This is a genomic window from Providencia xihuensis, assembly GCF_041953405.1.
Lineage (GTDB): Bacteria > Pseudomonadota > Gammaproteobacteria > Enterobacterales > Enterobacteriaceae > Providencia > Providencia vermicola.
The window spans coordinates 3,286,167-3,401,509 of record NZ_CP169565.1 but is presented as its reverse complement, the minus strand read 5'-3'; the positions used below and the strand labels follow the sequence as shown (position 1 = coordinate 3,401,509).

101 protein-coding genes, 10 tRNA genes and 1 riboswitch (2 of these 112 cut by a window edge) are annotated in these 115,343 nt (G+C 41.6%); of the genes, 68 read left to right on the top strand and 43 right to left on the bottom strand.

The features are described from left to right. The 4 genes from ACE2AL_RS15320 to ACE2AL_RS15305 form a co-directional block, all read left to right on the top strand. A protein-coding gene (locus ACE2AL_RS15320; RefSeq protein ID WP_349416012.1) for a protein-disulfide reductase DsbD domain-containing protein crosses the window boundary here: on the top strand, positions 1 to 318 show its 3' portion. The gene continues 1,764 nt to the left of window position 1, outside the view; 318 of the gene's 2,082 nt are visible here — the last part of the coding sequence; the start codon falls outside the window, past its left edge; the stop codon is at positions 316 to 318. Then, on the top strand, positions 315 to 1,046 hold the full coding sequence (locus tag ACE2AL_RS15315) for a DsbA family protein (protein ID WP_375083660.1): 732 nt from the start codon (positions 315 to 317) through the stop codon (positions 1,044 to 1,046). The genes ACE2AL_RS15320 and ACE2AL_RS15315 overlap by 4 nt, the downstream gene beginning before the upstream one ends. A 404-nt stretch (positions 1,047 to 1,450) precedes the next feature. Then, on the top strand, positions 1,451 to 1,951 hold the full coding sequence (locus ACE2AL_RS15310; RefSeq protein ID WP_206085273.1) for a protein disulfide oxidoreductase: 501 nt from the start codon (positions 1,451 to 1,453) through the stop codon (positions 1,949 to 1,951). A 110-nt stretch (positions 1,952 to 2,061) separates the two neighbouring features. Continuing rightward, on the top strand, positions 2,062 to 2,592 hold the full coding sequence (locus tag ACE2AL_RS15305) for a protein K (protein ID WP_206085274.1): 531 nt from the start codon (positions 2,062 to 2,064) through the stop codon (positions 2,590 to 2,592). Between the two features lie 47 nt (positions 2,593 to 2,639). On the opposite strand, the gene ACE2AL_RS15300 is transcribed toward ACE2AL_RS15305, so the two are convergent. Beyond that, positions 2,640 to 3,353, bottom strand: a complete 714-nt coding sequence (locus ACE2AL_RS15300; RefSeq protein WP_206085275.1) for an NUDIX domain-containing protein — start codon at positions 3,351 to 3,353, stop codon at positions 2,640 to 2,642. Positions 3,354 to 3,504: 151 nt separating this feature from the next. Here ACE2AL_RS15300 and ACE2AL_RS15295 point away from each other — a divergent pair, with 151 nt between their 5' ends. Continuing rightward, on the top strand, positions 3,505 to 4,524 hold the full coding sequence (locus ACE2AL_RS15295; protein ID WP_375083659.1) for an SPFH domain-containing protein: 1,020 nt from the start codon (positions 3,505 to 3,507) through the stop codon (positions 4,522 to 4,524). Continuing rightward, positions 4,524 to 5,447: a sugar kinase gene (locus ACE2AL_RS15290; RefSeq protein WP_375083658.1), complete on the top strand. Its 924-nt coding sequence runs from the start codon at positions 4,524 to 4,526 to the stop codon at positions 5,445 to 5,447. The genes ACE2AL_RS15295 and ACE2AL_RS15290 overlap by 1 nt, the downstream gene beginning before the upstream one ends. A gap of 55 nt (positions 5,448 to 5,502) precedes the next feature. Here the strand turns inward: ACE2AL_RS15290 and lnt are convergent, their stop codons facing one another. The 5 genes from lnt to miaB all read right to left on the bottom strand — a co-directional run bounded on the left by lnt (position 5,503) and on the right by miaB (position 11,448). Continuing rightward, entirely contained in the window at positions 5,503 to 7,035 is a 1,533-nt protein-coding gene (lnt, locus tag ACE2AL_RS15285) for an apolipoprotein N-acyltransferase (protein ID WP_375083657.1), read from the bottom strand. Further along, positions 7,035 to 7,919, bottom strand: coding sequence for a CNNM family magnesium/cobalt transport protein CorC (gene corC / locus ACE2AL_RS15280; protein ID WP_206085473.1), 885 nt, complete (start codon positions 7,917 to 7,919; stop codon positions 7,035 to 7,037). The genes lnt and corC overlap by 1 nt, the downstream gene beginning before the upstream one ends. A gap of 538 nt (positions 7,920 to 8,457) precedes the next feature. After that, positions 8,458 to 8,925 carry an rRNA maturation RNase YbeY gene (gene ybeY / locus ACE2AL_RS15275; protein ID WP_206085279.1) on the bottom strand — a complete coding sequence of 156 codons (468 nt, stop codon included), beginning with the start codon at positions 8,923 to 8,925 and terminating at the stop codon, positions 8,458 to 8,460. After that, positions 8,926 to 9,924 (bottom strand): PhoH family protein, encoded by a 999-nt coding sequence (locus ACE2AL_RS15270; RefSeq protein WP_371007839.1) that lies wholly within the window; start codon positions 9,922 to 9,924, stop codon positions 8,926 to 8,928. It abuts the gene before it with no gap. A 93-nt stretch (positions 9,925 to 10,017) separates the two neighbouring features. Then, positions 10,018 to 11,448: a tRNA (N6-isopentenyl adenosine(37)-C2)-methylthiotransferase MiaB gene (gene miaB / locus ACE2AL_RS15265; protein ID WP_206085280.1), complete on the bottom strand. Its 1,431-nt coding sequence runs from the start codon at positions 11,446 to 11,448 to the stop codon at positions 10,018 to 10,020. Between the two features lie 322 nt (positions 11,449 to 11,770). On the opposite strand from miaB, the gene ubiF reads away from it, so the two are divergent. Beyond that, the gene (ubiF, locus tag ACE2AL_RS15260; RefSeq protein WP_206085281.1) at positions 11,771 to 12,958 is read left to right on the top strand and encodes a 3-demethoxyubiquinol 3-hydroxylase; all 1,188 of its coding nucleotides are present in this window, start codon (positions 11,771 to 11,773) and stop codon (positions 12,956 to 12,958) included. An 88-nt stretch (positions 12,959 to 13,046) separates the two neighbouring features. On the opposite strand, the gene ACE2AL_RS15255 is transcribed toward ubiF, so the two are convergent. The 11 genes from ACE2AL_RS15255 to nagB form a co-directional block, all read right to left on the bottom strand. Next, positions 13,047 to 14,378, bottom strand: coding sequence for a metallophosphoesterase (locus tag ACE2AL_RS15255; protein ID WP_375083656.1), 1,332 nt, complete (start codon positions 14,376 to 14,378; stop codon positions 13,047 to 13,049). 231 nt (positions 14,379 to 14,609) lie between these two features. After that, entirely contained in the window at positions 14,610 to 15,959 is a 1,350-nt protein-coding gene (locus tag ACE2AL_RS15250) for a dicarboxylate/amino acid:cation symporter (RefSeq protein ID WP_272516367.1), read from the bottom strand. Positions 15,960 to 16,476: 517 nt separating this feature from the next. Next, positions 16,477 to 16,551 (bottom strand) — tRNA-Gln (locus ACE2AL_RS15245). 13 nt (positions 16,552 to 16,564) lie between these two features. Further along, positions 16,565 to 16,641 (bottom strand) — tRNA-Met (locus tag ACE2AL_RS15240). Positions 16,642 to 16,689: 48 nt separating this feature from the next. Beyond that, positions 16,690 to 16,764, bottom strand: a tRNA-Gln gene (locus ACE2AL_RS15235). A 32-nt stretch (positions 16,765 to 16,796) separates the two neighbouring features. Beyond that, a tRNA-Gln gene (locus ACE2AL_RS15230) sits at positions 16,797 to 16,871 on the bottom strand. 31 nt (positions 16,872 to 16,902) lie between these two features. Further along, positions 16,903 to 16,987: transfer RNA gene (locus ACE2AL_RS15225), tRNA-Leu, on the bottom strand. Between the two features lie 7 nt (positions 16,988 to 16,994). Then, positions 16,995 to 17,071 (bottom strand) — tRNA-Met (locus ACE2AL_RS15220). A 389-nt stretch (positions 17,072 to 17,460) separates the two neighbouring features. Next, on the bottom strand, positions 17,461 to 18,684 hold the full coding sequence (locus ACE2AL_RS15215; RefSeq protein ID WP_206085283.1) for an ROK family protein: 1,224 nt from the start codon (positions 18,682 to 18,684) through the stop codon (positions 17,461 to 17,463). Positions 18,685 to 18,687: 3 nt separating this feature from the next. Continuing rightward, complete coding sequence (gene nagA, locus ACE2AL_RS15210) at positions 18,688 to 19,857, bottom strand: N-acetylglucosamine-6-phosphate deacetylase (protein WP_206085284.1); 1,170 nt, start codon at positions 19,855 to 19,857, stop codon at positions 18,688 to 18,690. Positions 19,858 to 19,933: 76 nt separating this feature from the next. Next, positions 19,934 to 20,737, bottom strand: a complete 804-nt coding sequence (gene nagB, locus ACE2AL_RS15205) for a glucosamine-6-phosphate deaminase (RefSeq protein WP_272539849.1) — start codon at positions 20,735 to 20,737, stop codon at positions 19,934 to 19,936. Between the two features lie 426 nt (positions 20,738 to 21,163). Here nagB and nagE point away from each other — a divergent pair, with 426 nt between their 5' ends. Further along, positions 21,164 to 23,191, top strand: a complete 2,028-nt coding sequence (gene nagE, locus ACE2AL_RS15200; protein WP_206085286.1) for an N-acetylglucosamine-specific PTS transporter subunit IIBC — start codon at positions 21,164 to 21,166, stop codon at positions 23,189 to 23,191. 67 nt (positions 23,192 to 23,258) lie between these two features. Here nagE and ACE2AL_RS15195 read toward each other — a convergent pair whose 3' ends face one another. Continuing rightward, on the bottom strand, positions 23,259 to 23,753 hold the full coding sequence (locus ACE2AL_RS15195; RefSeq protein WP_272682089.1) for a DUF2569 domain-containing protein: 495 nt from the start codon (positions 23,751 to 23,753) through the stop codon (positions 23,259 to 23,261). 229 nt (positions 23,754 to 23,982) lie between these two features. Between ACE2AL_RS15195 and ACE2AL_RS15190 the strand changes: the two genes are divergently transcribed. Beyond that, positions 23,983 to 24,798 (top strand): sulfite exporter TauE/SafE family protein, encoded by an 816-nt coding sequence (locus ACE2AL_RS15190; protein ID WP_375083655.1) that lies wholly within the window; start codon positions 23,983 to 23,985, stop codon positions 24,796 to 24,798. A gap of 171 nt (positions 24,799 to 24,969) precedes the next feature. Next, on the top strand, positions 24,970 to 26,637 hold the full coding sequence (glnS, locus tag ACE2AL_RS15185) for a glutamine--tRNA ligase (RefSeq protein ID WP_349422790.1): 1,668 nt from the start codon (positions 24,970 to 24,972) through the stop codon (positions 26,635 to 26,637). Positions 26,638 to 26,846: 209 nt separating this feature from the next. Here the strand turns inward: glnS and ACE2AL_RS15180 are convergent, their stop codons facing one another. The 7 genes from ACE2AL_RS15180 to kdpF all read right to left on the bottom strand — a co-directional run bounded on the left by ACE2AL_RS15180 (position 26,847) and on the right by kdpF (position 35,206). Next, a complete protein-coding gene (locus tag ACE2AL_RS15180; RefSeq protein WP_206085290.1) occupies positions 26,847 to 27,242 on the bottom strand; it encodes a DUF5329 family protein in 396 nt (131 codons plus the stop codon). Positions 27,243 to 27,334: 92 nt separating this feature from the next. After that, positions 27,335 to 28,018, bottom strand: coding sequence for a two-component system response regulator KdpE (gene kdpE, locus ACE2AL_RS15175; RefSeq protein ID WP_206085291.1), 684 nt, complete (start codon positions 28,016 to 28,018; stop codon positions 27,335 to 27,337). 16 nt (positions 28,019 to 28,034) lie between these two features. Continuing rightward, positions 28,035 to 30,722 carry a two-component system sensor histidine kinase KdpD gene (gene kdpD, locus ACE2AL_RS15170; protein WP_272539852.1) on the bottom strand — a complete coding sequence of 896 codons (2,688 nt, stop codon included), beginning with the start codon at positions 30,720 to 30,722 and terminating at the stop codon, positions 28,035 to 28,037. A gap of 11 nt (positions 30,723 to 30,733) precedes the next feature. Further along, entirely contained in the window at positions 30,734 to 31,324 is a 591-nt protein-coding gene (gene kdpC, locus ACE2AL_RS15165) for a potassium-transporting ATPase subunit KdpC (protein WP_206085293.1), read from the bottom strand. A gap of 10 nt (positions 31,325 to 31,334) precedes the next feature. Continuing rightward, on the bottom strand, positions 31,335 to 33,398 hold the full coding sequence (gene kdpB / locus ACE2AL_RS15160; protein ID WP_206085294.1) for a potassium-transporting ATPase subunit KdpB: 2,064 nt from the start codon (positions 33,396 to 33,398) through the stop codon (positions 31,335 to 31,337). Between the two features lie 13 nt (positions 33,399 to 33,411). Continuing rightward, positions 33,412 to 35,115: a potassium-transporting ATPase subunit KdpA gene (gene kdpA, locus ACE2AL_RS15155; RefSeq protein ID WP_206085295.1), complete on the bottom strand. Its 1,704-nt coding sequence runs from the start codon at positions 35,113 to 35,115 to the stop codon at positions 33,412 to 33,414. Position 35,116: 1 nt separating this feature from the next. Next, on the bottom strand, positions 35,117 to 35,206 hold the full coding sequence (gene kdpF / locus ACE2AL_RS15150; protein ID WP_206085296.1) for a K(+)-transporting ATPase subunit F: 90 nt from the start codon (positions 35,204 to 35,206) through the stop codon (positions 35,117 to 35,119). 446 nt (positions 35,207 to 35,652) lie between these two features. On the opposite strand from kdpF, the gene ACE2AL_RS15145 reads away from it, so the two are divergent. Continuing rightward, the gene (locus ACE2AL_RS15145) at positions 35,653 to 35,859 is read left to right on the top strand and encodes a YbfA family protein (protein WP_047756317.1); all 207 of its coding nucleotides are present in this window, start codon (positions 35,653 to 35,655) and stop codon (positions 35,857 to 35,859) included. A 203-nt stretch (positions 35,860 to 36,062) separates the two neighbouring features. Beyond that, complete coding sequence (locus ACE2AL_RS15140; RefSeq protein ID WP_206085297.1) at positions 36,063 to 36,806, top strand: type 2 GTP cyclohydrolase I; 744 nt, start codon at positions 36,063 to 36,065, stop codon at positions 36,804 to 36,806. A gap of 284 nt (positions 36,807 to 37,090) precedes the next feature. On the opposite strand, the gene ACE2AL_RS15135 is transcribed toward ACE2AL_RS15140, so the two are convergent. Continuing rightward, positions 37,091 to 38,224, bottom strand: coding sequence for a multidrug effflux MFS transporter (locus ACE2AL_RS15135; protein WP_375084318.1), 1,134 nt, complete (start codon positions 38,222 to 38,224; stop codon positions 37,091 to 37,093). Positions 38,225 to 38,348: 124 nt separating this feature from the next. Here ACE2AL_RS15135 and ACE2AL_RS15130 point away from each other — a divergent pair, with 124 nt between their 5' ends. After that, positions 38,349 to 39,107: a helix-turn-helix domain-containing protein gene (locus tag ACE2AL_RS15130; protein WP_206085298.1), complete on the top strand. Its 759-nt coding sequence runs from the start codon at positions 38,349 to 38,351 to the stop codon at positions 39,105 to 39,107. Between the two features lie 83 nt (positions 39,108 to 39,190). On the opposite strand, the gene ACE2AL_RS15125 is transcribed toward ACE2AL_RS15130, so the two are convergent. Then, positions 39,191 to 40,477, bottom strand: a complete 1,287-nt coding sequence (locus tag ACE2AL_RS15125) for a citrate synthase (RefSeq protein ID WP_206085299.1) — start codon at positions 40,475 to 40,477, stop codon at positions 39,191 to 39,193. Positions 40,478 to 41,149: 672 nt separating this feature from the next. Here ACE2AL_RS15125 and sdhC point away from each other — a divergent pair. The 23 genes from sdhC (at position 41,150) to ACE2AL_RS15010 (ending at position 61,616) form a co-directional block, all read left to right on the top strand. Further along, positions 41,150 to 41,539, top strand: a complete 390-nt coding sequence (sdhC, locus tag ACE2AL_RS15120; RefSeq protein WP_004909059.1) for a succinate dehydrogenase cytochrome b556 subunit — start codon at positions 41,150 to 41,152, stop codon at positions 41,537 to 41,539. Beyond that, the gene (gene sdhD, locus ACE2AL_RS15115; protein WP_047756338.1) at positions 41,533 to 41,877 is read left to right on the top strand and encodes a succinate dehydrogenase membrane anchor subunit; all 345 of its coding nucleotides are present in this window, start codon (positions 41,533 to 41,535) and stop codon (positions 41,875 to 41,877) included. Before sdhC ends, sdhD begins: the two co-directional genes overlap by 7 nt. A 1-nt stretch (position 41,878) precedes the next feature. Then, a complete protein-coding gene (sdhA, locus tag ACE2AL_RS15110; RefSeq protein WP_047756339.1) occupies positions 41,879 to 43,645 on the top strand; it encodes a succinate dehydrogenase flavoprotein subunit in 1,767 nt (588 codons plus the stop codon). A gap of 35 nt (positions 43,646 to 43,680) precedes the next feature. Beyond that, complete coding sequence (locus tag ACE2AL_RS15105) at positions 43,681 to 44,397, top strand: succinate dehydrogenase iron-sulfur subunit (RefSeq protein ID WP_004256824.1); 717 nt, start codon at positions 43,681 to 43,683, stop codon at positions 44,395 to 44,397. A gap of 500 nt (positions 44,398 to 44,897) precedes the next feature. After that, complete coding sequence (sucA, locus tag ACE2AL_RS15100) at positions 44,898 to 47,711, top strand: 2-oxoglutarate dehydrogenase E1 component (RefSeq protein ID WP_206085300.1); 2,814 nt, start codon at positions 44,898 to 44,900, stop codon at positions 47,709 to 47,711. Positions 47,712 to 47,725: 14 nt separating this feature from the next. Beyond that, entirely contained in the window at positions 47,726 to 48,937 is a 1,212-nt protein-coding gene (odhB, locus tag ACE2AL_RS15095) for a 2-oxoglutarate dehydrogenase complex dihydrolipoyllysine-residue succinyltransferase (RefSeq protein ID WP_206085301.1), read from the top strand. A 132-nt stretch (positions 48,938 to 49,069) separates the two neighbouring features. Continuing rightward, entirely contained in the window at positions 49,070 to 50,236 is a 1,167-nt protein-coding gene (gene sucC / locus ACE2AL_RS15090; RefSeq protein WP_206085302.1) for an ADP-forming succinate--CoA ligase subunit beta, read from the top strand. Continuing rightward, entirely contained in the window at positions 50,236 to 51,108 is an 873-nt protein-coding gene (sucD, locus tag ACE2AL_RS15085) for a succinate--CoA ligase subunit alpha (protein WP_206085303.1), read from the top strand. Before sucC ends, sucD begins: the two co-directional genes overlap by 1 nt. A gap of 857 nt (positions 51,109 to 51,965) precedes the next feature. After that, a complete protein-coding gene (gene cydA / locus ACE2AL_RS15080; protein WP_206085304.1) occupies positions 51,966 to 53,534 on the top strand; it encodes a cytochrome ubiquinol oxidase subunit I in 1,569 nt (522 codons plus the stop codon). A 13-nt stretch (positions 53,535 to 53,547) separates the two neighbouring features. Next, positions 53,548 to 54,687: a cytochrome d ubiquinol oxidase subunit II gene (gene cydB, locus ACE2AL_RS15075; RefSeq protein ID WP_206085305.1), complete on the top strand. Its 1,140-nt coding sequence runs from the start codon at positions 53,548 to 53,550 to the stop codon at positions 54,685 to 54,687. 11 nt (positions 54,688 to 54,698) lie between these two features. Further along, complete coding sequence (gene cydX, locus ACE2AL_RS15070) at positions 54,699 to 54,812, top strand: cytochrome bd-I oxidase subunit CydX (RefSeq protein WP_004909083.1); 114 nt, start codon at positions 54,699 to 54,701, stop codon at positions 54,810 to 54,812. A gap of 4 nt (positions 54,813 to 54,816) precedes the next feature. Beyond that, entirely contained in the window at positions 54,817 to 55,104 is a 288-nt protein-coding gene (gene ybgE / locus ACE2AL_RS15065) for a cyd operon protein YbgE (RefSeq protein ID WP_206085306.1), read from the top strand. 125 nt (positions 55,105 to 55,229) lie between these two features. Further along, positions 55,230 to 55,634 carry a tol-pal system-associated acyl-CoA thioesterase gene (gene ybgC / locus ACE2AL_RS15060; protein ID WP_206085307.1) on the top strand — a complete coding sequence of 135 codons (405 nt, stop codon included), beginning with the start codon at positions 55,230 to 55,232 and terminating at the stop codon, positions 55,632 to 55,634. Continuing rightward, positions 55,631 to 56,314 (top strand): Tol-Pal system protein TolQ, encoded by a 684-nt coding sequence (gene tolQ, locus ACE2AL_RS15055; RefSeq protein WP_206085308.1) that lies wholly within the window; start codon positions 55,631 to 55,633, stop codon positions 56,312 to 56,314. Before ybgC ends, tolQ begins: the two co-directional genes overlap by 4 nt. 17 nt (positions 56,315 to 56,331) lie before the next feature. After that, entirely contained in the window at positions 56,332 to 56,754 is a 423-nt protein-coding gene (gene tolR / locus ACE2AL_RS15050; RefSeq protein WP_047756399.1) for a colicin uptake protein TolR, read from the top strand. A gap of 51 nt (positions 56,755 to 56,805) precedes the next feature. After that, a complete protein-coding gene (gene tolA, locus ACE2AL_RS15045) occupies positions 56,806 to 57,924 on the top strand; it encodes a cell envelope integrity protein TolA (RefSeq protein WP_206085309.1) in 1,119 nt (372 codons plus the stop codon). A gap of 146 nt (positions 57,925 to 58,070) precedes the next feature. Next, complete coding sequence (gene tolB, locus ACE2AL_RS15040) at positions 58,071 to 59,363, top strand: Tol-Pal system beta propeller repeat protein TolB (protein WP_206085310.1); 1,293 nt, start codon at positions 58,071 to 58,073, stop codon at positions 59,361 to 59,363. A gap of 44 nt (positions 59,364 to 59,407) precedes the next feature. Beyond that, entirely contained in the window at positions 59,408 to 59,905 is a 498-nt protein-coding gene (gene pal, locus ACE2AL_RS15035) for a peptidoglycan-associated lipoprotein Pal (RefSeq protein WP_047756402.1), read from the top strand. Between the two features lie 22 nt (positions 59,906 to 59,927). After that, complete coding sequence (gene cpoB, locus ACE2AL_RS15030) at positions 59,928 to 60,713, top strand: cell division protein CpoB (protein ID WP_272539980.1); 786 nt, start codon at positions 59,928 to 59,930, stop codon at positions 60,711 to 60,713. 287 nt (positions 60,714 to 61,000) lie between these two features. After that, positions 61,001 to 61,076, top strand: a tRNA-Lys gene (locus tag ACE2AL_RS15025). Positions 61,077 to 61,160: 84 nt separating this feature from the next. Then, positions 61,161 to 61,236 (top strand) — tRNA-Lys (locus tag ACE2AL_RS15020). A gap of 84 nt (positions 61,237 to 61,320) precedes the next feature. Then, positions 61,321 to 61,396, top strand: a tRNA-Lys gene (locus ACE2AL_RS15015). Positions 61,397 to 61,540: 144 nt separating this feature from the next. Beyond that, a tRNA-Lys gene (locus ACE2AL_RS15010) sits at positions 61,541 to 61,616 on the top strand. Positions 61,617 to 62,427: 811 nt separating this feature from the next. Here the strand turns inward: ACE2AL_RS15010 and ACE2AL_RS15005 are convergent. Beyond that, positions 62,428 to 63,375 carry an aminoglycoside 6-adenylyltransferase gene (locus ACE2AL_RS15005; RefSeq protein ID WP_375083654.1) on the bottom strand — a complete coding sequence of 316 codons (948 nt, stop codon included), beginning with the start codon at positions 63,373 to 63,375 and terminating at the stop codon, positions 62,428 to 62,430. A gap of 276 nt (positions 63,376 to 63,651) precedes the next feature. Here ACE2AL_RS15005 and ACE2AL_RS15000 point away from each other — a divergent pair, with 276 nt between their 5' ends. From ACE2AL_RS15000 to ACE2AL_RS14980, 5 genes are all read left to right on the top strand, one after another. Further along, a complete protein-coding gene (locus ACE2AL_RS15000; RefSeq protein WP_375083653.1) occupies positions 63,652 to 64,497 on the top strand; it encodes a hypothetical protein in 846 nt (281 codons plus the stop codon). Between the two features lie 332 nt (positions 64,498 to 64,829). Then, positions 64,830 to 65,870, top strand: coding sequence for a quinolinate synthase NadA (gene nadA, locus ACE2AL_RS14995; RefSeq protein ID WP_375083652.1), 1,041 nt, complete (start codon positions 64,830 to 64,832; stop codon positions 65,868 to 65,870). Positions 65,871 to 65,934: 64 nt separating this feature from the next. Continuing rightward, complete coding sequence (gene pnuC / locus ACE2AL_RS14990; protein ID WP_206085314.1) at positions 65,935 to 66,657, top strand: nicotinamide riboside transporter PnuC; 723 nt, start codon at positions 65,935 to 65,937, stop codon at positions 66,655 to 66,657. 352 nt (positions 66,658 to 67,009) lie between these two features. Further along, positions 67,010 to 68,065, top strand: a complete 1,056-nt coding sequence (aroG, locus tag ACE2AL_RS14985; protein ID WP_349415448.1) for a 3-deoxy-7-phosphoheptulonate synthase AroG — start codon at positions 67,010 to 67,012, stop codon at positions 68,063 to 68,065. A 216-nt stretch (positions 68,066 to 68,281) separates the two neighbouring features. Continuing rightward, complete coding sequence (locus ACE2AL_RS14980) at positions 68,282 to 69,244, top strand: hypothetical protein (protein WP_375083651.1); 963 nt, start codon at positions 68,282 to 68,284, stop codon at positions 69,242 to 69,244. A 44-nt stretch (positions 69,245 to 69,288) separates the two neighbouring features. Here the strand turns inward: ACE2AL_RS14980 and ACE2AL_RS14975 are convergent, their stop codons facing one another. The 4 genes from ACE2AL_RS14975 to modE form a co-directional block, all read right to left on the bottom strand. Further along, a complete protein-coding gene (locus ACE2AL_RS14975) occupies positions 69,289 to 70,035 on the bottom strand; it encodes a hypothetical protein (protein WP_353168602.1) in 747 nt (248 codons plus the stop codon). Between the two features lie 161 nt (positions 70,036 to 70,196). Then, entirely contained in the window at positions 70,197 to 70,949 is a 753-nt protein-coding gene (gene gpmA, locus ACE2AL_RS14970; RefSeq protein WP_206085318.1) for a 2,3-diphosphoglycerate-dependent phosphoglycerate mutase, read from the bottom strand. Positions 70,950 to 71,268: 319 nt separating this feature from the next. Next, entirely contained in the window at positions 71,269 to 72,747 is a 1,479-nt protein-coding gene (modF, locus tag ACE2AL_RS14965; protein ID WP_375083650.1) for a molybdate ABC transporter ATP-binding protein ModF, read from the bottom strand. Positions 72,748 to 72,887: 140 nt separating this feature from the next. Further along, positions 72,888 to 73,676, bottom strand: a complete 789-nt coding sequence (gene modE / locus ACE2AL_RS14960) for a molybdenum-dependent transcriptional regulator (protein WP_272573434.1) — start codon at positions 73,674 to 73,676, stop codon at positions 72,888 to 72,890. A 231-nt stretch (positions 73,677 to 73,907) separates the two neighbouring features. Here modE and ACE2AL_RS14955 point away from each other — a divergent pair, with 231 nt between their 5' ends. Further along, positions 73,908 to 74,057 (top strand): AcrZ family multidrug efflux pump-associated protein, encoded by a 150-nt coding sequence (locus ACE2AL_RS14955; RefSeq protein WP_206085321.1) that lies wholly within the window; start codon positions 73,908 to 73,910, stop codon positions 74,055 to 74,057. Positions 74,058 to 74,122: 65 nt separating this feature from the next. Here the strand turns inward: ACE2AL_RS14955 and ACE2AL_RS14950 are convergent, their stop codons facing one another. Continuing rightward, positions 74,123 to 75,193 (bottom strand): ElaD/SseL family deubiquitinase, encoded by a 1,071-nt coding sequence (locus ACE2AL_RS14950; RefSeq protein WP_375083649.1) that lies wholly within the window; start codon positions 75,191 to 75,193, stop codon positions 74,123 to 74,125. Positions 75,194 to 75,466: 273 nt separating this feature from the next. Between ACE2AL_RS14950 and modA the strand changes: the two genes are divergently transcribed. From modA to modC, 3 genes are read left to right on the top strand one after another with little or no spacing between them, the layout of a single operon-like run. Continuing rightward, positions 75,467 to 76,249, top strand: coding sequence for a molybdate ABC transporter substrate-binding protein (gene modA, locus ACE2AL_RS14945; protein ID WP_272538842.1), 783 nt, complete (start codon positions 75,467 to 75,469; stop codon positions 76,247 to 76,249). A gap of 25 nt (positions 76,250 to 76,274) precedes the next feature. Then, the gene (gene modB / locus ACE2AL_RS14940) at positions 76,275 to 76,964 is read left to right on the top strand and encodes a molybdate ABC transporter permease subunit (protein ID WP_206085323.1); all 690 of its coding nucleotides are present in this window, start codon (positions 76,275 to 76,277) and stop codon (positions 76,962 to 76,964) included. Between the two features lies 1 nt (position 76,965). Continuing rightward, on the top strand, positions 76,966 to 78,033 hold the full coding sequence (modC, locus tag ACE2AL_RS14935; RefSeq protein ID WP_206085324.1) for a molybdenum ABC transporter ATP-binding protein ModC: 1,068 nt from the start codon (positions 76,966 to 76,968) through the stop codon (positions 78,031 to 78,033). 102 nt (positions 78,034 to 78,135) lie between these two features. On the opposite strand, the gene ACE2AL_RS14930 is transcribed toward modC, so the two are convergent. From ACE2AL_RS14930 to ACE2AL_RS14920, 3 genes are all read right to left on the bottom strand, one after another. Beyond that, on the bottom strand, positions 78,136 to 78,711 hold the full coding sequence (locus ACE2AL_RS14930) for a LemA family protein (RefSeq protein WP_349422631.1): 576 nt from the start codon (positions 78,709 to 78,711) through the stop codon (positions 78,136 to 78,138). A gap of 16 nt (positions 78,712 to 78,727) precedes the next feature. Beyond that, positions 78,728 to 79,744: a hypothetical protein gene (locus ACE2AL_RS14925; RefSeq protein WP_375083648.1), complete on the bottom strand. Its 1,017-nt coding sequence runs from the start codon at positions 79,742 to 79,744 to the stop codon at positions 78,728 to 78,730. A 294-nt stretch (positions 79,745 to 80,038) separates the two neighbouring features. Beyond that, on the bottom strand, positions 80,039 to 80,857 hold the full coding sequence (locus ACE2AL_RS14920) for a pyridoxal phosphatase (RefSeq protein ID WP_206085327.1): 819 nt from the start codon (positions 80,855 to 80,857) through the stop codon (positions 80,039 to 80,041). Positions 80,858 to 81,098: 241 nt separating this feature from the next. Here ACE2AL_RS14920 and pgl point away from each other — a divergent pair, with 241 nt between their 5' ends. Next, on the top strand, positions 81,099 to 82,085 hold the full coding sequence (gene pgl, locus ACE2AL_RS14915) for a 6-phosphogluconolactonase (RefSeq protein WP_206085328.1): 987 nt from the start codon (positions 81,099 to 81,101) through the stop codon (positions 82,083 to 82,085). Between the two features lie 187 nt (positions 82,086 to 82,272). Here the strand turns inward: pgl and bioA are convergent, their stop codons facing one another. Then, positions 82,273 to 83,553 carry an adenosylmethionine--8-amino-7-oxononanoate transaminase gene (gene bioA, locus ACE2AL_RS14910; protein ID WP_375084317.1) on the bottom strand — a complete coding sequence of 427 codons (1,281 nt, stop codon included), beginning with the start codon at positions 83,551 to 83,553 and terminating at the stop codon, positions 82,273 to 82,275. 93 nt (positions 83,554 to 83,646) lie between these two features. On the opposite strand from bioA, the gene bioB reads away from it, so the two are divergent. From bioB to uvrB, 5 genes are all read left to right on the top strand, one after another. Next, a complete protein-coding gene (gene bioB / locus ACE2AL_RS14905; RefSeq protein WP_206085330.1) occupies positions 83,647 to 84,684 on the top strand; it encodes a biotin synthase BioB in 1,038 nt (345 codons plus the stop codon). After that, positions 84,684 to 85,841 carry an 8-amino-7-oxononanoate synthase gene (gene bioF, locus ACE2AL_RS14900; protein ID WP_272680660.1) on the top strand — a complete coding sequence of 386 codons (1,158 nt, stop codon included), beginning with the start codon at positions 84,684 to 84,686 and terminating at the stop codon, positions 85,839 to 85,841. Before bioB ends, bioF begins: the two co-directional genes overlap by 1 nt. After that, positions 85,819 to 86,604: a malonyl-ACP O-methyltransferase BioC gene (gene bioC / locus ACE2AL_RS14895; RefSeq protein WP_375083647.1), complete on the top strand. Its 786-nt coding sequence runs from the start codon at positions 85,819 to 85,821 to the stop codon at positions 86,602 to 86,604. Before bioF ends, bioC begins: the two co-directional genes overlap by 23 nt. Beyond that, positions 86,597 to 87,271: a dethiobiotin synthase gene (gene bioD / locus ACE2AL_RS14890; protein WP_206085333.1), complete on the top strand. Its 675-nt coding sequence runs from the start codon at positions 86,597 to 86,599 to the stop codon at positions 87,269 to 87,271. Before bioC ends, bioD begins: the two co-directional genes overlap by 8 nt. Before the next feature lie 629 nt (positions 87,272 to 87,900). Then, positions 87,901 to 89,919 (top strand): excinuclease ABC subunit UvrB, encoded by a 2,019-nt coding sequence (uvrB, locus tag ACE2AL_RS14885; protein ID WP_206085334.1) that lies wholly within the window; start codon positions 87,901 to 87,903, stop codon positions 89,917 to 89,919. A gap of 505 nt (positions 89,920 to 90,424) precedes the next feature. On the opposite strand, the gene yvcK is transcribed toward uvrB, so the two are convergent. Continuing rightward, positions 90,425 to 91,333: a uridine diphosphate-N-acetylglucosamine-binding protein YvcK gene (gene yvcK / locus ACE2AL_RS14880; protein WP_206085335.1), complete on the bottom strand. Its 909-nt coding sequence runs from the start codon at positions 91,331 to 91,333 to the stop codon at positions 90,425 to 90,427. Positions 91,334 to 91,635: 302 nt separating this feature from the next. Here yvcK and ACE2AL_RS14875 point away from each other — a divergent pair, with 302 nt between their 5' ends. From ACE2AL_RS14875 to ACE2AL_RS14840, 8 genes are all read left to right on the top strand, one after another. Further along, positions 91,636 to 92,133 (top strand): RNA polymerase sigma factor, encoded by a 498-nt coding sequence (locus tag ACE2AL_RS14875; RefSeq protein ID WP_206085336.1) that lies wholly within the window; start codon positions 91,636 to 91,638, stop codon positions 92,131 to 92,133. 2 nt (positions 92,134 to 92,135) lie between these two features. Further along, positions 92,136 to 93,065 (top strand): FecR domain-containing protein, encoded by a 930-nt coding sequence (locus ACE2AL_RS14870; RefSeq protein WP_375083646.1) that lies wholly within the window; start codon positions 92,136 to 92,138, stop codon positions 93,063 to 93,065. Positions 93,066 to 93,186: 121 nt separating this feature from the next. Then, positions 93,187 to 95,856: a TonB-dependent hemoglobin/transferrin/lactoferrin family receptor gene (locus ACE2AL_RS14865; RefSeq protein ID WP_375083645.1), complete on the top strand. Its 2,670-nt coding sequence runs from the start codon at positions 93,187 to 93,189 to the stop codon at positions 95,854 to 95,856. Between the two features lie 401 nt (positions 95,857 to 96,257). Beyond that, a riboswitch (molybdenum cofactor riboswitch) is annotated at positions 96,258 to 96,398 on the top strand. Further along, entirely contained in the window at positions 96,388 to 97,368 is a 981-nt protein-coding gene (gene moaA, locus ACE2AL_RS14860) for a GTP 3',8-cyclase MoaA (RefSeq protein WP_206085340.1), read from the top strand. It overlaps the preceding riboswitch by 11 nt. Before the next feature lie 26 nt (positions 97,369 to 97,394). Next, complete coding sequence (gene moaC / locus ACE2AL_RS14855) at positions 97,395 to 97,871, top strand: cyclic pyranopterin monophosphate synthase MoaC (RefSeq protein ID WP_206085341.1); 477 nt, start codon at positions 97,395 to 97,397, stop codon at positions 97,869 to 97,871. Continuing rightward, positions 97,871 to 98,116 carry a molybdopterin synthase sulfur carrier subunit gene (gene moaD, locus ACE2AL_RS14850; RefSeq protein WP_206085342.1) on the top strand — a complete coding sequence of 82 codons (246 nt, stop codon included), beginning with the start codon at positions 97,871 to 97,873 and terminating at the stop codon, positions 98,114 to 98,116. Before moaC ends, moaD begins: the two co-directional genes overlap by 1 nt. A 2-nt stretch (positions 98,117 to 98,118) precedes the next feature. Next, on the top strand, positions 98,119 to 98,571 hold the full coding sequence (gene moaE, locus ACE2AL_RS14845; RefSeq protein WP_206085343.1) for a molybdopterin synthase catalytic subunit MoaE: 453 nt from the start codon (positions 98,119 to 98,121) through the stop codon (positions 98,569 to 98,571). A 134-nt stretch (positions 98,572 to 98,705) separates the two neighbouring features. Continuing rightward, a complete protein-coding gene (locus ACE2AL_RS14840) occupies positions 98,706 to 99,413 on the top strand; it encodes a Bax inhibitor-1/YccA family protein (protein ID WP_206085344.1) in 708 nt (235 codons plus the stop codon). Positions 99,414 to 99,590: 177 nt separating this feature from the next. Here ACE2AL_RS14840 and ACE2AL_RS14835 read toward each other — a convergent pair whose 3' ends face one another. The 5 genes from ACE2AL_RS14835 to cecR are packed head-to-tail and all read right to left on the bottom strand — an operon-like array spanning position 99,591 to position 105,339. Further along, positions 99,591 to 100,697, bottom strand: a complete 1,107-nt coding sequence (locus ACE2AL_RS14835) for an ABC transporter permease (RefSeq protein WP_272538824.1) — start codon at positions 100,695 to 100,697, stop codon at positions 99,591 to 99,593. Between the two features lie 8 nt (positions 100,698 to 100,705). Then, positions 100,706 to 101,845, bottom strand: coding sequence for an ABC transporter permease (locus ACE2AL_RS14830; RefSeq protein ID WP_206085346.1), 1,140 nt, complete (start codon positions 101,843 to 101,845; stop codon positions 100,706 to 100,708). Further along, positions 101,842 to 103,581, bottom strand: a complete 1,740-nt coding sequence (locus ACE2AL_RS14825) for an ATP-binding cassette domain-containing protein (RefSeq protein ID WP_272573443.1) — start codon at positions 103,579 to 103,581, stop codon at positions 101,842 to 101,844. Before ACE2AL_RS14825 ends, ACE2AL_RS14830 begins: the two co-directional genes overlap by 4 nt. A 9-nt stretch (positions 103,582 to 103,590) precedes the next feature. Next, the gene (gene hlyD, locus ACE2AL_RS14820; RefSeq protein ID WP_206085348.1) at positions 103,591 to 104,586 is read right to left on the bottom strand and encodes a secretion protein HlyD; all 996 of its coding nucleotides are present in this window, start codon (positions 104,584 to 104,586) and stop codon (positions 103,591 to 103,593) included. A 54-nt stretch (positions 104,587 to 104,640) separates the two neighbouring features. Continuing rightward, the gene (cecR, locus tag ACE2AL_RS14815) at positions 104,641 to 105,339 is read right to left on the bottom strand and encodes a transcriptional regulator CecR (protein WP_375083644.1); all 699 of its coding nucleotides are present in this window, start codon (positions 105,337 to 105,339) and stop codon (positions 104,641 to 104,643) included. Positions 105,340 to 105,620: 281 nt separating this feature from the next. On the opposite strand from cecR, the gene rhlE reads away from it, so the two are divergent. The 9 genes from rhlE to dusC all read left to right on the top strand — a co-directional run. Next, on the top strand, positions 105,621 to 106,961 hold the full coding sequence (rhlE, locus tag ACE2AL_RS14810) for an ATP-dependent RNA helicase RhlE (protein ID WP_206085350.1): 1,341 nt from the start codon (positions 105,621 to 105,623) through the stop codon (positions 106,959 to 106,961). Positions 106,962 to 107,483: 522 nt separating this feature from the next. Beyond that, positions 107,484 to 108,293 (top strand): DeoR/GlpR family DNA-binding transcription regulator, encoded by an 810-nt coding sequence (locus ACE2AL_RS14805; RefSeq protein ID WP_206085351.1) that lies wholly within the window; start codon positions 107,484 to 107,486, stop codon positions 108,291 to 108,293. Between the two features lie 84 nt (positions 108,294 to 108,377). Further along, a complete protein-coding gene (gene alsE, locus ACE2AL_RS14800; protein ID WP_353167240.1) occupies positions 108,378 to 109,058 on the top strand; it encodes a D-allulose 6-phosphate 3-epimerase in 681 nt (226 codons plus the stop codon). Positions 109,059 to 109,073: 15 nt separating this feature from the next. Next, positions 109,074 to 110,006, top strand: coding sequence for a ribokinase (locus tag ACE2AL_RS14795; RefSeq protein ID WP_206085353.1), 933 nt, complete (start codon positions 109,074 to 109,076; stop codon positions 110,004 to 110,006). 94 nt (positions 110,007 to 110,100) lie between these two features. Continuing rightward, positions 110,101 to 111,069, top strand: coding sequence for a substrate-binding domain-containing protein (locus tag ACE2AL_RS14790; RefSeq protein ID WP_206085354.1), 969 nt, complete (start codon positions 110,101 to 110,103; stop codon positions 111,067 to 111,069). Between the two features lie 78 nt (positions 111,070 to 111,147). Further along, positions 111,148 to 112,662, top strand: a complete 1,515-nt coding sequence (locus ACE2AL_RS14785) for a sugar ABC transporter ATP-binding protein (protein WP_206085355.1) — start codon at positions 111,148 to 111,150, stop codon at positions 112,660 to 112,662. Positions 112,663 to 112,841: 179 nt separating this feature from the next. Beyond that, positions 112,842 to 113,720, top strand: coding sequence for an ABC transporter permease (locus ACE2AL_RS14780; protein ID WP_375084316.1), 879 nt, complete (start codon positions 112,842 to 112,844; stop codon positions 113,718 to 113,720). 84 nt (positions 113,721 to 113,804) lie between these two features. Then, positions 113,805 to 114,569, top strand: coding sequence for an SDR family oxidoreductase (locus tag ACE2AL_RS14775; protein ID WP_206085357.1), 765 nt, complete (start codon positions 113,805 to 113,807; stop codon positions 114,567 to 114,569). Between the two features lie 224 nt (positions 114,570 to 114,793). After that, positions 114,794 to 115,343, top strand: partial view of a tRNA dihydrouridine(16) synthase DusC gene (gene dusC, locus ACE2AL_RS14770; RefSeq protein WP_206085358.1) — the 5' portion only. It continues 392 nt past the right edge of the window; 550 of the gene's 942 nt are visible here — the first part of the coding sequence; the start codon lies at positions 114,794 to 114,796; its stop codon lies beyond the right edge, outside the window.

Below are 115,343 nucleotides of genomic sequence, written 5' to 3'. Positions count from 1 at the left end.
GCCCTAGCACAAAACAAGCGCGTTTTTATTGATGTAACGGCAGAGTGGTGTGTTACCTGCAAGGCAAATAAATACAATGTACTATTAAGAGATGATATTCAGCAGCTATTAGGTGAGCCAGATGTTGTCGCATTACGTGGAGATTGGACCAAACCGTCTCCTGAAATTACTGCGTTCTTGCAAAAACGTGGGCAAGTCGCAGTTCCTTTTAATCAGATTTATGGCCCTAACTTGGCCGGCGGCGAGGTGCTGTCAACAATACTTGACCGTGAATCGTTAATCTCAGTTATGAATCAGGCCAAAGGAGCCACAAAATGAAAAAAACAATTTTAGCTGTTCTATTTTCATCTCTCATGATGGGGGCAACAGCTCAAGCCGCCCCATTAACGGCAGACCAAGAAGCGCAAGTGCGTAAATTGGTACGTGATACGTTAGTTGAAAACCCAGAAATTTTGGAAGAAGCTATTGTTGCGCTGCAAGCGAAGCAAGGTGAAAAACAACAAGCGCAGATGAAAGAAACGCTAAAAGCCGAGCACAATGCCTTATTTAACGACCCAACAAGCCCGCGCATAGGTAAAAAAGATGCCAAGTTGGTGTTAGTTAACTTTACCGATTTTAACTGCCCATATTGCAAACGTTTTGACCCACAACTGATGGATATCGTGAAAAAATACCCAGATGACGTTGCAGTGGTGATCAAGTATTTACCATTTAAAGGCCAAACATCGTTAGATTCAGCACAATTAACCATGACACTCTGGCAAGAAGACCCGAAAGCATTTGAAGCATTGCATCATAAATTTATGCAAAAGCAAGGCATGCTGTCAGATGCAAATATCAAAGATGCGCTCAAAGCAACGGGTAACGACAAGCTTAAAGCGAGTGAGAAAAGCCGTGAAGGCATTCGTACAAATATGATGTTAGCAGAAAAACTTGGGGTAAACGGAACGCCTGCAACGCTGGTGGGTGATGAGATGATCCCAGGGGCTATCGATGCACAGCAGTTTGAAGCGGTGGTGAAGGAGCAGCTAGCTAAGCTCAAATAATATCCTCGTTATCCTCGTCATACTTCGCGCTGTGGCGTTGTTGGTTATCCTCGTCATACTTCGTGTTATGGCGTTGTTGGCTGCTCTCGACTACGTGGGTCACATACTTATGTATGCTCCCCACGATAGTCTCGTTTGCCGCCTAGCCTCAACACCAATTATTTAGAGGATAAATTATCTCGTCATACTTCGTGTTATGGCGTTGTTGGCTGCTCTCGACTACGTGGGTCACATACTTGTGTATGCTCCCCACGATAGTCTCGTTTGCCGCCTAGCCATAACGCGAATTATTTAGAGTATAAAAACCAAGCATTTTAAATAGCAAGGCATTCATTTCAATTGAATGTTTTGGTTTCTTACATTCTAGATTTGTACTATTTGATAACAAATAGGTTAATAACCTTATGAATAAACTGAAAAAGTGGTCTAAAGAAATTATTGTTTTGGCGATTATTTTATTTATTGCTTTTACCGTCATGGACTTGTGGCGCAAACCACAAGCGCTTGCACCTGTGCTATTGGAGCAACACACTTTGGTTAATGGTGAGACCGTTTCATTGGCTGAACTAAGCAAGGAAAAACCCATATTGGTTTATTTCTGGGCAACATGGTGTGGGGTATGCAATTTAACATCGCCAACGGTATCCGATTTAAGTCAATCAGGTATGCCAATTATCTCGGTTGCAATACGTTCGGGTGAAACACCGCGTTTAATAAAAGGAATGGAAAGCAAGGACTTAACGTTTCCTGTGATCAACGACATTAGCGGGCAGCTTTCCAATGCAGTGGGGGTTAGTGCAACACCAACATTTATGGTGATTGATAACGGTGAATTAGTCAGTTTTACTTCGGGCTGGACCAGTTCTTACGGCTTAAAAATGCGCATGTGGTTGGCCTCATTTTAGTATCTTCATTGTCCCCTTTGGGTTAAAAAAGGGGACTTTTCCGTCTATAAGTTTAATTTATCGTTGTGGTAAACTCATCTGACATGTAAATAATAAAATGGGTGGATGGGATGGTTGTGTTCAAAAAAGTGGTTGGGTTATTGCTAGGTGCGGTATTAATTGCGGGATGTTCCCCCGATGCCGAAGAGAAAAAGCCCGTTGAACAAACATCAGGAACGACTGCAAATTCAGAATTAAAACAGCGTTATGATGAAATCAAAGCCAATTCAACGGAAGAGAAAATTAATGCGTTTAATGCCAAAGGAGACGATGACCCGACGTTATTACGAGAGGTTTTCTTGACCGAAATGGCAAAAGCATTACCGATGTTGATTGACGACGTCACATTATTGACGGAAGTTACGGCAAACCAAAATGGTATGCTGTTTTATCAGTACACAATCAAGGGGATCCCTGATAATGTTCTGGAAGGAAAGAACTGGCAGCAAAATATGCGTGAAATCTTAGATAAAAACTATTGTGGTAAAGACGTTGGCATGAAAATGCTGCATGAAATGTTCCCTGAAGGGATCACACACAATTACCATAAATCAGATAAATTGGTTTTCACCTACATTGTGACGCCAGCTATTTGCCACTAATCTCTTTTATAGTGCCTGATAAGCATTTTTATCAGGCATATCAATAGCTAAAACTCTAAATTGCGAATAAAACGGTAATCGGCTGATTGGGGCTTTAAACGGTATAAATTAGCGGGTCGGCCGCGCTCATGGCGCTTTTTCCCTGTATCAATCAATAAATCTGCTTGTTCTAGGCGACGTCTAAAAGACTTATTTTGCAATGGCTTACCAATCAAGACTTCATGCACATGTTGCAATTCTGCTAAGGTGAATTCATCGGGAAGGGCAAATCCTGGCACAATGGAATACAGTGATTTTTGTGTTAAGCGTGCTCTGGCTTGTTGGTAAAGTTCTAGATGATCAAAAGCGAGAGAAAGATGCTCAATCTCATCAATCGCCACCCATTTGACGGAGTCCACCGTTTCAATATGCGCGTTGCAGGCTTGATAAGCGATCAGCGCGGTATAGCACACTGTTACAGACCAACCACGCGGATCGCGTTGGTGGTTGCCGACTGTACAAAGTTGCTCAATATAAGGGGGGATCACGCCTGTTTTTTCGTTTAGTTTGCGCAAAACCGTCTCTTCTAACGTTTGATCACTTTGCTCATCAATAAATCCCCCGGGTAAGCCCCATTTCCCTTTTTCGGGGAAACTTGCTCGTTCAACCAGTAATACCTTCAACGTGTTTTCATGGTAAGTAAACAAAACGGCATCGACAGTGAGTAAAGGTGATAAGTAATCTTTTCTGTCATAGCTAGCGAGAAACTCTTTTTCATTCATATTGTTACCACTCAACGTTAAAGATGAAGTATAGGGCTAAATCATACACGCAAAAACAATTATTGTCATTAAGACATTTAATACTTGACTTGTTTGTGTCTATAGGACAATAATTAATTAAGGTCATAAAGACATTAATGAGGGTTCCACTATGATTAACTTTAAATATTTCAAAGCAGACTCATCCACTTTTGTTATTCAATCAGTGAATGGAAAGGTACGTAAGCAAGGCAAAGGGATCAGTTTTTGGTATAACGCAGACAAAACATCGATAGCCGCTTTGCCTCTCAATGCTCAAGAGGCGCCGTTTATTTTTAATCTGCAAACGGCTGATTTTCAAAGCTTACGAGTACAGGGGCAAATTTCATTTCAAGTCAAAGAGCCTGAAAAAACGGCCGATGTATTAAATTTTAACTTAACTAAAGATGGGAAAGGCTATTCATCTGAAGATCCGTTAAAGATGAGCGACAGGGTAGTACGAGCAGCACAAACAGTGATCCAAGCAAAAATCCAAAGTACATCATTACGTGATGCACTATTAATTAGCCGTTCATTAGTCACGTTGGTTTCCCAGCAGTTAACTGAGCAGTCGGTTATCAATTCATTAGGAATAGACATTCTTGAGGTCTCTATTGCAGCGATTACACCATCGCCAGAAACCTTGAAAGCACTTGAAGCGCAGGCGAGGGAGTCTATTTTAAAAGAGGCGGATGATGCTATTTACGCAAGGCGCAAATTCTCCGTTGAACAAGAACGCACTATCAAGGAAGCTGAATTAGAAACCGATCTTTCTGTTCAAGCAAAGGAGCAGCAAATCGAAGAAGCTCGGTTAGACAATGAACGTAAATTATTACGTGAGCGGGCTGAAATTGAACAAGAGGAACTGACCGCACAAGTGAATGCTGAAGAGAAACGCCAAGAATTGGTGGCACTTAGTGTCGGGAACCAGCGTATTCAATCCGATGCGGATGCTTATTCCATTGAATCAAAAATGAAAGCTTATAGCCAATTACCCGTGGAGAACTTAAAAGCGTTAGCCCTTGCCAAAATGGGCCCTGAACAGTTGATGGCGATGGCGTTTGAATCACTGGCTCAAAATGCAGGGAAAATAGGTGAGCTCAATATCTCCCCTGATTTATTCGGTCAATTAATGAAAAAGGGGGCTAAATAATGAAAGTAATTGATGATGCACGTTTTGTTTTGGTTATGCGTAAGACACGCTTACAAGAACTCATTGAACGTTTTAATACATGGCCGCAAGCGAAATTCTATTTAGAACATAACCATGTTGAAGTTGATGATTATCTGCTTGAACATGATTTATACCAGCGACAATTAGTTCAAGCAGAATCAGTACTGAAATCACTAGGTCGATTTCAATTACTAGAAAGAAAATTATTGCCCAGTTATCAATTTTCCAAACAGGATATTGTGGTGGTGATTGGGCAAGATGGCTTGGTCGCGAATACGTTAAAATACTTGCAGGGGCAGCCTGTGATTGCTATCAATCCAGATCCAAAACGCTGGGATGGTAAGTTATTACCTTTTGAAATAGACCAATTAAAGGAGGTCGTGACTCAAACATTAAAAGGGAAAATGGCGCAAAAGTCGGTCACTTTTGCTGAGGCGATAACGAATGATGGGCAGTCTTTATTGGCGGTAAATGACTTATTTATTGGCCCGAAAAGCCATACATCAGCGCGGTATCTCCTTAACTGGCAAGGTGAACAAGAGTTTCAGTCGTCCTCAGGGATCATTATTTCGACAGGACTAGGGTCTACAGGGTGGTTTCAATCTATTTTAGCGGGGGCTCAGGCTATAACAGGCACGAAAAACCATCCACTTGCGAGTGGATTTGCATGGGGAGATAATAAGTTACAGTTTAGCGTGAGAGAGCCATTTCTCAGTAAAACAACGGGTATAAAGTGGGTGTTTGGAACGATAGAACCTAATAGCCCGTTAGCATTGGAGTCTTTAATGCCTGATAACGGCGTGATTTTTTCAGATGGGATTGAAGAGGATTTTTTGCAATTTAACGCAGGATGTATTGTAACAGTGGGAATTGCTGATATACAGGGGCAACTCATTGCTTAGTTTAATATCACTAGCCTCAATAGACGTTTATTGACTATTGAGGCCAGTTAATAACTCAGTGCTTACGGCGTCGGTTCATTGCAAAACCAAGCACACCAAAGACCACGACAGTTCCCCACATTGGGTAGTTGCTCCAGCGTGCATAAGGGGTTAACCCTGTGGTTGGTGTCACTTCTGTAGCAAGCGTGGCAGTTTTGAATTGTGGAAGCATATCTTGAATAGAACCATCCGCACTGATCACTGCTGTGATACCGTTATTGGTTGAGCGTAATAGTGGGCGACCTAGCTCCAAGGAACGCATCCGCGCCATTTGGAAGTGCTGCCAAGGGCCTATGGATTTTCCAAACCATGCATCATTTGAAACGGTAAGTAAGTAGTCGCTATCTGGTTTAAAGTTATCCCTGACCTGCGTACCTAAAATAATCTCATAACAAATAGCTGCGGTCAGATGAATATTGCCAACCGCTAATTGCGCTTGTTCGTAATCACCACGGCTAAAACCCGACATTGGCAAATTAAAGAAAGGGGCGATAGGGCGCAGCAAATCTTCTAAAGGTACATATTCACCAAATGGTACTAAATGGTGTTTGTTATATCGGTTTTTAGACGGGTATAAATACGGTTTTTTATCCCCTAATACAATGATTGTATTATAGAAAGTATATTCACCATCTATTGGCCTTGCATCCACAATCCCTGTAATTAACTGAGTATTTGACTCCGCTAATAATTGGTCGAGAGATTTAAGCCAGGTCTGGTTATCGAGCTCAACGGAAGGCACTGCTGATTCAGGCCAAATAATCAAAGAGGCTTTACCGATATACGGTCGAGAGAGCTCCATGTAGGTGTCTTTGGTTTTTTGTAAAAAGCTGGCTTCCCACTTCATTGATTGAGGAATATTGCCTTGAACCAGTGCCACTTCCATTTTTTTGCCATCAAGGGGGGTGAACCACTGCACATTTTTGGCAATTAATGGGGCAAAAATCAAAACAACTGCAACTGTGAGCGCAACAAAGCTGCGGCGCAAGATAGCGAGTACTAACAGGCCACTGATGCTAAATAATAGCAATGTAACCATTTCCACCCCAAATACAGGGGCGAGTGCTTTCATCGGCCCATCAATTTGGCTATAACCAAATTGCAGCCATGGGAAGCCTGTTAACACCCAACCACGCAGAAATTCGGTGACTTGCCAGAGGGCGGGAGCGGCAAAAACCAAACGCCAAATATTGGCTTTAGGCGCAAATTTAGCCAATAACCCACCAAATAGCCCTGTATACAGCGAAAGGTAAGCGGCTAATAAAATCACAATAAAGACGTTGACTGGGCCTGGCATTCCGCCGAAATCAGCAATACTGACGTAAACCCAATTGACGCCACTGCCAAATAGGCCAAAGCCCCATGCAAAACCTATCGCAAAAGATTGTTTTGTATTACGTTCTAGGGTGAGTAGCTGGAGAAATAAAATTGAGAGTAGCGCAGCAGGCCAGATGTCAAAAGGCGAAAAAGCCAGTGTTCCACTGGCTCCGAATAATAAAGCCAGCAGTAACCGCAACCACTGGCTTTGATACATAGATGTTGAGTTCATTAAGTCTGTTCTTCTTCCAAAGTAGGAACTGGCGCATCGTCTGGAATTTTCACGTGAAGCAGAAGAATTCGACGACTGTCTGCCATAGCAACTTTAAACTGATAATTATCTATTGTGATGGTTTCACCGCGGGAAGGCAAATGACCAAAGGCCTGCATGACTAACCCACCAACGGTATCTACTTCATCATCACTAAAATGGGTATTGAACGCCTCATTGAAATCTTCAATCTGCGTTAGTGCGCGGACAGAATAGGAATGACGACTCAATTGGCGAATATCGACATCATCTTGATCGTCGTATTCGTCTTCAATTTCACCCACAATCAACTCTAAAATATCTTCAATGGTCACAAGACCAGAAACACCACCAAATTCATCGATAACGATAGCCATATGGTAGCGTTGGGAACGGAACTCTTTGAGTAATCGGTCTACTCGTTTACTTTCAGGGACAACAACCGCTTGGCGTAAGACTTTATCGATACTAAAAGGCTCGGCATCTGTACGCATAAATGGCAGTAAATCTTTTGCCATCAACAGCCCTTCAATGTGGTCTTTGTCTTCGCTGATAACAGGGAAGCGTGAGTGAGCAGAGTCAATAATGACATCCAAGCACTCATCAAGCGTTTGGTTACGTTTTAAGGTAACAATTTGGGAACGCGGGATCATAATGTCGCGCACGCGCTGATCCGCGATATCCATAACCCCTTCAAGCATTTCACGGGTATCAGGATCGATTAAATCGTTTTGTTCAGAGTCGCGAATTAATTCGACTAAATCATCACGATTTTTAGGTTCACCATGGAAAAGGTGATTTAAAAGTGCAAAGAACCCTTTCTTAGGACCAGGGTTATCGCTACTCGAAGAGTTATCGTCGCTCATGGCGGTTAATTTTTTTTTCCTCAAAAAATACTCGTCATACTTCGAACTGCAGCGTTGTTGGCTGCACTTGGCTACCCGAATCACATACTTGTGTATGCTCATCGGGATAGCCTCGCTGACCGCCTAGCTGCAATCCGAATTATTTAGAGTATTGAATAGTCGTTACTCGTCATATATCGAACCGCAGCGTTGTTGGCTGCACTTGGCTACCCGAATCACATACTTGTGTATGCTCATCGGGATAGCCTCGCTGGCCGCCTAGCTGCAATCCGAATTATTTAGAGTATTGAATAGTCGTTACTCGTCATATATCGAACTGCAGCGTTGTTGGCTGCACTTGGCTACCTGAATCACATACTTGTGTATGCTCATACAAAAAAGTTAGCAGGTAAAGTACTTAGAGCGTTAGTTAGTTAATAAAAACAGCTTACTTCATTCTTTTTTAGCATAAAACCGGTGGTTTATCTGCAAAATTACCATCAGTTTTTTGTAAAATAATGCATTCTTCGTAAAAGATGCCTAAAAAATTATAGTTAGGTCACTCTTTTTCTGCAAGATAGGGGTCTTCATAACCCAATTCAGCCAAAATTTCGGTTTCTAAACCTTCCATTTCTTCAGCTTCATCATCTTCAATATGGTCATAACCTAACAGATGCAAGCAGCCGTGAACCACCATATGCGCCCAATGTTCTTCGGCACTTTTTTGTTGTTCAATAGCTTCTTGTTCAACTACTTGGCGACAAATAATTAAATCGCCGAGCAGAGGAAGCTCAATTTCAGGTGGTGCTTCAAAAGGAAAAGATAACACATTAGTGGGTTTATCTTTTCCTCGATAAGTGAGGTTGAGATGATGACTTTCCGCTTCATCGACAACACGGATAGTGACTTCGCTTTGAGCTTGGAATTTTGGTAACACAGCGGCTAACCAGCGCTCGAATAGTGCTTCAGAAGGTAAACCTTCAGGGTTTTCACACGCAATTTGTAAATCGAGAATGATGTCACTCATTTATTGGTTTTCCTGCTTTTCCAGCTCTTTTTGCTGTTCTTTTTCTTCACGTAACTGTTGACGGCGCTTGTTATCTTGTTCTTCCCACGCTTCGTAGGCCATAACAACTTTGGCAACGACAGGGTGGCGAACTACGTCTTCACTGTGGAAGAAATTAAAGCTTAAATCATCCACGCCAGAGAGCACTTCAATGGCATGGCGTAGACCTGATTTACTGCCGCGCGGTAAGTCGACTTGGGTGATATCACCAGTCACAACCGCTTTGGAGTTAAACCCAATCCGCGTCAAAAACATTTTCATCTGCTCGATGGTGGTGTTTTGACTTTCATCTAAAATAATAAATGCATCATTTAAAGTACGACCACGCATGTATGCCAGCGGGGCAACTTCAATCACGTTGCGCTCAATCAGTTTTTCAACCTTTTCAAAGCCTAACATCTCAAATAGCGCATCATAAAGCGGACGTAAATATGGGTCGACTTTCTGGCTTAAATCCCCAGGTAAGAAGCCCAGTTTTTCACCAGCTTCAACGGCAGGGCGCGTAAGCAAAATGCGGCGAACTTCTTGGCGTTCTAAGGCATCGACCGCAGCAGCTACCGCTAAATAGGTTTTCCCCGTTCCTGCAGGGCCAATACCGAAGGTAATATCATGGTCCAAAATATTGGCAATATATTGCGCTTGGTTTGGTGTGCGAGGCTTTATCACGCCACGTTTGGTTTTGATATTCACCGCTTTGCCGTAGTCTGGAACGCTTTCGGCGGATTGCTCTAAAATGCGGCTATCCAAAATGGCCAAGTGAATATTTTCAGGGTCGATATCAGGAATAACACCGCGCACAGGCGCGGTATCGACATACAGTTGACGCAAAATTTTGCTCGCCGCTTGTACATTAAGTGGCTTACCCGATAACTTAAAGCGGTTATCACGGCGGTTAATTTCGATAGCAAGGCGGCGTTCTAGCTGCTTGATATTATCGTCAAATGGCCCGCAGAGGCTCATTAAACGTTGATTATCTGCGGGTTCTAGAAAGATTTCTTGTGTTGCGATTTGCAAATTTTTTGTCTCGGTCACTGAATATCCTATGGTTGTGGCTTAGGGCTGGAAACTGCCAACACCTAGCTCATCTTCTTTACGGGTGCGTGCAATAACAGATTCTGGTGATTCGTGAACGCGAAGGCCCATTTGATCTTCTGTACGAATAACTTTACCGCGTAATGAGTTGGTATAGACGTCTACAATCTCAACATCCACAAACTTACCGATCATATCTGGCGTGCCTTCAAAGTTCACAACACGGTTATTTTCAGTACGACCAGAAAGCTCCATAACATTTTTACGGGATGTTCCTTCAACTAAGATACGTTGAACGGTACCCACCATTTGGCGGCTGAAGCTCAATGCTTGCTGATTAATGCGCTGCTGTAATAAGTATAGACGTTGTTTTTTCTCTTCTTCAGTGACATCGTCAGGGAGATCTGCTGCTGGCGTACCAGGACGCGCGGAATAGACAAAGCTGTAGCTCATGTCAAAATTCACGTCAGCAATCAGTTTCATCGTTCTTTCGAAGTCATCAGTCGTTTCACCTGGGAAACCAACAATAAAGTCAGAGCTGATAAGAATACCAGGACGCGCTTCGCGCAGTTTGCGAATAATGGCTTTGTATTCCAGTGCAGTATGAGCACGTTTCATCATGGTGAGAACGCGGTCAGAACCACTTTGCACAGGTAGGTGTAAGAAACTGACTAATTCAGGCGTATCACGGTAAACTTCGATGATATCGTCAGTAAATTCAATTGGGTGGCTAGTGGTAAAGCGAACACGGTCGATACCGTCAATAGCCGCGACTAAGCGCAGTAATTCTGCGAATGAGCAAATTTCGCCATCAAAGGTTTCACCGCGGTAAGCGTTAACGTTCTGACCTAATAAGTTGACTTCACGTACGCCTTGCGCAGCTAATTGTGCGATTTCGAATAAAATATCGTCACAAGGGCGGCTAACTTCTTCACCACGGGTATAAGGTACTACGCAGAAAGTACAGTATTTATTACAGCCTTCCATAATAGAAACGAATGCCGTTGGGCCTTCAGCGCGTGGCTCAGGCAAACGGTCAAACTTCTCAATTTCAGGGAAGCTGATGTCAATAACTGGGCTGCGTGTCCCTTGCACTTGGTTTATCATCTCTGGAAGACGGTGCAATGTTTGTGGGCCAAAGACAATATCAACACTCGGCGCACGTTGGCGGATAAAATCCCCTTCTTGGGATGCAACACAGCCACCGACACCAATAATGATGTCAGGGTTTTTATCTTTAAAAAACTTCCAACGACCAAGCTGATGGAAGACTTTTTCTTGGGCTTTTTCCCGAATTGAGCAGGTATTGAGCAGGAGTAAATCTGCTTCTTCAGCAACTTCAGTTAGTTGATAACCGTGGGTACTTTCTAATAAAGAGACCATTTTGGATGAGTCATACTCATTCATTTGGCAGCCCCACGTTTTAATGTATAACTTTTTATTCGTCGACATGTCGTATATCCGGTGTTTTCGAAGCGGCTAGTGTAATGGACCCCGAAACGCGTTGTAAATCCAAAGTCCTACCCTCTTTTGGGAACTCGTTTGCATTTTGATTAAGAACATCATTGTATGATGGGATAAATGCAAAGATAGCAAGAAATAATATCACTTCACGAAATTTAAGGGCAGGCAATTTGCCTATTGTTTTAAAAATTAGGACGTATTGTATTCATTTGGGGCTTCAGTGACTAGAGTTCAAGTGGAGATATTGTCTGCGAGGGTAATAAATTTTCGGTACAATACGGCAATCAATTCATAAATAGTGGCCAATGTAATGAATAAACAAATCGAATCTTATGATGTTGTCGTGGTAGGTGCGGGAATGACAGGCGCAGCGGCGGCATTGGGCTTTGCCCAAGAAGGGATGAAGGTGGCTTTGCTTGAGAAGGCACAACCTGCACCATTTGAGCCACACAGTACCCCAGATGTTCGCATTTCGGCAATTAGCCGCGCTTCAGTCGAATTATTAAAGCAACTCGGTGCATGGCAGCATGTAGAAGTCATGCGCAGTGTGCCTTATCGCCAATTAGAAACATGGGAAGAACCCGATAGCAATGTGGTGTTTGATGCCCAAAGCCTTGGTTTGCCAGAGCTAGGTTTTATGGTTGAAAACCGAGTCTTGCAGCTTGCTTTATGGCAAGAGTGCCAACAATACAGTAATTTAGAACTTGTTTGCCCCGCAAAGCTGGTGAATTTATACCAACCCAAAAACCAAAAAGCGTGGCGATTAGAACTCGATGATAACCGTCTGTTAGAAGCAAAATTAGTTGTGGGCGCAGATGGCGCAAATTCCCAAGTGCGTAAAATGGCAGGGATTGGCAGCCGCGGTTGGCAATATCGCCAAGCTTGTATGTTGATTACCATTCAAACAGAACAACCTCAACAAGACAAAACGTGGCAGCAATTTTTCCCATCAGGCCCGAGGGCATTTTTACCGTTATACAATAATTGGGCCTCATTGGTCTGGTATGACAGCCCAGCAAAGATTAGACGTTTGCAAAGTATGTCCATGGAACAACTCACTGGTGCGATTTCGGAAGCGTTCCCTGAGCGTTTGGGCAAGGTGACCGCAATTGCATCAGGGGCATTCCCCTTAACACGTCACCATGCTAACCGTTATGTTATTGATGGTTTAGCATTGATTGGCGATGCAGCGCACACAATCAACCCTTTAGCTGGGCAAGGGGTTAATTTAGGCTATCGTGATGTAGAGAGTTTGCTGAATGTGGTGAGTTACGCACGTGAATATTTGCAACCTTGGTATTCTGTTGATGTCTTAAAGCGCTATCAGCGTCGCCGTTTGCCTGATAATTTGGTCATGCAAGCAGGAATGGATGTGTTCTATATGGCGTTTAGCGAGAATCTTCCAGGTTTAAAAATGTTGAGAAACCTAGGGTTGATGGCGGCTCAAAGAGCTGGGGAAGCGAAAAAACTTGCCCTGAAATATGCATTAGGGCTGTAAATGATAAGTGCTTTCATGTTCAGTGAAATATTTCACTCTAAACACCCTAATACTTTAGGGTGAGATAATGTTTGAATGATAAACAAGGTTATTTTGTTTTTTGGATATCAAAAAAGGCTTTTGATTTTAATAAGTATTCTTCCCCTTTGGAAATAACAAAAGTCTCTTGAGATGTAATTACGGTGCTCTTATAACCCGCAGAGGAGTTTATTTTGATGGTTTGATTTTTTTTATTTACATCGGAAATGTATATTTCAGGAGACCAATGACCGTCTTTTAAGTATATGGCAATATTATCAGATAAGGCTAAGGCTTCATTGAGCATGTTTTGAGTGATAATTTCTGTATTCTCAAATGATACTTCGTGATATTCAATATTAGTTTCGAGATCGATTATTTTTTTGCGAAGTGAATTAATATTATTCCAAGTCTCAGGGCTGTAGTTTTTCTCGAGCCCATAAGATTCTTGTGGTCTATAGGTCGCATCACCACTTGGTATATCATTATGATATTTTTTATTCATTAATGAATTTGCTTCTGCTAATAAACGAGGTTTGTCCTCATCATCATTGTTTTTCAGTTTTTTTGCGAGAACAGATAGTGTGGGTAAATGGATTGCATGGCCATATTCAGGCAGTTGAGTATTATGATAGAAGTTCCATGCTTCAAAGATAAGTTTATCATCACTGACTTTTAATAAATAACCTGTTCCTGATGTGGTGACGCCGTTTTCACCTTTAGTAAGGCTTGGGATCTCAATGAGTGTTCCAAAAGGTCGCTGAATGAACTCAATTGTCCCAAAGCCATTGTGAATGTGTCCGCTCAGTAAAATAATTTGGGGATAATCTAAAAAAATCTGTTTTAATTCTTCATCTTGGTTTCCAAAACCACCAAATAAGCCTGCTCGCCAATGTGTTGAGTTAAAGGCTTGATGAGTGAGTACAAAGATAGGTTTATCCGCTACTGCGCCCTCAGGTAATTTTTCTTTTAACCATGCGAGCGAATTAGCGTTCAGCTCCATTTCATCCTTTAGGCCAACATCAGTGTTTAAGCATAAAAAGTGATAGCCTCCGATCCATGCATCTATGCACATCGTACCTTCGTAGCGTGATACGCGGCAATTATCAAGATAGTCGTGATATATCTCAATAAGGTCTGGATCCAATGAACCGTCAGAAGCTGCTCCAGTTCTAACATCATGATTTCCAAGCATGAGTAATAGATTTTGATGGTATTTCGTTGGGAAATTATTCTGGAAGGTTTGCAATGCCTCTTTTCTATTGGCGTGATAGTCACCAATATCTCCCGCCATGAGCAGAGCAGTCGCCCCACAGTTTGCAATATTAATAATTGATTGTGCTAAGACTGTTTTATCTTCGGCCGAGTTTTGATGGATGTCACTAATAATACCTATAATCACAGAATATATCCTTTATATAATTTATACGTATTACTAATTAACTGTTTATTTAAAATAACTCAATTTCACCTTTTATTAGTTTTAAATAATATAAATTTAAATTGTGATTTATCAGGCTTGAATCTTGTGTATCGTTTTAAAAAAGTTGTAGAAGTGAGAGATAAAAAACCTCTCATGATTGAGAGGTTTTTTTGGATAGCTATCAAGTTTTATCAGAATAAATGCTCGATCCTATTTAGGATTTCCAAGATCAACCGCGATTTTTTCTTTGGTATTAATGCTGTCATCTTCAGTAATCACTGAATCTAACGTTTCATTTTTTGCTGAGAATGCATGAGCCAGTTTCTCGGTATCTAGCTCTTTTTCCCAACGTGCAACCACGATACATGCGCATGCATTACCGACTAAGTTGGTTAATGCTCGGCACTCTGACATAAAGCGGTCAATACCAAGAATTAAGGCCATACCAGCAACTGGAATACTTGGTACAACCATCAGTGTTGCGGCTAAGGTAATGAACCCTGCACCTGTTACCCCCGCTGCACCTTTTGAGCTGATCATGGCAACGAGCAACAAGGAGATTTGTTCCCAAATCGTGAGCTCGATATTGGTAGCTTGTGCGATAAACAAAGCCGCCATGGTCATATAGATGTTGGTACCGTCAAGATTAAATGAGTAACCTGTTGGGATCACTAAACCCACAACGGATTTTTCACACCCTGCATGCTCCATTTTTCTCATTAAGCTTGGCAGTGCTGCTTCAGAAGAAGAGGTACCTAAAACTAACCAAAGTTCGTCTTTGATGTATTTAATCAACTCAATGATTGAGAAACCGTTATATTTTGCAACAGCCCCTAATACCAGTAATACAAAGAGTAAAGAGGTGATGTAGAACGTCATTATCAGCATCATTAAGTTGCCAATAGATGAGATCCCATATTTCCCAATGGTAAATGCCATTGCACCGAATGCCCCGATTGGTGCGAGTTTCATTAGCATCGCAACCATTTTGAACACAGGTTCAGAGAAGTTTTGCAGTAACTTAACAATTGGCTCCCCGTGCTTGCCTGTTGCTGCTAATGCTAATCCGAAAATAACGGCAATAAACAGAACCTGAAGAATGTTACCGTTTACCAGCGGACTAATCACGGTATCAGGAATGATGTTCATCAAGAAGCCAACAATTGATGACTCGTGTGCTTTGGCAACGTAACCTGCTACTTTTGTGCTATCGAGGGTTGCTGGGTCAATATTTAAGCCATCACCTGGGCGAATGACGTTCGCAACGATGAGACCAATAATGAGTGCGACAGTAGAGAAGGTAATGAAGTAGAGCATTGATTTACCCGCAACGCTACCCACAGCCTTCATGTTTGACATGCCTGAGATACCTGTTACCACTGTTAAGAAGATAACTGGCGCGATGATCATTTTAACGATTTTGATGAATGCATCACCAAGCGGTTTTAGTGACTCTCCAATGTCTGGGAAAAAGTGGCCTAGCGCAATACCTAAGGCGATGGCTACGATGACCTGAACATATAAGATTTTATATATTGGTTGCTTTATCATGTTTCGCATAAATTTTCTCTGTAAAAATGTTGCGTTTTGGCAATTTATAATTATTAGGTTTAAAACTTTTATTTGAGTTTTTGAGAACTAATTAATGGAACGGAAGATGGGAGTGAGTTTTCCAGTGACTTATTTGTCACCAATCATACCTAACTACAATTCGAGCGCAGGTTACCACTTTCAACAGTTAAATAGAAATGATTAAAGTCACAGATTTAATAGAAAAGTTATGCAAAAGTAAATTTTTTGGGCGAAATGTTGCTTGGTTAACATTTAAAGCGATTAAGTTACTGGTTAATTAGTATCCACGAGATTTAATAAAATAAAAAACATGAAAAAAGAGTACGATTCTACTGAAAAAGTGCATAAACATGCAAATTTTGATGCAATAAATTGGTTTTCAGTAAGAAAAATGGATTTATTATCTAATCTTCTAAACTTGATTTAATTTATTAATAAAAATGATAATGAAAATAAGCGAATTGAAAAGAGACTGTATTAGAAAGATAAGGAAGAAAAAAAGGAATGGCTGGGGTACCAGGATTCGAACCTGGGGATGCCAGGATCAAAACCTGGTGCCTTACCGCTTGGCGATACCCCAACAACAAAAGAAATGGTAGCTACGACGGGATTCGAACCTGTGACCCCAACATTATGAGTGTTGTGCTCTAACCAACTGAGCTACATAGCCATTTTTATTTCTTTAAGATGATTTTTTGCAACAAGAGGGGATAGTAGATGGCTGGGGTACCAGGATTCGAACCTGGGAATGCCAGGATCAAAACCTGGTGCCTTACCGCTTGGCGATACCCCATCCGGGAAATTCTACTATTGAATGTTTTAAGATGGCTGGGGTACCAGGATTCGAACCTGGGAATGCCAGGATCAAAACCTGGTGCCTTACCGCTTGGCGATACCCCAATCTTAAATTCAATACTACCGAGAAGGAAAATGGTGCGGGAGACAAGACTTGAACTTGCACACCTTGCGGCGCCAGAACCTAAATCTGGTGCGTCTACCAATTTCGCCACTCCCGCAAATAAATGGTGGCTATGACGGGATTCGAACCTGTGACCCCAACATTATGAGTGTTGTGCTCTAACCAGCTGAGCTACATAGCCATCTTTTTTTGCTTAACCTTCATCGGCGTTGCGGGGCGCATTATGCTAATTACAGACCCTACAGTCAACAGCTTTTTGCACTATTTTTCAGAAAATGCGTCTGTTTGTTTGTTGAATAATCATTTTGTCGATAAAGCCAGCAAAAAACAACCCTTAATTTGAAAAAAATCCGTTTTTGACTACTCGTCTGTTCAAAAAATAGTAGGGAGAAATAAAGGTATTTTTCGACGTTTGATTGTCAATGAAACCGAGATTATTTGATAAAATACAAATAGATTTTAAATTGAACAATAGCAGGGTGAAGGGATAGGTATTTTTTGATAGTGGGTCTCTCAAAGCAAAGAAGCAGGTTAAAACCTGCTTCTATTCGTTCATTGAGTAGAGTGAAATTAGTTATCAAACAGCTTTTGCAGTAATTCACCATTAAGCATTGCGCGTTTGGTTAAGGCAAATGCACCAATTGCTGAATTATGAACTAATTGGGAGGTGACAATCGGTAAGTTCTCACGAAAGCCTTTGAGTGCTTGAGTATCAATACAGCTTTGAATCGCAGGCAGTAAAATTTGCTCGGCCTCAGTAATATCCCCTGCAATCACCACTTTTTCTGGGTTGAACAAGTTAATGGTAATCGCAACGGCTTTACCAATTTGCCGGCCAACGTGCTGAATAACTTCGGTGGCCAGTGGGTCGTTTTTATTTGCGGCTTGGCAAATAGAGGAAATCGTGCAAGTTTCTGCAGTAAGGGTGCTGGAGTAGCCTTGCTCTAAACGTTGTTTAACGCGCGCTTCAATCGCTTGGTTGGAGGCAATGGTTTCTAAGCAGCCAAAATTACCACAGTGGCACAACTCACCAAGAGGGTCGACTTGAATGTGGCCAATTTCCCCTAAATTACCGCGATGGTTGAGCAATATTTCTTTATTGATCACAATACCAGCCCCAGCACCTCTGTGAATACGCACTAGTAAAGAGTCTTCGCAATCCCGAGTAGCGCCAAAAAAGCTCTCAGCAAGTGCAAGGCTGCGAATATCGTGGCCAACATAACAGGTGATATTAAAATGGGCTTGTAGGTTATCAATTAGGTGCCAGTTATCCACTTTGATGTGGGGCATATAGAAAATAATGCCACGATTTGGATTGACTAAACCAGGTAGGATAATTGAAATGGCAATCAACTCTTTGATACGACGATGATTTTGTTCGATAAAATCTTCGAGGGAGGCAATCAATTTTTGCTCGACCGCTTCTTGGGTAGGCTCAGAGATAGGGTAGTGCCCATCCACAATCATTTTTCCGCCTAAGTCGTACAATGCAATAGTGGCATCATAGCGGCCTAAACGGACACCAATGGTGTGGAAGTTTTTGTGTTCAGAAACAATAGAGATAGCACGACGGCCCCCTGTGGAGGCCTGCTGGTCAACTTCTTTAATTAAACCGCGTTCGAGTAGCTGGCGAGTGATCTTAGTGACACTGGCTGGGGCAAGCTGGCTTTGTTCCGCTATCTGAATTCTTGATATCGGACCCTGTTGGTCTATCAAGCTATAGACGACAGCACTATTGAGTTGTTTGACGAGGTCAATATTACCAATTTGCTTTAGCGAGTGGCTTTGATTCATTAGCTAGTTACTCATTTTGTAGACTTCCTTTCCGTTTACGTAAGTCGCGAGAATAGTGAAGTCGTGGTTAAATGCGGTCAAATTCGCAATTTTACCCGGAGCAATTGACCCTAAAGTTTCATCAACTCCGATGGCTCTTGCTGGATAGAGCGTTGCCATTCTAAGTGTTTCATCCAATGCGATACCGACATGTTCTACGCTGTTTCTGACTGCTTCAATCATCGTCAGTGACGAACCGCTGAGTGTGCCATTTTCATCAACACATAATCCATCACGATAGTATATGGTTTTACCTGCGAAGATAAAATGATCCATTTCACCAGTTTGAGGATCAATTCCTGCTGGTGCTGTTGCATCTGTCACTAAAATTAATTTATCACCTTTCAGATGCTTACTGTTCCGAATGTTAGCCCATTGAACATGTAAGCCGTCGGCAATAATGCCTGCATACACTTCTGGCGTATCATAAATGGCGCCAACTAAACCTGGGCCACGGCCTGAAATGTATGGCATCGCATTGAAAAGGTGAGTTGAGAAACGGATACCAGCTTTAAAGCCAAGTTTCGCTTCTTCGTATGTGGCATTTGAATGCCCCGCAGAAATCACAATGCCAGCCTCTTTTAATTGGCGAATATAATCGAGATCGACCATTTCAGGCGCTAAGGTGACTTTTGTGATGGCATCGGCGTGGGAGGCCAAATAATCAATCATTTGAGCTGAAGGCTGGCGAATAAATTCAGGGTTATGGGTCCCTTTTTTGATCACATTAATATAAGGACCTTCTAAATGTAGGCCAAGGGCTTGGTTTTTGTGATCTTTTAAATATTCAGTCATGACGTTAATGCCATGTTTCATTAGATCATCAGAGCAAGTGATCAGCGTTGGTAGGTAGCTAGTACAACCTGTGCGTTCATTGGCTTTTTGCATGATATCTAAATTTTTCAATGTGACATTTTCTTTGTTGTCATTGAATTGAACGCCACCGCAGCCGTTAACTTGCAGATCAATAAAACCAGCAGAGAGAATTGCGCCTTGCAAATCGTGTTGTGGGATATTTGCAGGTATTTCAGAGACAGGGCAAACCTCTTTGATGATTTCACCATCAACGATGACAGCATGGTTATCCAGTCTTTCATGACCTGTATAAATAATGCAATGAGTTAGTGCATACATGGTTTTAAACTCCTGACCTCTGGAAAAATGGGTCACCGACTAGCCGTCGCCAGTCGGGTGATTGATAAATATAATCTTAGTTAAACGTCTCAATAATTTCAGATTCTAGCTGTTTGAAGTATTTGAGTGTTTTGACTTTTAACTCGAGTGTTGCAGGCTCATCACAGACAATCAGCGCTTTTGGATGCATTTGTACACAGCTCACTGTCCACATATGGTTGATGGAACCTTCCACGGCAGCGTGAACTGCATTTGCTTTATTCGCACCTGTTGCCAAGACCATTAGCTCTTCTGCATCCATTAATGTGGCAACACCCACCGTTAACGCAAATTTTGGCACTTGGTTGATATCGTTATCAAAGAAGCGTGAGTTTGCTTGGCGTGTTTCTGGGGTTAACGTTTTGATTCGGGTACGAGAATTTAGTGATGAACCTGGTTCATTGAATGCAATATGGCCATCATTTCCTACGCCACCCATGAACAAATTGATTTTGCCATAAGATTTAATTTTATCTTCATAACGTTGACATTCCTCATCAACATTTGGGGCATTCCCATTGAGCAGATTGATGTTTTCAGCTTGGATATCAATATGGTTGAAGAAATTATCATGCATAAACGTATGGTAGCTTTGTGGATGATTAGCAGGAATGCCAATATATTCATCCATATTAAATGTCACCACATGTTTAAAGCTCACTTTACCTGCTTGATACAAAGCAATCAGCGCTTTATAGGTTGCGAGTGGTGTGCCACCTGTTGGTAAGCCGAGAACGAAAGGGCGTTCAGCGGTTGGGTTGAATGCGTTGATTTTATCAGCGATATACTGTGCAGACCAAGTGCCGACATCATGCGCATTGTTTAATGGGATTAGCCTCATGTTTCAATTACCTCTAATAAGTCTGTGAAATCTTTCATATATATGTGTATCCCTGATGTTATGCATTAGATATAGGAATACTCGTTATACTACAAATTTATTACGCGTTGGTGTTGGTATACAGTGCCGTTTTAACGGCTGCACCTGCATTTTAAACGCGCTGAGAATATACAGGTTAATGACGTAAATAAGTTATTTTTAATCATAAAATAAGTTTTCAATAATAGCTACTAATTTAGTCAGAACATGAACGATTTCGTTGACATTTATCACAAATCGCACCTATTTATTTTGCATCGCGAAACAATTAATCTAAAGTATGAAACTGATATAATTAATCATCAAATATTATCGGTTGCTGATCATTGATCGATTGAACAATAAGATCCTGTTAATGGGGCAAAATAAGGTTATAAGGGGGAGTTTGTGAATATTCTTAGCTACTTACAGCGGATTGGTAGGGCACTGATGGTGCCAGTTGCTGTACTACCAGCCGCAGCAATCCTAATGGGGATTGGCTATTGGATTGACCCAGATGGTTGGGGCGCTAATAGTGCAATCGCGGCGTTACTGATTAAATCTGGTGCGGCAATTATTGATAATATGTCCGTGCTATTTGCAATTGGTGTTGCATATGGGATGTCGAAAGATAAGGATGGTGCTGCGGCACTGACTGGTTTTGTCGGCTTCTTAGTGGTGACAACACTGTGTTCTCCTGCATCTTATTCTATGATTATGAATGTTCCTCTGGAAACTGTCCCAGCGGCATTCGGTAAAATTAATAACCAGTTCGTGGGTATTTTAGTTGGGGTACTGTCAGCTGAATTATACAATCGCTACAGTGGTGTTGAGTTACCAAAAGCGTTGTCATTCTTTAGTGGTCGTCGCCTCGTGCCGATTTTAACCTCATTCCTAATGATCATCTTAGCCTTCGTTCTGATGTACGTCTGGCCAGTGGTGTATAACGGTTTAGTGTCTTTCGGGGAAAGCATTAAAGATTTAGGTTCTGTCGGTGCGGGTATTTACGCATTCTTTAACCGTCTGTTAATTCCTGTTGGCTTACACCATGCACTGAACTCGGTGTTCTGGTTTGATGTTGCGGGTATTAACGATATTCCAAACTTCCTCGGTGGGGCTAAATCTATCGAAGCAGGTCTGGCAACGGTAGGTATCACAGGTCGTTACCAAGCTGGTTTCTTCCCAATTATGATGTTTGGTCTACCAGGTGCAGCACTCGCTATTTACCACTGCGCACGCCCTGAAAATAAAGCCAAAGTAGCTGGTATCATGATTGCGGGTGCATTTGCGGCATTCTTCACGGGTATCACTGAGCCGCTTGAATTCTCATTTATGTTCGTGGCACCAATCCTGTACGTTATTCACGCACTGTTGACTGGTATTTCTGTGTATATCGCAGCAACAATGGAGTGGATTTCGGGCTTCGGCTTCAGTGCAGGTTTAGTGGATATGCTGTTGCAATCGCGTAACCCATTAGCAGTTCAATGGTACATGTTGATTGTTCAAGGCTTAGTCTTCTTCTGTATTTACTACGTGATTTTCCGCTTCATGATCCGCAAATTTAACCTGTTAACTCCAGGCCGTGAAGAAAGCGCGGGTGATGAAACTATTGATGGCTACGATGAAAGCCTCAGCCCTGCCAATACCACGGATAGCGATATCCAAAAAGAAGCACGTCAGTACGTCTCTGCGGTAGGCGGTAGCGATAATATCGTGAATATCGATGCGTGTATCACACGTTTACGTTTAACGGTAAAAGACACTGCAATTGTTAACGATGCGATGACAAAACGTCTTGGTGCTTCAGGTGTTATTCGCTTGAACAAACAAAACGTACAAGTGATTGTAGGAACGCGCGCTGAGTTGGTTGCTAAAGCAATGACGGAAGTGATTGCGAAAGGGCCGATTGCCGGTACTGCGCCTGTTGCAGCCGCGGAAGAGAAAAAAGCAGCAGAGCCAGCGAAAGCGAAAGGCAATGCGATTTTATCCCTCGTTGCGCCAGTCAGTGGGCAAGTATATTCCCTCGATGATGTACCAGATGAAGCGTTCTCTAGCCGCATTGTGGGCGATGGTATTGCCATCAAACCAACCAGCAGTGAAGTTTTAGCCCCTGCATCAGGTACAGTGGTCAAGATTTTTGAAACTAACCATGCATTCTGCCTTGAAACTGAAAATGGCGTAGAGCTCATCGTTCATATGGGTATCGATACCGTTGCGCTGAAAGGTGAAGGTTGTGCGCGTTTAGTGGAAGAAGGTGCCGAAGTCACTGCGGGTACACCAATCCTGAAATTAGATTTACCGTTCCTTGAAGCGAATGCTAAATCAATGATTAGCCCTGTTATCATCAGCAATATCGATGATTTTGCTGGCGTCGAGATTTTAGTTGAAGGCGACGTGAAAGCAGGCGAAACGGTTATTTATAATGTTCTGAAATAATGTATTAAGTCTGATTTAAGTTTGTGATGATGCCAGCCGATAAAAAGGCTGGCATTTTTTATGGACGTTATCGGATAAAAACTTGTGGGATACGGTCAGATTTAATGAAATAACCAATCCACAGCGCGGCACTGAATGTGCTCATGAGTATTTGCTGGTAATCTGTATTGGTTAATTTAGCACCATAAATTATGGCGATAAAAACGGTAAAATACAGCGTTACGATGAGCGCAAAAATGTAGTAGGAAATCATAACCCATTTAGTCGCTTTTTTCTTATTAAAGAAAAACCAACAAGCGACGAGTGTGATAATTATATAGACAAGTTGTAGCACAATGGCGCCAAGGTAAAATGCAGGAACACCCTTCGTATTTTCAGCATAATAGGTGACAACTTGGACTAATTGGTATGCCCCAAAGATAGACAAAAATGCGGTAATAATTAGCCCTAAAGCTGGCAGATAAAGTACGCCATTAATTTTATGGACTTCCAATTGTTCGCATTCATGACACCAACCAGACTCTTTATTCGCTTCGCGCTCATTGCAGTTAATACATTTCATTGACTTACCCAGCTGTGAATTTTTAGATTTAACTATTATCGGGATATTTTTTGAATAAATGAATTCTTAGAGGCACATTTATTTCACTTAGTTGGTTTAGTCATGTAGGAAATAAGTTATCAATGTTAACAATGTTGGCGAAATCTCAAAGCAGGTTGTCGAATCTGCACAAGCAAGGCGGCTTACTCATCGATAAGATATTTTCTCAATGACTGATGAGGAATTTTCTGTGGAACTGCTTCTTTGCTTATTTGGGTTTATTTCAGGGATCACAACTGCATTATTTGGTTTTGGTGGTGGGTTTATCACGGTTCCACTGTTGTATGCATTAATTACCTTAGTCTGGGGGCCGCAAAGCGATGCAAGCGCAGTGGCAATGCAAGTTGCGGTGGCAACCTCCACTTGTGTGATGATTTTTTCATCAACGCTATCGAGCCGTGCCCATTATTTAAAAGGCAACCTAAGCTGGCCAATTATCAAGCCGTTTATTATTCCGATTTCAATTGGCGGAATAGTTGGGGCAATTGTGGCGTTATCGGTAGATAGTGCGTTGATCCGCTGGATATTTATTGGTTATTTGATAATCACGATTTTGGATTGTTTTATTCGCCCTGGTTTTATGCAAACAGGATCGGAAGGTATCAAAGCTTCTCGAGGGGGCATTTTTGCTGATACCCCGATTGGTGTGGTGATTGGTGCTGTGGCGGCATTTTTAGGGGTGGGCGGTAGTGTGATGACCGTTCCATTAATGCGACGCCGCGGTGCGAGTATGATCCAAGCGGCGGCTTTTGCTAACCCATTGACGCTACCGATGGCAATCACAGGGACATTAACTTACTTTTATTTTGCAATTGATAAGCACGTTGACCTCGGCGCAGATTTTCTTGGCATGATTTACCTCAAAGGCGCGTTGATTTTGATTGTTGCTTCTTGGTTGGGGATCCGTTTTGCTTCATTATTAATGCCTTACCTCAGCGATAAGCGCCATGCACAAAGCTACCCATTGTTGCTGTTAGTGGTATTAACCGTGATGTTATTGACCTAAAAAAGGCGAGCAAGCAGAGCTCAATGTGCCTATTTTTTGTTGTGTTTGCCTCTTTGCTATAGCTTTTATCGGTTAAGCTCAATCAAACGGTTGTTTCCTGACGGATTATGGTAGAATATATCTGGTTACTAACCGCTTTTAGCGCGCTTTTGGCATTGAGGAATGATGACAATGAATGAGGCAGATGCTCGCCCAACAAATTTTATCCGTCAGATCATAGATGAAGATCTGGCGAGCGGAAAACACACGTCGGTCCATACGCGTTTTCCACCAGAACCGAATGGCTATTTACACATCGGCCACGCGAAATCAATCTGCTTGAACTTTGGCATTGCAAAGGACTATCAGGGACAGTGCAACTTACGTTTTGACGACACCAACCCTGTTAAAGAAGACGTCGAATACGTTAACTCAATCCAAGAAGACGTCAAATGGTTAGGTTTCGAGTGGACGGGCAATGTTCGTTACTCTTCTGACTATTTTGATACTTTATATCAATACGCCATTGAGCTGATTAAAAAAGGCTTAGCTTACGTTGATGAGCTAAGTGCGGACGAAATTCGTGAATACCGTGGCACATTAAAGGAGCCTGGTAAAAATAGCCCATACCGTGAACGCTTAATCGAAGACAACCTCGCATTATTTGAAAAAATGCGTGCTGGCGGCTTTGAAGAAGGTAAAGCGTGTTTACGTGCGAAAATCGATATGGCATCGCCATTTATGGTCATGCGTGATCCCGTTTTATATCGTATTAAGTTTGCAGAACACCACCAGTCTGGCAATAAGTGGTGCATTTACCCAATGTATGACTTCACGCATTGTATTTCTGATGCGCTAGAAGGGATCACACACTCTTTATGTACATTAGAATTCCAAGACAACCGTCGTTTATATGACTGGGTACTGGATAACATCACGATTGATTGCCATCCACGTCAGTACGAGTTTTCTCGTCTGAATTTGGAATATACGGTGATGTCTAAGCGTAAGCTGAACCAATTAGTGACAGAAAAGCACGTGAACGGCTGGGACGATCCACGCATGTTAACCATTTCAGGTTTACGTCGTCGTGGCTATACCGCTGCGTCAATCCGTGAGTTTTGCCAACGCATTGGTGTGACTAAACAAGATAATAACGTCGAAATGGCGTCACTAGAGTCATGTATTCGTGATGATCTGAACGTGTCGGCTCCACGTGCCATGGCGGTGATTGACCCTGTGCGTGTGGTGATTGAAAACATGCCAGCAGGCGAAGAAATTTTAACGGCGCCAAATCATCCAAATGACCCTGAAATGGGTACGCGTAAAGTGCCTTTTAGCAATGAAATTTATATTGACCGTGCGGATTTCCGTGAAGAAGCCAATCGTCAATTTAAACGTTTAGTGTTAGGCAAAGAAGTGCGCTTACGTAATGCATATATCATCAAAGCAGAACGTGTGGAAAAAGATGCTGATGGCAACATCACAACCATTTTCTGTACGTATGATGCAGGCACATTAAATAAAGACCCAGCCGATGGACGTAAAGTGAAAGGTGTTATTCACTGGGTAAGCGTACAACATGCATTGCCAGCGGAAATTCGTCTGTATGACCGTCTGTTTACTGTGCCAAACCCTGGTGCGGAAGAGGATTTCTTATCGGTTATCAACCCAGAGTCGCTGGTTATTCGCCAAGGCTTTGTTGAACCAAGCTTAAAAGATGCTGCCCCTGAAAAGGCGTACCAATTTGAGCGTGAAGGGTATTTCTGTGCGGATAATAAGTTAAGCAGCGCAGATCATTTAGTGTTTAACCGGACTGTTGGGTTGCGTGATACTTGGGCGAAAATCGAAAATTCTTAATTTGATGTCCCCGTCATACTTTGCACCACAGGGGTGTTGGCTTCATTAAGTTACTCGAGTCACATACATATGTATGCTCACGGGATAACTTAATTTGCCGCCTACCTGTGGTACAAATTATTTAGGGGCCAGACCGAGTATTAGAACAAAAAAAACGCTGGCAAATAAATGCCAGCGTTTTTTATAGTAATCTACAAAGCCTGCAGAATCTATTCGGGCTTGCTATCTACTTTTTCTTTTAATAAATCATGTAAATATTGATTGGCGGGGAATACGTTACCTTGGGCGTCTTTAACTTGGTATGCTTCGCCTGTGATGGACGATTTTGAGGCCACATTGTCAATAAACTGTTCAGTGGTGTTTAGGCGTTTTTCTGTTTTGCGTAATTTTAAACGTAAATGGGATTCTGCATCGGCCGCGTTATGTTCTGTGCCGTTACGAGTAAATGTCAGGTTTTGTTGCTTACCAAGTTCCGTGAGTAAAGATTCAGTACGCGTTTTTTCTTCTGGGCTTAACGCGAGGGCTTGAGTAGTCACAAAAATCCCTAAAAAAAGGACTAAGGCAGATGAAAAGCGGTTTGATAATTGGGTCGTTAATGTTTGCACGAATTTCTCTCCATAGAAAATAATGGGGAAATTATAGCCAGCCAAGGGGTTTAAACTAGCGGAAAGATTCCGAGAATTGGGTGTAAAATGACTTATGGCATAAACCGATAGCCAATGCCTGTTTCCGTTAATAAATGAATAGGGCGAGTCGGGTCATTTTCCAGTTTTTGCCGTAAATGCCCCATATAAATCCGCAAATAATGGTTATGCTCAATATAACTAGGCCCCCACACTTGCAATAACAAATGTCGTTGAGTCAAGACTTTACCGCTATTGGCAACTAACTCGCTAAGTAAACGAAACTCGATAGGCGTTAGGTGTAATTCTTCGTTTTGCTTAGTGACAATGCGATTAATAAAATCGACAGTGACATCCCCAAATTGAAATTGTGAGCTTTCTTGACCCACTTTACCAAAGCGGCGTAATGCTACACGGACTCGAGCTAGTAACTCACTGATACCAAAAGGTTTTGTTAAATAATCATCCGCACCTGCATCAAGAGCCGCAACTTTTTGTGATTCTTCTTCACGGGCAGACAAAACAATAATGGGAATGCTGCTCCATTTTCGTAAATCACGAATTAAATCAAGGCCATCACCGTCAGGCAGCCCGAGGTCTAAAATCAGTAAATCCGGTTGCCTTGTACCTGCTTCAATCAAACCCCGTTGGCAATTCTCAGCTTCGAAAACTTTCCAGCCTTCACCCTCCAATGCAAGTCGGACAAAGCGGCGAATTTCTTTTTCATCTTCAATAATCAGAATTTGATGGCTGCTCACAATAAGTTAATGTCTCCTAAACTTCAGCTTCAATATCAGGGAGTTGCTTTAAAGGTAAAACAAAGTGGAAGCTGGCTCCACCTTTATTATTGTTTTGTGCCCAAATTTCTCCTTCGTGTAATTGAATAATAGCACGACAGATAGCAAGCCCAAGGCCAACGCCAGGAATTGCGGATTCTTTTTGAGCACGGGAGAATTTATCAAAAATTGTTTTTTCTTGCCCATCGGGAATTGCGTTACTGGCATCCCAGACTTCAATATGAATTTTCTGCCTTTCGACTCGGCCATTGATACCAATTGGTGTATCTTCATGGCTATATTTGACGGCATTTTCCAATAAATTAATTAATACCCGTTCAATTAACATAGCATCGCAATATAACAGTAAATCAGCAGGAATATTAATTTCCAATGGGTGGCTGTGTAGCGTGTAATCTAATGTTCTAACGGCGCTACTGGTTATTTCTTGTAAAGATTCCCATTCAAGGTTGGGTTGAATACTGCCTGATTGCAAACGTGCCATGTCGAGTAAATTATTCACTAAACGCGAGGTGCTAAGCACTTGTTGACGCATTTGGTTTACTTGCGCGGTATGGGGCGAATTTTCCGCGGATAAATCTAACATCAATATTTCTGTTTGCCCAAATAGCACGGTTAGCGGTGTTTTTAAATCGTGGGAAAGCGCTGCCAGCAACGAATTACGCAATTGTTCACGTTCAATATCTAATTTAGCGGACTCTGCTTGTTTTGTCAGCTGTAAGCGCGAAAGGGCGCTGGCGATCAGCCCAGTAAAAGTTTGCAGCATGCGTTGTTGTTCTGGGATCATCAACTGGCGTAAATTACGGGGTTCGATAGCTAATACTGCGAGGGTTTGGTCTGCTGTCGTGATCGGTTGTAATTGATAAGGCACACTCGGCAGAGTATCTGTCCCTGCCCCTGCGGGTTGGCGCTTATCAAAACTCCATTTTGCGATGGCTTTGTCAATCTGCATGGGGGTATGTCCATCACATAACAGTGGTAATAAATCACCATTTTCATCAGGTACTAATAGGCAGCTTTTGGCTTGAAACGCGTTATTAAGGAAGTGATAGCCTGTTTTACCAATATCTTCTGTATTGAGTGCTTGCCCTAGTTCTTTTGTCATTTCATATAAATGACGAGTTCGCTGTTCTCGATAGCGGGCAATTCTCGCTTGATAGCGCATACCAGCAGTTAGGTTTCCCACCACAACCCCAACAATTAGCATCACCGTAAAGGTTACTAAGTACTGCATGTCCATGATGGCGAGTGAAAAGTGTGGTTGAACAAAAAACAGGTCGAAACTAATAACATTCACGAGTGCGGCAAAAATAGAAGGACGGCGTCCGTAAAACAGAGCTATCAACACAACACCTAAGAGGTACAGCGTCACAAGGTTTGCTTTGTCTAACGCGAGTAAAAATGTTCTCGAAAATAAAGTGATAGCAGCGCACATCACAATAGCCATCATGTAGCCATTTAAATCAGAGCGCCATTTTTCAGAAAACGGCTTTCTTTCAGGTTCTTTATCCCAATCACTTTTTTCTTCAAGGGCGACAATCACTAAATCGAGATCGGGCCCTAATTTCCCTAAGCGGTCGGCAAAGCCAGGGCGGAAATTGAGTTTGGGCCATTTACGGTGTTTATCGCGGCGCCCAATCAATATCTTGCCTAAATTATGTTCCCGTGCATAACGGAGTATGGCTTTTTCTTCTGAAGAGTCGGATAGGGTAGCAGTTTCTGCCCCTAAATCTTGGGCAAGGCGCAGCGCTTTGAGTACGGCGCGGCGTTGAGATTCAGGGAGCTGGTGGAGGGTGGGAGTCTCGACATAAACCGCATGCCACACGCTGCCAAACTTTGCAGCAAGTCGCGCCGCGGCACGTACCAGTTTTTCGTTACCCATATTGTGGCCAATGCATAATAAAAGCCCGTCACGGGTGTGCCAGACGGGGGCTTCCCCTTTGCCATCACGAAACTCTCTCATTTGGTCGTCGACACGATCGGCGGTGCGGCGTAAAGCCAGCTCACGTAGCGCGATTAAATTTCCTTTACGGAAAAAATGCTCAATAGCGCGTTCGGCTTGCCCTGGAATATACACTTTGCCTTCTTTCAGGCGTTGGCGTAGATCGTCAGGGGGCAAGTCGACTAACACCACTTCATTAGCGGCATCAAAAATATGGTCAGGAACCGTTTCGCGAACACGAATACCCGTAATGCTCCCCACAATATCATTCAAACTTTCAATGTGTTGAACGTTAATGGTGGTAAGCACATCGATGCCTGCATCTAATAACTCTTCAACATCTTGCCAGCGTTTTGGGTGGCGGCTGCCTGTTGGGTTACTAAATGCCAACTCATCCATGAGTATAATGGCAGGGTGTCTTGCAATTGCTGCATCAATATCAAACGCATTTAAGCGACGACCGCGGTGCTGCAATTTTCTGTGTGGTAACACAGAAAGCCCATCCAATAAGGCTGCAGTTTCTTCCCGTTCATGGGTTTCTACTACGCCGATAAGGACGTCTAACCCTTGTGAACGCAAGCGTTGAGCCTCTTGTAGCATGGCGTAGGTTTTTCCGACGCCAGCACAGGCGCCGAAAAAAATTTTTAATTTACCTCGGCCATCTTCATTGGCTTTGACCAATAAGTCATCAGGGTTTGGGCGAGCAGGTTCCTGATTTTTCATAACTCACCTTATTAACGTTGGCTATTTATTTGCTGCATGTATTCATCTAGTGCCAAATTCAGTTGTAGCACATTCACAACGGGTTCACCTAAAAAGGGCAGCAAGGCCGTTTCTGTTTGTGCCGTAATTAATGATTTTACGGCCTCTAATGAAACCTGTCTGCTTTTCGCAATGCGTGGGGCTTGATAAATGGCCGCGTCAACCGAAATATTAGGGTCAAGACCACTAGCAGAGGCAGTCAATAAGTCTACAGGGATCGCATTTCCAGCTTCAGGATTCTGTGCACGCAGCAGTTTACTACGTTCAGCCATCGTTTGTTGTAACAAGGGATTACTTACCGCAAAGTTACTTCCCCCAGATGCTAACGTGTTGTATGGACTTTCCGCGGTGGCGGAGGGGCGACCATGAAAATACCCCTCACTTTGTATATTTTGCCCAATCAGTTTGGAACCGACAACATGCTCATCTTGTGTGATTAAAGAGCCTTTTGCTTGCCATGGGAAAAAGACATTGGCAAGGCCTGTGACCAATAGAGGGTAGGCTATTCCAGTTAATAGGGTTAGCACCAATAACATGATAATGGACGAACGGATCATGCTCATAATCAAATCCTTAAATACCAAATAGGCTAATAAACATATCGATCAATTTGATCCCCACAAAAGGCACCAACAAGCCACCTAAACCATATAAGCCTAAGTTTCGTTGCAAAAGTGATTGGGAGCTCATTGGGCGATAATTCACGCCTTTAAGTGCCAATGGGATCAAAAAGACAATAATCAGTGCGTTGAAGATTACCGCAGAAAGCAAGGCAGAAGCAGGTGAGTGCAAGTGCATAATATTTAACGCGTTAAGTTGTGGCCATGTCACGGCAAAGGCGGCAGGGATGATGGCAAAGTATTTGGCAATATCATTTGCAATACTGAAGGTGGTCAATGAACCACGAGTCATTAGCATTTGTTTACCAATGTGCACGACTTCAATAAGTTTGGTTGGGTTTGAGTCTAAATCTACCATGTTCCCAGCTTCTTTCGCGGCTTGGGTGCCCGAGTTCATGGCAACAGCAACGTCAGCTTGGGCGAGTGCAGGCGCATCGTTTGTCCCGTCACCGGTCATGGCGACCAATCGGCCTTCTGATTGGTATTGACGGATCAAGGCAAGCTTAGCTTCGGGGGTTGCCTCGGCAAGGAAATCATCGACACCCGCTTCCGCCGCGATGGCAGCGGCAGTTAAGTGGTTATCCCCCGTGATCATCACTGTTTTGATCCCCATGCTGCGCATTTGGGCAAATCGTTCTTTCATCCCACCTTTGACGATATCTTTGAGCGCGACGACGCCTAAAACAGTTTGGTCGTCAACGACAACTAATGGTGTTCCTCCTAAATGGGCGACTTTCTCCACCAATTTATCGGCTTCTTCGGGAAATTTTTGATGATTAGCTTCAACGTAGCGACGAATGGCATCGGCAGAACCTTTGCGGATCATGCGTTCACCCACGTTAACACCACTCATACGGGTCATTGCAGAGAATGGTACGAAAGTAGCATTCATTCCGTGAATATCTCTTTCACGTAAATTGAATTTTTGTTTCGCAAGCACGACGATACTGCGTCCTTCAGGGGTTTCATCAGCAAGTGAAGAAAGCTGTGCTGCATCTGCTAGTTGCTCTTCCGTAACGCCAGTTAAAGGCAGAAACTCAGAGGCTTGGCGGTTTCCTAAAGTGATGGTGCCTGTCTTATCAAGCAATAAAACATCCACATCCCCCGCGGCTTCAACAGCTCGCCCGCTGGTGGCGATAACATTCGCACCTAACATGCGGCTCATACCTGCTACACCAATAGAGGAAAGCAGGCCACCAATGGTCGTTGGGATCAAACAGATTAATAATGCAATCAGTACTAATATGGAAACCGCGCTGCCAGCCCCTGCATACTCAGCGGCAAAAACCGTAAATGGATACAAAGTTGCACACACTAATACAAAGATAATGGTGAGTGCAGTTAACAAAATAGTTAAGGCGATTTCATTCGGTGTTTTACGGCGCTGTGCGCCTTCGACCATGGAGATCATGCGGTCTAGGAATGTCTCCCCAGGGTTAACGGTACATTCAACAATCAGCCAGTCGGACAGCACACGTGTTCCGCCTGTCACAGAGGAAAAATCGCCACCTGATTCGCGGATCACTGGAGCAGATTCCCCTGTGATCGCACTTTCATCCACAGATGCTCCGCCCTCAAGAACTTCCCCATCACAAGGAATGGTTTCCCCTGCACGGATCAGCACGATATCACCTTTGCGCAGTTGATCGGAGCTGACAATTTCTTGTGTTGCATCCAATGAGGCCGCGGTAAGGCGAGTGGCATTGCTTTGCTGTTTTACGCCTTTTAAACTTTGGGCTTGGGCCTTACTGCGTCCTTCGGCTAAGGCTTCAGCAAAATTGGCGAACAGTACGGTAAACCACAACCATAAGGTGACCATACCGCTAAACCATGCACTTCCTTCAGACAAACCTGCTGCCATCATTGCCCATAATAAGGTGGTGATCAGGCTACCGATATATACCACAAACATCACGGGGTTACGCCATTGGGCTTGTGGTGTGCATTTTTTTACGGCATCAATAATAGACTGTTGGATTAATTTTTTATCAAATAAAGGTGTTTTTTGCTTTTTCATTTTTTTCCCCTGATTATCCCGCAAAACCAATTTGTAGCTGCTCAGCAATTGGACCTAGTGCCAATGCAGGGACAAAAGTCAGTGCGCCAATAAGGAGGACAGTAAAGATTAATAAGCCAATAAAGAGTGGGCCTACGGTCGGCAATGTAGCCTGGCTTTGTGCTTGGGATTTTTTAAGTGCCATTGAGCCCGCAATCGCAAGTACGGGCAAGATGACGCCAAAGCGGCCGATAAACATGGCGATAGCAAGTAGCACATTGTAGAACGGGGTGTTGGCACTGAGTCCTGCGAATGCGCTACCATTGTTATTGGCAGCCGATGAAAAGGCATATAACACTTCGCTAAAGCCATGGGCGCCTGGGTTTAAAATGCCTGAACGTCCTGCGTCGGTCATTAAGGCGATGGTTGTACCAAGTAGCACTAAGGTTGGTGTCACTAAAATTGCCAGTGCAACCATCTTCATTTCACGGACTTCAATTTTTTTCCCTAAGTACTCGGGAGTACGGCCAATCATTAGTCCAGCAAGGAAGACAGCGAGAAGAACAAACAGCAACATGCCATACAGACCAGAGCCGACACCGCCAAAAACGACTTCACCAATCTGCATTAACCACATTGGTACCATGCCGCCCATCGCTGTAAAGGAATCATGCATCGCATTGACAGCACCACAGGAGGCAGCGGTTGTGACAACGGCATATAAAGCCGAGGAAAGAATACCAAAGCGGCTTTCTTTGCCTTCCATGTTAGCGTTACTATTGGCGTGTAACTCACTTAGAAATGGATTGCCAACATACTCCGCTTTAATGACCACAATGGCTGCGATAACAAAAATGATCCCCATAACCCATAACAAGGTATGTCCTTGTTTGTTATCACCCACCGAACGACCGAAGGCAAAACACAACGCGGTAGGGATTAAGAATATTGCCAGCATCTGAACAAAATTACTTAATGCAGTCGGGTTTTCAAACGGATGAGAGGAGTTTGAACCAAAGAAGCCACCGCCATTGGTTCCCAGTAATTTAATCGCTTCTTGGGATGCGACAGGGCCCATTGGTAACAGTTGGGTTGTGTTATCTAAATTGTCAACTAAGAGGTAGTCAGAAAAGTTTTGGATCACCCCTTGGCTGACAAAAAATAAAGCAACAACAATGGCGAGAGGGAATAATAAATAGAAGGTGATACGGTAGATATCGACCCATGCATTCCCCAATGTTTTACTGCCATGGCGTGAAAAAGCACGGATCAAGGCAAAAACCACAGCTATACCCGTAGAGGCTGAGAGGAAGTTTTGTACGGTTAAGCCTGCCATTTGGCTTAAATAGCTCAACGTATTTTCACCGCTGTAAGATTGCCAGTTGGTGTTTGCTACGAAGCTTATCGCAGTATTGAAGGCTAAATCCCAACTCATACCAGCAAAGTGCTGTGGATTGAGCGGCAAGCTGCCCTGAAACATTAAAATGGCGAATAGCAAAACAAAACCGAGCACATTGAATAAAACAATGGCTAAGGCATATTGTTGCCAATTCATTTCGGCAGCTGATTTTCCAGGTTGTTTAATCCCCGCTAAACGCCAAAGCAATGATTCACTAGCCATTAAAGGACGAGGAATATCACTGTCAATAAGACGTGCAATTCCATTACCTAACGGTTTAGCTAAGATAAATAAGACCAGCAGGAAGCTGCCAATCAGTAAAAATGCTGTGGTGGCCATATCAGAAATCCTCCGCGTTAAGCAGGGCATAAATCAGATAAACCAGCAGTAGAACAACGAGAACTGCCCCAAAAATGGAAAGTAATGACACAGTGTTTTCTCCTTATTATTTCCATGAAATAAGGGTAGAGAGTTCGTTGTAAAGAAGCTGATAAAAAGATAGGACTAGGTGTAAAAAAAGTATAAAAATACACATTTTTTAATCAACTAAGCGAGGAATAGACACTCTTAAGTGAAATAACTAATAACACTTAAATTTTAACCTGTTATTTAATTGTTGCCACAATGTTTGTTTTTAACGATTTTGGGTTAAATTTTGTAGTAAAAATACAGAATAATGGGGAATTATTAGTAATATTTTAATTTTAGTGGTCAGATGAGTAGTTTTATTACACAGTTTGCGCTATTCTATATTCAGTTAATTAATTCTCGTATTATCTGTTCGGTTTTAGTCGCTCTGTGAAATAGCTGTATTTGGGGAGTTTTTAGAGCAAAGCTGGGATCGACAAATAAAGTGGCAACTGAAGGAGGATATCGATGTCCACATACCGCGAATATTCCCGTAATCAGGTACTTGCACGCCGCACTGCTGCTGTAACGGCAGGTATTATTGCGTTTCCTGTTATGGTTTTTCACCCGAAAAGAGCTAAATATTACAGTTACTTAAATAAAGTTTGGTCGAAAACAAGCGATAAGCCTGTATGGTTAGAGCGTTCGGAGACCACACTTGAAAGCCATCGTTAACCTTGCGTCTTAAGTAATTGATAAGAGCCCCTGCAATGACTCGTTGTGGGGGTTTTGTTTTTTATACCCCTACTTTTCTTTTCGAATGATGCACTTCAAATAACACAGAAAAAAAGTATGTTTCCGCTTATGATTATTGATTATCAGTAAATTATATTCAAAATGGCGTTATAGATTCGCTGTGCAGTAAAAAGGACAACATCATGCATAACTTAAGATTAGAAGAAGTCATTAACGATGAGCTCAAAGTGAGTGAGTTTCAAGATTTTGCACCAAATGGGCTGCAAGTTGAAGGACGCCCTCATGTGCATAAAATCATCACAGGAGTGACTGCCTGCCAAGCTTTACTCGATGTCGCCGTTGAGAAAAAAGCGGATGCGGTGATTGTTCACCATGGCTATTTTTGGAAAAATGAGCCTGCCATTATTAAAGGTATGAAAAAGAATAGATTAAAAACATTATTAGCTAATGATATTAATCTTTATGGTTATCACCTTCCTTTAGATGCGCACCATCAATTAGGGAATAATACACAGCTTGCTTATATCATGGGCGTCCAAGTGAATGGCCAAATTGACCCATTAATGCCATTTGGCTTTTTTGACCAGCCAATTACCCCAGCAGAATTGACCAATCGCCTAGAAACGCGCCTAGGTCGTAAAGTCCTTCACTGTGGCGACAACGCGAAAGAGGAAATTCGTCAAATCGCATGGTGCACAGGGGGCGGGCAAGGTTTTATTCTGCAAGCCGCAGAGTTTGGTGTTGATGCCTTCGTCACAGGGGAAGTCTCAGAACAAACGATTCATATTGCAAGGGAAATGGGGATCCATTTTTACAGCGCAGGGCACCATGCCACAGAGCGTTACGGGATTAAGGCGTTAACCAAGTGGCTAGTTGATGAGCAGGGGTTGGACGCCGAGTTTGTCGATATCGATAACCCAGCCTAAATTCTCGTCATATTTCGAGCTGTGGCGGTGTTGGCTTCACTCGGCTACTTGGGTCACATACTTATGTATGCTCCCCAAGCTATCCTCATTTGCCGCCTAGCCGCAACTCGAACTATTTAGAGAATTAAATTTCCGTTGCCTTTTACATCAAAGCGTTGTTGGCTGCATTCGTGAACCCTAGTCACATACTAGTGTATGCTCCTAGGGCTTCACTCTTTTGCCGCCTAGCTGTGATGTAAAATGCTTAGAAAATTATGTGTAATTAGCAAATATAAATCAAAAAGTTAGTTCGTGTGAATTCGATAGCGTAATGATGCAAGAACGAGAACTACACTTGAAATAGTGAGCACTAAACCTAAGTGTTGGCTCCAACCTGCAACCACCAGCCCGATAGCGAGTCCAATATAATAAAGTAATCCTAAAATTGCGCCTGCAGTGCCTTTTCGGTCGCTATAACGGTTTAAGGCGTGAGCAAGAATGTTCGGGATTGCAATACCATAGCCAATCACGACGCCAATAACAGGTAAAACAAACCAAACAGAGTCCATAAGAGCAAAAACTGCACAGCTGCTGACCAACGAAATGACACTTGATAGTTTAACAAGTTGCTCAGATGTGTGTTTTTTAGCCAATAAATGACGGTTAATCATCGATCCTAAACCCACACCAAGCGCCAATAAAATTCCCGTGAGGCCAAACTGTTGTTGAGTGAGCATTAATTGTTCAAAACTGAAAGGAGCCAGCTGATAATAGCTGAATAAATTAATGTTGAAAAATGCTATCAAGATCACATTTCTCATAATCTCTTTATCCGTGAGCATCCGTAAAAATGTCTCAATAAATGGGACTTTGATCACATTTTCTGGGCGTGTTTCAGGTAATCGATATATTGACCACAGTAAAAGTACGACAGCTAAAATAGCTAAACCAATAAAAACACCACGATAACCTCCCAAACTGACGAGGCCCGCACCCGATAACATACCTAATGCAGGGCTAATGGCTAATGCGACGCCCATAACTGAAAAAACTCTAGCTAATTCATGACCTTGATAACTATCACGCATTGCAGTTTGTGTACCAATTGAACCCACAGCGGCACCAAAGGCGGCTAACATCCGTAGTAGTAGCAATAAGTAAAATTGACTAATGAGTAAGGCACCAATTGAGGCAATCCCATAAACCAGTAAACCCGCTAAAATCGTTGGACGGCGGCCAACTGTGTCACAGGTTCTACCCCAAAATACAACGCCCAATGCAAAAGCAAAGAAATAGAGAGAAAGCGTTTGTGAAGCTTGTTCTGCATTGACAGAAAAAGCGCTCGCAATGTCCGTCAGTGCAGGGCTGTAGATGGTTTCTACAATTTGTGGGAACATCATTAAGGCCACAGCCAGCCATAATGAAAGAGAGTGTTTCATATTCATTTTCCTACCCTGTGTAATAAAAAATAACGGTCTAAACCTTTAATGGTGGGCAGTTTAGTGGTAATTTTGATGTCTTATTACAATAATAAAGACTATAAATATCAAAAAAAGGACATTTATGGCATGGTTAAATCAAACGGATGAGTTTCAAACACATTGGTATCCAGCCCCTGTTTTAGGAATTGCTGCGCAGATGGGGCAGCACGATTCTGGCACGCATACCCATGAAATGGGGCAGCTTTTGTTTACTCAGCAAGGGTGCATTCGTATATCTCTCGAAAAGCGCCTCTCTTTGCTTCCTCCTGGTAGGGTTGCGTGGATCCCACCATATGTTCGCCATCGTGCACAAATGCGTGCATCAGTGGGGTACCGGTCAATTTATCTCAGTGAAGAATATGCCCAAAAAGTCGGAAACGAAGTGGTCATTTTGAGTATTTCGCCGCTGTTAAGGGAGTTATTAGAGCGTATTGCTATCTCTCCTTTTGACAGTGATTGGCAAACGGGAAGGTTAGCCAATTTATTACCTGTTTTTATTGATGAGCTACAAGCTGCGACAACTGAACCCACTTTGCTTTCTTTACCGCAAGATAGGCGCTTGAAACACCTGGATATCGAGCAATTACCCCCGAATTTGAGCCAACTTGCTCAAATTGTTGGTGCGAGTGAAAAGACAATAACGCGTGTTTTTTTGAAAGAAACAGGCATGACATATCAGTCATGGCGCCAACAATGGCGGTTTATTAAAGCGATTGAATTATTAGCACAAGAAAAGCCATATCACTTTATTACTCAAGAACTTGGACTTACCAGTGACAGCGCGTTTATTAGTTTTTTTCGTAAAATGAGCGGAATGACACCAAGAGAGTATCAACAGTAGGAAATGTTGTGGTTATATAAACAAAAAAAGACCTTGAAAAATCAAGGTCTTGCTTTACGTAGGGATTGGAATTTATCGAAATATTATTTTTTTGCTAATTCAGAGTTGAATTCACGTTTGTCATAACCGGTATACAGCTGGCGAGGACGTGCAATCTTCAGGCCGTCATCATGCATTTCGTTCCAGTGTGCAATCCAACCAATAGTACGCGCAATGGCGAAGATCACAGTGAACATGGAAGATGGAATACCCATTGCTTTCAAGATGATACCTGAGTAGAAGTCAACGTTCGGGTACAGTTTCTTCTCAATGAAGTACGGGTCGTTCAGTGCAATACGCTCCAGTTCCATTGCGACTTCCAGTAAGCTGTCGTTCAAGCCCAGTTCATTTAGAACTTCGTGGCAAGTTTCACGCATTACAGTGGCACGTGGGTCGTGGTTTTTGTAGACGCGGTGACCAAAGCCCATCAGTCGGAAAGAGTCATTTTTGTCTTTCGCACGTTCGATAAACGCAGGAATGTGCTCAACAGTCTGAATTTCTTCCAGCATGCGTAAGCAAGCTTCGTTAGCACCACCGTGTGCAGGCCCCCATAGAGACGCGATACCCGCTGCGATACAAGCAAATGGGTTTGCACCCGATGAACCCGCAGTACGTACGGTTGACGTTGATGCATTTTGTTCGTGGTCAGCGTGCAGAATTAAAATGCGATCCATTGCACGTTCAAGAACTGGATTTACCGTATATTCTTCACATGGTGTGGAGAACATCATGTGCAAGAAATTACCCGCGTATGACAGATCATTACGTGGATAAACAAAAGGTTGGCCAATTGAATATTTATAACACATTGCTGCAACAGTTGGCATTTTGGACAGCAAACGATAAGCCGTAATTTCACGGTGACGAGGGTTATTAACATCTAACGCATCGTGATAGAACGCCGCCAGAGCACCTGTTACACCACATAATACAGCCATTGGATGTGAGTCACGGCGGAAACCATTAAGCATGCGTGTAATTTGCTCATGGATCATGGTATGGCGAGTCACCGTATTTTTAAATACGTCGTATTGTTCTTGAGTCGGTGCTTCACCGTACAGCAGGATATAACAGACTTCGAGATAAGAGGCTTCAGTTGCGAGTTGGTCGATAGGGAAACCACGGTGCAGTAGAATACCTTTATCACCATCAATATAGGTGATTTTTGATTCACAGGATGCAGTAGAAGTAAAACCAGGGTCGTAGGTAAAGAACCCTTTTGAACCTAAAGTTCGGACATCGATAACGTCTTGACCAATCGTAGGGCTTAAAATATCGAGTTCAATGTCACCCGCACTACCAGTCATTAGCTTAGCTTTGTTATCAGCCATTTACGGTCTCCTTAGCGCTTGATAATCGACACCCAACAACCCAGAAACCCAGCGTTATACTGTGTCTTCGTGCATTGTTCTACCGGTATGCTTTGGAAATCAGCTCGCTATCACATAAAACCTGAAATCTGACGACCGACGACAATGTAATTAGGTTGTTTATGAGTGTGTAGATGTTATGTTCTTTTTGTTGTTTTCCCTACAATATCATTATTTGTGGTAAGAGGAACAACTTTCATAACTTTTGTTATTAATACCCATCATAGTTCAAATTGTGGAGTATCTAACATTGCAACATTTACGTTTTTATTTTTACGGTGAAGTGTCAAGCACACCGTTAAGATAATTCTGCCAGACCTATATGTAAGATAAATGTTGAATCATTGTCAAATAACATAAGCACATTTATACAAAATGTTTAAATCGTGATCCTTCTCACTGTTCGGGCTAAATGTCTCCAAACATTTTGTGTGGGAATTGTAATGGCATTGTGAAGACTTTATACTAGCGGCAGGTCTCCGGATTACCCTGTAGTAGGAGTTCCCAGCGTGATCAGCATGCAACTTTATTTAAACATGATGGATTAGAGTTTGTGTTAAGTTGCATTTTGTACCCCTGTCGCTGTCTGATTTCCACCCCAGGTCCGGAGGATGGAAAATAATAAAGAGCTGTGTGGGCAAAATTGTGAAAAAACAAAGACCTGTCAACCTTGATTTGCAGACGATTCACTTCCCGATCACTGCAATATCTTCGATCTTGCACCGTGTCTCTGGCGTCATTACTCTCATCGCAGTTGGTATTCTGCTTTGGTTGTTAGGGACATCTCTCTCCTCTCCAGAAGGTTTTCAATACGCGTCTGAAATAATGACTGGCTTTTTTGCTAAGTTCATTCTTTGGGGCATCCTGACTGCATTGGCTTACCATATCTGTGGTGGTATCCGTCATATGTTAATGGATTTCGGCTGTGTTGATGAAACCCTTGCTGCTGGTAACTCATCTGCAAAAATTACATTTGTTATTACCGTAATTCTGGCAATTCTGGCGGGGATCTTAGTATGGTAAGTAATGCATCAGCTTTAGGCCGTACTGGTATCCAGGACTGGCTGTTAATCCGTGGCTCTGCGATTATCATTGCACTCTACGTACTCTACATTGTTGGTTTTGTTGCGATTAATGACATTACCTATGAAGTCTGGCGCGGTTTCTTTGCCTCCTCTGTGACGAAAGTATTCACTATCCTCACTTTGTTCTCGATTCTTGTGCATGCATGGATTGGCATGTGGCAAGTGCTGACTGACTATGTTAAGCCGCTGGCAATTCGCTTAGTGCTGCAACTGGCTATCATTGTAGGTCTGTTGGCTTATTTAATTTACGGAACAATTGTTGTGTGGGGTGCATAAAATGAATCTGCCAATCAGAGAGTTTGACGCTATCGTTATCGGTGCTGGCGGTGCAGGTATGCGCGCAGCACTTCAAATTTCACAGATGGGCCTATCTTGTGCACTTCTGTCAAAAGTCTTTCCAACCCGTTCTCACACTGTATCCGCGCAAGGCGGTATCACGGTTGCATTAGGTAACACGCACCCTGATAACTGGGAATGGCACATGTACGATACCGTAAAAGGTTCTGACTACATCGGTGACCAAGACGCTATCGAATATATGTGTAAGACAGGCCCAGAAGCTATCCTCGAATTAGAACATATGGGGTTACCTTTCTCGCGCCTTGATGATGGAAGCATTTATCAACGTCCATTTGGTGGCCAATCTAAAAACTTTGGTGGCGAGCAAGCCGCGCGTACTGCAGCCGCAGCTGACCGTACAGGGCACGCACTATTACATACGCTGTATCAGCAGAACTTAAAAAACCACACCACCATTTTTTCTGAGTGGTATGCCCTTGATTTAGTTAAAAACCAAGATGGCGATATTGTAGGTTGTACTGCAATTTGTATGGAAACAGGCGAACTCGTTTACTTCAAAGCGAAAGCCACCATTCTGGCAACAGGTGGTGCAGGTCGTATTTACCAATCAACCACCAATGCCCATATCAATACAGGTGATGGTGTGGGGATGGCAGCGCGTGCTGGTGTGCCACTACAAGATATGGAAATGTGGCAATTCCACCCAACGGGTATTGCAGGGGCTGGGGTTCTGGTCACTGAAGGTTGCCGTGGTGAAGGTGGTTACTTGCTGAATAAAGACGGTGAGCGCTTCATGGAGCGTTACGCACCAAACGCGAAAGACCTCGCAGGTCGTGATGTTGTTGCACGTTCAATCATGATTGAAATTCGTGAAGGCCGTGGTTGTGATGGTCCTTGGGGGCCACATGCTAAGCTGAAATTGGACCACTTAGGGAAAGAGGTTCTGGAATCACGTTTACCGGGTATCCTTGAGTTATCACGTACCTTTGCGCACGTTGACCCAATAAAAGAGCCAATCCCAGTTATTCCAACATGCCACTACATGATGGGCGGTATTCCAACGAAAGTTACTGGCCAAGCGATTCGCTATAATGAAAAAGGCGAAGATGAAGTTATTCCAGGTCTGTTTGCTGTTGGTGAAATTGCTTGTGTATCAGTACACGGCGCTAACCGCTTAGGCGGTAACTCACTGCTTGACTTAGTGGTATTCGGTCGCTCTGCGGGTCTGCACCTGAAAGAATCCATCATGGAACAAGGTTCAATGCGTGATGCTTCTGAGTCTGACATCGATGCAGCAATGACTCGCTTTAATCGTTGGGAAGGTGCACGCACAGGCGAAGATCCAACCGAAATCCGTAAAGCACTGCAAACCTGTATGCAGCATAACTTCTCAGTATTCCGTGAAGGTGATGCAATGGCGAAAGGTTTAGAAGAACTAAAAGTGATTCGCGAACGCCTGCAAAATGCACGCCTTGATGATACGTCAACGGAGTTTAATACGCAGCGTATCGAATGTTTAGAATTGGATAACCTGATGGAAACCGCTTATGCAACTGCACAAGCAGCAAACTTCCGTACAGAAAGTCGTGGGGCGCATAGCCGCTTTGACTATCCAGAGCGTGATGATGCGAATTGGTTATGTCACTCATTGTATTTACCGCAATCTGAAACGATGACGCGTCGTGAAGTCAACATGCAACCAAAATTGCGTGAAGCCTTCCCACCGAAAATTCGTACCTACTAATGCGTGGTGTTAATCCAGTTGCGGAGAAATAAACTATGAAATTACAATTTTCGATTTATCGCTACAATCCTGATGTGGACAACGCACCACGTATGCAAGATTACACGCTAGAAGTGCCAGAAGGGCGTGACATGATGTTGCTGGATGCGTTAATCCAAATCAAAGAGCAAGACCCAACATTATCCTTCCGCCGTTCTTGCCGTGAAGGGGTATGTGGTTCTGATGGTCTGAACATGAACGGTAAAAACGGCTTGGCTTGTATCACGCCATTGTCTGCTTTAATTCGTGGTGGGAAGAAAATTGTCATTCGTCCGTTGCCAGGTCTGCCTGTTGTGCGTGACCTGATCATCGACATGACTCAGTTCTACACTCAATACGAAAAAATCCGTCCATATCTGATTAACGATAACAAAAATCCGCCAGCGCGTGAGAATTTACAAACTCCTGCACAACGTGAAAAACTCGATGGTTTATACGAGTGCATCTTGTGTGCATGTTGTTCGACTTCTTGCCCATCTTTCTGGTGGAATCCGGACAAATTTATTGGTCCAGCAGGCCTGTTAGCGGCGTATCGTTTCTTGATTGATAGCCGTGATACTGAAACCGATTCTCGATTAGATGATCTGAACGACGCTTTCAGTGTTTTCCGCTGTCATAGCATCATGAATTGTGTCAATGTATGCCCTAAAGGACTAAATCCAACAAAAGCTATTGGTCATATTAAATCTATGTTGCTAAAGCATAGCGCTTAATAGCTAAATTTAACCCGCAGTGCCTTGGTACTGCGGGCTAAAGTGAAAATAGCACGAAATAAAAACATAAGTTAAAAATAAAGCGTAAAGTAAATTCAAGATTTTGATTTAAATAGCGCTTAAGGTCACAAAAGCGCGAAAACCAAATATCCTTAAAGGTCATCAGAAAGTAACATTGTCATCAATAAAACGTAGCATTAAATAAAAACGTTGTAACAACAAAAGCGCAAAAAAGTGAACGTAACAAAAGCAACAGTAAAAAGTAAAAAAAATAGCCAACTGCAAAAGATGAAGAAGACGAAAGCGTAATCTTAGGGGCCTTTAAAAACCGTAGCCAGTTTTTAAAGGTTCCTTAAAAGGGAAACCCTTACTGATAAAGGGCCTCCCAAAGAGAGAACATGCATAAAGCACGTCCAAGAGAACCTTTATCGAGGTCGCTTAAATGCGACGATTAGTTAACCACGGCGAAAACTAAAGCTTATAAAGCTTAAGGGATCACAATGCAGAACGGCGTAATGAAGGACTGGCTGGATTCAAGCTTTCTGGCAGGCGCGAACCAGACATATATAGAACAGCTCTATGAAGATTATCTGACTGACCCTAACTCTGTCGATGCCGAGTGGAAAGCCATTTTTGAGCAACTACCTGGTGCAGCCCTCGGCACTAGCGGTGAGCAATTCCACTCCCAAGCGCGCGATTACTTCCGTCGCTTAGCAAAAGACTCTACACGTTATCACACCTCTGTTAGCGATCCAGCTATCGACGCAAAACAAGTTAAAGTTTTGCAGTTAATTAATGCATTCCGCTTTCGCGGACACCAAAATGCTAACCTTGACCCGTTAGGGCTTTGGAAACGTGAATCTGTTCCGGATTTGGACCCAGCGTTCCATAACTTAACGAAAGAAGATTTCAACGAAACCTTCAACGTCGGTTCTTTTGCTATCGGCAAAGAAACCATGAAACTCAGCGAGCTATATGACAACCTGAAACGCATTTACTGCGGTTCAATCGGTGCGGAATATATGCACATCACGAATACAGAAGAAAAACGTTGGATTCAACAACGCCTTGAGTCTGTTGATGTGTCTAAAATTTTCTCTGCGGATGAGAAAAAACGTTTCCTGTCTGAGTTAACTGCGGCTGAAGGTCTTGAGCGTTACATCGGGGCTAAATTCCCAGGTGCAAAACGTTTCTCATTGGAAGGTGGTGATTCACTGATCCCAATGCTGAAAGACTTAATCCACCATGCTGGCAAACAAGATACTCGCGAAGTTGTTCTTGGTATGGCGCACCGTGGTCGTTTAAACGTACTGGTTAATATCTTAGGTAAAAAACCAGGCGAATTATTTGATGAATTCGCAGGTAAACATAAAGATCATTCAAGTGCGGGCGACGTTAAATATCACCAAGGCTTCTCTTCTGACTTCGAAACCGCAGGTTCACGTGTTCACTTAGCGCTGGCATTTAACCCATCGCACCTTGAAATCGTTAGCCCAGTGGTCATCGGTTCTGTACGCGCTCGTCGTGACCGTTTAGATGAAGGTCGCAGCAACATGGTTCTGCCAATCACCATTCACGGTGACTCCGCAGTGACTGGCCAAGGTGTTGTGCAAGAAACCCTGAACATGTCTCAAGCACGTGGTTATGAAGTGGGCGGTACCATGCGTATCGTCATTAACAACCAAATTGGTTTCACCACTTCTAACCCTAAAGATACTCGTTCAACTGAATACTGTACTGACATTGTGAAGATGGTTCAGGCGCCAATTTTCCACGTGAATGCAGATGACCCAGAGGCGGTTTCATTTGTCACACGTTTAGCGCTGGATTTCCGTAATACCTTTAAACGCGATGTGATGATCGATTTAGTCTGTTATCGCCGTCATGGTCATAACGAAGCCGATGAGCCAAGTGCAACTCAGCCTGTGATGTACCAAAAAATCAAACAGCACCCAACGCCACGTAAAATCTACGCAGACCGCTTAATTGCAGAAAACGTATTGAGTGCAAATGATGTGACGGAAATGGTTAACCTGTACCGCGATGCGTTAGATGCGGGTAACTGCGTGGTTGAAGAGTACCGTGAAATGGGGCTGAACTCATACACATGGGCACCATATCTGAACCACGAATGGGATGCATCCTACAAATCAACAGTTGATATCAAACGTTTAACGGATCTGGCTGTTAAAGTCAGCACTATCCCTGAAGGCGTTGTCGCGCAATCTCGTGTTGAGAAAATCTATGCGGATCGCGCAGAAATGGCGAAAGGCGAGAAATTACTCGACTGGGGTGCTGCCGAGACTTTAGCGTATGCAACGTTAGTTGATGAAGGCATTCCAGTGCGTTTATCGGGTGAAGATGCCGGCCGCGGAACCTTCTTCCATCGTCATGCGGTTATTCACAACCAAACTAACGGTTCTGTCTACGTTCCACTGCAAAACATTCATAACGGCCAAGGCGTATTTAACGTTTGGGATTCTGTTCTGACTGAAAATGCGGTATTGGCATTCGAATACGGCTATGCAACCACTGAACCTCGTGCTTTAACCATTTGGGAAGCACAATTTGGTGACTTCGCGAACTGTGCGCAAGTGGTTATCGACCAATTTATTAGCTCTGGTGAGCAAAAATGGGGTCGTATGTGTGGTCTGGTGATGTTACTGCCTCATGGTTATGAAGGTCAGGGCCCAGAGCACTCATCTGCACGTTTAGAACGTTACCTACAACTGTGTGCTGACCAAAACATGCAAGTGTGTGTGCCGTCAACACCTGCTCAGGTTTATCACATGTTACGCCGCCAAGCCTTACGTGGCATGCGTCGTCCTCTGATTGTGATGTCACCAAAATCCCTGCTGCGTCATCCATTAGCGGTGTCTAGCATGGAAGAACTGGCAAATGGTACATTTGAACCTGTTATCGGTGAAATCGATGAAATCAATCCGAAAAATGTGAAACGCGTCGTTATGTGTTCAGGGAAAGTCTATTACGATCTGTTAGAACAACGTCGTAAAAATGAACAAACTGACGTGGCTATCGTTCGTATTGAGCAGCTGTATCCGTTCCCACACGATGATATCCAAAAAGCGTTGTCGCAATTTAGCCATGTGAAAGACTTTGTATGGTGCCAAGAAGAGCCATTAAACCAAGGTGCTTGGTATTGCAGTCAACATAATTTCCGTGAAGCTATCCCTGCAGGGGCAACTTTACGTTATGCAGGTCGAGCTGCTTCTTCATCTCCAGCAGTTGGCTATACGTCCGTACACCAAGAGCAACAAAAAGCTCTGGTAAATGACGCTTTGAACATTGAATAATTAAAGGATAGAAAATGAGTAGCGTAGAAATTCTTGTTCCCGATCTTCCTGAGTCCGTTGCCGATGCTACGGTTGCCACATGGCATAAAAAACCAGGTGACAGTGTTCAGCGTGATGAAGTCCTGGTTGAGATCGAAACAGATAAAGTGGTACTGGAAGTGCCTGCGAGCGAAGCTGGCGTATTAGAAGCTATTGTAGAAGACGAAGGCGCAACGGTATTATCTAAACAACTGTTAGGTCGTATTCGTTTGGGTGACAGCACTGGCATCCCAGCAGAAGTGAAAGAATCACAAGAAGCAACACCAGCACAACGTCAAACTGCAAGTCTGGAAACCGAAAGCAACGATGCGCTGAGCCCAGCAATTCGTCGCCTGATTGCAGAGCATGACCTGAACCCTGCGGATATTAAAGGTACTGGTGTTGGCGGTCGTTTAACGCGCGAAGATGTTGAAAAACACTTAGCAGCAAACAAATCTGCAGCGCCAGCAGCATCTGCACCAGCTGCACCACAGGCTCCTTTGGCACACCGTAGCGAAAAACGTGTTCCAATGACACGTTTACGTAAACGTATCGCTGAACGTCTGTTAGAAGCGAAAAACACCACAGCAATGTTGACCACGTTTAACGAAATCAACATGCAACCAATCAAAGACTTACGTAAACAGTATGGCGAAGCGTTCGAAAAACGTCACGGTGTACGTTTAGGCTTTATGTCTTTCTATGTAAAAGCTGCGGTTGAAGCACTGAAACGCTATCCAGAAGTGAACGCTTCTATCGATGGCAGCGATGTGGTTTACCATAACTATTTTGATATCAGCATCGCAGTATCAACGCCTCGTGGCCTGGTCACCCCAGTGCTGCGCGATGTTGATGCAATGAGCATGGCGGATATCGAGAAGAAAATTAAAGAACTGGCTGTTAAAGGTCGTGACGGTAAATTAACTGTTGAAGACTTAAGCGGCGGTAACTTCACTATTACTAATGGTGGCGTATTTGGTTCTCTGATGTCTACACCTATCATTAACCCACCACAGAGCGCAATTTTAGGCATGCATGCCATTAAAGACCGCCCTATGGCTGTAAATGGTAAGGTAGAGATTCTTCCTATGATGTACTTAGCGCTGTCTTATGACCACCGCTTAATCGATGGTAGCGAGTCAGTCGGCTTCTTAGTCGCTATCAAAGATATGCTGGAAGATCCAACTCGTTTACTGCTGGACGTATAGCAACATAACAGGGTAGGGAACAACCTGCCCGGTCTGAAGTAACCGATGCAGCCCGTTCGCGGGTTGCTAAATCAGTAACAATTGCAGGAGGCGAATAAACGCCTCTTCAGACTCAATTATGGATAGAACATCATGAATTTACACGAGTACCAGGCAAAACAGTTGTTTGCACGTTATGGGATGCCTGCACCAACAGGTTATGCCTGTTCATCAGTCGCTGAAACCGTCGATGCTGCGAAAAAAATTGGCAACGGCCCATGGGTAATTAAATGCCAAGTTCACGCAGGTGGACGCGGTAAAGCTGGCGGCGTTAAAGTTACTAGCGATATCAACGAAGTTAAAGCTTTCGCAGAAAACTGGTTAGGTAAAAATTTAGTTACCTATCAAACAGATGCAAACGGCCAGCCAGTTAACCAAATTTTGGTCGAAACGGCGACTGACATTGCGAAAGAATTATATTTAGGTGCGGTTGTTGACCGTAGCACTCGTCGCGTTGTTTTCATGGCATCGACTGAAGGTGGTGTGGAAATTGAGAAAGTTGCTGAAGAAACACCAGAATTGATCCACAAAGCCATTATCGACCCACTGACAGGCCCAATGCCTTTCCAAGGCCGTGAATTAGCGTTCAAATTAGGCTTAACGGGCAAACAAGTTAGCCAATTCGCGAAAATTTTCATGGGTCTGGCGACACTGTTCCTTGAGCGTGATTTAGCATTAGCCGAAATCAACCCTCTGGTTATCAGCACAGCAGGTGATTTAGTGTGTTTAGATGGTAAATTAGGCATCGACAGTAACGCATTATACCGTCAACCTGAAATCCGTGAACTGCGTGACGAATCTCAAGAAGATGCGCGTGAAGCACAAGCGGCTCAGTGGGAACTGAACTACGTTGCACTAGATGGCAATATCGGTTGTATGGTTAACGGTGCAGGCCTCGCAATGGGTACCATGGACATCGTTAAACTGCACGGCGGTGCACCTGCTAACTTCTTAGACGTTGGCGGCGGCGCAACAAAAGAGCGTGTTACTGAAGCATTTAAAATCATCCTTTCTGATGAAAACGTGAAAGCGGTTTTCGTTAACATCTTTGGTGGTATCGTTCGTTGCGACCTGATTGCAGACGGCATCATTGGTGCAGTTGAAGAAGTTGGTGTAAATGTACCAGTAGTTGTGCGTTTAGAAGGTAACAATGCTGAGTTAGGTGCTAAGAAACTGGCAGACAGCGGCTTGAACATTATCGCTGCAAACAGCCTGACTGACGCAGCTAAAAAAGCAGTAGCAGCAGCGGAGGCTAAATAATGTCTATTTTAATCGATAAAAACACCAAAGTAATTTGCCAAGGTTTCACCGGTGGTCAAGGTACATTCCACTCAGAACAAGCAATTGCTTATGGAACACAAATGGTTGGTGGTGTGACTCCAGGTAAAGGTGGCACAACTCACCTTGGCCTGCCAGTATTTAACACTGTGCGTGAAGCCGTTGAAGCAACGGGTGCAACCGCTTCTGTTATCTACGTTCCAGCGCCATTTTGTAAAGATTCTATCTTAGAAGCTATCGATGCAGGCATTAAACTGATCATCACTATCACTGAAGGTATCCCAACGCTGGATATGCTGACGGTGAAAGTGAAATTAGACGAAGCTGGCGTTCGCATGATTGGTCCAAACTGTCCAGGTGTTATCACTCCAGGTCAATGTAAGATTGGTATCCAACCTGGCCACATTCACTTACCAGGTAAAGTCGGTATCGTTTCACGTTCAGGTACACTGACTTATGAAGCGGTTAAACAAACGACAGATGCAGGCTTAGGTCAATCTACTTGTGTTGGTATCGGTGGTGACCCAATCCCAGGTTCTAACTTCATTGATATCTTGAAATTATTCCAAGCTGACCCACAAACTGAAGCGATTGTCATGATCGGTGAAATCGGTGGTAACGCAGAAGAAGAAGCGGCAGCTTATATTAAAGAGCACGTGACTAAACCTGTTGTTGGTTACATCGCAGGTGTGACTGCGCCGAAAGGCAAACGTATGGGGCACGCTGGTGCAATTATCGCTGGCGGTAAAGGTACCGCAGATGAAAAATTTGCTGCATTAGAAGCGGCGGGCGTGAAAACCGTTCGTAGCCTTGCAGACATCGGTGATGCCGTTAAATCATTACTGAATAAGTAAATGACCCGCTAGGAAACTAGCAACTGTAAGAGACAAAAGCCCGTGCTTGTTTGAGTACGGGTTTTTTTTGCTTGTCGTAAGGCTAGATACAAAGACTTAACAGAATTTCTGTACCACTTATAAGGTTTTCTAAAAAAGAGTGTCTATACTTAAAAAATGCGTTCATAGACTCTGTCATGGGGGATTGGGGTTAACTGTTGTGTGCATTGATGGATTGTGAGGCTATCGTTCGCACTTTATGCAAAAAATAGCGAAATTGCGGCACATCAATTTTATAACTTTTAGGAGGAATGAATTATCTGAATATAGGAATTTAGTTGAGTTAGATTCGTATATTAATAAAATTCATAATAACTTTAAAATAAGATACTATTACAAATTAAATATTCTTTTTTAGAGACCTTAATACAAAGATTATATTTTTTTGTTAATCTTTGGGAAAATTAAGTACATTTATATCAATACCAATAACAGTGCATTAACAAGTAAATAACTATTAATTGACTGAGACTCAGAACAATTAACAAGGTGAAAAAAATTGACGTAAATCAATTCATTGGAACTAGCTTTATTCTGTTAAATTGCTTAAATTGGTGCTCGATCAAATACTCGGTTTTCTATTAAAGAGTATAATTATTGATGTAAATTCAGAATTCAAATCTGAGTCACGTAAAAGAAGTTTATTGTGTGTGAAGATAGGCGTACTATTATTATAGTAACGTTCGTTCTTTTAATTTTGTTAATTATTTGTTGTTTTGAGGCATTTTTTGCTGGTAGTTAAGAGGCTTTCTAAAAACATAATTTGGAAGCTGGGTTGCCGCAAGTCGGTGTCTTCCTGCTAGGAGCAAGGAGTCAAGATGTTTGATATTGTCGAACTGTCACGATTACAGTTTGCCTTAACTGCGATGTATCACTTCCTGTTCGTACCATTAACGCTCGGTATGGCGTTTTTGCTTGCGATCATGGAAACGGTATATGTGCTGTCTGGCAAGCAAATTTATAAAGATATGACTAAGTTCTGGGGTAAGTTATTTGGTATTAACTTTGCTCTGGGTGTTGCAACGGGTCTGACCATGGAGTTCCAATTTGGTACTAACTGGTCTTACTACGCGCACTATGTTGGAGATATCTTCGGTGCACCTCTTGCAATCGAAGGTCTGATGGCGTTCTTCCTAGAATCAACGTTTGTCGGTTTATTCTTCTTTGGTTGGGATCGTTTAAGCAAAAAACAACATCTAGCTGTAACATGGTTAGTTGCTTTAGGTTCTAACTTCTCTGCTTTGTGGATCTTGGTTGCGAATGGTTGGATGCAAAACCCAATCGCTGCTGATTTCAACTTCGAAACAATGCGTATGGAAATGGTTAGCTTCTCTGAGCTAGTCTTAAACCCAGTTGCGCAGGTTAAGTTTGTCCACACAGTTGCTGCGGGTTATTGTACCGGTGCAATGTTTATCCTTGGTATTAGCTCTTACTACCTGCTTAAAGGTCGTGATGTTGCTTTTGCTAAACGTTCTTTTGCAATTGCTGCAAGTTTTGGTATTGCTGCCGTTCTGTCTGTTATCGTTCTTGGTGATGAATCAGGTTACGAAATGGGTGACGTTCAAAAAACCAAATTAGCTGCTGTTGAAGCCGAGTGGGAAACCCATGCTCCACCAGCTGCGTTTAACTTAATCGCTTGGCCAGATACTGAGAAGCAAGAAAACAAATTTGCTATCTCGATTCCTTGGGCGATGGGTATCATTGCAACTCGTTCTATTGATACGCCTGTATTAGGTCTGAAAGACCTGATGAAACAGCATGAAGTTCGTATCCGTAACGGTATGGTTGCATATGGTCAGTTACAAGAGCTTTTAGCGGGTAACAAAGATCCTGATTTGCGTGCAGCATTCGAAGCAAGCAAAAAAGATCTGGGTTACGGTCTTCTGTTAAAACAATATGCACCAAATGTTGTTGATGCAACAGAAGCGCAGATTCAAAAAGCGGTTAAAGACAGTATTCCGAACGTCGGTCCTCTGTTCTGGGCATTCCGTATCATGGTTGGTGTCGGCTTCCTGTTACTGTTAATCATTAGCTGGGCATTCCTGTCAGTCGTTCGTAACCGTATTGGTCAAAGCAAACTGCTGTTACGTATCGCCTTGATTGGTATCCCATTACCATGGATTGCAATTGAAGCGGGTTGGTTCGTTGCAGAATATGGTCGTCAGCCATGGGCAATTGGTGAAGTGTTACCTGTTTCGGTCGCACACTCTAATTTGACAACTCATGACCTGATCTTCTCTATGGTACTGATCTGTGGTCTGTACACACTGTTCTTAATTGCTGAAATGTTCTTAATGTTCAAATTCGCTCGTAAAGGGCCTAGCAGCCTAAAAACCGGTCGTTATCACTTTGAACAGAAAAACACTTCTGCACACGACGTTCAGTAAATAGGAGCCACTTATGTTTGATTATGAAGTTCTTCGGTTTGTGTGGTGGATCCTTATCGGTGTATTACTGATTGGATTTGCTGTCACGGATGGCTTTGACATGGGCGTTGGCTTCTTATTACCTATCTTAGGTAAAACAGATACTGAACGCCGTATCATGATTAATGCCGTTGCGCCGCACTGGGATGGTAACCAAGTTTGGTTAATCACAGCTGGTGGTGCGATGTTTGCTGCATGGCCACAAGTCTATGCTGCATCATTCTCTGGTTTCTATATCGCCATGATTTTGGTCTTAGCGGCATTGTTCTTCCGTCCGGTTGGTTTCGACTACCGTTCAAAACTGGAGAACCCAAAATGGCGTAACATGTGGGACTGGGGTCTGTTTATTGGTGGTTTCGTTCCACCATTAGTTATCGGTGTTGCGTTTGGTAACCTGTTACTGGGTGTTCCACTGCAAATCGATAACCAACAGTACCTGACTTATACTGGTAACCTGTTTGGTCTGCTGAACCCATATGGTCTGTTAGCCGGTGTGGTTGGTTTAATGATGATTGTTACCCAAGGTGCAACTTATCTGCAAATGCGTACGACTGGCGAGCTGTATCTCCGTGTGCGTAAAACAACGTATATTTGTGCACTAGTTACACTGTTAGCGTTTGCAGGTGCGGGTGTTTGGCTGGTAATGGGAATCGATGGCTATGTTATCACTTCAGCGATTGATCACCATGCAGTGTCAAACCCACTGAATAAAACAGTAGAGATTGTTTCAGGTGCTTGGTTGACTAACTTCAACACCTACCCAATCCTGTGGGCTCTGCCTGCACTGGGTCTAGCACTGCCATTATTAACCATGCTGTTTAGTAAAGCAGACAAAAATGGTTGGGCGTTTGTCAGCTCTTCATTAACAATCGCGTGTATCATTTTAACTTGTGGTGTAGCAATGTTCCCATTCATCATGCCTTCAAGCATCATGCCAAATGCAAGCTTGACCATGTGGGATGCGACTTCTAGCTTGTTTACTCTGCAAGTGATGACTGTGGTTGCTATTATCTTTGTTCCAATCGTACTGGCATACACCGCATGGTGTTACTACAAAATGTTTGGTCGTCTGGACAAAAACTTCATCGAAGGCAACAAGCACTCACTGTATTAAGGAGCATAACTATGTGGTATTTCGCCTGGATCCTCGGCACGCTGTTAGCTTGTAGTTTTGCAGTGATTGCAGCATTAGCGTTAGAGCACTCTGAAGACTCTAAAGCCGCTAAAGATGGTGAGTAAGTAAATGCTGGTGGATAAAACCTATCAGCTATTGGATAAGGGGCCGATAAGGGCCCTTATCCTTATTTTAGCTTTAGTGACAGCTGGTGCGGTAATGTGGGATCCAACTATGTTCGCAGCCAAAACCAGTTCTTTCCAAATATGGCAAGGCTTGTTATTAATTTGGGCAACCTGTACAGCGATGATTTTTGGGGTGGGTTTTAAACCTCAAAAAGTTATCTTTCGTGCCGTTTTTCACCCATTGCCAGCTGCCATCATTCTTATCTGGGGACTTTTTCAAGTCTTTAGATAATTCTAATTGCTAATTGTGGGTCAATGGACCCATAATTATTTTTGATATCTTTACTTTCAAAGTGATTCCAAACTAACACTGTCTTGCGTATAGTGGCACCGTTAATGAATTTAACCTAAGACGGAGTGGTTGATATGTTATTTCGCTGGCCTGTTCGCGTGTATTATGAAGATACAGATGCGGGCGGTGTGGTTTATCACGCGCGCTATTTAGCTTTTTTTGAGCGGGCTAGAACAGAAATGTTGCGAAATAAAGGGATCAATCAGCAAAGTATGCTTGCTGAGAACCTTGGCTTTGTTGTGCGTAGCATGACAATTGATTTTGTGAAGGGTGCTCGGTTGGATGATATGTTGGAAGTTGAGACGCAAATCGTTGAAATGAAACGCGCCTCATTAACCTTTCATCAAAGGTTAGTTGATTCGCAAGGTAACCTGCTTTGTGGGGCTAATGCCCTAATTGCTTGTGTGGACACATCAAAAATGAAGCCTACAGCGCTTCCTAAGTCTATTGTCGCGGAGTTTAAACAGTGACTGACATGAATATCCTGGATTTATTCCTAAAAGCGAGCCTTTTGGTTCAGCTTATTATGTTCGTTTTGATCGGTTTTTCTATTGCATCATGGGCGATCATCATTCAAAGAACCAAAATTTTAAATGCCGCTAGCCGTGAAGCAGAGGCATTCGAGGATAAGTTCTGGTCAGGAATCGAGCTATCGCGCTTATATAAAGAAAGCCAAGCGCGTCGTGATGAACTCAGTGGCGCAGAACAAATTTTCCACTCAGGTTTTAAAGAGTTTGTTCGTTTACATCAAGCGAATATTCATGCACCTGATGCCGTGGTTACAGGGGCTTCCCGTGCAATGCGTATTTCAATGAATCGTGAATTAGAATCCGTAGAGGCACATATCCCATTCTTAGGTACCGTCGGGTCAATTAGCCCGTATATTGGTTTATTTGGTACGGTTTGGGGGATCATGCACGCATTTATTGCATTAGGTGCGGTTAAACAAGCGACATTGCAAATGGTTGCACCTGGTATTGCAGAAGCACTGATCGCGACAGCAATTGGTCTGTTTGCCGCAATTCCAGCGGTTATGGCGTATAACCGTTTAAACCAGCGTGTCAACAAGTTAGAACAAAGCTACGATAACTTTATGGAAGAATTTTTAGCCATTTTGCATCGTCAAGCCTTCTCTGCTGATAAGAAATAATACGGGGAGATAAGCGAATGGCGCGCACAAGTCGCAGACGTGAGCTGAAATCCGAAATTAACATTGTTCCATTGCTGGATGTATTATTGGTACTTTTGCTGATCTTTATGGCAACTGCACCCATTATTTCTCAAAGCGTGGAAGTTGAATTGCCGGATGCAACTGATACACAAACCGTATCATCAAGTGATAACCCACCGATTATTTTAGAAGTATCGGGAGTGGGGCAATACAATATGCGCCTTGATGGCGAGGTGTTAGAATTGCTTCCACCAGAACAGATTGCAGCTGAAGCTAAAGCTCAATTAGCGAAAAATCCCAAAGCGATTTTCTTAATTGGGGGGGCAAAAGAAGTGCCTTATGAAGAAGTGATTAAAGCATTGAACATTTTGCACAGCGCAGGGATTAAATCTGTCGGCTTGATGACTCAGCCTATCTAGGCTGGGTTGTTGTGGTTTGAATAAGTCACACATCTTTTTTTGGATACCAGAGTGGGAAAGACAAAAGAGAAAAAAGATAACTTAAACCGGTCACTTGTGATGTCAGTGGTTCTGCACGTCCTGTTGATTGGTTTGATCGTTATAGGCTCTTTAGTTTCCGTCGTCAAACTTGGTGGTGGCGGAGAAGAAGGGACTGTCATCGATGCGGTGATGGTCGACCCTGGCGTGGTTGTTGAGCAGTATGAAGAAATGCAAAAACAACAAAACATGGCCAGACAAGCGGCTAAAGAGCGCAAAGAACAAGAGCAGAAACAAGACGCTGAGCTAAGAGAACAGCAAGAGAAGGAACAAAAACGCCTTCAAAAACTGGAAGAAGAGCGGATTAAAACTGAACGTGATACAGCTGAGCAACAAAAACAAGCTGAGGAACAACAGAAAAAAGCGTTAGATGCCGCGAAGAAAGCGAAGGAAGAGCAGAAAATTGCGGAAGAAGCGGCTGCAAAAGCAAAAGCAGAGAAAGAAAAGTTAATTAAAGAGCAAGCGGCAGAAAAAGCCAAAGCCGAAGCTCAAGCGCAAAAAGAAGCCGAAGCCGCTAAAGCTAAAGCCGAAAAAGAAGCCAAAGAAAAAGCTGAAAAAGAAGCCAAAGAAAAAGCCGAAAAAGAGGCCAAAGTAAAAGCCGATAAAGAAGCTAAAGCCAAGGCAGATAAAGAAGCGAAAGAAAAAGCAGACAAAGAAGCCAAAGCAAAAGCCGCGAAAGCCAAAGCGGAAGCTGCCAAAAATGCCGCTTCAGTTGATGATTTACTCGGTGATTTAACCGCATCAGGTCCAAGCAAAAAAGGTGGCCAAGCTGCTGCAGGAAGTGGTGGTGGTAAAAAATCTGGGGCCTCTAATGCAGATGTAGACAGTTATGCAGGGAAAGTCAAAGCGGCGATTCAAAGCAAGTTCTATGATTCGGATACGTTTCGTGGGCGGACCTGTGAGCTACAATTGAAACTTGCTCCAGATGGATTATTGGTGAGTATTACGCCAAAGAATAGCCCGACCAATGATGCAGCGTTATGTGATGCGGCAATTAGAGCAGCGAAACTTGCGACAATGCCAAAACCACCTAGCCGTGAGGTCTATGATACATTTAATAAAGCAGGTAGCACTGTTGTGTTTAAACCTTGATTTTCAATAACTCAGAGCTATCTGTATTGAAAATTTTATGGCAATAGCATAAATAGTTTGCGTGGTATCTAGTTTTGTTATTATACCTTTGTTAAAATTCAGCGAATTATTGCGGTGGTAAATAATACGCAATAAGGGAGATAAGAATGAAGCAGGCTTTTAAAGTAGTTTTAGGGTTCCTAATGCTATGGGCGACAGTGGCTCAGGCTGAAATACGTATTGAGATCACTGAAGGTGTAAACTCAGCTCAACCAATTGGTGTGGTACCTTTTAAATGGTCTGGTGCGGGTGCGCCACCACAAGAAGTTGGCCAAATCGTAGGTGCTGATTTACGTAATAGCGGGAAATTTAACCCGATTGAGCCAAGTCGTATGCCTCAACAACCTGGCACTGCATCGGAAGTCATTCCTGATGCATGGACTGCATTAGGCATTAATGCAGTGGTTGTGGGTCAAGTACAGCCAGCAGCAGATGGTAGTTTTGTGGTTAGCTATCAGTTAGTGGATGTTGCCGCTAACCCAGGTGCTGTATTATCTCAAAATCAATTTAAAGTCACTAAAGAGTGGTTACGCTATGCGGCGCACACTGCAAGTGATGAAGTCTTTGAAAAACTGACAGGCATTCGTGGTGCATTCCGTACACGCATTGCATATGTTGTTGTGAACAAAGGCGGTCAGTATCCATATGAATTACGAGTTTCTGATTATGACGGTTTTAACCAATTCACGGTTCACCGTTCACCAGAACCTTTAATGTCGCCAGCTTGGTCACCAGATGGTGAGAAACTGGCGTATGTAACTTTTGAAAGCGGTAGTTCAGCACTTGTCATTCAAACCTTGTCTTCAGGGGCGGTTCGTCAGGTTGCATCTTTCCCACGTCATAATGGGGCACCTGCATTCTCTCCTGATGGGACAAAATTGGCATTTGCACTGTCTAAAACAGGCAGCCTGAATTTATATGTTATGGATTTAGCAAGTGGGCAAATTCGTCAGGTAACCGATGGTCGCAGTAATAATACTGAGCCAAGTTGGATGCCAGATAGCCAAACTTTGGTCTATACTTCAGATCAGGCTGGACGTCCGCAGATTTATAAAATGAATATTAATGGTGGCAGCCCGACACGTGTATCTTGGGAAGGAACACAAAATCAGGACGCTGACGTTAGCCCGGATGGTACTTTCTTAGTGATGGTCAGCTCCGGCGGCGGTCAGCAACATGTCGCCAAACAAGATCTGGCAACGAATAACGTTGAATTTTTAACGAAAACGTTCCTAGATGAAACGCCGAGTATCGCACCTAACGGCACTATGGTAATTTATAGCTCCTCTCAAGGCTTGGGGACTATATTGCAGCTAGTTTCGACCGACGGGCGTTTCAAAGCGCGTCTTCCGGCGACCGATGGACAGGTTAAATTCCCTGCCTGGTCTCCGTATCTGTGATGCATAATAATAATGTGTGGCAAAAAATATTAAGGATCAAAACGATGCAACTGAATAAAGTGCTTAAAGGGCTGATGATCGCGTTACCAATCATGGCAGTCGCAGCTTGTAGCTCTAACAAAAACAATGACCAAGATGGCGTAGATACTTCTACTAACCAAACTAACACTGGTCTGTCTGCGGAAGAGCTGGCACGTCAGCAAATGGAACAGCTGCAACAAAACAACACTGTTTACTTTGGCTTTGACAAATACAACGTATCTCCAGAATACGCTGATATGTTAGATGCACACGCAGCATTCCTGCGTAGCAACCCATCTGTACGTGTTGTTGTTGAAGGTCATGCGGATGAGCGTGGTACTCCAGAATACAACATCGCACTGGGCGAGCGTCGTGCTAATGCAGTTAAAATGTACCTGCAAAGCAAAGGTGTTTCTGGTGATCAAGTTTCACTGGTTTCTTACGGTAAAGAAAAACCAGCTGTGTTAGGTCATACTGAAGCAGACTACGCGAAAAACCGTCGTGCAGTCATTGCATACTAATAGATAAGCGAAATTATCTATTATGAACAGTAACTTCAGACATTTACTAGTCGGTCTGTCGTTATTGGTTGGCGTAGCGGCCCCTTGGGCCGCTATTGCCCAAGCGCCAATCAACAATGTCGGATCTGGTTCTCCAGGTGACCGTCTATCCCAACTTGAGACTGCAGTTTCTTCTCAAGGTCAAATTCTGTATCAAATTCAACAACAACTCGCTGATAACCAACGTGATATCGATATGTTACGTGGTCAGATTCAAGAAAGTGAATACAAATTGAATCAAGTCATCGAGCGCCAAAAAGATTTGTACATGCAATTAGACAATGCGGGTGGCGGCAATTCAGCTAACTCAGGTGATGCGCCTGATACAAGTTCAGCAAATACATCATCTTCCTCAAATACACCAGCGGCAGCTGCTAACACAGGTGGAAATGAGAAAGATGATTACAATGCTGCGGTTAAGCTCGCAATGGAAAGCAAGTCAAAAGCTCAAATTGATGATGCTATCGGTGCATTACAAGGCTTTGTTAAAGCCTATCCTAAGTCAGGATATCAATCTAACGCCAACTATTGGTTGGGGCAGTTAAACTACAATAAAGGTAGCAAGGACGACGCTGCATTCTACTTTGCCACGGTAGTGAAGCAATATCCAAAATCCCAAAAAAGCAGTGAAGCTCTATATAAAGTTGGGCTGATCATGCAAGACAAGGGACAAAAAGATAAAGCGAAAGCTGTTTACCAGCAGGTGTTGAAACAATATCCAAACAGTGCGGGCTCTAAATTAGCTGAAAAAAAGCTAAGCGCACTTTAATTCCTAGCCCCGAAGCGATATTGCCGAATATTTCGGGGTTATCAGTATGATAAATGTGCATTCAATCTTTTTATGCAAAAAAATCATTGCACCCTCGTCAGAAATCAGTAATATAAGCCGCCGTTGATACGAGAATACGGTTAACCGAAAATCTCGCAAAACAGTAAGAAATTTAGTTTTAGGTGAACCGTTAGCTCAGTCGGTAGATTGATTGAGTTTTACAAGATGGTCGCAGGTTCAACCCGTAGGGTAAGAAACGGTGACTAGTTAGAAAAGATTTACAAGATGGGTCGTTAGCTCAGTCGGTAGAGCAGTTGACTTTTAATCAATTGGTCGCAGGTTCGAATCCTGCACGACCCACCATCTAAAGCAGTAAGCAGTTTAAAACTTAAAGCTGTTCAGATGGGTAGTTAGGTCAGTCAGTAGATTGATTTGGTTTTACAAGATGGGTCGTTAGCTCAGTCGGTAGAGCAGTTGACTTTTAATCAATTGGTCGCAGGTTCGAATCCTGCACGACCCACCATCTAAAGCAGTAAACAGTTTAAAACTTAAAGCTGTTCAGATGGGTAGTTAGGTCAGTCAGTAGGTTGATTTGGTTTTACAAGATGGGTCGTTAGCTCAGTCGGTAGAGCAGTTGACTTTTAATCAATTGGTCGCAGGTTCGAATCCTGCACGACCCACCATCTAAAGCAGTAAACAGTTTAAAACTTAAAGCTGTTCAGATGGGTAGTTAGGTCAGTCAGTAGATTGATTGAGTTTTACAAGATGGTCGCAGGTTCAACCCGTAGGGTAAGAAACGGTGACTAGTTAGAAAAGATTTACAAGATGGGTCGTTAGCTCAGTCGGTAGAGCAGTTGACTTTTAATCAATTGGTCGCAGGTTCGAATCCTGCACGACCCACCATCTCAAGCCACACATCACAGTATCCATCACACATTCAAGTCAATATTCAATTGGTTTCCCAACCTCGACAAGCTGGTTGCAGGTTCAGGCCGAAGGCTAAATCCGAAGGATTTAAATCCTGCACGACCCACCATCTCAAGTCACACATCACAGTATCCATCACACATTCAAGTCAATATTCAATCGGTTTCCATACCTCGACAAGCTGGTTGCAGGTTCAGGCCGAAGGCTAAATCCGAAGGATTTAAATCCTGCACGACCCACCATCTCAAGCCACACATCACAGTATCTATCACACATTCAAGTCAATATTCAATCGGTTTCCATACCTCGACAAGCTGGTTGCAGGTTCAGGCCGAAGGCTAAATCCGAAGGATTTAAATCCTGCACGACCCACCATCTCAAGTCACACATCACAGTATCCATCACACATTCAAGTCAATATTCAATCGGTTTCCATACCTCGACAAGCTGGTTGTAGGTTCAGGCCGAAGGCTAAATCCGAAGGATTTAAATCCTGCACGACCCACCATCTCAAGTCACACATCACAGTATCCATCACACATTCAAGTCAATATTCAATCGGTTTCCATACCTCGACAAGCTGGTTGCAGGTTCAGGCCGAAGGCTAAATCCGAAGGATTTAAATCCTGCACGACCCACCATCTCAAGCCACACATCACAGTATCTATCACACATTCAAGTCAATATTCAATCGGTTTCCATACTTCGACAAGCTGGTTGCAGGTTCAGAAAATACTGACCTAATCAAAAACACCGCATTCCCTTGCAGTGCCTTATTTAAAAATGACTACTTTTCTGGTAACAATCCGTTGTCCAATAAAAAACCAATCACTAACTCTTGCATTTTTTCAGCCATATCACGCATATCGTCATAACTCTGTAATTTCGCGAGACTTACACTAACTTCAGCAAAACAGCGCATTAAACACTGTAATGATAACGCCGCTTTCTCTGCTGTACCGCAATTAAAAATGATTTCTAGCGCTTGAATATATTTTAATGGCATCCATTCATGGTACTTACGGCCCTTATACCAAACATGCTCACCTTGGATAGAAACCAGATGCTCAATCAGCGTCAGAAAATACTGCTTCATATCTGCGCTTCGTGACCACGCCACCCATAACTCATCACGTGTTAATGCAATCGCCACTTGGTGGGCTTCATGCCAAAAATCGGTAACAATCTCAGCAAATTCACAGGCGCTCAAGGGGATGGGTATTAAAGAGGTTGGATTGGCATTTTCAGGTAGACTATTAGTGATCCCCGTTTTATCTAATAAAACAGCAAAGCCCCGTGAAAATGTGGCATCTAACCCCTCACGCTTCATTTTCTCTAGGCGTTCAGGCTCTGCGAAAGTAAAATCCACTTTTCGGCCTTCTTCATAGATGACTAAGCAGGTTGGCCAATCAGGGGCATCATCTTCCAAGTTAAGTAAATGAAGTGCAGCGAGTGGTTTGCCAAAGTTATCAATCCAATGCTTTTGTTGAAAGAGTTCTGTCACGCCATGGCCGATTAATTCGATATCAATATCGGAATAACTGTCGATATCTTGCTCCCGACCTCGCGAACCTGTTAATACCACGGCTTCAATTCTCGGGTCGAGTAGTGAAATAGAAATTATTTTATTTATTAACGATGCAGGTGATTCCATAACTGGCCTATTCAATATAACAGGATGCGCTAAGATACCGATAAAGGGACAGAAAAGCGAAGGATCAAATGTAAAAAGCATGAAAAGTGCACCTAAATGACAAAATTTCTTTACAAGTGAGTGAAAAGCGTCGGAACTTAGTGATGTTAGCAACTAATAGTACATTATGTTAAAAATCGGTAACCAAGGAAAAATAGAACAGTGATGGAAAATTTAATGTAATTTCCATTTTTATGAATGTATCTTGAGTTATTATGCTTATATTTTGAAATTATTATTTTTTCTTTTTTATATTAAAATAAAATTTGTATTTTATTTCTTATGAAATTATTATTCATTTTTTTAAAGGAAATTAAAATGGAAGTGAATAAATTGGAAGGGAAAAAATATTTTTTAGATTTAAAGAAGAATTACCAGTACATAAATGAAAAAATTAGAAGGCTTTATTTAGGGGTGGATTCATTAACTGAAGAAATATTAATAATTGAATCTAAGCATCAGAATATATTTGATGAAAATAGTTATCAAAACAAAATACAACTAACCTATGTGGAATATATTCAGTCTAAAAACTATATAAATAGAATTAAAGATTATATTCATATCGTTAAGGGGGCGCTAGATAAATACCAGAAACTACAAGATGAACTGAGGTTTTACATTGAAAACCCATCAGAGATAAAAAATATTACACCCAATATCGTAGAGGATTATACTGATGTAGCAAATAGTATACGTAATTATCCATTCATTGGTTCTCAATTTAATAGGCTGTTATTCAAATTTGATTATAATATTAGCCAGTTAGTTATAGATGCTAAAGAATATACACTAACTTTTCACTCTTCTGTCGCTGATTTAAGGTATGCAGCACATGATGTATCTTATGCAATAGATTATTTACAACATGATGATGCATTAGACGTGGGTGATGATATTAATAATCCTGAAAATGATAACGTTGACACTGTTACAGATAATAAACAAAAAGCTGATATATTGAGTGATAAGTTAATGCAAAATGATATGAATAAAAAAGAAGGAGTCAGTAATCAAGATAATATAAAACTGGAACGGCGTAGTGATGATAGTCATTTAGCAGAGAGTATGGTAGGTTTTTTACGTGGGCAGCCCTTGTCCTTTCAGGCAGTAAGCTATTTTGATGTTATAACATCAATTTTACCGCCGATGCCAATATATTAATATTCTATCTGCCTATACTAGAAGTAGGCAGATAGCCATTGTTTATTCGATGCACCTACAACGTTAACTTGTTCTATTTTGTATGTACAGATGCTCCGTTCATTAAACAGCTAGCTATCAATCAAAGAGTGGTCATCTTTCGTTTTTATGTATAAAAATCCGTTAAGAAAAATGGATAACGGTGAAAAATGATGCTCAATAAGTAAAATGAGTGGAGACATCTTGAACGAAGTGGAGTATCTTGTTTAGTATATAAAACAAAATTGCTTTATTTTTCGGTTTTAAACTTAATTAAAGTCATAAAATCGATTTATGCTAAACAGGGGCAAGAAATGAGCGTGTTTATCGATTTTGAACAGTCAGTTTACCCATTCCCACCGAAACCTGCGATATTAAGCTCGGATGAAAAAGCGTTTTATCGTGAGCAGATCAAATCATTGCTGATTGAAAAAAATGCCGTTATCGTTGCACACTACTATACCGATCCTGAAATTCAAGCACTAGCAGAAGAGACTGGTGGGTGCGTCGCAGACTCGTTAGAAATGGCACGTTTCGGCGCTAAACATTCTGCATCAACATTGCTGGTTGCTGGCGTAAAATTTATGGGTGAAACCGCCAAAATACTCAGCCCAGAAAAAAACGTTTTGATGCCAACATTGGACGCTCAATGCTCCCTTGATATTGGTTGTCCAGAAGACGAATTTATTCGCTTTTGTGATGCTCATCCAGATAGAACAGTGGTGGTGTACGCCAATACGTCAGCTGCGGTAAAAGCCCGTGCAGATTGGGTTGTGACCTCCAGTATTGCCGTTGAGTTAATAGAACACCTTGATAGCTTAGGTGAAAAAATTATTTGGGCACCCGATCGCCATCTTGGGCGTTATGTACAGCAGCAAACTGGCGCAGATATTCTGTGCTGGGAAGGCGCATGTATTGTACATGATGAATTTAAAACACAGTCCTTGGAAAAAATGAAGGCGCTTTATCCTGAAGCTGCCGTGTTGGTTCATCCTGAATCACCTCAAGCCATTGTTGATCTTGCCGATGCAGTAGGCTCCACAAGTCAATTAATTAAAGCAGCACAAGATTTACCTAATCCATCCATGATTGTGGCAACGGATAAAGGGATTTTTTATAAAATGCAGCAGGCTTGCCCTGAAAAAGCCCTATATATTGCGCCAACCGCAGGAGAGGGGGCAACATGTCGAACATGTGCTCATTGTCCTTGGATGGCGATGAATGGCTTAAAAGCGATTGCAGAGGCATTAGAAGGGAATTCACAGAGTCATCAAATACATGTTAGTGATGATTTACGTAAAAAAGCGTTATTACCGCTGAATAAAATGTTAAATTTTGCACAGAGTCTAAAATAACCCGCATAATTTAAATGCAATACTGAGCAATATAATATTGACTAACCTTTAAAAGGATTTCGGGATGGATTTTTTTAGTACAGCCAATACGTTAGTACAAATTCCTCTATGGGGTTCCGTGTATGATTTATCGTATATTGAGGCCGTCGGGACAATAGCAGGCTTGCTTTGTATCTTACTGGCAAGTTTAGAGAAAACGATTAATTATCTGTTTGGTTTAATTAACGTTTCTCTATTTGCTGTCATTTTCTTTCAGATTCAATTGTATGCGAATTTACTTTTACAGATATTTTTCTTTGTCGCTAATATTTATGGTTGGTATGCATGGAGCCGTGTGAATAGCTCTCAACAAGCAGAATTAAAGATCCGCTGGTTAAGCCTACCAAAAGCCTCTGTCACCCTAGTGCTTTCGGTATTAGCAATTCTCTATCTGACTTTTAATATTGATGTGGTATTTGGTGTGCTTGCGACTTGGGCGGTTGAGATCTTGAATATGCTTGGTGCCAATTTGGCGATGCCAACCATAGAGCCTGATGCATTTCCGTTCTGGGATTCGACAATGACCATTCTTTCTGTGGTGGCGATGATCTTAATGACGCGTAAGTACGTTGAAAACTGGTTATTATGGGTGATCATTAATGTGATAAGCATTGTGATTTTCTTTATCCAAGGGGTATACGCGATGTCGTTGGAATACCTTATTTTGCTGGGTATAGCCTTAAATGGCTCCCGACTTTGGATAAAATCAGCAAAAGATAATGGTTCATCGCCTTTATCTCGTCCATAACCTGAAAAAAAACAGAAAACGGCTAAAGTAATATCCTCGTTATTTAGCCGTTTTACTTATTTTTAACGCTGTAAAATGCGAATTGATCCTACTTATTGTGCTAAATATTCATATTTCTCCTCATTTTATAATCAGCCGTAGATAAATCCCTTGTTTCTGTATGCGCTAAGCTGTTTACAGATGTTCGCTGAACGGTTAGATTAAAAATTCGATGCCGATTATCTTTTAAGTTATCAATTCATCTTTTAAGTGCAGTGAGCGAGCTCATAGGTCTATTTTGTGCTCTAGCTTGGGATAAATTAGGTATGCAAATCAACAACAGTAAAAAATAATAAACATTGGATATACAGGTATGAACTATCAGAACGATGACGTCAGAATTAAACAAATAAAAGAATTATTACCCCCTATTGCTCTGCTTGAAAAATTTCCAGCAACCGATAAAGCTGCGTTTACCGTTCATGAAGCACGCCTTGCTATTCATAATATCCTAGAAGGGGATGATGACCGCTTAGTTGTTATTATTGGCCCTTGCTCAATTCATGACACAAAAGCTGCACTAGAATATGCTGAGCGCTTAAAAAAACTACGTGATGAGTTAAAAGACTCCTTAGAAATCGTTATGCGTGTTTATTTTGAAAAACCGCGTACCACAGTTGGTTGGAAAGGGCTAATTAATGATCCACATATGGATCGTAGTTTTGATATTAATGAAGGCTTGCGCATCGCACGTGAGTTATTATTAACAATTAATAGTCAAGGCTTGCCGACGGCAGGAGAATTTTTAGATATGATAACTCCGCAGTACGTGGCAGATTTGATGAGTTGGGGGGCAATCGGAGCAAGAACAACAGAATCACAGGTTCATCGTGAGCTTGCTTCTGGATTATCCTGTCCTGTGGGCTTCAAAAATGGAACTGACGGCACGATTAAAATTGCGATTGACGCCATCAACTCAGCACGTTCAGCACATAGTTTTTTGTCCGTCACTAAATGGGGACATTCGGCTATTGTTAATACCAGCGGGAATCCAGATTGCCATATCATTTTACGTGGTGGAAAAGAACCAAACTATAGTGCGGAGCATGTCAAAGCGGTTAAAGAAAGTTTAGTTAAGGCTGAACTTGCTCCAAACATTATGATTGACTTTAGTCACGCCAATAGCTGCAAGAAATTTGAAAAGCAGATGGAAGTTGCTCTTGATGTTTGTGAACAGATTCGTGGCGGCACGTACACAATCAGCGGTGTCATGATTGAAAGTAATTTAGTTGAAGGTAATCAAGATTTAGAATCTGGCGAGCCTTTAGTTTACGGACAAAGTGTGACAGATGCGTGTATTGGTTGGGATGATACAGAAAAAGTATTACGCCAGTTATCAGAAGCTGTGATAGCGCGTCGAAATAAATAAGTTATTCAATAAGATTAAATAAAAAACCTATTCATATTATTGGAATAGGTTTTTTATTATTTATTCATAAAACCTCTTAGTTTACTTAATTATCATTATCATCATTTTTTTGTTTTTATATTATACTAAAACTAAATTTGTCATTCTTAGTTTTATGGCGTATTTTTAATTTTCCGCTAGATGGCTTTTAAAATGTAAATTTAAAAGGAATTTAAAATGAGATATAATGAATATAGTAATGCTAATTATAAAATAAATACAATGAGAATAGCGAACGATTTGCATGCAGAAGTGGTTGGGCTAATTGATGAGTATAATAAATATAAAAAAGAAATAACTTTAAATAGTAGTAAGCTTCGAGATTTGGTGATTGAAAAACCTGATGTTTATGATGATATTAAGCATGAAAATATTATCCTTATGTTAATGTATCAATATGAATTGAATTCTTTTATACCAACGTTGCAAGAACAAATTGAAGAGTTAGATATGTTATTAGTTAAAATTGAAGCATATCAGAAATCACCTAACGATATTAAAGTATTTGAAAAATTTATCTCAGATAAAAAAGATATATTAAAAAACACGCTAAAATTAGCACCGCAAATTAGTCTGGATGATATTGCTAATCTTAATGGAGGAAAAAATGAGTTTCAGTCAATATTTCAAGATTTCAATGAGAGTAGCTATGAATTAAATAATAAAATAAATCAAACGAAAAACTCCATTGATAGCTTATATTATAAAAATTGCTTTTATGAAAACAATAAAAGCTATGATGGTTATAATTATATTCGAGAGTTTAAAGGAAATGAGGAGTATATAAAATATCTTGAGGGTGAAGTTGTTAATCTTAATAATAATTTGGAAAATAAAGAACTAGATGAAGATAAAATTAGTGAGATAAAGGCTGAGATTGAAGACTATAAAGAATACAGTAAGATATTATTAGAAAAAAATAGCGAACTTAAAGTTTATTTTGAACAAGCAGGCATTAGCTTACAAGATAAAAATGTAAATATTTTAAATGTATTTGAACTTACAACAAATGATGTTACAGAACAATTAACGCTGTCTCTTGCAGGGTTTAAGGTTCTAGATGCTCATGCTATTAATGATGCTGCAATAAAAGTAGAGCCCATTAAACCATTTATACCAATGGTGCCACAAGTAAATTAAGTGAATCATGGTCAGCTTGTTAGCTGACCATGGTTTTTTGTTTTTTATTGATTTTTTGGGATCTTTTCGAGAAATGCTTTTAAATTAGCTTGTTCTTCAGGTGTTGCATTTGCCGGTGTCGCGGTTAATTGCAATGGCTCCTCTGAGGTTTGAACATCAAAGAACACTTTCCCTTTCTCACCTTTTACATAAGTAACGTTTTTTAGTGGAATGCGATAACAATGCGCAAAAATATTTGGGCGAATATAAAACTGCGCGTCTTTAACAGCTAAATAGAGGTTATCACTTGCTTTTTTACCAAAGTAACCAAGAAAAATGGTCAGAACAAATAAAAACATCCCCAAACTTTGGCTCAATAAAATAAAGGCAATGCTGATGATCCCAAGGGAAATCACAACAATGCGGTTATTACGTTTATTAAATTCAACCTTCTCAGTAAAGCCGACATTAAGGCTGGTATCAAATGGCTCTAATTGACGATAACGCCAGCGTGTGGCAGAAAAAATCATTCCCATGGCAAAAACAATGGTGATTGGCATTAAGGCTACACTACTAATGATAGCGAGAACGATTGATAATTTGGGCTTATAGGCCATCACCATCATGCTAACAATTTGGATTGGAAAGCTGACGCAAGCAATGATCATTAAGGTTTTCATCAGTTCATGATTGGCGGCACCATTTGAACCATCAATAACCAGTTCACCTGCATTGATCATATACAGAAGTGAACCTAAAATACTGGCGCTGAGCACCAGGCCAACCCAAACATAGATATTAAATTTATTCATTTCGTTGTTTTATCAACCTTTCAAAAAATTTTCCCTATGATAGTCGGTTATTTGAATTTCTGACACCTTGAGTTGGTAATTTTTGTAGGAAGGAGAACAAAGGATAATAAAAAAGGGCTAAGCTTGCGCTTAACCCTTTCTCGGTAATATAAAGTGAATACTTACTTCGCTTTACCTTGGTTCGCTACCGCAGCTTGTTTTGCTGCGATTTCGTCTTGGTTACCTAAGTAGTAACGTTTGATTGGTTTCATGTTTTCATCGAACTCATAAACCATAGGTACCGCAGTTGGGATGTTAAGGTTCAGAATTTCATCTTCACCCATGTTATCCAAGTATTTCACCAGTGCACGCAGTGAGTTACCGTGTGCAGCAATAATGACTTTCTCACCGCTTGCAACGCGTGGCTTAATTACTTCTTCCCAATAAGGAACAACACGGTCGATAGTGGTTGCTAAGCTTTCAGTCACAGGTAATTCGCTTTCTGATAGTTTTGCATAACGTGGGTCGTGACCTGGGTAACGCTCATCATCTTTAGTCAGATCTGGTGGAGTGATGGCGAAGCCACGGCGCCACAGTTTAACTTGCTCGTCACCGTATTTTGCCGCTGTTTCTGATTTGTCTAAACCTTGCAGGGCACCGTAGTGGCGCTCATTCAGTTTCCAGCTTTTTTCAACTGGCAGCCATTGTTGCTCAACTTGATCAAGAATGTTCCACAGAGTATGGATAGCGCGTTTCAGCACAGAAGTGTAAGCAAAATCAAAGACAAAGCCTTCATCTTTCAATAATTGGCCCGCAACTTTTGCTTCTTCGCGGCCTTTATCAGATAACTCAACATCCGTCCAACCTGTGAAGCGGTTTTCTTTGTTCCACTCACTTTCACCGTGTCTTACTAAAACCAGTTTAGTTACAGCCATAGCTAAAACTCCTATCAGTACATTCTAATTAGAAATGAATTGTTGCTGACCTACATTATAGGGATAGTCAACTTGAACGCCAGTAGCAACTTGTTTTTTATCCCTATCAATGTGAAAAACAAATACGACACCAATAGTGATATTTGTTTTCTTGGTTAATTAATTTGTCGATACAGTAAATTTAACTCTAATTGAATCGATACAGCAAGCGATAAAATCACTGTTTACATATTCTTATGATGGATATCAAGCAAAGCATCTTGCGACTTTATGAAAAGCTATCAGCAACTTGGTTTATTTGCCAAATTACTGACACTTTTTAGCTGCGGATAACCTCTTCAATATCGTAGCGATATTTCCCACTCTCAGGAACGAAGGTTAACCGATGAGTTATACAGTCTGGCGCATCTTCCTGATGGTGGGTAACAAATAGCAATTGGGTATTACCTTGCTTGAGCATCACATCAATAAAGCGCAAAACGAGTAATCTATTCAGTCCATCAAGCCCTTGCAATGGTTCATCTAGAATGAGCATCGCTGGATGTTTGACAAGTGCTCGCGCGATTAAAACTAACCGTTGTTGGCCCCATGAAAGGCTATGGAAAGGTTGTTGCGCGGTTTGAGACGGAAACCCTAACAACGCTAACCATTCATACGCTAATTGTATCTGGCGATCCGATGGTGTTTGGTATAAACCGATGGAATCATGGAAACCAGAAATAATCACATTGAGCACACTAGTCGCGACGCGATACTCTTGGTGAATACTGTTACTCACATAACCGATGTGGCGCTTAATGTCCCAAATGGTTTCTCCGCTGCCGCGGCGGCGGCCAAATAAAGTTAAATCATTGCTATAGCCTTGTGGATGATCACCTGTGATTAAGCTTAATAAGGTGGATTTCCCCGCGCCATTTTCTCCAATAATTTGCCAGTGTTCACCAGGGTTAACATGCCAAGTTAATCCATGCAAAATGGGCTTGTCGTTATAACTGATGACACCATTATTTAAAATGATACGAGGGGTTGTATCATCTAGCTTTTCGTCGTTTGTTGGGTCTTCTGTATCTGGAATGGACAGCTGCTTAATTTTTTCACTGTGCTGTAACTGGCTGATTAGGGTGTTAGCAAGTACTGACTCTCTATCACCATACATCGTTAATTTACAACCCGCTACTACGCCCATATTTTCAATATAATCTGGAAGTTCATCAAAGCGGTTTAATACTAAAACTAACGTTAGGCCTTTTTCAGACAAACTGTAGAGTAGTTCGCTCAAGTTGCTACGCGAATAGACGTCTAAGCCATCAAAGGGCTCATCTAAAATCAGTAGGTCAGGATTACCCATTAATGTCTGGCATAACAGAACTTTACGTGTTTCCCCTGTAGAAAGATATTTAAAACGACGAGAAAGTAAGTCACGGATGCCGAATCGTGCGGCGAGTTCTAAGCAATATTCATTGTCTTTATGGTTAAATTGAATAATTTCAGCAGCGGTATAACCAGTATCTTCCTCATCATCACTGAGCAGGTCGGTATTATTACGTTGCCACTCTTCACTAATGATTTTTTGTAGCTGTTCAAACGAAAGGCGAACAGGGGCGTTAAAGGTATTTTTGACAACACCAGAAAGTGGTTTGAGCTCGTTGGAAAGAACACGAGCCAGTGATGATTTACCACTGCCGTTAGAACCAATAAATGCCCAGCTTTCACCTTTGTTAATATTGAGTTGTGGAATATCAAGCGTTTGTGTTTCACTGAGCTTAAAGCTGCTATGTTGTATTGTTATTGCGCTCATCAAGCTTCCTTATCATGAATATTTACCTTGTTATCTAACAGGAATAATCAGGATTGAGGATAAAGTCAACAATTGAGCGAGGAGGGCGAGAGAAAAAGGTGAATGCTTACTTACTTTTTCAAGCAAGTAAGCCGATTTATTTAGCAAAGGGTAGCGACAATCACTTGGTCTGCATTGAAAAGTGCAGTGATCGTATCGTTAACTTGCAAAGATAGAGCATCAACATCACTATTTGGCAGGGTTGAACAGAGTGTTTCACCGCCTGTTAGTGTGACGATCACTTCGCTATTATCTTTACCACGTTCTAGTGCAGTGATTTTGCCTTCAAGACGGTTATCGAACTCGGTTTGGTTTGGTTGTTTGCTGAGCTTAACCCAAGGCGCTTTAATTAATGCGAGCACTTCTTTGCCTTCGACTAACCCTAAACGGTTAGCACTTTGCTCAGTCAGTGCGGCATTGATCACTGTACTGTTATCCGCTAAACGGATTTGAACGTGTTGTTGGACATGTGTATGGTCGCGAGCAATCAATGTACCGAAAAACTGGTTACGTGCACTCGTTTGCAGTGAAAAGCGCGAAATTGCCGCAAGTAGGCTATCAAGGGGTAAATTATCTTCCTTGAGAACATCAAAGGCTTTCTGTTGAATTTGTGCTAATAAATCATATAGCTGGAGCAGTCTTTCGCCGTAATGTGTTAATGTGGTGCCACCACCGCCTTTTCCGCCAGTTGCGCGATCAACCAGAATATCATCGGTGAGTTGGTTCATCTCATTGATGGCATCCCAAGCACTTTTATAACTAATACCTGCAAGTTTAGCGCCTTGGCTGATAGAACCGGTCGCTTTAATTTGTTTGAGTAGTGCGATACGGCGTGGATCAGCAAATAAGCTGCCCTGCAACTTAAGTGTGAGTAAGATTTCTGCCTGCATATTTTTCTCCCTTCCAGCTAGGTTGGTGGTGACAGAGTTAAAAAGCACGTTTAGTATGTCGTTAGTATAATATTTTGTCTAAAATAGTCTGCATTATAACGTGATTATGCGTTATTATTTTGATTTGATTTATAATCATTGTATTTATAATAGATGTATTGAGAGTCGAATTTTCCCTCGTCAGCGTATCTTGTAGGCTGGTGGGTACAGTATCACTGAAGAGGCTTTTTTATGTTAGAACTCATTAAAAGTTTAGGTTTTGCTCTGATGATGGTTCCAGTTGTGATGTTTTTAATCATGGGCTTGATTTATGGCTTAGGCGCATTCTTTAACTTACTGTCTAAAGCTCATGTTCCGCATCATAACACTGAGAATAAGTAACCCTTAGCGATTACCGCTCGTACTGATCATAGACCCCCTGATTGCGAATGCAATCAGGGGGTTTTTCATGTTGAAGAGAAATCTCTTAATGATAGGTATTTATTATCGTAGTAATTTGAAAATAACTGTCGACGGCGGTGAAGGTTAAATTGTTCTTGTTCTTCTTCTGTTCTCATCAAAAAATTATTGTGAAACTTTTGTAGTGTAGCGACAGGGTCGTTTTGATTATTATCTACAAATTGTTTAATAGCTTCGATAACAAAAAGCCCACAACCGTTTGGGACATGCTTTTGAAGATTTCCTTCAATAAATACGACGTCAGGATTGTTTACTCCCATTAATTCAGCAGAATTGATGAGTTGATTACGAACATCCAAGCTGAGGGGATGGAAGGAGTTAAAGACCAAAGCTTTCATTTCGTCGGTTGATGAATCTTTATAAATCATCAACAAAATCCAATGCTCATGTGTGTTTACGGGGATTAATTCATATTGATTAAATGTCTCATTTATTATTTTTTCTGCGATGATGTCGTTCAATTGATTTGTATTGCTTTGTTGTGGATTGGGAGCATAAAGGCCTAGAGCATGGTTGATAGTGATGTCTTCTGATAAGACATTAATTCCCTTAATTGCGGAGTCGATTTCATCCGATTGTGTCATCCGGTTATGACTCCATGGGTTTAATTCCTCTAACGGTTTAGAGAAGGTTTCTTCAGGTAAACACGCTTTAAGCAAATTCACAGTGTCTCGCTTAGATGCCTGATTTTCTATTGTTGAACCAATGATATACAGTAACTTAGATGGTTTAATGAAAGCGTCTTTATGATGTGTTGATTGATATAAGACTTTACTCGTTTCTTGTATTTCTTTATCGATACCTTGCTTTCCAGATCGTTTCCCGCTAAATAAATCAAACAGGATATTCTCTGCTTTTCTTCCCTCTATATCTTGTCGAAGAGCGATATTGTGTAGTAAATCAATGCTATTCAAGTTTCCATCACTCGCAGAACTAGCCAAAAACTCTAAGGTTTCAGGGACAATTTCTTTTGCAAATAGCCCATGGAATTGCTCAATAGTTAATCCACCCATATAGTGAGTTTGAGATGGAGAAAGGGTTGTCGGTTGAATGGCCATGGTCTCTCCGTTGTTTTTATCTACTTGCAAATATTTGACGAAAAATTCACATGTGTACGATTTGTGCCGATAAAGTTACAAGGGAAATAAGTTGTAAACTATACAAAAACGATTTTTTCAAAAACTAAAAATGGTGGGGACTGATTTATTATTTATGGATAACATGCAGTAAAGTTGCATCATTTCTTGAGCCAGCACACTTTTATACGTAGTTTAACTTTAAGTTATCGCTGTGTCCTGATATATATAGCGTGTTAACTAATACTATGGTGGATTAAAATGAAAAAAGGTTTGGTATCTCTTCTTGCTAGTGCAACATTAACGTTAACAATGGCAAGCAACAGCTTTGCCGCTGATAAAATTACCGTTTTCGCTGCTGCTTCTTTAACTAACGCGCTGAATGAAATTTCAGAACAATACAAAAAAGAATCCAATGTAGAAGTGGTGGCATCTTATGCATCGTCTTCCACATTAGCCCGTCAAATTGAACAAGGCGCACCTGCTAATCTGTTTATTTCTGCTGACCAACAGTGGATGGATTACGCTATCGATAAAAAATTAATGGTCGAAAATACACGCTACACCTTATTAGGTAATGAGCTAGTATTAATCGCACCAAAAGATTCAAAAATAGATAAAGTCGAAATTAACAAACAAACAGATTGGAAAAAACTGTTAGATGGTGGCCGATTAGCAGTTGGTGACCCTGACCACGTGCCAGTCGGTATCTATGCGAAAGAAGCATTAGGTAACTTAGGGGCATGGGAAACCGTTGATCCATTATTAGCACGTACCAATAACGTGCGTAGTGGTATGGCACTGGTTGAACGCCAAGAAGCACCTTTAGGTATTGTGTACGGCTCTGATGCGGTTGCAAGCCAAAAAGTAAAAGTGGTGGGTATTTTCCCTGCAGATTCACATAAACCTGTTGAATACCCAATGGCTATCGTTAAAGATCAAGACAATAAAGCGACTCGTGACTACTACGAATACCTGAAAACCCCAGCGGCTTCTGAAGTGTTCAAACGTTACGGTTTTGATCCACGTACTAAATAAAAACTAAGAGAGTGTTTCGTTGCAGATGTTAAGTCCTTATGAATGGGAAGCAATTTACCTGAGCCTCAAAGTATCCAGTGTCGCTGTGATCCTCAGCTTACCCCTCGGTATTTTAACGGCTTGGGTATTGGTTCGCTGTAATTTCCCGGGTAAAACACTGCTCGATAGTATTATCCATCTACCACTGGTGCTGCCACCCGTGGTAGTGGGCTATTTATTATTGATCAGCATGGGAAAACGCGGTTTTATTGGTGAATGGCTGTATAACTGGTTTGGTTTTAGCTTCACGTTTAGTTGGCGAGGTGCAGCACTTGCATCTGCGGTGGTGGCTTTCCCCTTAATGGTGCGGGCTATTCGCTTGGCTCTCGAAGCGGTAGACCGTAAACTCGAACAGGCCGCGAGAACACTAGGGGCAACGCCTTTACGTGTCTTTTTTACGATCACGATCCCTCTTTCTTTACCGGGTATTATCGTGGGTACTGTGCTGGCTTTCGCTCGTTCTCTGGGTGAATTTGGTGCCACTATTACTTTCGTGTCTAATATACCAGGTGAAACCCAAACGATTCCCCTTGCTATGTATACCCTGATTGAAACACCTGGTGCGGAAGTTGATGCTGCCCGTTTGTGTATTATTGCCATCGTTTTAGCTTTGATTTCATTATTAATTTCAGAATGGCTAACCCGTTGGGGTAAAAAACGTTTGGGGGTAGCGTAAGATGTTAGAACTCGATTTTTTCCAAAAGTTAGGGGATTTGCAATTAGAAGTGAATACCCAGCTACCCACTGAAAGTATTACTGCCGTTTTTGGATTATCGGGGGCAGGCAAGACCTCTTTAATTAACGTGATTGGTGGGCTAACGAAGCCCAACAAAGGGCGCATAGTGTTAAATGGCCGTACCTTAGTGGATATCGAAAAGAAAATTTGTTTGCCGCCTGAACAACGCCATATTGGCTATGTGTTCCAAGATGCTCGGTTATTTCCGCATTATCGTGTCAAAAATAATTTGCGTTATGGCATGGCCTCAACAATGAAATCACGTTTTGATGACATTGTTGAGTTATTGGGTATTGAACAACTCCTTAATCGCTATCCGATAACCTTGTCGGGTGGGGAAAAACAGCGTGTTGCTATTGGTCGTGCATTGTTAACGGCCCCTGAAATTTTATTGATGGACGAGCCGCTGGCTTCTTTAGACTTACCGCGTAAACGTGAGTTATTGCCTTATTTAGAAAAACTGTCTCAGGACGTTAAAATTCCCATTCTGTATGTAAGCCATAGTTTAGATGAAATCCTGCGCTTGGCGGATAAAGTGATTGTGATGGCAGACGGGAAAGTTAAAGCGTTTGGGCCACTTGAAGAAGTATGGGCGAGCAGTGCGTTGCGTCCTTGGCTACAAAAAGAAACATTAAGTAGTGTCATCAGTGCGACAGTGCATAGCCAGCATCCAGATTACGATATGACAGCAGTGGTTGTCGGTGGTCAAAAGTTATGGATCCCGCGGGTTGATAGCCATCAAGGTGCAGAATTACGTATTCGTGTCGATGCTTCTGATGTTTCATTGGTGCTAGAAAAACCGTCAATTAGCAGTATTCGTAATATTCTTTCTGCAGAAGTGGTTGAATGGATTGAAGATGGCGAGCAAATTGATGTGAAACTGGATTTAGGCGATGAGCACTATTTGTGGGCTCGTATTACGCGCTGGGCTCGTGATGAGCTGTCAATTCGTAAAGGCCGCAAGGTGTACGCGCAAGTTAAGGCTGTGTCGTTGTCACGTCATTTATAATCTTAAATCATGTGGTTAACAGAAAGCCACATACAACAGTATGTGGCCAAAATGGTGGTATTTATTCGTTATCTGTGCTGACTGAAAGTGATACATTCATAATCAAAAGGAGGGCTTAAATCCAATCGCATTCGCAGACTCTTCATGATCAAACGGCATGGCTGGGTTTTTCTTTGTCATTATATTGTTAATCAAACTGTTAGGGAAAACCTCTATGGCTGTATTGAAGGTTGCCACATTACTGTTGTATATACGAATTGCAGCCCCTACGTTGTCTTCTTGTTCTGAGATTTCATTCGCCAAATCACGATAAAGTTGAATTGACTTTAAATCAGGGTAATTTTCTACGGCGACATTAAAATGACTTACCGCATTTTTAAAATCGTGCTGAAAATCCTTTAATGTGTCAGGTGTTACATCATTAGCTGAACGGTTTAATTTCGCGGCTGCGGTACGCATTTGAGTTAAACTATTGAGCAATGATGATTCATATTCTTTATGGTCTTTTACCAAACCTTCAATTTTAGGAATAATTTGTGTTTTTTGACGCTCTTGAGTGATCACATCAGCCCAAGATTGGCGAAGCCGATTGTGTTTTTGAATAATACTGTTGTGGATGAGGATCGTTGCGAGTATAGCAATAGCGATGATGACTATAAAAATTAAAAATCCACTCATGGATGATTTCCTTATTTTAAAAATTATTATTAGTATATTTTATGATATTTTGGTGTAGCGTCATTAGTTTCTCTAGTTTCGGTAACTTATTTTTTTCACTAATTTCATCAGAAAATTCAGAAATACTTTCCAGATTATAATGATATTTTCCACTAATAACATCGTCATCAGAGAAACTAATACACATTACACCCTGTTGGTTTATTTCAATATTGAGCTTTTTAAATGTATTTCGTGCATTCAGTAATAATTCAACGATAGTTGGTTTTAACCATTTAGATAATTCTAACTCATTCATCGCACCAAGTTTGAAATATTTAGAGAATTCGATTGATGAAGCTTTATATTTTGTTGCATGGGGTACGATACCGCTTGAGATAACTGCTATATTTTTAAAATATGAGTAGTCGGTCATGATCCCATAACGGTAATAATGGTCATAACGGGTTTTCTTCGTTGTTGTCGTGTTACCTTTGCTGTCGGTTGTCGTTTCTTCGGTCTCAACTTCATCAACAAATTCAAATTTATAAAAACTGAATGCTGGTACTGTGTCTGAAAGTGTGGGGTATTCATACATTATTTGCCGTGAATAGTTGCCTCGGTTAAATTCGACAAAATTTTCAAGGTTATTATGCGCTATACCTGAATTAAGTGGCTGAGGATGAATCCCATAATCTAATAACGCAATACCAGTGTAGATTTTGTGACTGATTTTCTTCATTCTGGATCTTCTAAATAGGCATACAGACAAGGACATCAGAGTTATGGCAGCACTGGCAACTAGGATATAGGAATGGTATTCCCCCCACGTTTTATCATAGTCGGAATAATAGGTGATATATAGCACCCAGAGAAAAACACTAAAGCTCAAAGAAGCAAGGGTATACAAAATACCATTTTTATACTTGAGTGGTTGGCCAAATTTCTGTACTAACTTTAGTGCCTTATTGAAATCATCGTGATTTATTGCATTGTTGGCGATGTATTCAATTTCTTTAATGATTTTTCTGACAGAAGAATTATGTTTTAGCATTTTTAAATTATTATATTTATGAGTCCTAAAATCATTATCTAAAAAAAAGAGGCATTAATATACAAATATAAAAAGATTGAAAATAATGGAGATTGAGGAATATAAGTAAAAACAATAAAGATATGGGTTAAAATACTTCTCTTTTCCCAGAGGCGATAAAGATGCAGAATAAAATAGTATTATTTATTATTTTTAAGCTTTTGTTGTTTTCTTCTTGATGATTAATTTTCAGAAATGACCTAAAAAATAAAAAGAGAGCATTGCTCTCTCTTTTTATACAAAAACGTTTAAATATTATAAAACGTATTTGCGGATCACTTCAGCGATACCAGGTTCGGTATTTTCGCGAGTGACCAGTTTGGCTTGCTGCTTGATTTCATCGACAGCGTTGCCCATTGCGACGCCAAGGCCTGCGGTGGTAAGCATGCTTAAGTCATTGAAATTATCACCAAAAGCGACAACATTTTCCATTGTCATACCTTGGGATTCAACCCACTCTTTTAAACGTTGGCCTTTACTATTTCCTTTACGACCCACATCCACCTGATCCATCCAAGACCATTCACAATCTAAGCCAAAATCATTTTCGATTTCGTTGACGACTTGGTGTAACTGCTCTTTATTTTGTGAGCTAACCGCAAATTTCCAAATAGAATCATAGTTATGCATCACATCCGCATAGTCTTCAACAAACTCAATGGTTGGACGTTGTGCGGCGGGTAATGAATCAGCCCAATTTAATGTGCGCGTAATACCTTCAGTTTTTGCGTTATATAACATCGCGTTATCCACATACATTAAATGTTGGATATCGGTTCCGCGTAACTTATCAATCATTTGAGTGACTGAATCGAGGGTCATTGGATTTGATTTGAGAACTTTTTTCCCGAGATAGTCATAAAGGTAAGTACCGTTACAGCAAATAGCAGGAGTATCCAGATCAAGCGCTTGGTAAAAAGGGTGAATGGCGACATGGTGACGGCCTGTCACGATGATCACTTTGACGCCTTGGCGGCGGGCTTCTTGTAGGACAGCTAACGATTCAGGCAGGATCTTCTTTTGATGATCAAGCAGTGTTCCATCGAGATCGAGCGCAATAACGCGGTATGACATAAACGGCTCCACGTGATTTTAGAAGTGACCTATAGGCGAGCTATAGGAATGAGGTCATTTTATCATCATAGCTGATAATAGTAACGAACTGAACCGTTTTAGTTTAACGATGTTGGTTTAAGGTAATAGCGGCATTGGCGTTAATTACTCACAGTAATTTAAAAAATATAAGGTATAGTGACCTAATACATTTAGGTTATCGATGCGGCTTAGCATTTTTGTCATGAATTAAGGAGTTCAGATGGAACAGGTTGTTTATATTGCAAGTCCCGAAAGTCAGCAAATTCATGTGTGGTCAATGAATGAAGTGGGGGAGTTGACGCTTCTGCAAACTGTGAAAACACCAGGACAGGTGCAACCAATGGTGCTAAGCCATGATAAAAAGCACCTGTATATTGGTGTGCGCCCAAATTTTCGCGTCGTAACCTATGAGATTGAAACGAAAGGCACGTTACGCTTAAAAGCAGAAACATCAGTACCAGGTACACCTGTACACTTATCCCTTGATAATACAGGTAAATACTTGTTTGTGCCTTCCTATCATCAACACAATTTATCTGTGTTATCGATGAATCAAGATGGTGTACCGAGTCAAGTGATCCAAGTGATTGAAGGCTTGCGTAACCCTCATTCATCTCATGTCGATGCAGATAATCAGCAACTTTGGGTGCCTTGTTTAGGGGAAGATCATATCCGCTTGTTTGATCTGAATGAGAAAGGGTATTTAACGGAAGCAACAGCTGACCAAATAACAACCGCGCCAAATTCAGGCCCTCGCCATTTGGCATTCCATCCAACGGAGAAAGTCATTTACTGTGTAAATGAACTGGATTCAACCATTGGTGTTTACCGTAAGTTCACCCGTTATCGTACAATGCAAACATTGGCAAACTATCCTGCAGGCAATGAAAGCCAACGTTGGGCTGCCGATATTCATGTGACGCCAAATGGTCGCCATTTATATGTCAGTGAGCGTTCAGAAAGCTACATTAGCCACTATATTATTTCTGATGATGGCTGCGAACTCACGTTAGAGGCGCGTTACCCAACCGAGGTACACCCAAGGGGCTTTAATATCGATGCAACTGGGCGTTTTTTAATCTCCAGCGGGCAAAAATCCGACCATATTTCAGTGTCAGAGATTGACGGGATTACTGGAAAGTTAACAGAGGTGGGGCGTTATTCTGTAGGTAAAGGCCCTATGTGGGTACTGTCTTTCATCCTTTAATCTCCGTCATACTTCGAGTTATAGCTGTGTTGGCTTCACGCGGGTACCCTAGTCACATACTTATGTATACTCCTAGGGATACCCTTGTTTGCCGCCTTGCTATAACTCAAATTATTTAGGAGATTATCTGTTTAAAAATCTGTTTAAAAATCTGTTTAAAAATCTGTTTAAAAACAAAGTATTAAGTTTATTTTATTGATTGCCCTAAGACTTTGGCCATGGTATCGGTGACCTTAGTGAGTTGCTTAGGGGTGATGATATACGGTGGCATAATATAAATTAATTTGCCAAATGGGCGTACCCATACGCCATTTTCCACAAACACTTTTTGTAAAGCGGCGGTATTTACAGGCTGCTTCATTTCAATCACGCCAATAGCGCCAAGTACACGCACATCTGCAACAGCAGAGTGTGAGGCTAAGGGCAGCAGTTCGGTTTTGAGTTGTTGTTCAATATTGGCAATCGTTTGTTGCCAAGGGCTATTAAGCAACAGAGTTAGACTTGCATCGGCGACGGCACAGGCTAGGGGGTTACCCATAAAGGTCGGGCCATGCATAAAACAACCCGCTTCACCGTTGCTAATCGTTTCTGCGACGTGGCGTGTTGTGAGCGTCGCTGAAAGCGTCATATAACCGCCTGTTAATGCTTTACCTAAGCACATAATATCTGGTGATATATTGGCGTGATGACAGGCAAACAGTTTTCCTGTACGCCCAAAACCTGTAGCGATTTCATCTGCAATGAGCAAGATCCCATATTCATTACATAACTGGCGCACACCTTTCAAATACTCAGGGTGATAGATACGCATTCCACCCGCGCCTTGTACGATCGGCTCTAAGATGATCGCTGCAATTTCACGATGATTTTTAGTTAATTCACTAATTAAAGGCTCAAGATCACTTGGCTCCCATTCATCATAAAAACCACATTGTGGGGCATCCACAAAGATATGCGGTGGCAAATAGCCTTTATACAGACCATGCATGGAGTTATCTGGGTCACAGACCGCCATCGCACCAAAGGTATCCCCATGATATCCATGGCGTAATGTTAAAATTCGTTGACGTTTTTCACCTCTAGCTTGCCAATATTGCAGCGCCATTTTCAGCGCGACTTCGACGGCAACAGATCCTGAATCGGCCAAAAAAATACACTCCAAAGGCTCAGGAGTCATGGCGACTAACTGCCTGCATAAATTCACTGCGGGTGGGTGGGTTATTCCGCCGAACATCACATGAGACATCTGATTTAATTGGCTTATGACTGCTTGGTTGAGTTCAGGATGGTTATAGCCATGAATCGCTGACCACCACGAGGCCATACCGTCAATCAATTTTTTTCCATCTGCCATTTCGAGCTCAACCCCGTGTGCTGCAACGATTGGATAGGCTGGGATAGGGTGACTCATTGAGGTATAAGGGTGCCAAATGTGTTGGCTATCAAAAGCAATATCGTGACTATTCATCATTACCCATTGTAAACTTTTTTAGATCATTTTAGTTGACATGATAACCACAATATTTAAACTGGCAACAATTTTTTCAACTGGAGTGTCTCCATGAATACATTAAAACAGTGGACAATAAAACAAGCTAATGAACTGTTTTCAATGCCTTTTTTTGAGTTGTTATTTCAGGCGCAACAAACACATCGCCAACATTTTGACCCACAGCAAGTACAAGTCAGTACCTTGTTGTCTATTAAAACAGGCGCATGTCCCGAAGATTGCAAATATTGTGCGCAGAGCGCTCGCTATAAAACAGGTTTAGAAACAGAACGTTTGATGGAAGTTCAGCAAGTGCTTGAATCAGCAAAAAAAGCTAAGCAGGCCGGGTCTACGCGTTTTTGTATGGGGGCCGCGTGGCGCAATCCAAAAGAGCGTGATATGCCTTATCTTGAAATGATGGTGAAAGAGGTGAAATCCCTAGGGATGGAAACCTGCATGACTTTAGGGATGATTGATAACTCCCAAGCCCAGCGCCTCGCTGAGGCGGGTTTAGACTATTACAATCATAACCTTGATACATCCCCTGAATATTACGGCAATATTATCACGACGAGAACATACCAAGACCGTTTGGATACTTTGGGCAATGTTCGAAATGCAGGGATAAAAGTGTGCTCAGGCGGTATTTTAGGCTTAGGTGAAAAAGTTAGCGACCGTGCCGCTTTGCTGGTGCAATTAGCCAATTTACCAAAACCACCAGAAAGCGTACCAATTAATATGCTAATGAAAGTGGAAGGCACGCCAATGGCAGACAATGAAGATGTCGATGCCTTTGATTTTATTCGTACTATTGCAGTGGCTCGTATCATGATGCCGACGTCATATGTACGTTTATCGGCAGGTCGCGAGTATATGAATGAGCAAACTCAAGCGCTCTGTTTTATGGCTGGGGCAAACTCAGTTTTCTATGGCTGTAAGTTACTCACCACACCTAATCCAGATGAAAACAAAGATTTAGCACTGTTTAGGAAACTGGATATTAACCCAGAGCGTATTGATACGGATGAAGGGGATAACCAGCAAGCTGCGAAATTGGCAGAAACATTGTTAACCGCTGATAACGCAAAGTTTTATAATGCAGCAGTATGATGAGCTGGCAAACTTTCCTACAAGACCAGATCGAACAGCGCAAACGTGCCTCGATCTGGCGTCAACGTCAATGTATTGAAAGATCTGATGGTAGAGAGCTATACCAAAATGGCGAAAAATACCTAAATTTTTCGTCTAATGACTATTTAGGGTTATCTCACCATCCTGAGATTATTGCTGCATGGCAACGTGGTGCAGATATCTATGGAATTGGGAGTGGCGGTTCAGGGCATATTACTGGGTATACCCAAGCGCATGTTGCACTTGAAAGTGAACTGGCACAGTGGTTGGGTTACTCAAAAGCACTGTTGTTTATTTCCGGTTTTGCAGCAAACCATGCGGTGATTACGGCGTTAATGACAGCAAATGACCGCATATTAGCCGATAAACTCAGCCATGCATCTATTATAGAAGCCTCAATACATTCAGGGGCTCAATTAAGACGCTTTTACCATAACAATACATCCTCTCTTGAAAATTTAATTAATAAGCCAGCTTCAGGGAAAACCCTTGTGATTAGCGAGGGGGTTTTTAGTATGGATGGGGATAGCGCCCCACTGAATACCTTGCAGGATATTGCAAAAAAACACAGTGCGTGGCTAATGGTTGATGATGCTCATGGTATTGGTGTTTGCGGCTTTCAAGGGAGAGGGAGTTGTTCGGCTTATGGCATTAAACCTGAAATTTTGGTGGTGACATTTGGTAAAGCGTTTGGTTTAAGCGGAGCTGCCGTGCTTTGTGATGACCAAACCGCGGATTTCTTGGTTCAATCAGCACGCCATTTAATTTACAGCACGTCTATGCCACCCGCGCAGGCGGTTGCATTATTAGAAGCGGTTAAACAGATTAAGTTGGCAGATAAACTGCGTGAAACTCTTCAGCAGAATATTGAATACTTAAGGAAAAATGCCAACTTTAAACAAATGAAATTTGCTGACTCAACCACAGCCATCCAACCTTTAATCATTGGTGATAATGAGACATGCCAACGTGCTGCAGCATTTTTACGCCAAAAAGGGATTTGGGTTCAAGGGATCCGCCCACCAACAGTTCCGCCAGGCAGTGCAAGGTTGAGGATCACGTTGAGTGCAGTACATCAACAAAACGATCTTGATAAATTATTGGAGGCTTTAGATGACTTCGATCATTTGTCATGACAAACAAAAAATTGCGGCGGCATTTGGCCGAGCAGCGACAAGATACGATGCTATCGCTAACTATCAGCAGACAGCAGGAGAGCAACTGCTCAATAAATTGAAATCGACCCTCGTTGCAGCGCAGGTTAACATGCCTTTACGGGTATTAGATGCGGGTTGTGGTACGGGTTTTTTTAGTCAAAAGCTGAAACATCAAGGCCATACAGTCACTGCACTGGACTTATCTTCTGGCATGTTAGATGTCGCCAAAAGTAAGAATGCAGCAGATGAATATTTGTGTGCTGATATAGAGTCGATCCCGACTCATTCAGCGCAGTTTGATGTGATTTTTTCCAATTTATCCATTCAATGGTGTGAAAACTTACATGGTGCATTGAGTGAGCTATACAGAGTGACAAAGCGTGGTGGTGTGATTGTTTTTACGACGCTCGCAGAGCATTCGCTTAATGAATTATCCAAAGCTTGGCAGCTGCTTGATGAATATTCTCATGTGAACACCTTTTTGAGCCCACAAGCTATCACCTCGAGCTGCCAAACATGGCGCCATGAGCTGTCTTTTCAAAAAGATACGCTGTATTTCCCTGATTTAATTAGTCTATTGAATTCACTTAAAGGGATTGGAGCGACCTATTTGACCGAGGGACGCCAAACAGGGCTAATGACTCGTAAGCGCCTTCAGCAGTTAGCTTTAGCTTATCCGATGGCTTATCAAGGGCTACCGTTAACTTATCAAACCGTATTTGGAGTCATCTATCGTGACTAAAACTTATTTTGTAACAGGAACGGACACTGAAGTTGGAAAAACCGTGGCAAGTTGCGCTTTATTGCAAGCCGCTAATGCTCAAAAGTTTAACACTGTCGGTTATAAACCTGTTGCCTCAGGGAGTGAACAAACACCAGAAGGGCTGCGCAATAACGATGCTTTATTATTACAAGCGAATAGCCGAGTGAAATTGCCGTATTCATCAGTCAACCCCATTGTTTTTGAAGCCCCTACTTCACCGCATATCATCAGTGAAAAAGTGGGAGAGCCTATTGATTTTTCGGTTATTAATCAAGGGTTGTTAGAGGTTCAGAAAAAAGGGGATTGGGTGTTGGTTGAAGGGGCTGGCGGGTGGTATACCCCATTATCCACTGAAAAAACCTACGCAGATTGGGTTATTGAACAGCAACTTCCTGTTATTTTAGTGGTGGGCGTGAAATTGGGTTGCATTAATCACGCATTATTAACGTTAGAGGCGATTAATACCGCTGGTTTATCTGTGGTCGGCTGGATTGCCAATGAAATTGAACCCGCAGGTATTTATCAAGCTGAATATCTTGCAACACTCAAACGCATGATTAACTCACCTTGTTTAGGGATCTTACCTTATCAGCCCCAACTTAATGAATCCACGTTAGGTCAATATTTGGATCTTACGTTATTGTGAAATAAATAAAGGGCTTAACATTATTGTTTTAGGCCCATTTCCCCTCTAATAAATGATCAATTGTTAAATGCTTTGTTGATCTTGTTTAACGTTCTTAACCTATTTTTTGTCAAGTTTTACCGTAGAAATAGTCTGATGATCGAACTAAAACAGATAAAATCTCTTTTTTTAAACGGATACTACGTAAAAATTTTTTCATATAACTGCCATCGTTTTGTCATTTATTCAATGTTTAACAAATTTTACTCATGACGAGAAAGCATGAGCCCTAAGGGCTTCAAGAGTTATCCACCATTTCTGTGGATAACCTTGTGTATTAACATTATAAAACAACTTCTATGCTAGGCGGCAAGCGGCTTTGCCTTTATTTGATGTGATTCTGGACTTTGAGATAATTTTATTTAAATACAATAGGTTAAATAAAATCAAGACTTCAATCTATATTTGCGATAGGGCGATAAAAACCAATAGCATAAAATATAACGTTTTCCAAAGGTCAAGCATTATTTTGGGGATAACATTTTTATAAACTCATTGGAACGTCGGATAGAGAAAATATTAAATTCAGGACTTGAAGCTGTTTTTTTATCCAGTATTATAGAAAAAGAGACACGTTATGAGGCGGTAATATGAGTAAGGATTTTAAGCTGTATTCTGATTTTCAGCCAGCGGGGGACCAACCTGAAGCAATTCGTCAATTACGCGAAGGGCTGCAAGATGGCTTAGCGCATCAAACGTTATTGGGAGTAACAGGGTCAGGGAAAACCTTTACGATAGCTAATGTTATCGCAAAAGAAAATCGCCCAACCATGTTGATGGCTCATAACAAGACCCTTGCGGCACAACTTTACAGCGAAATGAAAGCTTTCTTCCCAGATAACGCAGTAGAGTACTTTGTTTCTTACTATGATTATTACCAGCCTGAAGCCTATGTGCCTAGCTCTGATACATTTATTGAAAAAGATGCCTCTGTAAACGAACACATTGAGCAAATGCGCTTATCTGCGACTAAGGCCTTACTTGAACGTCGTGATGTCATTGTGGTGGCTTCTGTGTCAGCTATATATGGGTTAGGCGACCCTGATAGCTACTTAAAAATGATGCTGCACCTCACCGATGGCATGATCATTGACCAACGCTCTATTTTAAGGCGTTTAGCTGACCTGCAATACAGTCGCAACGACCAAGCTTTTACCCGTGGTACTTTTCGCGTTCGCGGGGAAGTGATTGATATTTTTCCTGCAGAATCTGACGAATACGCGTTACGTGTCGAGCTGTTTGATGATGAAGTTGAACGTCTATCTCTCTTTGATCCACTGACGGGGCAAATTCAACACCGTGTGCCTCGCTTTACGGTTTACCCAAAAACACATTACGTCACACCAAGAGAACGTATTTTGGAAGCGATGGAGCATATCAAAGAAGAGCTGGTGGATAGGCGAAAAGTGTTGTTAGAAAACCACAAACTGGTGGAAGAACAGCGTATTACTCAGCGTACTCAGTTTGATTTAGAAATGATGAATGAACTGGGTTACTGCTCAGGGATTGAAAACTATTCACGCTATTTATCGGGTCGTGCTCCAGGTGAACCACCTCCGACATTGTTTGATTATTTACCTGCGGATGGCCTACTGGTGGTGGATGAATCTCACGTGACCATTCCTCAAATTGGGGCGATGTACAAAGGTGACCGTTCCCGTAAAGAGACCTTAGTTGAATATGGTTTCCGTTTGCCTTCGGCATTGGATAACCGACCAATGCGTTTTGAAGAGTTTGAAGCTTTAGCACCGCAATCTATCTACGTATCTGCAACTCCTGGCAAATATGAGCTAGAAAAATCAGGCAATGAAGTTATTGAGCAAGTGGTTAGGCCGACAGGCTTACTGGATCCGATTATTGAAGTGCGCCCTGTGAGCACGCAAGTAGATGATTTGTTATCTGAAATCCGTATTCGTGTGCAGAAAAATGAGCGTGTATTAGTCACCACGTTGACCAAACGAATGGCGGAAGATTTAACAGAATATCTGGAAGAACATGGGGAGCGTGTTCGTTACCTTCACTCAGACATTGATACGGTTGAACGGGTAGAAATTATTCGTGACTTACGATTGGGTGAGTTTGATGTGCTTGTTGGTATCAACTTATTAAGGGAAGGCCTCGACATGCCAGAGGTGTCTTTAGTGGCTATTTTAGATGCAGACAAAGAAGGTTTTCTGCGTTCAGAACGTTCTTTGATCCAGACAATAGGCCGTGCAGCACGTAACTTAAACGGTAAAGCGATCCTTTACGGCGACCGAATCACCAATTCGATGGAAAAAGCGATAGCAGAAACCGAACGCCGCCGTGCAAAACAAATGGCATTCAATGAAGAACATGGCATCGTACCGCAAGGGTTAAACAAGAAAATTGGCGATATCCTGCAGATAGGTCATAAAGTTGGCGGGAAAGGCAAAGGGCGCTCAAAAGATAATGCCAAGAGTGAGACATCAATTGATATACAAGGTATGTCGACGAAAGAGTTGGAACGACGTATTTCGCAACTTGAGGCACAAATGTATAAGCACGCACAGGACTTGGAGTTTGAAGCGGCAGCGCGAGTGCGTGATGAGTTGCAAGAGATACGGTCTCAGTTTATCGCCAATTCCTAATCTTCTTTATCTTCTTCATACTTCGCGTTGTGGGGGTGTTGGCTGCGCTCAATCACTCAGGTCACATACTTATGTATGCTCCCCGAGATGCTCTCACTTGCCGCCTACCCACAACGCAAATTATTTTGAAGATAAATTGTCATTTTATTTCATTATGTAGGGGAGTAGGGGCAATCACTCGGGTCACATACTTATGTATGCTCCTTGGGATACTTTCATTTGCCACCTAGCCACAACGCGAATTTTCTACATACTTCACGTTGTGGGGGTGTTGGCTGCGCTCAATCACTCGGGTCACATACTTATGTATGCTCCTTGGGATACTTTCATTTGCCACCTAGCCACAACGCGAATTATTTTGAAGATAAATTTTCATTATGTTGGGGAGTAGGGGCAATCACTCGGGTCACATACTTATGTATGCTCCCCGAGATGCTTTCACTTGCAAAAATTGGCTTGAGTAGCATTCCACCTCTGGGAGCCAAAGGTGGGATAAATTAGGAAATTACAATAGCGGGACGGTTTCTTCGATGGCTTGTAGGAGCAGCTTTCTATCGTGGCGATAAGGGATATCATCCGCTTCGAGGACGCGCTGGATAATCTTACGGTCACTGCTAATATCACTGGTTTGTGTGCGTGGCCCAAGGATCAACGCATCAATCTTTTTGCAGCCAATATAGTTTTCCATCATCTGCAATTTCTCAGGTAAAGTCAGATTAGCGGCTGAAGAGCCCACTTCCTTACCTAAATTACCAATATAAATCATTGGGGATTTGCATTCACGCAAGGCAGTGGCAATCTCGTCCAGTAGTAATAATGGCATTAAACTGGTGAAGAAACTACCAGGACCAATGATAATCAAATCCGCTTGGTGAATAGCTTCTAACGCTTCACGTGTGGCCTTAACGCGAGGGTATAGGCGTAACTCTTTCGGAATTTCGCGCAGGGCATCCACATTGACCTCGCCATAGACCTCATTACCCATCTCATCAATCGCCATCAAATCAACAGGGGATTCTGACATTGGAATGAGTTGCGCATCCACTTTGAGCATATTGCGAATTAAATTAATGGCCTCGAGTGGCCTAACACTCAGGTGATCTAATGATTTTAGCATTAGGTTACCTAAGTTGTGGCCAGAGAGTTCTCCATTACCGCCGAAACGGTATTCAAACATTGCTGAAGCAATTGATGGTTCAGTGATTAACTGATTCAAACAGTTCCGCATATCGCCCCAAGCAATCCCGCCTTCGGAACGACGAATTCGACCTGTAGACCCGCCATTATCTGTGGTGGTCACAATTCCAGTTAGGCGAGGACCTAAAGAGGAAAGGGAAGACATTACGCGACCTAGCCCATGCCCGCCGCCAAGGGCAACAACATGTTTCAGGCTCGCCAGACTACTATTTGGCATAGTGTTCCTATATCAATCAGTCAATATTCGGCAAATAAACAGTCACTACTTAGTGCTTTTTATCTGTGGTTTGCAGTGTTTACAGAGCCGAACGTATCAAAAATGAAATCTAAAATAAATTGGGCGTTAATCTACCATAAAACATCATTGTTCGCTGAGTTACTGTGATAAAAAACAATAAAAGGCAATATTCCAGATTTACCTTAACCTCTTAGCAAAAAACACCTGAATGTTTCCATTTTGAATATTTACCTATATAGTGTAAATAATTCTCATTTTCATTGTTTGTGTTATGGCTCAATATGTCTGATTCTGAGTTGCAACGCTTGTTTGCACGCCATTCTTCCTCATTATGTCGCTACCTCAACATGTACCTTAAAGACCATAGTTTGAGTATGGATATTGTGCAGGAAAGTTTTGTACGGATGGCTGAACTGATGAAGCACTCAACGATTCAAGATTTTGACGCTTATCTTTATCGGATTGCGAAAAACCTGATGATTGATCACTTTAGGGAACAAAAAGCACGCCCTTCAATGGTTATCAGTGATGAGCAATGGCAAGAAATACCTGCACAAGTAAAAAGCCTTGAAGCAACAGCAATAAGAGAGCAGCAACTTAGCCAGATACAAGCCATTATTCAAACATTGCCCAAGAGAACACAGGCTATTTTTCGTTTGCACCGAGAAGAGGGATTGACTCAAACCGAAGTGGCTCAATTGTTGAATATTTCGCTCAGTACTGTTGAAAAGCATTTAGCCAATGCATTGGCTGTTCTGATTCATCAATGGAAGGATTAATCATGAAATCAACAACATCTCCATCTGAAATCGAAAACACAGCGGCGATGTGGGTCGTCAAGACCACTCAAAGAGAGCTGAATGCACAAGAAAATAGCGAGTTTCAGCATTGGGTGAATGCATCGAAAGAGCATGCCAATGCTTATTATCGTGCAAGGCAAATTTGGGCGTTAACTTCCTATAATCAACAGCCTAGAAAAACAGAGAAACCAATTAAAGCCACAAAAAGTTTTGTGAAAATTTCCGTTGCAGCCAGTATTTTAGTGTGTGGTTTGGTGACTTTGATTTGGTGGGGTGAAAATCAAGAACAGATTGATTACCAAGCCAGAATTGGTGAAGTTCAACATATCATATTGCCCGATGGCAGCCAAGTCGACCTCGATAGTGGTGCACAATTACAGCTAGCTTTTGACGGGCAATATCGACAAGTCAATTTGCTCCAAGGACGCGCCTATTTCTCTGTTGCACCTATCACTGGTAGTGAACTGCGTCCTTTCCAAGTTAAGGCGAGAAATGGTGTAACTCAAGCGCTGGGAACAGAGTTTGCCATTGATAATGAAGGGGATAATGTTGGTGTAAGTGTCTATCAGCACAGCGTTAAAATATCGCTATTATCAGGACAAGAATTGACGGTAAAAGCAGGCAGCTTTACGCAATACCAGCAGCAAATTTTACCCACAATACCACTTGCCAAACAGGCGTCAGAAGGGTGGCGTGAAGGCCAGATTATTTTTCAACAGCAAACGCTTTCTGAGATTACCGCTGAAATTAATCGTTACCATAAAAAGCGAATTATTATTTTAGCTAGCGACAGTAAGGAGAAACTAAGCGGCGTATTGCAAATTAACACACTAGAAAGTGGACTTAAGTACCTTGTGTCATCAAAAGGACTCACGATTTATGAAGTACCATTTTTCACATTAATCTACTGATAGATAAAGAAATTATTATTTTTCACAAGTATTTAAATTATTTTTACGGGTTTCTTTCATTTCTACGTCTTAATCTAAGTGATTATGATTTTTATTACCATTATCATTTTAGGGATGGGAAATGACTCAAAAAAAGCACCAATATAAAACAGCCACACTCTGTGTTTACCTTGTATTAGGAGCACTACCTGCATATTCATTATTTAACATTGCTCATGCCAGTCAATCAATAACTGCAACCCAACAGAAAATTTCATTTTCGATTGGAGCAGGATCGCTTGAGAACGTATTGTTGCAATTTGCCCAACAGGCAAAAGTTGAAATCATTATTAATAGCCAAGAAATGAACGGCTTAAAAAGCCAAGGCATCAAAGGGCAGTTAACCTTGCAAGAAGGATTGCAGCAACTTGTTGGCGAAAATCCAGTTCAGGTCCAAATACACAATAATCGTATTTCTATTCATCGGGTAATTAATTCCTCCACAAGTGAAAACGTCATTAAGTTAGATAATATTACGGTGACAGCAAGCCAAATACAGCAAGGAGATTGGGTCTACAGTAGTCCCTCATCGGTGAGTGTGATTAGTAAAAAACAAATTGAAGACAGGCCACCGAAGCATATTGCTGACGTACTAGAGCTTACCACCGGCGTGTATTCCAGTGTCAGCCAGCAAGACCCGTCGCTATCAGTGAATATTCGTGGGATCCAAGATTATGGGCGTGTGAACATGAATATTGATGGAATGCGGCAAAACTTCCAAAAAAGCGGCCATGGGCAGCGTAACGGCTCAATGTATATTGATTCTGAGTTGCTATCTGGCGTTGAAATTCAAAAAGGAAACAATAGTGGTATGGGGAGTGGGGGAACGCTTGGCGGAGTTGCCACATTTAATACGGTAAATGCATCTGATTTTTTATCGAAAGATAAGACATTTGGTGGAAAATTACATGCCAGTACAGGGACGAATAATACTCATTTTATCGGTAGTAGCGCATTTGCCTTGGGAAATGAAAAGGGGGATTTACTGTTTGCTGCCAGTGAACGCCGCTTAGGTGACTATAAACCAGGGACGCACGGGAGTATTGGCGACATTCGCATCAACAATGATGCAGGGCATTATGACGAATTAGTGCGTGGTTTAAAACATACCCGAATTAACGATAGCAATTACCAGATGACCTCATATTTGGCGAAAGCAGGTTGGAATCTCAGTGAGTCACAACGCTTACAATTCAATTATTTAGAAACCAAAGTGGCGACACCTAATGCAGGTACATTAACTAATTTGGCGCAAACGTGGCCATATAAACTTGGATGGAAAAGCAGTGGGTTTAGTGATGTGACAACCCAGAACTATTCCCTTGATTATACGCAGTTTAGTGGCAGTCCATGGAGTACAGAATTTAAAGGGAAAGTGTATTTTGTTGATACGAAAGATGACACTGAAACTTATTCAACGAGCCAAATTTTTAATAATGGCTATCAGATGGATACTCGGGTTAAAACATTCGGGGTGCAACTCGAAAATCATTCAGAGATTGAATTTAATCATAATAATTTATTAAAAGCGCATTATGGTTTTGAAACTTTCCAAGATAAAGCTAGCAGCACCTCAACACGAGAAGCCGCATCAGGCGTAACACCAGATGGAAAACGTACATTGAGCTCATTGTTTACTAATTTAACTTACGAATATGACGATTGGTTAACATTGGAAGGGGGAATGCGTTACGACTACTATACCCTCAAAGGGCAAACCAGCATGCGTTATGCCATCTTCCCTTATACAAAGGAAAATCCATGCACAGGTAGACGGTTACGTGATTGCCCAAGCACGCTGTATACAGAACATTGGAATGTTGATAAATCGGAAGGTGCGTTTTCACCTAATGCTCGTCTGGCTATTCGCCCAGATGTCGAGTGGATGGAGTTCTTTACCAGTTATGGTCGTTCTTGGCGTCCACCTGCGATTACCGAAACACTCACCACAGGCAGCGCTCACAGTTCTTCAACACAGTTTCCTAACCCGTTTTTAAAAGCAGAACGCTCAAATGCGTGGGAAATCGGGGTGAATCTGAATTACCCCCAACTGATGCTTGAAGAGGATCGATTATTGGCTAAAGTGGCTTATTTTGACACGCGGGTTGATAACTATATCAACCTTGCGATTAACCGAACTAAGCCGGGATTGGTTAACCCAAGTATGGGGAATGCTGCGTACAGCAATAACTTAAATACGACACGTTTTAGAGGGTTTGAATACCAACTCAACTATGATGCAGGGTTTGTTTATGCAGATTTAACCTTCACTCATATGATTGGTAAAAACACATTCTGTGCTAACCGTGCGTGGTTAGGTGGCGTCTTGAAATTCCCAGAAGGTATTGGCCCTGGTAATTGGTATGCAGAGCCCGATGAGCAAGCAGACAATTATGTTAACTGCGATAGCGGCTCCATCTTTGGTAGTGCAGCAAATCTGCCAGGTGATAGAGGTTCATTCACACTCGGTGGACGTGCTTTTGATAGAAAACTGGATGGCGGAATGGTTATCCGTTTCACACCAGGTTTCCAAGACTATTCTGCACAAACCAATTACCCTTATTTAGCGGACTGGCCGAAATATACCCTCGTCGATTTATACGCAAGTTATTCAATTACGGATAATTTAATTATTCGCGGTAACGTGGAGAACTTAACCAATCGGGCCTATGTGGTGAGCTACGGGGAGAGCTTAGCGAATACATTAGGTCGTGGAAGGACGATATCTGGCGGGGTTGAGTTCCGTTTCTAAATACGTTCAATTACTTGGGGCATATGTTTTCATTTTTGATTGGGATAATGCTTAGCAAAGTATTGAGTGAAAAATACGAAGCGATTGGTAACGATATTTATAACGGAAACAATGAGATGGGGAGCTTGCTCCCCATTTTAGATCTACATCAAGAAATGTTTAATTAAATAATAAGAGATGTTAATCATTTAAAGTGAAATTGTATCTTTGGCTAGGCTCTTTTTAAGAAAATTGTCTATGATAATAAGAACTTCGGAGATTATCGCTAATGTTCTGTAAGTCGTTGTATATTATATTATATATCGAATTCAGGTTCGCTTTTTCATATTCTATACGCTAGAATCCTTACAGAAATTAAGTGAACAGAGTGGTTTGTTTTCGTTATTAAATTAGCGGCTTTGTTCCAAATAAAACTCCTAGCCTTTGCGTCTAAGTTTGTTTTCACAAATATGATGCTCTGGCCGTGGCCATAGAGTCACCAGGGTGCAAGATAGAAATGTCTGCATCTCCCGTATTTGGAAAGGTGTGATTATGCAGCAACTCGTCGATCAATTTGACCGAAAATTTTACTATCTTCGGCTTTCTATAACAGATGTTTGCAACTTTCGTTGCACATACTGCCTGCCTAATGGTTATCAACCAAGTGGCCGCCATGAATTCCTCACTCTGGATGAAATTCGCCGTGTTAGCAGCGCATTCGCTGAATTAGGCACAGAAAAAGTGCGTATCACAGGCGGTGAACCTACCATGCGCAAAGATTTCAGTGAAATTATTGCCACCATTCATGAAAATGCAGCGATTAAAAAAATCGCAGTTACCACCAATGGTTATCGCATGGCGAGAGACGTTCAATCGTGGAAAGATGCAGGCCTGAATGCAATTAATGTCAGTGTGGATAGCTTAGACCCACGCCAGTTTGCAGCAATCACTGGGCAAGACAAATTCTTCCAAGTGATGAAAGGGATTGATGCTGCCTTTGAGGCTGGCTTTGAAAAAGTGAAAGTCAACGCTGTGTTGATGAAAAATATCAACGACATTGGTCTGAAGTCATTCTTAAATTGGATTAAGCACCGCCCAATTCAACTGCGTTTTATTGAGTTAATGGAAACAGGGGATGGCAGTGATATTTTCCAACGTTTTCATGTTTCTGGCGAAACGATTCGCGACCGTTTAATTGAAGAAGGTTGGTATCGCCTTCCTCGTTCTCGCAATGACGGCCCTGCTCAGGTCTTTAGTCACCCAGATTACCAGGGTGAAATAGGCCTTATCATGCCGTATGAAAAAGACTTTTGTCAAAGCTGCAATCGCCTTCGTGTATCTTCTTTAGGTAATCTCCATTTGTGCCTGTTTGGTGAAAATGGCATTCCTCTACGTGATTTGTTAGGGGATGATAACCAAAATGAAGCGCTAAAAGCGCGGATACAGCGTGGTTTGCATCACAAACGCGAAACGCATTTTCTACATATGGGTGATAGCGGTATTACCCCTAATTTGTCCGTTATTGGCGGTTAATTCTTTTAAGATTTTCAGGAGAAACTATGTCCCAACTGACTCACCTCAATGCGTCGGGCGAGGCGCATATGGTTGATGTTTCAGCTAAAGCTGAAACTGTCCGTGAAGCTCGTGCAGAAGCTTATGTCACCATGAACCCCGAAACCTTAGCCATGATTGTTGATGGCAGTCACCATAAAGGGGATGTGTTTGCAACGGCACGTATTGCGGGCATCCAAGCCGCTAAAAATACATGGCAGTTAATTCCATTATGTCACCCTCTGTTGTTAACTAAAGTGGAGGTTGTTCTTGAAGCAGAACAAGCACATAGCCGTGTTCGCATCGAAACATGCTGCCGTCTAACGGGTAAAACTGGTGTGGAGATGGAAGCACTGACTGCAGCCTCGGTGGCGGCATTGACCATTTACGATATGTGCAAAGCGGTACAAAAAGACATGGTCATCGGCCCTGTTCGTTTGTTAGAAAAAACAGGCGGTAAATCTGGACATTTTAAGGTGGAATGATGATTACAGTATTATTTTTTGCACAAGTTCGCGAATTAGTGGGAACAGATAGACTTGAAATAACGGAAAAATATCAAACAGTTGAGTCTCTACGTCTTGCTTTGTCGCAAAAAGGTGATCGCTGGGCTTTGGCGTTAGAAAGCGGAAAATTACTGGCAGCAGTTAATCAATCATTTGTTTCCCTCGAACATTCACTGGTGGAAGGGGATGAAGTCGCCTTTTTCCCACCAGTAACAGGGGGATAATGATGGAAAATACCCATATTGCCGTCCAAACACACAACTTCAGTGTTGGTGAACAATATCAATGGCTTGCAGAGTGTGATAGCGATGGAGCCGTCGTGACTTTTACAGGTAAAGTTCGGAATCATAACCTTGGTGATACTGTTGCGGCCTTAACGCTTGAGCATTATCCAGGTATGACAGAAAAAGCCTTAGCAAACATTGTAGTAGAAGCAAGAGAACGTTGGCCTTTGCAGCGTGTGAGTGTGATTCATCGCATTGGTACTTTGCAGCTAGGTGAGGAAATTGTGTTTGTTGGGGTGACAAGTGCGCATCGCAACGCAGCATTTCAAGCCGCTGAGTTTATTATGGATTACTTAAAAACCAAAGCACCATTTTGGAAAAAAGAGACGTTGCCAGATAACGAACGCTGGGTTGAAGCGAAAGAAAGTGACGAAACGTCCGCAAGCCGCTGGTAATCGCACTTTTTCCTCCGAAAAATACGAATTTGCTGAATGGTAATGTCATAATAATGTGTTAGACTTTGGTTAATTTTCTCCGATTGCAGTATTTTTACTGTGTCGATTTTTATTTTAGCAAAAGGGTAACCATCATGGGTCAGTTTGATCAACGTAATGATTCTCTTGTCCAGAGGGCCGAAACTGGCGTTCAGGCATTTATGTCGCAAGTCTATGGTTGGATGACCGTCGGTTTGCTGTTGACAGCATTTGTAGCTTGGTATTCAGTCAGCAGTGGCTTGTATTACACCATTGCGACTAACAAAATTTTATTCTTCGGAATGATCATTGCTGAACTGGGTTTAGTGATGGGTATTTCCTTCTTACTGCAAAGAATTAGCGGAATGATGGCGACGGGCATGTTTATGCTCTATTCATTGTTAACGGGCTTAACTATTTCTGTCATTCTTGCCGCGTATACTGGTGAATCTGTCGCAGGTACCTTTGTTATCACTGCGGTCATGTTTGGTGCATTAAGCTTCTATGGCTACACCACTAAGCGTAGCTTAACAGGAATGGGTAACTTCCTGTTTATGGCGCTGATTGGTATCGTTGTGGCTTCCTTAGTTAACATCTGGCTACAAAGCTCAATGATGTACTGGGTGATCACTTACGGTGGTGTGTTACTGTTTGCTGCGTTAACGGCTTATGACACTCAAAAGCTGAAAGAAATGGGTGCTCAAATTAATGAAGATGACAGAGAAACAATGCGTAAATACTCCATTATGGGGGCGCTGTCTCTGTACTTAGACTTCATCAACTTGTTCCTAATGTTACTGCGTATCTTCGGTGACCGTCGCTAACAGCGAGTGAAACATTCATCACTAGAATGTTTTAGTGAATAAAATTCAAAACCCTTGTTACTTCGGTAGCAAGGGTTTTTTCATAGTAATCGTACTAAAAAATATAATTTTCTTATTATTTGAATGCCAAGCCTGAGTTTAATTAGGCAGCCAAATCGACAGATATTCATCATGGCATTAGGCAATTTTCTTTCTAAAGAGATAATACGCCGCAGAACTGGTGATAATAGCAATAATCAGCAATGGCCATAAACTTTGGAAAACCACTGAAAAATCTGCGTCTTTAAGGTAGATTTGTTTAGTGATTTCAGTGAAATGACGAATTGGGTTAACCCAAGTGATATCTTGTAGCCAAACGGGCATGTTCTCGACTGGGGATATATAACCAGAAAGCAGTACGGCAGGCATCATAAAGACAAACACCCCAATGAAGGCTTGTTGCTGCGTTGAGCACAGCGCTGAAATTAACAAGCCAAAACCCACTAGCGATAGACCATAAAATATCATAGTGGCGTAGAACAGCAGCAGTGAACCTGCAAATGGAATCTGATAACAAAAAATCCCGATAACTAACACAAGGCTTGCTTGGGCTGTCGCCACAATTAATGCAGGCACAGCCTTACCAATAAAAATCTGCCATGTTGTTAATGGGGAAACCAGGAGTTGATCTAGCGTCCCTTGCTCCCGTTCTCGCGCAATGGAAAGGGAGGTCACAATCAGCACGCCAATCGTGGTAATCAGCGCCACCAAAGAGGGCACAATAAACCACTTATAATCTAAGTTTGGGTTGTACCAATTACGAATAACCAACTCACTATTATTGGGTTTGATTTGGTTTTGTGTTAACTCTTGTTGATATTGCATCACAATCTGTTCGACATAATTTGCCGCAATTTGAGAACTGTTTGAGTTGCGACCATCAAGTAACAGCAGCATATTAGCAGGAGTATGTGAGGCGATATCTGCGCTAAAGTTTTGGCTAAAACGCACGGCTAACAGTGCTTTACGGTTATCGAGTGTGTCGCGAACTTCATGTTCACTTTTGACGAGCAACACGTGGGAAAATGCACTGGCTTTGGCTAACCGCTGGGTAAGTTCAACAGAATGTTTGCCGCCATCTTGGTCAAAAATTGCAATGGTGGTATTTGTGACTTCTAGTGTTGCCGCAAGTGGGAACAAAATCATTTGGAAAATCACAGGTAAAATCAAAATAATTCGAGTTTGTGGCTCTTGTAATAATGATTGTAACTCTTTCATAACTAAGGTGTATAAGCGATAAAGCATAGTGCACCTCAATCCAGTCGACGGCGAGTTTTCAGCGCCGTTAGGCCAATAAATAAGATTGCTGATGCAACCAATAATAAGAAATCGATCAGTAACACCCAGTAAATATCCCCTGCAAGGAACAACGTTTGCAAGCTGCTGACAAAGTAACGTGCGGGGATAAAATAAGTTACCCACTGAATGATGGCTGGCATGCTATCAATCTCAAAAATAAATCCAGACAGCATAATTGCAGGTAAAAATGCGGCATTTAATGCTACCATTGCTGCATTAAATTGGTTGCGGGTAATGGTGGATATTAATAGCCCCATGCCAAGGGCCGTAGCAAGATATAGGCTCGTGATAACAAACAGCACCAATAATGACCCGCGGTATGGTACGCCCAGAACAAAGGTTGTAACGAGCATGCAAAGTACCATTACAAAAGAGCCAAGAACTTGGTAAGGTAATAATTTTGAGAGTAATAATTCAGTGCGAGTGATTTGGGTTGAAAGTAAGGCTTCCATTGTGCCGCGTTCCCACTCCCTGGCAATAACCAGTGATGTTAAAATTGCGCCAACCACAGTGATAATAATGCTAATTGCTCCTGGAATAATAAAATGTTGGCTTATTGCTGCCTCATTAAACCAGTAACGCATATTGAGCTCGATTAATGGCGAAACTGTGTTTGCCCGGTTTTCACTTTGTTGCTGCTGCCATATTTGCCAGACACCTTTGGTGTAGGCTTGAACAAAGTTTGCGGTGTTTGGTTCGCTCCCATCGGTAATAATTTGTATCGCTGCATGTCCTTCAGGTTGCAGCAATTGTGCTGAAAAATTCACTGGGATCACGATAATTCCACGAATTTCACCTGCTTGCATTTTGTCGATTAACGCTTTTCGGTTATCACTGATAGTGGCGTCAACAAAAGGAGAGCCCGTAAAGGTATCAACGAGCTCTCGTGCAGGCTGGCTTTGTTGCTCCATTAAAATGCCAAGACGCAATTTACTTGAGTCTAAGTTAATGCCGTAACCAAAAATAAATAGCAGCATCAATGGGATAAGTACTGCAATTAGGGCACTACTGGGGTCGCGTACTATTTGCTTGGTTTCTTTCCAGCACAAGGCTTTTAGCCGACGCCATGAAAAAGAAGAGGCGGCATGATTCATTTAGCCTCCTGTTGTTTGTCGTAATTCATTATAAGTTCGATAAATGCATCTTCCATGGAGGGGTCTGGGTTATCACGAGTAGCAACTTGTTGTTTTAGCTCGTCAGGTGTGCCAGCTGCGATAATTTTACCATGGTAAACAAGCCCTATTCGGTCGCAATATTCTGCTTCATCCATAAAATGTGTGGTGACCATCACGGTCACGCCTTTATCCACCATCCCATTGATATGTAGCCAAAATTCACGACGAGTTAATGGGTCGACGCCTGAAGTGGGTTCATCCAAAAATAAAATATCGGGCTCATGCATGAGTGAGCAGGCAAGGGCAAGGCGCTGTTTATAACCCAAAGGAAGGGAGTCTGTAATTTGATTGATAATTGGCTTGAAGCTAAAGGCATCCACCATTTCTTGGATCTTAGCCGACTGTTTTTTATGATGTAATCCATAAACTCCCGAAAAAAACTTTAGGTTTTGCCCCACTTTTAGATTCCCATAGAGGGAAAATTTCTGCGCCATATAACCAAGGTGCTGCCTGGCTTTATTTGAGCTGGTTTTTAAATCCATACCCAGCACTAAAGCATGTCCCTCAGTGGGCTTCATCAGGGCGCACATCATTTTAAAGGTTGTCGATTTTCCTGCGCCATTGGGGCCTAACAGCCCAAAAATTTCACCGCGTTTGACTTGAAAATTGACGTGATCTGTCGCTGCAAAATCCCCAAATTTTTTGGTGAGATTACGCGCTTCAATCACCGTTTCCTGAGGGTTTGGTGGAATTTGTGGCACAATGGCGGCTAACTCTGAACGGTGAGAAGGGCCGCCGCCAAGAAGGTCAATGAACGCATCTTCAAATCGAGGTTGTGCGGCAATTAGCTTGTTTTCTTGCATATTGAGCGCACTTAACAGACTTTCTTGAGATGCGCCAGGCTTTAGAATCAAGCGAACATAGCGGCCTTGGATAACGCCATCTGTCGTTTCAGGAAGCACTAATGCATTTTGTAATACAGTGCGCTTTTGTGCAGCTGGAACCTCAAGTAAATAGGAGCGCCCCGCCATTTTTTGTGTTAATAATTCAGGTTTGCCAGAATAGAGTAATTGCCCTTTATTAAGAAGCAGTACCTCTTTACATTGTTGGGCTTCATCAAGATATGAAGTGCTCCATAATATTAACATTCCATCATCGGCAAGGGTGTGAACCATCTGCCAAAGTTCACGCCTTGCAATAGGGTCAACGCCAACGCCTGGCTCATCCAATAATAACACTTTGGGCTTACCAAGCAGTGTACAGGCTAAACCTAGCTTTTGTTTCATTCCACCTGAAAGTTTGCCTGCAAGGCGTTGCGTAAAAGGAGCAAGGTTAGTGAATGACAGCAACTGTTGATAGGTTTTTTCGCGCTCTTCGCCAATAACACTGCGCAAATCTGCGTATAAGTCCAAATTCTCTTGAACCGTTAAATCCTCATACAAACCAAACTTTTGAGGCATATAGCCGAGGTTTGCACGCACTGCAATACTGTCTTGAATAGGGTCTAACCCCATCACACGAATATGCCCAGCATCAGGTTTGAGTAGCCCTGCGAGCATACGCATTAATGTCGTTTTTCCTGCGCCATCAGGGCCAACTAACCCTGTGACAGACCCACCGTTGATATCCATTGTGAGACTTTCAACTGCAGGAGAATCTAAGCCGTTAAAGCTTTTTTCGACGCCTTTAAGACTGATGCTGTAATCATCACTCATGACTATTTTTTACTTCTTGTTATTTGCAAAGTAAATGGTGACAGGCATGCCTTGGCGTAAAGCATCATCTGCATCATCAACAATAATACGTAAACGATAAACCAAATCGGTTCTTAAATCAGGTGTTTGTACACTTTTAGGCGTAAATTCAGCCGTTGGAGAAACAAAGCCAATTGTGCCATGGTATGGTTGATTAGGGCGGCTATCTGTATAGAGGGTAACTTGCGATCCAGGAACAGCGTTGCCAAGGTGTGGTTCACTGATATAAGCGCGTACCCAAACTGGGTGAGTGAGGGTAACACTAAAAATACTGTTTCCTGCACCAACATTAGTGCCTGGTTCAATGGCGCGGGTTAAAATAGTGCCATTGGATGGGGCAATTAGCACGGTGTCTTGTAAATCTAGCTCAGCCTGAGCAACAGCAGCTTCTGCTTGTAACCATTCCCCTCTAGCCGCCGCAATTTCTTCTTGGCGGAAGCCACTTTGGTATTGATTCAATTTGTCTTGGGCGGCTTGAAGAGCTGCAAAAGCTTGATTGCGGTTATTTTTTGCATTATCGAGATCATTGGCAGAAATGACACGAGAAGCTGCTAGGCCTTGTTGGCGTTTATAAAAGTTATCTGCATATTGCCAAGCCGCTTGCCGTTGGGCAACTTCAGCTTCAACTTGGGCAATTTCTTGGGTGCGGTAGCCACTTTCTTTTAGCATTAATTGGGCTTTGGCGCTTTCTCGCACACCTTTAGCTTTATTTAAAGCATTAATGTAAGGCGCATCATCTAATTGACCAAGTTTATCACCGATCGCAATGCGCGCGCCCTCATCAACAGTTAAGGACACGAGCTTGCCAGGTACTCTGAAACTTAAGTTAACCGTTCGTACATCAACATTGCCATATAACGTTAATGTTTTATCTTGTTGAGATTGATAGTAATAATAACCAGAAACTGCAGCACCGATTAATATAACAATAATAAAAACAAAAATAGAACGGCTTTTATTGTTCATCGTTCACCCTAGTTAATCGACAAGAAATGATTCCACTTTAATCAATTAATCATATCACTTTTCAATTTGTTTGCGATGACGTAATCCCGCTAATAATATATTTGTGTGTTCAATAAGAACTTGATTAATAATTTTAAATTCATTTTCATTGATATGTTTCCACCCCGTTTGGCGTAATAAGGTTTCACGAGCGATACGAAATGACAACGTTTCACCTAAAATGGCATGGGTATGAATAAGTGTTGTGAGGTGATTGGGGTCAGCCCCGATATAAACAGCAATTAAGCGGTTTAAACGAGAATGGATAGGGCCTAAAGCTTGCTCATGAATAATGGTATAAGCTTCGGTGGGGTTAAGTTGTTCTCGCGCTAAAATACGAGAAAAACTTAAGTTTTTCTTTTCAAGCTGAAAGTAATTATACGTTACCACTGTTTTTTGTAACAAATCGAGTGCTTCTTGGGGCATTTTTTCATTAGCGGATTGATTTAAAAAGCGATCAATGGCAAGAAATACATCATGGAAACTGTCTTTAATATTTTTTGCAATCATCTTCGCGACAGCTAAATAAAGCCCTTCTTTAGAGCCAAAATAGTAGGAAATTGCGGCGATATTTTGCCCTGATGCTTGCGCAATCTTGCGGGTGGTTGCCCCATCAAGCCCTTGTTCTCCATAAACATCCGCAGCTGTAAGTAGTAGTTGTAACTTTGCGTTTTCTCCCCGCAAGGTTGGTGACGAAATTATATTCATAAACATTCCTTTAAATCAGAATTAAATCATACTTTATAAGCTCTAAGTGGCTCTTTATGTTTAAAAGGGGTCATAAACGACAACTCATAGTGTTGTATAAGTATATATACTATATAGAGGGAATTTTATATTAATTTATTACCCAAACTAAATTAATATATTTATCACCATCAAATAATGTTAGAATTTTGCAATGTCGCACGGCAGTTTGCGCTTTTTTCTTCTGACTCACTTCCCCCAGAACTGCCACAATCAATTTGAAGCGGTGAAGCTCGGAGTAATTTAATTTGACAACTTTTTCAGACCTCGCGTTAAACGAGGAAATTTTGCTTGCCATTAATGAGTTAGGCTATGAAAGTCCAACGCCTATTCAACAACAAGCTATCCCCGCAGTGCTTGCAGGAAACGACCTTCTTGCGAGTGCACAAACTGGAACAGGTAAAACAGCAGGCTTTACACTGCCTATTTTACAAAAGCTGGTTTCTAACCCTCGCGGTAATAATCGTCGACCAATCCGTGCACTCATTTTGACGCCAACGAGGGAGCTTGCGGCTCAAGTTGCTGAAAATGTAAAAGAATATAGCCGTCACTTGCGTATTCGTTCATTTGTTGTTTTTGGTGGTGTGAGTATCAATCCGCAGATGATGAAATTGCGTGGTGGGGTAGATATTTTAATTGCTACGCCAGGCCGTTTATTGGATTTAGAGCACCAAAATGCGGTTGATCTTTCTCAGGTCGAAATGTTTGTATTGGATGAAGCTGACCGCATGTTGGATATGGGCTTTATTCACGATATTCGCCGTGTTATCAATAAATTACCGAAAAAACGCCAAAATTTATTGTTTTCAGCAACCTTTTCGGATGACATTAAACAGCTAGCAAACAAGTTACTGAATAATCCCGTAACTATTGAAGTTGCCCCTCGAAATTCAGCATCTGAGCAAATAACGCAATACGTTCATTTAGTGGATAAAAAGCGTAAAGCTGAGTTACTGTCATTTATGATTGGTCGTGATGACTGGCAGCAAGTTCTTGTTTTTACAAGAACAAAACACGGAGCAAACCGTTTAGCTGAACATTTGAATAAAGATGGTATTAAAGCGGCGGCTATCCATGGTAATAAGAGCCAAGGTGCACGAACACGCGCTTTAGCGGACTTTAAATCAGGGGATATCCGTGTTTTAGTGGCAACTGATATTGCTGCTCGCGGCCTCGATATTGAGCAGCTGCCTTATGTGGTGAACTTTGAATTACCAAATGTTGCCGAAGACTATGTGCACCGTATCGGCCGTACTGGCCGCGCAGATGCAACTGGTATGGCGGTATCATTAGTGTGTATTGATGAGGCTAAACTGCTTAAAGATATTGAAAAACTGCTGAAAAAATCGATCCCATTGATGGCGATTGACGGTTATGAACCCGATCCATCTATTAAAGCAGAGCCGATTCAAAAAACACCACAGCGCAATGAACGCCGCTCTGGTGATAGAAACCATGGCAACAATACTAAGTCTCCACGTCGTAGTCATTCACCAGCTGCGAAAGCCGGTGGTAACAGAGGTTCAGCATCTACATCACCGTGGAAAAGTGCCCAGAAAAAAGTGAGTCAAGGGCGTAAGGATAGCTAGTTACATCAAAAAATGATGTGGCTATTAGTAACATAATGAGTGCACTAAATTTTAAGGGAGTAAGGCTTGGCTTTATTCCCTTAAAATTCACCTTTTATTCTATTGTTTAAACCAATCATTTGATTGATGCCAATCTTCCCAGCTTAATATTAATTTCAGCACGATACTATCTCAGTGATCATCAAATTGAGATGTACAGCATAAGATAACAATATTTTCACAAAATCCCTTTCAAATTTTAATAAAACAAATTAATTTCATCAGTGAATTATCAAAACGGGCATAAACGGGTTTATGCGGGTAAATACGGGCTTTTGTATTTTTCTTTGTATTTGCCCGTATTTGACCGATATGCAAACTATTAAGCGATACAGCATCGCTAAGTTAGGGGGAATTTGTGTTTTCTGAGAGAAAAATCACAGAAAATGGCTTTTTCCCCTGATCCTAACGTTATGAGAAAAACGGCTCAGTAATCATGAATTGATACGGCTATACTCATCACCATATTGAAAGGGGACAAATATGCTACAACTCGAAAGACATAATGCTATTGTTGCCCTCATTCAAGAACATGGTGCAATGCGTGTTAATGATTTGGCCGAGCGTCTACAGGTATCTCGGGAGACGGTGCGGCGAGATTTAACAGACCTTGAACATCAAGGAATGGTGAATCGAAGCCATGGTGGGGCGTTGTTATCAAATAAGCTAAAAACGTCGTTGATACCCTATTATGCACCTCAAGAAATGCCACCTTCAGTAAAACAAGGCGCATTTCGAGTTCGAACGGCGTTAAATATAGAAAATAAAACACGCATGGCGAAAGTTGCGTTGGATTTTATTCAACCACAGCAAATTATTTTATTAGATGGTAGCAGCAGCAGTTGGTTCTTAGCTAGGCAACTTCCTGAGTTTGAATTAACAGTTGTAACACCTTCTGTTGCGATTATTCAAACGCTGATGCCGCGGACATCGACGCGTGTCGTCGGGTTAGGTGGGGAATTTTCTGTTGCAGAAGAAGCTTTTTTTGGTGAAACGACAATCAAACAAATTAATGAACAGAATGTCGATACACTATTTTTTTCCTGTCAAGGAATTGATAGAGACAGAGGCATTTATGCGGATAGTGAAGCTCATGCAGCACTCCTTAGGCAAATGTTTTTAATATCGCGTCGAATTATTTTATTAGTTGACCAAAGTAAGTTTGGAAAGATAGGAACAGCTCGAGTTTGTGGATTTGGTGATATTGATCTATTAATTACTGAAAAATTTGATGACCCATTATTCCAAAAAGAAATGACGTGGCATAACGTTAAAGTTATTACGATTAATTAAACTTATAATTAAATAATAAAACTCTGAATTTATATATGTCAGAGGCAGCATTGTATTAAATAAAATATTTATTAGGATGAAAAGATGAAATACTTAATTTCACCGTCTTTAATGTGTATCGATATGATGAAAGTATCTGAGCAATTATCATTTTTAAATGATAATGCGGATATGCTGCATGTGGATATAATGGATGGGCATTATGTCAAGAACTTGGCATTGTCAGTTGATTTTATTCGACAAATCAAACCTTATACACAGCTACCCATTGATGTTCACCTCATGGTAGAACACCCAATGGATTTTATTGATGATTTAATTTCTGTTGGAACTGACAGTATTTCTTTGCATGCGGAAATTATAAGTTCATATGCATTTAGAGTGATTAGTCATATTCGTAATAAGGGCAAAAAAGTTGGGATTGTTTTAAATCCTGCGACAAGTATTGAGGTGTTAAATCCTTATATTCATTTAATTGATAAAGTAACTGTGATGACGGTTGATCCAGGTTATGCAGGGCAAGCGTTTATTCCCGAAATGGTAGAAAAAATCTATGCTTTGAATCAGAAAAAAGTAGAAGGGAATTATTCATTCTTAATTGAGGTTGATGGTTCTTGTAATAAAAATACGTATAAAGCCTTATTAAAAGCAGGTGGGCAGGTTTTAATTATGGGAAGTAGTGGGTTATTTAAAAAAGGTATTCCGCTATCTGAAACGTGGCAAACGATGCAAGAAGATATTCTCACCTCACTGAATTATGCTTAGTTTTAAGGATTAATTATGGCAGGAAAAGTATGTGTATTTGGCTCGTTTAACTTTGATATGGTTGCCAGAGTATCTCGTTTCCCATTTCCAGGTGAATCACTTGTCGCAAACAGCAGTATGACAAGTGCAGGTGGAAAAGGAGCAAACCAAGCAACGGCGGCTTTAAAATCAGGTGCAAATGTCCATTATATCGGAAAAATAGGTGAGGACGCTTTTGGGCAATATGCACGTAGGCATCTAAAGTCAGTTGGTTTTAATGCCGTTACCTTATTGGTAACGAATGAAATTTCAACTGGAAATTCACTCGTTTATGTCGCTGAACGTGATGGTGATGCTGAAAATATGATAGCCGTTGACCCCGGCGCAAATATGACAGTGACAGACGATGAAATCACCCAATGTGAGCCAACAATTTCTTGTGCTGATGTTGTATTAGTGCAATTAGAAAATAATTTACAAGCTATTGAGCGCGTGATTGCTATTGGCAAGGCGAATAATGCTTTTGTCATTTTAAACCCAGCGCCTTGGCAGCCAGTGACGAGTGAGATGTTACAACAGGTTGATTTAATTACACCTAATTCAACAGAGGCATGGCTAATTACAGGGTGCAAAGTGGAAGACTATGAAAGTGCGAGCCAAGCTGCTGACTTAATCCACGCTAAAGGATGTAAAAACGTCATTATCACAATGGGTTCGCTTGGCGCATTGTTATCTGATGATGAAGGGAAAATGATTATTCCGTGTTTCCCTTCACAACCTATTGATACGACTGGTGCTGGAGATGCATTTAATGGCGCGTTAGCGGCAAGATTAGCAATGGGAGATTCAATCCGTTTTGCGACCCGTTTTGCATCTGCCTATGCGGCTGTGAGTGTTGAAAAGCTAGGGGCTGGCACGTTACCTGATTTATCTGAAGTAGAAGAAAGGTTACTCGCTCAGTCTATTTAATCAATTAAATTTAATAATAAAGGCATTAGGAAAATTTAGTTACATAGTTATCAAAATAATAGAAAGCACCATCCCTACATATAAGGTAAATATAATGAAAGCTATTAATAAATTATTGCTTTGTACTATTGTTGTCTCTGCATTTTCAACAGGTTTAGCTAATGCTGAAGATAAAATAAAAATTGGTTTTGCGAATAGAACATTAAATGGCGCATTTTTTAATGGGCTTGATCAATACATGCAAAAGCATGCTAAAGAAAAAGGTTATGAAATAATCACGACAGATGCACGCGGGGATTTAAATAAGCAAATCTCAGATGTAGAGGATATGTTATCTCAAGGAATTAATTATTTAGTTTTAAATCCACAAGATCCAGAAGCAGGTATTCGCATTACGAATATGGCAAAAAATAAAGGTATTCCAACCATTATTTTAGACAGTGATATTCCACTAAGTGCTCCTGTCATAACACGTGTTCAGGCTGATAACGGAAAAAATAATGTCTTAATGGGAGAGTATGCAGTTGATTTATTTGGTAAAAATCCAATGAACTGTGTCTTTATCAGTGGGAATCAAGGTAATTTAGTCGGTGAAGCTCGTCGAGCAAACTTTGTTCGTGGTGTGATGGAAGCGCAACTTAGAAAATATAACCAAACAAATCTAACAGTGTTAAGCCAAGGTTGGGGAAATTGGGACCAGCAAGGTGGTCTTAAAGCGATGGAAGATTTGCTCGTTGCACAGGGAGATAAAATTAACTGCGTTTATACCGAATCTGATGAAATGGTCTTAGGTGCAGTTTTATCTTTGAAAGCCGCAAACAAATTAGATAACGTGAAAATTTTCTCGAATGATGGATATAAAAAAGCACTTGAAGCGATTTCACGTGGTGAATTGCAAGCAACATCTTCAAATAACCCAGATACACTAACATCTGCTGTTATCGATGTTATTGCTAAGCATAAAGCAGGCCAAACAGAATTCCCTGATTATTCTTACATCACGCCAGTTGTCATTAATAAAGATAATGTTAAGAAATATTATGATGAAAAAGCACTGTATTAATTAAGTGCGTGAGGTGCGGTAATAGAATACCGCACCTCTAAAAATCTATCATAGTTAATAAAGCAAAAGGTATTTATGATGGAAGAATATGCAATTGTGACAAAGGGTGTGAAAAAAAGTTTTGGTGGGGTTCATGCCTTAAAAGATATTAACCTTAAAGTTAAGCGGGGTGATATACATGCAATTGTAGGTGAGAATGGAGCCGGAAAATCAACATTAATGAAAATTCTATCTGGCATATATACAAAAGATAGTGGGCAAGTTTTTATTAATGGTGAAGAAGTGAACTTCACGACACCAAAGCAAAGCAGACAACATAAAATTGGTATTATTTACCAAGAACTTGCTATTTCACCTGAGCTAACTGTCGCCGAAAATATTTTTCTGGGGGACCTTGGTTTTGGGAAAGCGACTATAAACCGAAAATTATTAAATAAACGTGCTAGTCATGTTTTAAAAAATTTAGGTTTTGATATTGATCCCACCGTTAAGGCTAAAACACTGAGTGTTGCATATCAACAAATGGTTGAAATAGCGAAGTCATTGGCTCGAGATGTTAATATTTTAATCTTAGATGAGCCTTCAGCTGTATTATCTGAGCGTGAAATTAATATTTTATTTAGCCAATTGAAATTTTTAAAGGCACAAGGTGTCACTATTTTATATATTTCCCATCGGTTAGAAGAAATATTTAGAATTGGGGATGCAATTACGGTTATTAAAGATGGGGAAACGACGAAAGAACTGGATCCTAAAACGTGTACAGAGGACGATATTATTACAGGTATGGTGGGGCGAAGTTTTGAAAATCTATACCCAGTTAAAAATACGCCAAGTAATGAGATTGCTTTGCAGGTTGAAAATTTATCCACTAAAAGCTTACTTAATAATATTAATCTTTATGTTAAAAAAGGTGAAATTGTAGGCCTAGCTGGGCTCGTCGGCTCAGGACGCACGGAAATTGCAAGATGCTTATTTGGCATCGATAAAATAATGTCGGGTAGAATTATTAAAGATAATAAAGAAATTATTATTCACCACCCAAGTGATGCAATGAGCAAAGGTATTGGATTAGTTCCAGAAGATAGAAAAATTCAAGGCGCAATTTTATCTAGACCTATTCGTGAAAACATTAGTTTGACAAAGTTACGCTCTATTTGCCAATTAAAAGGTGTTATTCGGGTTAGTAAAGAACGGGCATTAGCGAGCATCTTTAAAGATAAGTTAAAAATTAAATTTAACAATATGGATGACCCAATTTCGAGTTTAAGTGGTGGGAACCAACAAAAAGTCGTTATTGCCAAATGGCTAAATACAAACTGTGATGTATTAATCTTAGATGAACCCACTCGAGGTGTTGATGTTGGCGCTAAAGTTGAAATTTATCACTTAATTAATGAATTAGCGCAAAAAGATTTTTCAGTAATTGTTATTTCATCGGAAATGATTGAAGTCATTTCGCTTTCTCATCGTGTTTACGTTATGAGTGAAGGGCGAATTACCGCTGAGTTACAAGAAAATGAACTATCAGAAGAAAATATCATGCGTCACGCTATTGTCAAACATGAAAAAACAGCTGCAATGGCAAATTAACTCATTTTTAAATGTAGCGCTGTAATCTAAGTTACAGATAAAAATAAAAAGGATACACCATGGAAACACTAGAAAACTCAAATTTGAGTGTGGAAAATAAATCGAACAATCAACCATCTTTATTAAGAAAAATAGCAAAGTTGATCGGCGAGAATTCAACACTACTTGTTTTTATTATCATGCTTGTTGTTGCGGGTTTTTTATCAGATCGGTTTTATAGTGCCGATAATATTACTAACGTATTAAGGCAAAGCGTTCCTCTCGGGCTAGCTACACTAGGTATGCTATTTGTTATTTTAACAGGGGGAATTGATCTATCCGTTGGTGCAATTATGGCCTTAGTTTCTGTGGTTGTTGCATTAATGATCCCTGATATTGGTCTATGGCCCGCATTAGCCGTTGGTATTATTATGGCAACCATTATTGGTGCTTTTGCAGGTATTTTAGTGACCTGGTTTAATATCGCACCATTTATTGCCACATTAGCAATGATGACAATTGCTCGGGGCTTAGGGTTGATAATATCAAAAGGACAGCCTGTATTTATTGATGACCCTGCATTAATCGAATTTGGTACTGGTTATTTATTTGGGATTCCTTTACCTGTTTACGTATTTGGTATCTTTATTTTACTAGCTCAATTTTTATATAAGCATACGGTATTTGGTCGTTTAGTGGTTTCAATTGGTTCAAATGAAACGGCAACACGCTTTGCAGGTATTCGAGTTAATTATTACAAGTTAGCTGTTTATGCACTAAGTGGGTTAGCCTGTGGGATTGCAGGAATTTTAGCCACAACAAGAACAGGTGTTGGTTCTCCAGTATTAGCGGTTGGTTTTGAATTAGATGTTATTGCAGCGGTAGTTGTGGGTGGTGCAAGTTTAGCGGGTGGTCGAGGCACTGTTATTAACACGATTATTGGCGTTTTAATTTTAAGTATTATTTCTAATTTGATGAACCTGATGAATATCTCTGGTTATAACCAACAAGTGGTTAAGGGCATCATTATTATTATTGCTGTGATGCTGGAAAGTATTAAATCAAAAGTAAAATTGTAAGAACAATAGGTAGTGAGCTAATAAATAGAGCTTATTTCCTGTAAAAAAATAAGCAAATAATTATCCATTATGGAGAGTGCGATTATGAGTAGTGATATTTTTTCTTTAAAGGGGAAAGTTGCCATTGTCACTGGTGGTAAGCAAGGTATTGGAAAAGTTGTTGCACAATATTTAGCGAATGCAGGTGCAGATATTGCTATTTTTGATCTTGCTGATGCCAGTGATATCGCTGAGCAATTAGAAAAAAATTATCATATCAAAGCAAAAGCCTATCGCTGCAATGTGGTAGACCCTGAAAATGTGAAGGCGTGCATTGAGTCCGTTGGAATTGATTTTGGTACCTTAGATTTATTATTTAATAATGCAGGGATTTGCTTGCATAAACCGGCAGTTGATTGCGCCCCTGACGAGTGGCGTAAAATTGTTGATGTGAATTTAAATGGTGTTTTCTTTGTTGCTCAAGCATTTGCTCGTTATCTGATTAAAAATGATAAACCAGGTAGTATTGTGAACACAGCATCGATGTCTGGGACTATCGTGAATATTCCACAAGAGCAAGCGTCCTATAATGCATCAAAAGCGGCTGTCGTGCATTTAACCAAATCTTTAGCAGTTGAATGGAGCCAGCTTGGTATTCGCGTTAATTCAATTAGCCCTGGCTATATTCGAACTGAAATGACGGCGACGGTAAGACAAGATTGGCAGGATGAATGGGTTAAAATGATCCCATTTAAACGAATGGGGACACCTGAAGAGCTTGCTGGTGCTGTCATTTATTTATTATCTGACGCTGCAAGTTATACCTCTGGTGCTGATTTAATAATCGATGGTTGTTTTACTATCGTTTAATTGTTCATATTTTGAATGAAAAACACCTCAGTAAGTTATACTTATTGAGGTGTTTTTTTGTCATTGCAAAGCATGCTCATTTTTATACTTATTTAGCCAAGAAAATGTATTATAGTCAGCTCAAATTCGTGCCTTTATTTTCCATGTGAACATATTGAGCTATCCCATGGCCAATATGGCCTGTAAAAATTGATTTTTACCTTTGTTGTTTTTGTGAGCCATTTATGCGTGTTTTATTAGCTCCTATGGAAGGAGTTTTAGACCCCCTTGTTCGCTCTTTATTAACTGCGGTCAATGATTATGACCTTTGCATCAGTGAATTTGTGCGAGTTGTTGATACATTATTACCAGCAAAAACATTTTATCGTTTATGCCCTGAACTCAAATATCAAAGTCGAACATTATCGGGAACCCTTGTGCGCGTTCAAATACTTGGCCAGCACCCACAATGGTTAGCTGAAAATGCTTATCGAGCCATTGAATTAGGGTCATGGGGGGTTGATTTAAATTGTGGTTGTCCTTCAAAAACAGTTAATGGTCACGGTGGTGGTGCAACGTTATTAAAGCAGCCAGATTTAATTTACCAGGCAGCAAAAGCGATGCGTGAAGCTGTACCAAAAGAACTCCCAGTGTCAGTTAAAGTGCGTTTAGGTTGGGATAGTATTTCATTCGCTCATGAAATTGCGGATGCTGTTCAACAAGCTGGGGCAACAGAACTAACGATTCATGGACGTACAAAAGAAGATGGTTATAAAGCCGAGCGTATTAACTGGC

Excerpts from the sequence above, each read along its gene's own strand:
- ACE2AL_RS14785 (WP_206085355.1), top strand. The coding sequence starts at position 111,148 with ATGGAAGAATATGCAATTGTGACAAAGGGTGTGAAAAAAAGTTTTGGT.
- bioB (WP_206085330.1), top strand. The coding sequence starts at position 83,647 with ATGAATACATTAAAACAGTGGACAATAAAACAAGCTAATGAACTGTTT.
- ybeY (WP_206085279.1), bottom strand. The coding sequence starts at position 8,925 with ATGAGTGACATCATTCTCGATTTACAAATTGCGTGTGAAAACCCTGAA.
- ACE2AL_RS14930 (WP_349422631.1), bottom strand. The coding sequence starts at position 78,711 with ATGAGTGGATTTTTAATTTTTATAGTCATCATCGCTATTGCTATACTC.
- ACE2AL_RS15290 (WP_375083658.1), top strand. The coding sequence starts at position 4,524 with ATGAAAGTAATTGATGATGCACGTTTTGTTTTGGTTATGCGTAAGACA.
- moaC (WP_206085341.1), top strand. The coding sequence starts at position 97,395 with ATGTCCCAACTGACTCACCTCAATGCGTCGGGCGAGGCGCATATGGTT.
- tolB (WP_206085310.1), top strand. The coding sequence starts at position 58,071 with ATGAAGCAGGCTTTTAAAGTAGTTTTAGGGTTCCTAATGCTATGGGCG.
- gpmA (WP_206085318.1), bottom strand. The coding sequence starts at position 70,949 with ATGGCTGTAACTAAACTGGTTTTAGTAAGACACGGTGAAAGTGAGTGG.
- ACE2AL_RS15310 (WP_206085273.1), top strand. The coding sequence starts at position 1,451 with ATGAATAAACTGAAAAAGTGGTCTAAAGAAATTATTGTTTTGGCGATT.
- uvrB (WP_206085334.1), top strand. The coding sequence starts at position 87,901 with ATGAGTAAGGATTTTAAGCTGTATTCTGATTTTCAGCCAGCGGGGGAC.
- bioF (WP_272680660.1), top strand. The coding sequence starts at position 84,684 with ATGAGCTGGCAAACTTTCCTACAAGACCAGATCGAACAGCGCAAACGT.
- ACE2AL_RS15145 (WP_047756317.1), top strand. The coding sequence starts at position 35,653 with ATGTCCACATACCGCGAATATTCCCGTAATCAGGTACTTGCACGCCGC.
- bioC (WP_375083647.1), top strand. The coding sequence starts at position 85,819 with ATGACTTCGATCATTTGTCATGACAAACAAAAAATTGCGGCGGCATTT.
- ACE2AL_RS15105 (WP_004256824.1), top strand. The coding sequence starts at position 43,681 with ATGAAATTACAATTTTCGATTTATCGCTACAATCCTGATGTGGACAAC.
- sucC (WP_206085302.1), top strand. The coding sequence starts at position 49,070 with ATGAATTTACACGAGTACCAGGCAAAACAGTTGTTTGCACGTTATGGG.
- ACE2AL_RS14870 (WP_375083646.1), top strand. The coding sequence starts at position 92,136 with ATGAAATCAACAACATCTCCATCTGAAATCGAAAACACAGCGGCGATG.
- ACE2AL_RS15250 (WP_272516367.1), bottom strand. The coding sequence starts at position 15,959 with ATGCGAAACATGATAAAGCAACCAATATATAAAATCTTATATGTTCAG.
- ubiF (WP_206085281.1), top strand. The coding sequence starts at position 11,771 with ATGAATAAACAAATCGAATCTTATGATGTTGTCGTGGTAGGTGCGGGA.
- ACE2AL_RS15140 (WP_206085297.1), top strand. The coding sequence starts at position 36,063 with ATGCATAACTTAAGATTAGAAGAAGTCATTAACGATGAGCTCAAAGTG.
- ACE2AL_RS14790 (WP_206085354.1), top strand. The coding sequence starts at position 110,101 with ATGAAAGCTATTAATAAATTATTGCTTTGTACTATTGTTGTCTCTGCA.
- pal (WP_047756402.1), top strand. The coding sequence starts at position 59,408 with ATGCAACTGAATAAAGTGCTTAAAGGGCTGATGATCGCGTTACCAATC.
- nadA (WP_375083652.1), top strand. The coding sequence starts at position 64,830 with ATGAGCGTGTTTATCGATTTTGAACAGTCAGTTTACCCATTCCCACCG.
- ACE2AL_RS14830 (WP_206085346.1), bottom strand. The coding sequence starts at position 101,845 with ATGAATCATGCCGCCTCTTCTTTTTCATGGCGTCGGCTAAAAGCCTTG.
- ACE2AL_RS14920 (WP_206085327.1), bottom strand. The coding sequence starts at position 80,857 with ATGTCATACCGCGTTATTGCGCTCGATCTCGATGGAACACTGCTTGAT.
- ACE2AL_RS15125 (WP_206085299.1), bottom strand. The coding sequence starts at position 40,477 with ATGGCTGATAACAAAGCTAAGCTAATGACTGGTAGTGCGGGTGACATT.
- sdhD (WP_047756338.1), top strand. The coding sequence starts at position 41,533 with ATGGTAAGTAATGCATCAGCTTTAGGCCGTACTGGTATCCAGGACTGG.
- glnS (WP_349422790.1), top strand. The coding sequence starts at position 24,970 with ATGAATGAGGCAGATGCTCGCCCAACAAATTTTATCCGTCAGATCATA.
- nagB (WP_272539849.1), bottom strand. The coding sequence starts at position 20,737 with ATGAGGCTAATCCCATTAAACAATGCGCATGATGTCGGCACTTGGTCT.
- lnt (WP_375083657.1), bottom strand. The coding sequence starts at position 7,035 with ATGAACTCAACATCTATGTATCAAAGCCAGTGGTTGCGGTTACTGCTG.
- bioA (WP_375084317.1), bottom strand. The coding sequence starts at position 83,553 with ATGAATAGTCACGATATTGCTTTTGATAGCCAACACATTTGGCACCCT.
- ACE2AL_RS14955 (WP_206085321.1), top strand. The coding sequence starts at position 73,908 with ATGTTAGAACTCATTAAAAGTTTAGGTTTTGCTCTGATGATGGTTCCA.
- ACE2AL_RS15215 (WP_206085283.1), bottom strand. The coding sequence starts at position 18,684 with ATGAATCAAAGCCACTCGCTAAAGCAAATTGGTAATATTGACCTCGTC.
- ACE2AL_RS14980 (WP_375083651.1), top strand. The coding sequence starts at position 68,282 with ATGAGATATAATGAATATAGTAATGCTAATTATAAAATAAATACAATG.
- cydB (WP_206085305.1), top strand. The coding sequence starts at position 53,548 with ATGTTTGATTATGAAGTTCTTCGGTTTGTGTGGTGGATCCTTATCGGT.
- sucA (WP_206085300.1), top strand. The coding sequence starts at position 44,898 with ATGCAGAACGGCGTAATGAAGGACTGGCTGGATTCAAGCTTTCTGGCA.
- ACE2AL_RS14825 (WP_272573443.1), bottom strand. The coding sequence starts at position 103,581 with ATGAGTGATGATTACAGCATCAGTCTTAAAGGCGTCGAAAAAAGCTTT.
- ACE2AL_RS15195 (WP_272682089.1), bottom strand. The coding sequence starts at position 23,753 with ATGAAATGTATTAACTGCAATGAGCGCGAAGCGAATAAAGAGTCTGGT.
- miaB (WP_206085280.1), bottom strand. The coding sequence starts at position 11,448 with ATGTCGACGAATAAAAAGTTATACATTAAAACGTGGGGCTGCCAAATG.
- aroG (WP_349415448.1), top strand. The coding sequence starts at position 67,010 with ATGAACTATCAGAACGATGACGTCAGAATTAAACAAATAAAAGAATTA.
- pnuC (WP_206085314.1), top strand. The coding sequence starts at position 65,935 with ATGGATTTTTTTAGTACAGCCAATACGTTAGTACAAATTCCTCTATGG.
- kdpA (WP_206085295.1), bottom strand. The coding sequence starts at position 35,115 with ATGGCCACCACAGCATTTTTACTGATTGGCAGCTTCCTGCTGGTCTTA.
- tolR (WP_047756399.1), top strand. The coding sequence starts at position 56,332 with ATGGCGCGCACAAGTCGCAGACGTGAGCTGAAATCCGAAATTAACATT.
- ACE2AL_RS15130 (WP_206085298.1), top strand. The coding sequence starts at position 38,349 with ATGGCATGGTTAAATCAAACGGATGAGTTTCAAACACATTGGTATCCA.
- ACE2AL_RS15005 (WP_375083654.1), bottom strand. The coding sequence starts at position 63,375 with ATGCTTTTTACATTTGATCCTTCGCTTTTCTGTCCCTTTATCGGTATC.
- kdpD (WP_272539852.1), bottom strand. The coding sequence starts at position 30,722 with ATGAAAAATCAGGAACCTGCTCGCCCAAACCCTGATGACTTATTGGTC.
- ACE2AL_RS14780 (WP_375084316.1), top strand. The coding sequence starts at position 112,842 with ATGCTTGTTGTTGCGGGTTTTTTATCAGATCGGTTTTATAGTGCCGAT.
- ACE2AL_RS14950 (WP_375083649.1), bottom strand. The coding sequence starts at position 75,193 with ATGGCCATTCAACCGACAACCCTTTCTCCATCTCAAACTCACTATATG.
- hlyD (WP_206085348.1), bottom strand. The coding sequence starts at position 104,586 with ATGAACAATAAAAGCCGTTCTATTTTTGTTTTTATTATTGTTATATTA.
- cydA (WP_206085304.1), top strand. The coding sequence starts at position 51,966 with ATGTTTGATATTGTCGAACTGTCACGATTACAGTTTGCCTTAACTGCG.
- ACE2AL_RS15000 (WP_375083653.1), top strand. The coding sequence starts at position 63,652 with ATGGAAGTGAATAAATTGGAAGGGAAAAAATATTTTTTAGATTTAAAG.
- modF (WP_375083650.1), bottom strand. The coding sequence starts at position 72,747 with ATGAGCGCAATAACAATACAACATAGCAGCTTTAAGCTCAGTGAAACA.
- ACE2AL_RS14835 (WP_272538824.1), bottom strand. The coding sequence starts at position 100,697 with ATGCTTTATCGCTTATACACCTTAGTTATGAAAGAGTTACAATCATTA.
- ACE2AL_RS15315 (WP_375083660.1), top strand. The coding sequence starts at position 315 with ATGAAAAAAACAATTTTAGCTGTTCTATTTTCATCTCTCATGATGGGG.
- kdpB (WP_206085294.1), bottom strand. The coding sequence starts at position 33,398 with ATGAAAAAGCAAAAAACACCTTTATTTGATAAAAAATTAATCCAACAG.
- ACE2AL_RS15300 (WP_206085275.1), bottom strand. The coding sequence starts at position 3,353 with ATGAATGAAAAAGAGTTTCTCGCTAGCTATGACAGAAAAGATTACTTA.
- moaA (WP_206085340.1), top strand. The coding sequence starts at position 96,388 with ATGCAGCAACTCGTCGATCAATTTGACCGAAAATTTTACTATCTTCGG.
- nagA (WP_206085284.1), bottom strand. The coding sequence starts at position 19,857 with ATGTATGCACTAACTCATTGCATTATTTATACAGGTCATGAAAGACTG.
- kdpC (WP_206085293.1), bottom strand. The coding sequence starts at position 31,324 with ATGAGCATGATCCGTTCGTCCATTATCATGTTATTGGTGCTAACCCTA.
- cpoB (WP_272539980.1), top strand. The coding sequence starts at position 59,928 with ATGAACAGTAACTTCAGACATTTACTAGTCGGTCTGTCGTTATTGGTT.
- ACE2AL_RS14865 (WP_375083645.1), top strand. The coding sequence starts at position 93,187 with ATGACTCAAAAAAAGCACCAATATAAAACAGCCACACTCTGTGTTTAC.
- ACE2AL_RS14805 (WP_206085351.1), top strand. The coding sequence starts at position 107,484 with ATGCTACAACTCGAAAGACATAATGCTATTGTTGCCCTCATTCAAGAA.
- sucD (WP_206085303.1), top strand. The coding sequence starts at position 50,236 with ATGTCTATTTTAATCGATAAAAACACCAAAGTAATTTGCCAAGGTTTC.
- sdhA (WP_047756339.1), top strand. The coding sequence starts at position 41,879 with ATGAATCTGCCAATCAGAGAGTTTGACGCTATCGTTATCGGTGCTGGC.
- alsE (WP_353167240.1), top strand. The coding sequence starts at position 108,378 with ATGAAATACTTAATTTCACCGTCTTTAATGTGTATCGATATGATGAAA.
- modB (WP_206085323.1), top strand. The coding sequence starts at position 76,275 with ATGTTAAGTCCTTATGAATGGGAAGCAATTTACCTGAGCCTCAAAGTA.
- ACE2AL_RS15270 (WP_371007839.1), bottom strand. The coding sequence starts at position 9,924 with ATGAGCCTCTGCGGGCCATTTGACGATAATATCAAGCAGCTAGAACGC.
- cecR (WP_375083644.1), bottom strand. The coding sequence starts at position 105,339 with ATGTTTATGAATATAATTTCGTCACCAACCTTGCGGGGAGAAAACGCA.
- corC (WP_206085473.1), bottom strand. The coding sequence starts at position 7,919 with ATGAGCGACGATAACTCTTCGAGTAGCGATAACCCTGGTCCTAAGAAA.
- ACE2AL_RS15305 (WP_206085274.1), top strand. The coding sequence starts at position 2,062 with ATGGTTGTGTTCAAAAAAGTGGTTGGGTTATTGCTAGGTGCGGTATTA.
- ACE2AL_RS14925 (WP_375083648.1), bottom strand. The coding sequence starts at position 79,744 with ATGCTAAAACATAATTCTTCTGTCAGAAAAATCATTAAAGAAATTGAA.
- cydX (WP_004909083.1), top strand. The coding sequence starts at position 54,699 with ATGTGGTATTTCGCCTGGATCCTCGGCACGCTGTTAGCTTGTAGTTTT.
- ybgE (WP_206085306.1), top strand. The coding sequence starts at position 54,817 with ATGCTGGTGGATAAAACCTATCAGCTATTGGATAAGGGGCCGATAAGG.
- ACE2AL_RS14975 (WP_353168602.1), bottom strand. The coding sequence starts at position 70,035 with ATGAATAAATTTAATATCTATGTTTGGGTTGGCCTGGTGCTCAGCGCC.
- ACE2AL_RS14875 (WP_206085336.1), top strand. The coding sequence starts at position 91,636 with ATGTCTGATTCTGAGTTGCAACGCTTGTTTGCACGCCATTCTTCCTCA.
- ACE2AL_RS14795 (WP_206085353.1), top strand. The coding sequence starts at position 109,074 with ATGGCAGGAAAAGTATGTGTATTTGGCTCGTTTAACTTTGATATGGTT.
- moaE (WP_206085343.1), top strand. The coding sequence starts at position 98,119 with ATGGAAAATACCCATATTGCCGTCCAAACACACAACTTCAGTGTTGGT.
- modC (WP_206085324.1), top strand. The coding sequence starts at position 76,966 with ATGTTAGAACTCGATTTTTTCCAAAAGTTAGGGGATTTGCAATTAGAA.
- moaD (WP_206085342.1), top strand. The coding sequence starts at position 97,871 with ATGATTACAGTATTATTTTTTGCACAAGTTCGCGAATTAGTGGGAACA.
- ACE2AL_RS14840 (WP_206085344.1), top strand. The coding sequence starts at position 98,706 with ATGGGTCAGTTTGATCAACGTAATGATTCTCTTGTCCAGAGGGCCGAA.
- modE (WP_272573434.1), bottom strand. The coding sequence starts at position 73,676 with ATGCAGGCAGAAATCTTACTCACACTTAAGTTGCAGGGCAGCTTATTT.
- pgl (WP_206085328.1), top strand. The coding sequence starts at position 81,099 with ATGGAACAGGTTGTTTATATTGCAAGTCCCGAAAGTCAGCAAATTCAT.
- ACE2AL_RS14775 (WP_206085357.1), top strand. The coding sequence starts at position 113,805 with ATGAGTAGTGATATTTTTTCTTTAAAGGGGAAAGTTGCCATTGTCACT.
- ACE2AL_RS15135 (WP_375084318.1), bottom strand. The coding sequence starts at position 38,224 with ATGAAACACTCTCTTTCATTATGGCTGGCTGTGGCCTTAATGATGTTC.
- odhB (WP_206085301.1), top strand. The coding sequence starts at position 47,726 with ATGAGTAGCGTAGAAATTCTTGTTCCCGATCTTCCTGAGTCCGTTGCC.
- yvcK (WP_206085335.1), bottom strand. The coding sequence starts at position 91,333 with ATGCCAAATAGTAGTCTGGCGAGCCTGAAACATGTTGTTGCCCTTGGC.
- ACE2AL_RS15295 (WP_375083659.1), top strand. The coding sequence starts at position 3,505 with ATGATTAACTTTAAATATTTCAAAGCAGACTCATCCACTTTTGTTATT.